Consider the following 115,343-nt stretch of genomic DNA (forward strand, 5'->3'; position numbering starts at 1 on the left):
TTCGGATGCAAAAGTAAGATGATCTAAACAAATATACATTGTGAAAAATGACTAATCTTTTGTTAAATTTAACAAATAATTAATGAAAGTGCTTATTTTTTGTTTTTAATGAAATTTAAACATAATATTATATGATTAAATATAATTTATTTTTTTACTTATATGAATATTAATATTTTTATTAGTTTAATATTATGTAGGTGTATTGATAATTTTTATGTTAAATTATTCTTATTTGCTCCATATCAAAAATTTGTTTTGTTTTAAATTTTTATTGCGTGATTATTAAATAAACAAGACTTCTGTCGGTTCCTGATATTGAGCATTTATCGATAATCTCTTTTTGGAACTGGGTAAGGTGTTGTAAAGGAATTTTGTGGTCAACTCCGGAAGATGTTTTAGAGTAAATAAGTTTTGAGCCAGATGAGCAGGTATTTGTGTTTGTGTCTTGCTGTATCTGAGAATGTGTTTGTGACTGGCTTTCGTTCAGTAGTTTAATCTGGTATCCGTATAAATTTGATGCTCTTAATTCGTTATTATGTTTTTGGCTTGATTGATCTTTGTCTTGACCGGATTGTCTTGAATCTTTTGCAGTTGTAATCGATAGAACCTGAGAAGGAAAAATTCTGATATTGATGCGGTTCTGATCTGCTGCTTGTGCAGGTAAGAGTGTTGATAGTCCTAAAAGGAAAAATAACACAATATACTTGGCGTACATAACAAATGTATGATTTGGTTGAAATAAATATAGGGATTTATGTGTGTATTTCCCTCATTTCAGACGGTTTTTTTCCGGTGTGTTTTTTCACGAAGTTGCTGAAATTACCTTCATCGTTGAAACCCAGGTCAAAAGCTATTTCAGACATGGTGTAATTGGAAAATTTAATTGCTTTTTCACATTCAATTTTTATTTTTTCAATAATGAGTTGCTTGGCAGATTTGCCGTACACGTATTCTGTCATCTCTGTTAGTCTGCGTACAGAAATTTTTAGCTCATCCGCATAATGAGACACTTTTTTAGCGGTTTTAAAATCTCTCTGCAGCAGAATTCTAAATCTGTTCACGTAAGAAACATATTCCATTCGTTCATCTTTTTCGATGTAATGGTTTTCTATATGGAGATAAGCATCGAGTATGAGGCCTTCAATTGCGTTGTGTGCAGCTGAAATATAAAGGCTTTCATCTTTGCTCTGGAATTTCATCAGGCGTTCTACGAGAATGATCTGATGGTATTTGTTGTTACCGAAATACGGTGCTATGAAAATCTCAGAATCACAGTTGAAAAACACCTGCGAATTCAAAAAGAGGCTGTCTTTGGAAGATTTGTCATAAAAGCTTGCTGAAAATGCAATCACATAGATGTCTTTGCCCAGTGCATCAATGATTTCGATGTCTTTTTGAGGGCCTATGAAAACTGCATTTCCTCCACTGATTTTGTATGTCCTGTTTGAGACAGTCATATCCAGATCTTGTGCGGTTAGCAGGATGCAGAAATATTCTCTTGTGTTAAACTGTCGCTCATAGTTATTGCGTTTGATAATGTCACTTATTAAATTGATGCTGAAGCCTATTTTACGAAGTTGATTTGTTATCTGATACATTGAGATGTGAATACTTGCATTTGTTACACTCAAAAATAGAATAAAATTTTGACAAATAAGTAAATAATTTGTGATTATGTTTTATATTTAATAATTTGTTATTGTAAAATGCCATTTTTATTAATTATGATGCGGGTTTGAGCAAATAAAGATGTCGCTTTACTTTTGATAATATTATTTTGAAATAAATTTAAATTCTGCTCTAAGTATAAGTTTATTTGATCCTTTTTTACTTACATATGCTTTGTATGTGGTAATTGATCTGTTCTTATCAATTTAAAAAAATATGATAAGTAGAAATTCAGACTGGTAAAAAAGAATGACTTGTATTTCCTTTCAAATTTTTTTATTTGTAATAGTAAATTATTATTGTTGAAAAAAATGTTATTACCAAAATAAGCAAAATCATATCTTACATAACAATTACTTAATACAGATTTAAAAGAATAACTGATGGAAATATGTAATTTTACTCAATGAAAAAGAAAAAAAAGAAGGTAACCAAAGCTCAGTTGGATGAACTTAAAAGTTTAAGAAATCATTTGACTCCACAGTTATCAATCGATCATAAAATTAATACGCTTATCCAGATCAGCCAGGTGTTGAGAACAATCAATTTGACGAGTACCTTCTCAAGCAATATTTCTACTGAGTTTACAGGATTAGAAGTTCTTGGTGAAAGATATAATAATTTCCTTAAAATAACTTCTGTGATCGATGATGCTATTGTATATTATGATGAACAGTTAAAGGCATTTCCACAATCTTCTTAAATTAAGTATAAGCTGTGTTACTCCGGATTATTAACCAATGAATTTCATTGGTTTTTATTTTTCTGATAAGTTTCTAAAAATCAGTCATCGATCATGCTCTGCAGTCACCCGAAAGAGCAGGATACTACAAATTCCAAAAATGTATACTTTTATAAAAATTGAAATGATAAAATAATTTTCATTCAGGTAATGGAAGTTATTGTGGTTTTTGTGTTTGTTGTTTAGCATTCATAAAATCAAATCATCCAGAAATATAAATAGATTATGAAATTTCAAAATACGTCAAAATTCCTACTGCCTTTATTTATAGTTTTTCTCTTTTCATCAGTTGTTAAAAGTCAGGACAAATTCCCTGATGGTACGACAATCCCAAAATGGTTCAAAGAAAATAAACCGACCGACATCAGCAAACTAGGTAAAAAATATATCCTTACTGAAAATGGAGTGAAGAACGACAGCACGATTCTTCAAACGAAACAAATTCAGGCCATTATAGATTTGGCGGCAAAAAACGGAGGCGGTGTTATTATCGTACCGAAAGGAACGTTCCTCATCAGTTCGGTTTTCTTCAGGCAGGGAACACATTTGCATCTGGAAAGCGGAGCAAAATTAAAAGGCAGTGACGATATCAACGACTTTCCGGTAGTAACTACAAGAATGGAAGGTCAGACTATAAAATATTTTCCTGCTTTAATAAATGCAGACAGATTGGACGGCTTTACGATCTCAGGAAAAGGAACTTTGGACGGAAACGGACTCAGATATTGGAAATCATTCTGGAAAAGACGCGAGTGGAATCCTAAATGCACGAATATGGACGAAATGAGACCCAGAATTATCTATGTTTCCAATTCAAAAAACATTCAGGTGGAAGGAATTACGATTAAAAATTCTCCATTCTGGAGTACGCATTACTACAAAAGTGATTTTGTGAAATTATTAAATCTAACCATTCTTGCTCCGAAAGAACCTGTAAAAGCACCAAGTACAGATGCTGTCGATATTGATGCGTGTACAAACTTCTTAATCAAAAATTGTTATATGTCAGTCAATGACGATGCGATTGCTTTAAAAGGCGGAAAAGGTCCGAAAGCTGATAAAGACACGAACAACGGCGAAAACAGAAACATTCTCATCGAAGACAACAGTTTCGGATTTTGCCATAGTGTGTTGACTTGTGGCAGCGAATCGATTCACAATTACAATGTAATTTTGCGTAATTCTAAAGTGAAAGATGCATCAAGATTGTTACACCTTAAAATGCGTCCCGACACGCCACAACACTACGAATTTCTTACGGTTGAAAACATCACCGGAAATGTAAAAACATTCCTGTATGTAAAAGGATGGAACCAGTTTTTTGACTTGAAAGGTGAAGAAAGACCGAAAAAAGGTTTGGCAAATAACATTACATTAAAAAATATCGACATCAGCTGCGAAACCGCTTTCTCCATCGAAAAATCAGAATTATTTGATTTAAAGGATTTCACATTTGAAAATTTTAAGATAAAAGCTTTAAAGCCTGAAATGCAAAATTTAAACAACATTCAGAATTTAAAGCAAAAAAATATTAATGTCACTCAGGTCGCTTCTTTAGATAAGTCGTACGACAAAAAAGACGATTCTGATATTGCCGCAAAATGAGTTGTTTTACCAAAATATTCGTTCTTTTATGCTTTTGCTCACAGTTTCTGCATTCTCAGTCTAAGGAAATACAATTCCTGAGCGGAACAGATTCTGAACATACGCAAGAATGGGATTTTTGGATAAGTAGAGGTCGGAAATCCGGAAGTTGGGATAAAATTCAGGTGCCTTCTCAATGGGAGCAGCAGGGATTTGGGTCGTATAACTACGGACGAGATTACGTCACTTACGGTAAAAATTTTAAGTTTAATGATGAAGTAGGTTTGTACAAACACAAATTTTCAGTTCCCAATTCGTGGAAAGGAAAATCGGTCAACATCGTTTTTGAAGGTTCGATGACCGACACCGAAGTGAAAATCAACGGAGAACTTGCCGGAGCAATTCATCAGGGTGCTTTTTATGAGTTTAAATATGATATTTCAGACAAATTAAATTTCGGAAAAGAAAATATTCTCGAAGTCAAAGTTTCCAAAATGTCTGCTGATAAATCCGTCAACAACGCAGAGCGTCTAGCTGATTATTGGATTTTAGGTGGAATTTTCAGACCGGTTTATCTCGAAGCCGTTCCAAAAGAAAATATTTCTTGGACTGCAATAGATGCAAAAGCTGATGGAACTTTTCGCTCCAATATTCATTTAAAAGGAATCAATTCCGTCAATAGTTTAAAGGTTGAAATTTTTGATGCTAAAAATGTTCTGGTTGGTGAATCGCAGATTACTATTCAAAAAGGAGATACTTTAAAACAAATTCAATTCTCCATTAAAAATCCAAAACTCTGGACGGCCGAAACACCTAACTTATACAAGGCGAAATTCAGTTTAAATAAAAACCGAAAAAACATCTTCCAAACGGAAGAAAAATTCGGTTTCAGAACCATAGAAATTAGAAAAGGCGACGGAATCTACATTAACGGAACCAAAATCAAAATGAAAGGCATCAACCGTCACGTTTGGTGGCCGGAAACTGGGAGAGCAGTCAACAAAAATATCGATTTGATGGATGTTCAGCTCATCAAGGAAATGAATATGAATGCCGTTCGCTGTTCACATTATCCGCCCAATAAATCCTTTCTTCAGATTTGCGATTCTTTAGGTTTGTATGTTTTGGATGAACTCGCTGGTTGGCAAAAAAAATACAGCACACAAGTTGGCAAAAAGCTCGTGAAAGAAATGGTTACAAGAGATTCGAATCATCCCTCCATCATTTTTTGGAGCAACGGAAACGAAGGCGGACATAATTTTGATCTGGATGCAGAATATGCAAAATATGATTTGTCAAACCGTCCTGTCATTCACGCTCATCATAAGCCTGGAAACGCTTTCAACGGAATCGACTGCAATCATTACGAAGATTATTACAGCACAAAAAAAATCCTTGAAGGAGAAAATATTTATATGCCTACCGAGTTTTTACACGCACAGGATGATGGCGGTGGCGGAACTTCTCTGGCCGATTATTGGGAACTTCACTGGAATTTCAAAAAAGGAGCGGGCGGTTTTCTTTGGGCGTTTGCGGATGAAGGTTTGGTGCGAACCGATTTTAATAATCAAATTGATGTGAATGCGATTAACGCTCCGGATGGAGTGGTGGGTCCGCATCGTGAGAAAGAGGGAAGTTTTTATGCGATTCGTGAAATTTACAGTCCGGTAAAAATTGATTTGAAAATGTTGCCGACTGATTTTAATGAGACAATTTCTGTAGAAAATCGCTATCATTTTACCAATTTAAATGAATGCCAATTTGAATGGAAACTGGTCAAATTCAAAACGCCATTTTCATCAGAATCAGGATTTGATGTAATTCAAAAAGGAAAAGCAGAATCTCCGAATATCAAGCCGACGGAAAAGGGAAATATTAATCTAAATCTTCCTTCAAACTGGAAAGAAAGTGAAGGTTTATTATTAACTGCGAACGATTCTTTCGGCAAAGAAATTTACACCTGGACTTGGAAAATTAAATCTAATGATGAGATTTCAAAACAGTTTTCGAAATCTTTAATCAAAGAATTTCCGGTTTCTGTTGTGGAAAATGATTCATTATTTATTCTAAAATCAGACGAGAAAGAATTTTCATTCGGGAAAAAAGATGGATTGTTAAAGTCAATCATTGTCGACAAAAAAGGCAAGAAAATGACCTTTAAAAACGGACCAATCTTCGTGAACGGAAAAACGGAATTATCATCCATAAAATCTTTTGCAGAAGGACAAAATCAAGTCATTCAGATTTCATACAAAGACGGAAAAAAAGCTATTTGGAAATTAAATCCTAACGGAATTTTAGAATTAAACTATGAATACTCGCTTTCCGGAGATTATCCGTTTGCAGGCGTAAGTTTTGATTATCCTGAAAATTATATCATCAGCGCAAAATGGCTCGGCAAAGGTCCGTATCACGTTTGGAAAAACCGAACGCAGGGACAAACTTATAACGTTTGGCAAAACCTGAGAAACTCAACCCGGACTGGTTTTTCACCGTGGATTTATCTAGAATTTAAAGGATATTATGACGATGTTTCTTGGCTGCAACTGAATACCGCAGAAGGTAAAATTACGATTGGAACGAGAGAAGAAAAAATGTTCGTCAGACTTTTCGATTTCTATGGAATTTACGGTTCGGAAGGTTACCCGAAATTGCCAAGTGGAAATATCTCATTTTTAGATGCGATTCCGCCGTTGGGAACTGTTTTAGCGTTTAATATTAATAATAATACTTCGACTTTAGGACCAGAAAGTGAACCAAATCATCTCAACGGAACGTTTAAGAGAACACTATATTTCTATTTTGGTCTTCCGGATTTAGGCGATGAAAATAAGCAGTTTACAATGCCGAAAGAAAATATTTTAACAGATTAAAATGCAGAATTTGATAAAATTTTTGACGCTTTTCTTTGGTTCGTTTTTGTTTGCTCAACAGACGAGTTTCAAGTTTGATTTTGGTGCAGACAGAACCGAAAACGGATTTATTCCCATCACTTCAACTTCAAAATTTGATAAAAAAATCGGCTACGGATTTATGGATATTTCCGGTTTGAAATCTGTTGACAACGGCGGAAATGCTTTGACGGGAGACTATATCACCAGCGACAAACCTTTCTATTTTTCAGTGGCAATTCCAGAAGGTAACTATAATATTACATTAAATCTTGGTGATTCAAAAGGAACATCCGAAACAACCGTTCGTGTAGAAAACCGCCGTCTGATACTGAATGATATCAAAACAAAAAAAGGTGAAATCATTGAAAAACAAATCACAGTTCACGTTAAAGACAGCATCATCCGAAATCAGGAAGGAACTCAAATCGGAATTGTAAAATTAAAACCGAGAGAAAAAAAATACCTGCATTGGGACAATCTGTTGACGATTGAATTCAATGACAAAGCTCCGAAAGTTTGTTCGGTGATTATTCAACTCAACAAAACGGCTAAAACCATTTATCTGACGGGAGACTCTACAGTTGTTGATGCGCAGTACGAGCCTTGGGCGTCGTGGGGACAAATGTTGCCGTATTTTTTCGTTCCGAATGAAGTCGTAATTGCCAACTACGCAGAAAGCGGAGAAACCTTAAAAGCCTTTGAAGACCGACACCGAATTGATAAAATCTGGAATAAAATAAAGCAAGGAGATTATCTGTTCATCCAGTTTGGGCACAATGACCAAAAGTCTGGAAACAGCATTAAATCCGGTTATAGAAAACGTTTGAAAGAATGGATTTCAAAAGCCAAAGAATTGGGTGCAATTCCGGTTTTGGTTACTTCAATGAACCGCAGAGTTTTTGATGAAAACAATAAAATAGTCAATACTTTGGATGATTTTCCCGATGCGATGCGGGAAATTGCGAAGGAAGAAAATGTGTATTTAATTGATTTGAATACGTTGAGCAAAACCTTGTTCGAAGCGATGGGATCCGAAATGGCAAAGAAAGCATTCGTGCATTATCCCGCAAATTCTTATCCCAATCAGCCGACTGCTTTGGCGGATGATACGCACTTTAACACTTATGGAGCTTACGAATTGGCAAAATGTGTCATAAAATCCATTGTTGATCAAAGGTTGTCTTTAAGTAAATTTGTTTCAAAAAATTACAAAGGTTTTGATCCAAATAAACCCGATGCTGTTGAAAAATTCTATTGGCCGGAAAGCATTTTTATGGAATCTTTAAAGCCTGACGGAAATTAATAAAACAAGAAAATGAAAATTCAAGATATTGTCAAATTAAGTTTAATCTGTTTTGCTTTCGGAAATCTCTCCGCACAAAACCCTTGGCCAAAAACCACCGAAACTGCAAAACCCTGGACACGGTGGTGGTGGATGGGAAATGCAGTTGACGAAAAAGGTTTAGATAAACAACTGACAACTTTAAATAAAGCAGGTTTCGGGGGCGTAGAAATCGTTCCTATTTACGGTGCAAAAGGTTTTGAAAAACAATACCTCACTTACCTTTCTCCGGAATGGATGAAAATGTTGCAGTTCACAACCAACAAAGCGAAAAGCCTAAATATGGGTGTCGATATGTCGGTGGGAACAGGCTGGCCAATCGGTGGACCGCAAGTGAACGAACAGGATGCTGCAACAAAAATGATTGTTCAGACCTACACAATTTTATCAGGCGAAAGATTTGCAGATAAAATTATTCTGAAAGACGAAAAACAGAAGAATTTAAAAACAATAAAACTCGATATTGTCACAGCTTATAATGAAAAAAAGGAAGCAGTAGTTTTAACTGAGAAAGTAAATGCTGATGGCTCTTTAAACTGGAAACCAACCACAGAAAAATGGACAATTTACGCAGTTTTCATGGGAAAAACTTTGCAAAAAGTAAAACGTGCTGCTCCGGGTGGCGAAGGCTATACTTTAGACCACTTTTCGCCAGACGCAACCAAAGATTATCTGAAAACTTTCGATAAAGCTTTTGGAAATTCCAATTACGGAATCCGTTCTTTTTTTAATGACAGTTATGAGGTTTACAACGCAGACTGGACACCTGATTTTTTAAGTGAATTTAAGAAAAGGAGAGGATATGACTTAAGCCCATATATCAAATATTTGGTTAGTGATGAGCAAAGCGAAATTGCAGGAAGAGTAAAATCGGATTACAGAGAAACTTTGAATGAATTGATTTTAAATAATTTCACCAAAGATTTCACCAACTGGGCGCATTCCAAAAACTCAAAAAATACCAATCAGGCACACGGTTCGCCGGGGAATTTACTTGATTTGTACGCAGCAGTGGACATTCCAGAATCTGAAACTTTCGGAAGTTCGATTTTTGAAATTCCGGGTTTGAAGAGAGATACTGCGGATATTCAAAAATCAGATATACCGGATTTTAATATGTTGAAATTTGCCTCTTCGGCAGCAAATGTGACCGGAAAAAAATTAACTTCAAACGAAACTTTTACCTGGCTTACCGAACATTTCAAAACTTCCTGGTCACAGGCAAAACCAGAAGTTGAACAGGTTTTTTTATCAGGCATCAATCACGTTTTTTATCACGGAACGACCTACACGCCGGCTGAAGTTCCTTTTCCGGGTTGGCTGTTTTATGCGTCGGTGAATTTCGTTCCTGAAAACAGTTTATGGCCTCATTTGAAAGGATTAAATTCTTATATCGAAAGGACGCAATCTGTTTTGCAAAGTGGAAAATCGGATAACGAATTGCTGATGTACTGGCCGATTTACGACCAATGGGCAAGTCCGAAAGGGAAGGATGTGACGTTCAAAGTTCATAATGTTGAAAAATGGTTGCAGCCAACTCCAATGTATGAAAATATGAATAAGCTCAATAAAATGGGCTATTCTCTCGATTTGATTTCGGACAAAATGATTGGCGAATCAAAGTCGGGAAATCATAAAATTCAGGTTTCGAAAGATGGTTCTGAGTATCAGGTTTTAATTATTCCTGAACTCACTTATTTGCCCGAATCGACTTTAAAAAATATATTGAATTTAGCTCAAAATGGTGCTTCAATCATTTTTCAGAACGAACCGAAAGATATTCCAGGAAACTTTGAAGTTGAGAAAAGAAGAACGCAGCTGAAATCTTTATGGAATCAAATTCCGTTTCAAAACCAAGCCGGAAATGTGAAAATGGCGAGTTTCGGAAAAGGTAAAATCGTTTTAAGTTCTGATGTTGCGAAAGCTTTAGAATACTTAAAAATTGAAAGAGAAAAACTGACTGACACAGGATTGAAATTTTTGAGAAGACAGTTTGACGGCGGGAAATATTATTACATTGTTAATCACACTTCGAAGGAAATTAATCAAAATATTCCATTGAATTTTGCTGGGAAACAAGTCGTTTTAATGAATCCTGAAAATGGAGATTACGGTCTTGCCGAGACTCAGAATAATACAGTGAGGGTTCAATTAAAATCAGGAGAATCATTAATAATAAAAAATACCGAAGATATTTATACCTCGATTCCCAATTGGTATTACGCTGAGAAAACTGATGCGCCGATTGGTTTAAATCAACCTTGGCAACTGAATTTCAAAGAAGGCGGTCCCGAACTTCCAAAAGCGAAAAGTTTGAAGAAACTGGAACCTTGGACGAACTTCACAGAAGATGCTTCAACGCAGAGTTTTTCAGGAACAGGAGTCTACACAACTACTTTACATTTAAAAAAGAAAAACGCAGACGATTATCTTTTAAAATTTGATAAACTTTACGAAAGTGCAAAAGTGATTGTCAATGGTCAGGACGCAGGAATTGTCTGGAGCATTCCGTTTGAAATCAACATCGGAAAATATTTAAGGAAAGGAAAAAATACGATCCAAATCGAAGTCTGCAACTTGATGGCGAACAGAATTCGTTATATGGATCAAAATAAAATCCAATGGCGAAATTACCACGAAATTAATTTTGTGAATATTAACTATAAAACTTTTGACGCATCCAACTGGAAAGTGCAACCTTCAGGTTTGGACGGGGAAATTCAGTTAATTCCAATTCATTATTCAAAATAAAAATATGACAAAAAATATTGTAAAAATATTCGCATTAGGAACATTGATCACGTTCAGTATTTCTAATGCTCAACAGAAGCCAAAAGTCGTTTTAGACAACTTTTTCAACAACGAAAAAAAGGAAAATAAGGAAACCAAAGTTCTCGAATCGTGGCACTACACGTGGAACGACACCAGCAACGGCGGGTTTTCTCTTTTAGGAGAAATCTTCAAAAAGCAAGGTGCAGAAATCAGTACTTTGACGACTGCTCCGACCAAAAAAGATTTGAAAAACGCCAATATTTATATCATCGTCGATGCAGATACTGACAAGGAAGCCTACGGCGGAAAGGCAAATCTGATTGACCCAACAAGTATCAAAAACCTGACAGATTGGGTGAAAAAAGGTGGCGTTTTAGTGTTAATGAGCAATGATAATGGCAATTCTGAGTTCGAGCATTTCAATAAATTAGCTGGCGAATTTGGAATTCATTTCAATGATGACAGTTATAATCGAGTTCAGAAAAGAGAATTTGAGCAGGGAAAAGTGATGGTTCCATCCGGAAATGAGATTTTCTCAGAGCAAAAATTATATATGAAAGAAGTGAGTTCAATCGATGTGAATTCCCCTGCCAAAGCCATTTTGACGGCAGAAGGAAAAAACATCGGAGCAATTGCAAAATTCGGTGAAGGGACGGTTTTCGCATTGGGCGACCCGTGGTGCTACAACGAGTACATCGACGGCAAAAAATTACCCGCAGATTTTACCAATTATCAGGGAACCGAAGAATGGGTAAAGTGGCTGTTGAAGCAGACTTCTAAGAAATAATTAGAGAAGTGCAATCGATTGAAATTGTCTGAGAAGATTTATTTGGGCAGCTTTATCCGCCTTCCACTCCCGCTTTTTTGCTCGTCGTTCCTCCTCACAAAAAGAGCTTCGTTCAAGTCGGGCTGCGAGAGATTCGATGTAAAAATCCTTGTCAAGGTTTTAAACCTTGACAAGGATAAAAATCAATAGGAACGGGCTTTGGCCCGTTTATAAATCAAAATAGAAAATAGGCTTTAGCCAAAACTTATAAAATCAGAATTATGAATGTAAAATTCAAATTTATTTTAGCTGCAATTATTTTTTCAGAATTCCTGTCGGCCCAAAGACAGATGGAGTATCTGAAAAGAGGAATCGTTGCCCTACCTTCAGATTCAGGCGTTTTTGTAAGTTGGCGTTTGCTGGGAACTGAAGCTCAGAACACTCATTTTGATTTGTACCGAACTGAAAATAATTCAACCATAAAGCTAAATGAAAAACCACTTTCGAACGGGACAAATTTTTTAGATAAAACAGCTGACAAGGCAAAAAATTATACCTATTTCGTCAAATCAAATACGCAGGATAAATCGGTTGACATTGATTCTGCAAAATATGTTGCGAATCAAAAACCGTATTTTTCAATTCCGTTAAAAACGCCTCAAGGTTACACGCCAAATGACGTTTCTGTAGCTGATTTAGACGGAGACGGCGAATATGAAATCATCCTTCATCAAACCGGAAGGTCGAAAGACAACAGCCAAAAAGGAATGACAGACCCACCAATTATTCAGGCTTATAAAGTGAATGGAAAGCTTTTGTGGGAAATTAATTTAGGTAAAAACATCAGAGAAGGAGCGCATTACACACAGTTTTTAGTCTATGATTTAGACCAGGACGGAAAGGCGGAAATCGTAATGAAAACCGCAGACGGAAGCAAAGACGGAAAAGGGAAATTCATTGGTGATTCGACAAAAAATTATGTCAACGAAAACGGAATGATTCTTTCCGGACCGGAATTTCTGACAGTTTTTAACGGAGAAACAGGTGAGGAAATTAATACAGTAAATTATCAGGTTCCAAGATTTGCAGGTAGTTTAAATCCTACAGACGAACAAATGACTGAAACCTGGGGCGACGCAAAGGGGAACCGTATAGATAGATTTTTGGGAGCCGTCGCTTATTTGGACGGCAAAACGCCGAGTGTGGTTATGTCGAGAGGTTATTACACCAGAACGGCGATTGCAGCGTGGGATTATAAAGATAAAAAACTCAGTTTGCGATGGCTTTTTGATACCGAAAGTTCAGAAGAAAATAAAAAATATAGAGGTCAGGGAAATCATAATCTGAGTATTGCAGACGTCGACAATGACGGAAAAGATGAAATCATTTTCGGTGCAATGACAGTAGATGACAACGGAAAAGTTTTGAACAGCACAGGTTATGGTCACGGCGATGCTTTGCACGTAGGCGATCTCGATCCTTCAAATCCCGGCTTGGAAATTTTTGATATTCAGGAAAGGTTCGATGATGCCGGAGCGCATTTCAGAGACGGGAGAACCGGAAAAGTTTTATGGAAGTTACCTTCATTAATCTACAGCAAGCAAGGCAAATTCCAGGGTCCTGGAAGAGGGTTGTCTTTGAATATTGACCCTCGTTATGAAGGTTCAGAATCTTGGGCAGCCGGAGCAGGGCTTAAAGGCATTTACAATACAAAAGGAAAAAAAATCAGTGATAGAAATCCTCCTGCCAATATGGGGATCTATTGGGACGGCGATTTTTTAAGCGAAATCTTAGATGGTACAATCATTTCAAAATGGGACTGGAAAAACGAAAAATCTAACTTAATATTTGATGCTAAAAATTTCCAGTGTGAATCAAATAACGGGACGAAGAAAAATCCTTCTTTGGTTGCGGACTTATTCGGAGACTGGCGTGAAGAAGTAATATATAGAACTGCCGATAATCAGGAATTAAGAATTTTTTCTACGACAATTCCGACCCAGCACAGATTGTACACTTTGATGCGAAATCCACAATATCGTTTGAGTATCGTCTGGCAAAATGTAGGTTATAATCAGCCTCCCCATACCGATTATTATTTGGATGAATCAGTGAAAGAAATCCCAAAACCAAATATTTATACCATAACTCCCAAAAATTAAATCTTTTATGAAAATCAAGATTATTGTTCCACTCGTTCTATTGGTTGTATTTTTAGGAGTTTCATTTCAAAAACTGCAAGATAAACCTGTTCTTTATATTATTGGTGATTCCACCGTACAAAATGGTTCAGGAAAGGGTTCTGATTCACTTTGGGGATGGGGAAGTTTTATGAATTTATATTTGAATACAGACAAAATTGAAATTCAGAATCACGCAAAAGGCGGCAGAAGCAGCAGAACATTTTTGACAGAAGGTCGCTGGGATTCTATTATGAAAACGATTAAAAAAGGGGATTATGTTTTAATGCAGTTTGGTCATAATGACGGCGGTGAATTGGCAGATACATTGCGGGCGAGGGGAACAATCAAAGGTATCGGAGAAGAGTCGAAAGCTATTTACAATCCGATTCGTAAAGTGAACGAAACTGTTTATACTTATGGTTACTATATGAGAAAATATTCGAATGAGGCGAAATCTAAAGGCGCAATTCCGATCATTGTTTCACCAGTTCCAAGAAATAAATTTAATGCAGAAGGGAAAATTGAAAAAGATCAGTATGCTGTTTGGTCAGAAGAAGTGGCAAAACAAACCGGAGCTTATTTCATCGATTTAAATGATATGGTTATCAAAAAATATCAGGAAATAGGGTCTGAAAAAGTAAAAGCTTTTTTCCCGAAAGATCATACCCATACCAACGAGGCGGGAGCAATTCTTAATGCAGAATTGGTAATGAAAGGAATTAAGAAATTGAAAGGCTGCGAACTTAAAAATTATATAAAATAAACAATATGCGAAAACTATTAACAGCAGGCTTTTTTGCACTGATTGTCGGAGGAATGACTTCCTGTTCGGTTCAGAAACAAAGTGCTGCAGGCAAAGTAGAACTTCCCAACAAGAAAGAGGTTCTGGAAGTTTCAAGACGGGCAAACCAATATTTTATGAGCAAATGGCCAGATCCGGGCAAAGAGATTGTCGGTAAAAAAGTATGGCCAAGCAATTTGTGGACACGTGCGGTTTATTATGAAGGATTAATGGCATTGTATTCAATCGATCCTAAAAAGGAATATTATGATTACGCTATCGACTGGTCACAAAAGCACAATTGGGATATGATGCGCGGAACTTATACCCGGAACGCCGATCATCAGGCTTGTGGACAAACATATCTGGATCTTTATGAAATTGACGGAAAAAAACATCCGGAAAGAATCAAGGCAGTGAAAGCTTCTATGGACAGTATGATTGCCACCAATAAACTAGATGACTGGTGGTGGATCGATGCGCTTCAAATGTCAATGCCAATTTTCACAAAGCTAGGCAGAATCACCGGTGAGCAGAAATATTTTGACAGGAATTACGAAATGTATGCCTATACAAAATACAAGCACGGAGGAAACGGATTATACAATCAGTCAGACAAAATCTGGTGGAGAGACAAGAGCTTTGTCCCGCCTTACAAAGAACCGAATGGCGAAGATTGCTACTGGAGCAGAGGAAACGGCTGGGTAGTTGCCGCTTTGGCAAAAACGCTTCAGGATACACCAAAATCTGATCCTCATTATCAGGAATATTTGCAGGATTATAAAGATTTACTGGCAGCTTTACTTCCCATTCAGAGAGAAGATGGTTTCTGGAATGTGAGTCTGCATGATCCGACGAATTTTGGTGGAAAAGAAATGACAGGAACAGCGCTTTTCGTTTACGGAATGGCTTACGGAATCAATAATGGTTTGATTGACAGAGAAACATATTTACCCGTTGTCGTGAAAGCCTGGAATGCAATCGTAAAAGATTCTGTACAGCCAAATGGATTTTTGGGTTGGGTACAGGGAACCGGAAAAGAACCAAAAGATGGTCAGCCTCTTTCAGTAAGTAAACAGCCGGATTTTGAAGATTATGGTTTGGGTTGTTTATTACTTGCAGGGAGTGAGGTATATAAATTGAAATAAAATTGTAATCATTAGTATAATGTTAAAGGCTTGATATTTAGTATCAAGCCTTTATTTTTTTTCAATATTTAAATTCTTGTAATAATTTTTGCATTCAAATAATTAAGATAATCGTCAACTTTCAGTAAAAAAATAAGTTTATGTCAATTGCAATAACTGTTTGAAAAATTCTTAATTTACGATGTTTTTTTAAGCATGACACTACAAGATGCGCAATCGATTTCATAGTGTTAATTTTCAAATTCAAGCGTAAGATAAAATTATGAATGCATTATTAGGAGTTTTTTTTCATTTCTTGGGAGGATTTTCTTCAGGAAGTTTTTATTTACCATATAAAAAAGTAAAAGGCTGGTCGTGGGAAACTTATTGGCTTATTGGCGGTGTTTTTTCGTGGATCATCGTTCCGCCTCTTGCTGCATTTCTTACCATTCCCGATTTTTGGGAAATAATCAGGAATGAGACTTCTTCTATATTGGGACTGACGTTTCTGTTTGGTGCTTTATGGGGAATTGGTGGTTTTACTTATGGTTTGGGAGTTCGATATTTGGGAGTGGCTCTTGGAAGCAGTATTATTCTGGGGCTTTGTATGATTTTCGGATCATTGGTTCCCTCTATTTTTTATGAATTTTCTCCTCAATCGGGGAAAGATAATATAGGTCTGATGATGTCAAGCTCGTGGGGACAATTTGTTTTACTCGGACTTTTTGTTTGCGTTATCGGTATCATCATCAGCGGAAAAGCAGGAATGATGAAGGAAAAAGAATTGCAGACAGAATCAATAGATCCCCACGGAACACAGGTGAAAACAGAATACAAATTCGGACTGGGATTGATCGTTTCCATCATATCAGGAGTTTTGAGTGCCTGTTTCAATTTTGGTTTAGAAGCAGGAAAGCCGATGGCAATGGTAGCCAATGAAGCATGGAAAGCAGCAAACCCTGGACAGGGAGAATTTCTATTCCAAAATAATGTAACGTATGTTGTAGTTCTTTGGGGCGGAATGGCGGTCAATCTCATCGGCTGTCTTTATTTGGCTTTTAAAAATAAATCCTATACAGATTATACCAAGCAAAATGTACCTGTTGTAAAAAACATCATTTTCTGTGCATTGGCAGGAACGATGTGGTTTTTACAGTTTTTCTTTTACGGCATGGGAGAAAGCAAGATGGGGAACGGACCAAGCTCCTGGATTTTACATATGGCATTTATTATCTTTATTGCCAATCTTTGGGGCATCATCATCAAAGAATGGAAAGGTGTTTCCAAAAAAACCATTACAACGATTGCCGTAGGAATGGTAGTGATGTTTATCTCAATTTTAATCGTAGGTTACGGGAATTCTTTAAGATAAGAATTTTAGTTTTGGCTTTTATTAAATCTCATTCATACTTTATATAGTTTAAATTTTGTAAGGCACTGATAAAGATCAGTGTCTTTTTTTTGTCATTTTGAATAGGTTTTTGTAATTAATATTTTCAATTTGCGCCAGACTCTAATAGGTGATTTATTTATGAATTTCAAATATTATTCGATTTTTTATAATTGAATTGCTAATGCTTTTAAAATTTATATCAAATATTTATAAATATTTAAGTTAAATTATGAATTTTACAATGCAGGATATGGCAGGATGCCAAAACTTTTGTAACAATGTACTTTGGTGACAGAAATAAGTAATGTAAATAAAAATTAATATATGTCTTTAATAATTAAACACAAGAATATTAAGCCGCTCATCGCACCGCTATTTTTGCTTGCGTCTGGCTTTGTGTTCGGGCAACAAGCAGTAAGTGATACTGCAAAAGTAGACACTAAAGATATTGAAGAGGTTGTCGTTATCGGTTATGGTAAAGTAAAAAAATCTGACCTTACGGGATCTGTATCATCAGTATCTGCAAAAGACCTTGCGGCTACTCCGGCAATGAATGCTTTACAGGCTTTGCAGGGTAGAGCAGCAGGTCTTAATATTGTTACGGCGGGTGGTGCGCCTGGAGCAAATGCAAATGTTACCGTGCGTGGTGGTGCATCGATTACTCAGGGAACAGAACCATTATATATTGTTGACGGTTTCCAGCTGGATAATGCTTTGAATATTATTAATCCTAACGACATTGAAAGTATTGATGTCTTAAAAGGAGCTTCTGCAATCGCTATCTATGGTGCACGTGGTTCCAACGGTATTATTGTTATCAAAACAAAAACCGGGAAAAAGGGTAGAACAACCATCCAATACAATTCTTTTATGTCATTTGATATGCTTTCAAAGAAGCTGGATATGGTTTCAAACGCTGAGCAGTATGTAAAATATCAGTACGAGATGGCTCAGCTTCAGGGGAAAACTACCACATGGAGCAATGTTTTTGATAATGGCTTAGGTATAGATTCACCGGGATTTTATACCGGTGCTTTTAATAGAATCAGCAACCGCTACGGATCAGAATCTGCATTAGACTGGCAGGAAAAAATGCTTGGTGGAACAGGTATTACACAAAATCACAATGTAAATGTTTCTGCAGGTACAGACAAAACACAGGCATTCATCAGTTACAATTACAACAGACAGGAAGGTTTATTACAAAATTTCAGTGAAACCAGAAATTCATTACGTGCCAATATCAACTCAGAATTGTATAAAGGAATTCGTTTAGATTTCAGTTCGATGTTTACTACCAATTCTACAAACGGTGGCGGAGCATATTCAGGAATGAAAAAAATACTTCTTCAGCCTATCACAGGAGGAACATTGTTTACACAGGATGAGTTATTTAATACTCAAACTTTCCCAGATTACTCTTCTTTAGACTCAAGTTTTGATACAGAGAATCCGTACATAGAAACTGCGGCATCCACTTCAAACAGAAGAACCAGAACATTTTTGGCTAACGTAGGTCTTGAATTTGATTTATTGAAAGACTTTACCTTCAGAACTGCGGGATCTTATAACTGGACGAACACTAAATCTACTTCATTTTCAGATAAAAATTCCCGTGCATTTCTTACTGACCCTGTAAATACAGGAATTAATGGAAGCATTGGCAATTCTGAAGCTTATAGATATCAAATCACAAATACTTTAACCTATAATAAGACTTTAGGTGAAAAACATAAACTGACCGGATTAATAGGAAATGAAATTATCTATCAGGAAACTGAAAGTAACAGCATGAGACTGATAAGATTTCCTTCTATTTTAAATTACGGTTTAGATGATATATCAAATGCTACAGTTGCAGATAAAGAAGCAGACAGATCTTCACTCAGCTTACTTTCATATTTTGCGCGTGTAAATTATAATTATGATAATCGCTATTTACTGACAGCTACAGTTCGTCGTGACGGATCTTCAAAATTTGGTCCGGAAAACAGGTGGGGAATATTTCCATCGGTTGCGGCTGCATGGAGGGTTTCAGAAGAAGGTTTCTGGAAAAACTCTAAGATTGAAAATTATATCAATGATCTGAAGTTTAGATTTGAATATGGTATAGTTGGTAATAATAGTATCCCAAATAATGTGTTCAGAACCAATGTGGTGGGAACCGATTATCCTTCGAACAATACTGTAGGTAATTTAGCCTTAGTAACAAGCAGTGTTTTGGGTAATCGTATGGTGCAATGGGAGGAAATGAAATCTACCAACTTAGGAGTAGATTTGGCTTTGTTTAATAATAGAATTAAATTAACTTCTGAATGGTATAATAACAATGTAACCGGAATGTTGCTGCAAACTGTACTTCCTGCTTCTACGGGATACTCAAGTACATATAAAAACATAGGTTCCATGAAAAACACCGGTATGGAATTTACATTAAATTCAGTAAATTTAAAATCTGAAAATTTCAGATGGTCTACCGATGCTAACATAGGATTTAATAAATCTAAAGTATTGTCTCTTGACGAAGGTAGAACCTTCAGAAACTTCAGTGTAGGTAGCAACAGAGCGGGTATGGTAACCTATTATGCTACAGTGGGAGAAGAATTAGGTGACATGTACGGATATGTTTATCAGGGAATTTATACTACTGATGACTTCATCCAGGCATCAAACGGCACACTGACTTTAAAACCGGGAGTTGTGAAGCCAGCATCGGGAACTCCAAAACCGGGTGACATCAAATTTGCTGCGGATAATGAAGCAGGAGATCAGTTTACAAGAAAACTGGTAAAAATAGGAAACGGTACGCCAGATTTTATTGGTGGATTGAGCAATAATTTTTCTTATAAAGGTTTTGATCTTGCGGTATTTATGAAATTCAGCGTAGGTGGTGATGTTTACAATGCGACCAAGCATAGTATGAGTCCGTATGCCTTATTCCAAAATGTACCTTCAGAATTCGGAGATAACTATTATCATGTGGTTGATCCTAATACAGGGCAGGCTGCAACAAGTTTAGTAAGATTAAAAGAACTTAATCCTAATGAAAGTGACAGGCTTTGGAGCTTAGGGACTACAAACTCAAGTTACATCACTTATCCTTCATCATATTATGTAGAAGACGGGTCATATTTGAGAATTGCTATGATAACTCTGGGGTATTCTTTTCCTAAAGAATTTCTGAGCACTGTTAGATTGAGTAATGCACGTATTTATGCAACTGTTAATAACGTAGCGACCATTACAGGTTATTCAGGGTTTGATCCGGAAGTTTCAGCTGCAAGTGGTGTTACAGTGACTCCTGGATATGATAACTCTTCATTCCCAAGATCCAGAAGTTATGTTTTGGGTATCAATCTTACTTTTTAATATTTAATTGTTTCAATCATGAAAAATATAGTTAATAAACACAATTTCATAAAAAGATTAATCATTATTCCGTCTATTTTGATTGGCGGACTCAGCATCAACTCGTGTAGTGACGAGTTTTTGAATCAACCTGCATATAATTCATCTGATACAGAATCGGTATTTACAAACATAGAAACTGCAGACGCCTTCGTTCAGGGTCTTTACAGAGGTCTTGTTCCTACCGAAATGTTTTATCAACTGGGTGCAGGAGATACAGTAACGCACTCTGCTGAAGACGGATCAACCAATAATTCAAAATACAATATCTGTAATTATCAATATGATTCAAAAACTCCTAATACTGTTACAGGAATTTATGCTGCGATGTATGCCGTCATAGAAAGATCTAATATTGCAATTGATAGGCTACCGGATATGCCAGCCAGCGCAAAGCGTGATGCATTATTAGCAGAAGCAAAAGCCATTCGCGCATTTTGTTATTACAACTTAATAAGAGTTTATGGAGATGTACCTGCAATCTGGATACCTTTAGAAGAGGCAGATCCTAATGATCCTAGTACACTTTATCCTAAGCGTACTTCTCGTGATGTGATCTACGATAAAGTTATTGCTGATATACAGGAGTCCATCGGTAATATGCCGGCTTCAAATGGAACACCGGAAAGATTAAACAAACAGTCTACTAATGCACTTTTAGCAAGAATCGCTCTGTATGCGGCAGGATATTCTCTTCGTTGGGATCTTAATACAGGCGCTGCCGGTACAATGTCTCGTCGTCCGGATAATGCAAGAGTACAACAGTTGTATCAAATTGCAGATGCAGCAGCAGCTTCTGTGATTAACGGCGGTACCAATAGTTTGGTACAGGCATCGGGTGGAAAAAGTGGTTTCGAAGCATTATGGTTCAATTTTGACAGAAGAAATTTTGCAGCCGTAAATCAGGAAATGCTTTGGCATATAGCGGAATACGGACCGAATACCAATTCAGCGTTTGGAGTGTATGCGCATCCGGGATCAAGAGGAGGTACTTATGGTTCTCGTAAAGCTTTACAGTTTATACTACCAAGTTATTACCTTTCTTTTAATGCCGCAGATAAACGTAGAGATGTTGCTACTACTTCTTACAGTATTTATTTCTTAAGAACTGGTAATGCAAGTGATACATGGGTAGATGTAGGAACAACATATTCTTGTATTATGCCGGGTAAATTCAGAATAAGTTGGTGTGTGGAGCCACAGGCTGCAGATGCACGTAATTTGAATATTCCTATTATCAGATATGCTGATGTATTATTGATGTATGCAGAAACACAAAATTATTTAAATGGAGGACCTACTGCTTCGGGTATTGCTGCATTACAGCAGGTGAGAAACCGTGCGGGAATTGGTTCCATGACAATTCCAAGCGGTCAGCAGGCTTTCGAATCTGCTATTGTTCAGGAGCGTAAATGGGAATTTTCAGATGAGTTTATGCTTCGTACTGATTTAATTCGGATGAATAAATTAGCTACAGAAATTGAAGCTACTAAACAGGCAATGAAAAACCTTTCAAACCGCACAGGCCAGTTTGCAGGTACACCGATTTACCGTCTTTACAAATTCCACAAAAATGCACAGGTTTATGGAGATCCGTTTTTAGCAGTGACCTATATTGACCTTACAAATCCTGCGCAGATTGCACAAGTACAGGCAGTCCCTACAAGCTCAGCAGGTTATGCAGCGTATCAGGTAACCTTGAAAGCTATAGCTGCGGCAAACGGACAAACTTCAACCACTGATGATAAATGGTATCCTGTGAATATGTTCCAGGCTTATACAAGTACATTTAATGGGAATGCAAGAAAAGCGGTAGGATTTGTTGAAGGTTTTAATACGCTCCAGGTCGGAAATATCATTTACACAAAACCAACCGGATCATTTGAAAACGGAGGAGTATATCCAAACTGGATCGAAGGCGGCGGTGACGGTCTTTTCTACGGATTTGTACCCAACAAGACAGAATTGCTTCCGTTTGCAGCAGCTTCTGCGGGGCATCCGATGGTTGATAATCCGAATTTGACTCAGCTTCCCGGATATTAATCAATAATCTATTTAAATTTTTTAAACATTAAGAAGTTCAGAGATTCAGGGTTTTCCTAATGATCTTTAAATTTCTTAATGTTTATTTTAATAAAATACCAATCACAAATATTAATCAAAAATAATTTAATCAGATTGCCTTAAAATTAAAATTGGTTACAAAAACCAAACGTTAATTTATCTTTAAATAAAGCATTTAGCAGTATAGTGCGGGATAGTGCAAAGAATAAAACAGTCTAAATTTGAGTTAAAATTCAGAAAACAAAAGAAAACAAATGGAAAACGTAACAACATTCAAATACGTAGATTATTTATGGGACGAAACTAAAGCAGCATCTTTCGGAGATGATCAGGTGGCTTTGTTTTTATACCGTTCAAACATATTAGGGGCAGATCTTAGAATTACCAATTATGGAGGAGGAAATACAAGTTGCAAAACCATAGAAAAAGACCCGTTGACCAACGAAGAAGTTGAGGTGATGTGGGTAAAAGGTTCAGGCGGTGACATCGGAACATTGACAAGAAAAGGAATTGCAGGTTTATATACAGAAAGATTAAGAAATCTTAAAAATGTGTATGGAGGTTTGTCAGACGAAGACAGAATGGTAGGTTTGTTCGATCACTGTATTTTCGATCTTGAAAGCAAAGCTCCTTCTATTGATACGCCTTTGCACGGTTTACTTCCATTTAAACATATCGATCACCTTCATCCGGATGCTTTAATTGCTGTAGCTGCGGCAAAAGACAGCGAAGCAATTACCAAAGAAATCTGGGGAGATACGATGGGTTGGGTTCCATGGCAGCGTCCTGGTTTTGACTTAGGACTTCAGCTTGAAAAATGTTTAGTTGATAATCCAGGAATCAGAGGGATCGTTTTAGGCAGCCACGGATTATTCACTTGGGGCGAAACTTCGTACGAATGTTATATGAACAGTTTGGAAGTTATCGAAATGGCTTCTGAATATATTGCCAAAAAAATAGAGGAAAACGGACAGGTTTTTGGTGGACAAAAACTAGAATCTCTGCCTGCTGAAGAGCGTAAAAACAAAGCAGCTCAGTTAATGCCGTTATTAAGAGGTTTAGCTTCCTCTGAAAACAGAATGGTTGGTCATTTTACTGACAGTGATGTCGTTTTAGAATATATCAACAGTAATGATCTTGAGCGTTTGGCTCCGCTTGGAACTTCTTGCCCGGATCATTTCTTAAGAACTAAAATTCAGCCTTTGGTGTTGACTTTAGATAAAAATGAAGACTTGAGCGATTCTAAAGCAATTTTAGAGAAATTAAATCCTCTTTTCGAACAATACAGACAAGAATATAAAGAATATTACGAAACCTGCAAACACCCAAACAGTCCTGCAATGCGTGACCCTAATCCGGTAATCATCATTTATCCTGGAGTAGGAATGTTCAGTTTCTCAAAAGATAAGCAGACAACTCGTGTTGCCAACGAATTTTATGTAAATGCAATCAATGTAATGCGTGGAGCAGAAGCTATTTCTGAATACACTTCATTACCAAGACAGGAAGCATTTGACATAGAATATTGGTTACTTGAAGAAGCAAAATTGCAAAGAATGCCGAAAGAAAAACCACTCTCAAGAAAAATTGCGATCGTAACAGGAGCAGGAGGTGGAATCGGACAGGCAATTGCTGACAAAATGGTTCAGGAGGGTGCAGTTGTAGTTTTCACAGACCTTAATCAGGAGGCTGCAGAAGCAGTAACGGCAAAGTACAGCAAAGATCAGGCTGTGGCGGTTCCGTGTGATGTGACGAGCGAAGAAGCAATTGCAAATGCTTTCAAAGAAACTGTTTTAGCTTTCGGAGGAGTAGACATTATTGTACATTCTGCAGGTCTGGCTATTTCAAAATCATTGGAAGACACCACAACGAAAGACTGGGATCTTCTTGAAAATGTTTTGGTTAAAGGGCAGTTCTTAATGGCAAAAACAGGTGTTGACATCATGAAAAAGCAGGGTCTTGGTGGAGATATCGTGAACATTGCAAGTAAAAACGGTTTGGTTGCAGGACCAAATAATGTAGCGTATGGTACTGCAAAAGCAGCACAGCAGCACATGACAAGATTATTAGCGGCAGAATTAGCAGCAGATAAAATCAGAGTAAATGTAGTAAATCCGGATGGTGTAATTGTTGGAAGCAAAATCTGGGAAGGAGCATGGGCAGAAGGTCGTGCAAAAGCCAACGGAATTTCTGTGGAAGAGCTGCCTGCATTTTATGCAAAAAGAAATTTATTAAACGAAATTATTCTTCCGGAAGACATCGCCAACGGAGTTTTTGCCTGCGTAGGAATTTTGGATAAAAGTACAGGAAACATCATTAATGTAGACGGAGGAATGGCAAATGCGTTTCCAAGATAATTATTATTTATAAATATTTTTTTATTTGGGCAGCTTAATCCGCCCATAGTTTATCCTGAGCTTGTCGAAGGTTTCCCGCTTTTTTGCTCGTCGTATCTCCTCACAAAAAGAGCTCCACTCAGGTCGGGCTGCGAGAATTCGAAAGCAATTTAAGGGATGAATAAATATTTAAAACTAATTTTAGGCAATCAATCAACCTTGTCAAAGTTTAAAACCTTGACAAGGTTAACAAAAATCAAAATATGATTATAGGAAAAGATATCATTGAACAAATTAATAAAAACGAAGTTGAAAACTTTAATTCAGACTTTGATTTTCTACAAAATAAATTAACAAAATCGGGATCAAACGTTTCTGAAATCGTCAACAAAATTGCCGATTTTCAGGTGGCGATTCCAAGTTGGGCTCTGGGAGCGGGTGGTACAAGATTCGGAAGATTTTCTTATGGTGGTGAGCCTGCCAATCTGGAGCAAAAACTAGATGATATCGGTTTATTGCATACATTGACTCACTCTGCGGGAGCGGTCTCTCTGCACATTCCATGGGATATCCCGACCGATGTACAGGCAATCAAAGAAAAAGCTGCGTCACACGATCTTCTTTTTGATGCAATGAATTCCAACACGTTTCAGGATCAGCCGGGAGCGAAAGCTTCCTACAAATTTGGTTCTCTGAATGCTGTAAATGAAGATTCGCGTGCTTACGCAGTAGAACACAACAAAGAAGTGATAAGAATCGGACAAGAATTAGGTTCAAAAAGCTTAACCGTATGGTTGGCAGACGGAGCAAGCTTTCCGGGACAGTTAAATTTTCAGACCGCTTTATCAAACACCGAGAAAAGCCTAAAAGAAATCTACGCAGGAATGCCGGAAGACTGGAAACTGTTCATCGAGTACAAACCTTATGAACCGAATTTCTACTCAACAACCATTCAGGATTGGGGAACTTCATTCATGTTGGCAAATGCTTGTGGCGAAAGAGCTTTCACGTTAGTTGACCTTGGACATCATTTACCGAACACCAACATCGAGCAGATCGTTGCAACCCTAATGTATAAAGGGAAATTAGGTGGTTTCCACTTCAACGACAGTAAGTACGGAGATGATGATTTAACGGTTGGTTCGATTAAACCGTATGCTTTATTCTTGATTTTCAATGAATTGGTATACGGAATGGAAAACAACGCAAACAATCCTTATCCGGCATGGATGATCGATGCAAGTCATAATATTAAAGATCCTCTTGAGGATTTATTACAGTCCTTAGAAGCTATTTTAATTGCTTATGCTCAGGCACTTTTAGTTGATCAGAAAGCGTTGAAAACAGCACAGTTAAACAATGATGTTGTTGCAGCTCAGGATATTTTGCAGAATGCGTACAGAACAGATGTTCGTCCGTTACTAAGAGCTGCAAGACTGCAGACGGGTGCTGCAATTGATCCTATTGCTGCTTACAGAAACCTGAAGGTAAGAGAAAAATTAATTACCGAAAGAGGTCTGGAAACAAAAGCAACAGGATTGTAAACACTTATTAAATTGATAATTTAACTTTTGAGTGCAATCGAAAGTTTTTATTATATGTATCCTTATTTTTTATCATTAAGGTTGAAAGTGTTTGGATTATTATGGTTTCAAGCATCCTCGCTTAGAAAATTTGTGGATTTTTTCTAATAATCTTAATATCTGAACACTCCTTAATGGTGTGGAAATTTTTTAAATTATGTCACTAATGAAAATATTAGCGTCATTTGTATTAAAAAGAGTAAGCCAATCCAAGTCATTAGTGAAAAGCATTAGTGAAATTTGTGTTTAAAATAAAACTTCAACAAAAACAAATGAGTGCTATTAATAAAAATATTAGCACAATTTGTGTTTAAAATAAAATAATCATCCAAGAATGTCTAAAAAAAAGAAGGTAACCATTGTATTTGATATTGGAAAGACCAATAAAAAATTCTTTTTATTTGATAAAAATTATAAAGAAGTTGTTCGGGAATATACAGAATTACCGCTCACTACCGATGAAGATGGTTATCCGACGGAAGATCTCGCAGCACTTCAAAACTGGATTAAAGATAATTTTAATGCCATTCTCGATGATGAAAATTTTGAAGTAAAAGCCATCAATTTCTCGACTTATGGAGCCAGTTTCGTACATCTGGATCAGAAAGGAAATGTTCTGACTCCTTTGTACAACTATACCAAACCGATGGATCAGGATATTCTTGATTTATTTTATGAAAAACATGGCAGCAGACTGAAAATTGCCCGTGAAACCGCATCTCCTCAAACCGGTATGCTCAACTCCGGACTGCAATTATTCTGGTTAAAATACAAACATCCGGAAGTTTTCAAAAAAATTCGTTACAGCCTTCATTTACCTCAGTATTTATCGTACTTATTTACCGGAATTTGTGTTTCAGAATTTACCTCAATCGGCTGTCATACCAATTTGTGGGATTATGACAAAGCAGATTATCACGACTGGGTTTACGATGAAGGAATTGACGCTATATTGGGACCAATCGTTCCGACTTCAGCGAGCATCAACACTTCTTACAGAAATAAAAAAATAAAAATCGGTGTTGGAATTCACGATAGTTCTTCAGCATTGCTACCTTATATTTTAAGTAAAAAAGAACCGTTTTTATTGCTTTCAACCGGAACATGGAGTATTTCTTTAAATCCGTTTAACGATGAAAGTCTGACGGATGAAGACATCGAAAACAACTGTCTGAATTACATGAGAATTGACGGAAAACGTGTAAAAGCATCCCGATTTTTCATGGGGAATGAGTACAAAATTCAGGTTGAAAAACTGTGTGCTTACTACGGAAAAGAATATGGTTTCCACAGAGAAGTGGAGTTTGATCAGGATTTGTATCTGCGTTTAATGAAGAATAAAAATATCTATTTCCGTTTTGAAGGCATTATTTTAAAACGAAAAATGATTACTGCGACAGATTTAAATTCATTTGGAACCTTTGAAGAAGCGTATCACCAGTTAATGATCGAATTAATGGATTTGCAGATTCACACGATTACCAATGCCATCGGAAATTCGGAAATTAAAAATATTTATATCGACGGAGGTTTTACAGACAATGATGTCTTTATGAAACTGATGTCTCATCATTTCCAGCATTACAATGTGATGTCTACCCATTCTCCGTTGGGATCGGCTTTAGGAGCTTCAATGGTGATTTCCAATAAAAAAATAGACGAAACTTTCTTACAGCAGCATTATCAGATGAAAGTGTTGCAACCGCTCATTCTTAATTTATAAATTTTGTTGGAAGCTGGAATTCAGATGCCAGAAAACTAAATAAATATTATTGATAATCATTTAGTTTTCAACATCAAACAACAAACATCTATCACCCAACAACAAACATCCAACAACCAATTATGTCATTTCCATTTGATACCAATTACGCTTCTTTAGAATTACTGATCGAAAAAGCAAAAAAGAAAATGCCCCGTTTTGCTTTCGAATATCTTGATGGCGGCTGTAACGAAAATATCAACCGCGACAGAAATACAAGTGAATTGCGGGATGTTCTCCTTCGTCCGCGCTACCTGAACAATAATTACGCAGAAGCCAATATGGAAACGGAATTATTCGGTGTAAAATATTCCGCACCCTTCGGAATTTCTCCCGTTGGCTTACAGGGATTGATGTGGCCGAATGCTCCGGAAATTTTAGCAAAAGCAGCTTTTAAACATAATATTCCTTTTATTTTAAGTACAGTAACGACTAGCAGTATAGAAAGAATTGCTGAATTAACGGAAGGAAAAGCGTGGTATCAGTTATATCATCCGAGAGAAGAATGGTTGCGTGACGATATTCTCGACCGTTGCAAAGCTTCTGGATACGATGTTTTGTGCGTATTATCGGATGTTCCGACTTTCGGATACAGAGCAAAAGAAATTAGAAACGGTTTGGCAATGCCTCCTCAACTGAATTTCAGAAATGTTTCCCAGGCTTTGGCAAGACCTGAATGGTGTCTTGAAATTTTGAAACATGGCGTTCCAAGTTTCAAAACAATGGAAAAATACATGGAAAAAAACATGAATGTAAAACAATTGGGACAGTTCATGAACTCCACTTTCTCAGGTAGATTAAATTCAGACAGAATAAAAGCCATCCGTGACAAGTGGAAAGGAAAACTGGTTATTAAAGGCGTTGCTTCTGATGAAGATGCAGCCGAAGCGGTACGTTTAGGCTTTGACGGAATGATTATTTCCAATCACGGTGGAAGACAGCTTGATGCGGGAGAATCGACTATTGCTGTAGTCAAAGAAATCAGCGAAAAATATAAAGGTCAGATTAAAATCATGATGGACAGTGGCGTACGAACCGGTCCGGATGTTGCCCGTGCTTTGAGCTGTGGCGCAGAGTTTACTTTTATGGGAAGAACTTTTATGTATGCAGTCGGAGCTTTAGGCGATAAAGGAGGTGATCACATTATTGAAATGTTGAAAATGCAATTCAGACAGGTGATGGAGCAGGTTTGTTGTGAAAAACCGGAAGATTTGCAGAACTTTAGGGTAAAGTAAACTTTGATATTCAATAGAAACAAACTTTAGCCCGTTTTTTTGTGACAAATTCGGATGGCTTTAGCCAAAACAGATGTTTAGAACTTAAATAGTTAAAAGAAATATATCTCAGCTAATTTTAATCATAACAAAAGCATTCAATAGTTTAGCTTTCGTTAAAAAATATTTTTAGTTCTTCAAATTCAACTTCTAAATCATTTAAGTTTTCAGGTTTTGTCGATTTATAAACTGACTTCCATTTTTTTTAGTCACAAAACTTGACAATGTCTGAAAAGTCTATTTTTTGTAGTAAATTAGAAATTCGTATGGTTTTCTTATTGTCAAAGGATTGAAAACGATGATGTTGAGTAAGTCAAGAACCATTTTGATTGTAGGTTTTTTAATTTGTTGTGACGTTCAAAAATCCATCAATTCCTCTTTTTCCATATAAATTGACTGAATTATTTTTGGAAGTAATATCAATTTGTTTTATATCTAGTTTAATTAAAGTTTCAATTAATTTTCCATTATCATAACTTACAATTTTCCAATTCACCATTAATAATGGGTTTTCTCTAAGTTCATTGCTATTTGTTTTTGCTTCTATAAATTCCGAAACTTTATATTTTTTCTTGGATTTATTTTCAAAGTTATAATACTTAGGTTTTTCAACATTCAGATTATAACTTGTAACCAGATCCCAAAACTTTTCTGACCAATTTCCGGAATCCCATATTTTTATTTTCGAGTTTAAGATACTTTCAACTTCTATTTTGTTGTTTTCTTTATCAATCAAAAGTTCTGATAGAATAAATATATCATAGGGAAACACCGAATTATTTAATTTTTCAATTAATATCTCATTGTAAGGTTTTAAATCCACTTTAGATAGTTTAATGTGATATATAAAATTGCCTAATTCAGAACCATTTTTGGACTTAAGATTGGATGATATATAATGATAACGTTTTTGTTTACTCATCTTTTTTAATGAGAAGGCATCATTAGTTCTACAACTTAAAATAGTAATAAAAGAGAAGAAAAAAATATATTTTAATTTCATTGTGTTATGTGGTAAATTCAGCCAATTTTCAAATATATAAAATTTTAAAAAGTAATAAATAGAAATTGATTGATATGAATTAAAAATTCACATAGATATCTATGCGAATTATATTGATTAAAAAGTTGATTATTTAATTTTTCTTCTCAGACTTCACCGCCTGTCTCGCCAACAATTTCCAGTCATTTTTTACCTTAGTCCAAACCAATAAAATATCCAGAGTCACATCACCCGGAGCTTTTCCCAAATCAGCAGTTGTTGCATAAAAGTGATGACGGACAATTGCGGTATTTCCAACGATATTCACGTTTTGATTGGTAATATCAATCGTTAAAAAATCAGATTTCTTGCTGACCAATTTTTCTACAAATTCTTTAGCATCATCAATATGACCTCCCGAATGCCCATACGTTAATTCCGGTAAAATTAAAGATTCTAACGATGATTTGTCACCATTAATCATGGCTAATCTTAGCTTTTCGGCAACATCAGTTACAGCATCTTTATCGTTTTTTTTCTGCGCAAAAACAGTGATTGCCACTAAGAAACTTAGGGTAAAAATTATTTTTTTAATCATTATAATTAGATTTTTTTTAAAAATTCAAAGTAATTCCAATAATTATTAGAATCTTATTTTTTAACGATTTGTTTGTCTATTCCGTAGGAATCTAAACTGCTTTATTTTTAGTATGTTGAGATTCCTGCGGAATGACAAAATGACTGCTAATTTTAGCGTTATGATTAAAAACTGATATTCATATAATTTTCATCCAACATCAATCATCCAACATCAATCATCATCTATAATGATTCTCTCTGAATAAACTTAAACACATTATTCACCGATTCCTTTTTGTTTTTTAAAATCATATAGGCGGCAGATTCCCCCATTGCTTTAAAATCTGTGGTGATCACTGTAATTCCGAGCAATTCTTTCAAAGGTGTTTCGTTATAAGAAATAATTCCGATGTCTTCGCCTAATTTCAGATTTTTTTGACGGATCTGCTTCACCAAATTGACCAGATCTCGTTCCCGGATTGTAATGAAAATATCTTTATCCTGCAGTTCCATATCAGGATAAATTTCGTCGAGGATCTCATAATCAAGTTTAAAATCTTTGCAAAACTTTTCAAAACCACGTACAATACGGAAAGGGTAGGGATGAATTGATTTATCAGGGTAAACCAGAATAATCTTTTCATATTTCTTTATTTTCTCCAGACCTTCTTCTAAGGCATTATAAATATCATGCTCAAAATCCTGAAAAATTGAACCGTATTCTCCTGAAATATTGGGTTTGGTATTGTCTAGCAACAAGAGTTTGTTTTTGGGAATCTGCTCAATCATGTCTAAAACTTCCTGTGTAGAACTCGTATGTTTAGACTGCTCGTCGCGAAAATGCGGCATGATGACATAATAATCAAATCCTCCCAGATTCTTTTTTAAGGAGTTTATGAAAAGTGTTTCATCACAATGGTAAATATACATCTCAACATTACCTTTGGTACCGATTGCATTGACGAAATAATTATAAATCATCATTTTATAGGTACTCGGCTTGTTAATCAGAAAGAAAATATTGATAATGTCATTCTTATTAATACGCGAAATATAATATCCTTTTCCCTTTACCGATTCGATGATCTGCCTTTTACGAAGCTCTTTGTAGGCTTTTTCCACAGTATCTCTCGATAAGAAACAGGATTCGCTGAGCTCGTTGATGGAAGGAATTTTTTCTCCGATTTTTATTTGCCCTCCGTCAATCCCGTTCAGAATAGAATCTACAATCTGTTTGTATTTTGGAACTCTGGAGTTTTCGTTGATATTGATTTCGAGTGTATCTGACATGATCTTTAAGTAGGAGATATTGTTTCAGTTAAAAAAAATCTGTTAAAGAGATTGTATAATGATTGAAGACAAGTTACAAAAATTTAGATTAAATAATTCATATACTTATTAATCAAGATTTGTAGTGTAATGTTCTTGTTTTCAGTTGTTTAAATTTTTTATTTATATAATGTCAGAAATTGAGAAAATGCAGAATTTTGTTGTGAAACTTAAAATTCAATATTTCATTTCTAAAAACATTATTCTTACTGTCCCATTTTAAACTTATCAAATGGATGTTAAATTTATACCGATGAATTTATGAATTTACCTGCATAAGTTTGTCATTTCATCCGCATGAGTTGAACAATTCATTCGTATGTATTTTTTAAGCTATGATAATTTTCACAAAACAAAAAACTCCGTACGAGTGAAATGTTTGTAGAAAACATTTTAACTATATAGGAAGAGCTACGTAGTAGCGACATATCCATGCAACACAAAAGCCCTCCCACTCACAAACTCTTCAACCCAAAATTCTCCAACAAAAAAGCCTGCCATTTCTGACAGACTCTAACTGATATGAATGTAATTTTAAGGCATTTTTTTAAATCCTTCTGCTTTTATTTTCCATGTTCCGTCTTTTGGAAAGCCCGGAAATTGTCCTGTCGAATTATCCCAACCTTCAAGCATCATCGCAACCGTCGTCAAAACACCACCATTTCCTGGAAGATAAATCCTAAGACGTTTGTCCTGGAAATTATGACCGTTTTTCAGATAAGTATTGGTCTGGATATTCATAAACAGTGCATCTAAAGCTTTATTCGGAAGTCCCAATCTCGCAGCATTCATCGCGGTCATAGGAAAATCCCAACCCCAGGTGTGTTCCCAGTTCCATCTTTCCCAAACAATATCCAAAGTATTTTTCATTATTTTTTTGTCCAGTTTTTGAGACTCAGGTACCATTCCTAATGCTCCTAAAACTGCAGGGTGGTCCGTCATCCATTTTGGAAATGTGAAAGAATCTTTCGCCGATTCTGTCGATAAATAAACACCATCCTGAACCGGAAGCGGAGCCAGTTTAGAAATCACATCATCCCATTTTTTATCTCTCGGCTGTCCAAGTCTTTCTTTCCATTGCTGAGCGATTTTCAGCGACCAATCCCAATACGCAACTTCGTAAGTCGGGTTGTAGGTATCTTTCGCAGGGAAAACTTCCTGAGCCGGAATTACGCCTTTCCCTAAATTATAACGATTTTTCTCTTTATCATACGTCGCAAAATCTGCCATAAAATCAGCGGTTGCGAAAATCAAATCTTTATATTTTTCAAGAACTTTTTTATCCTTGCTATTACGGTACAAAAGTTCGGTCATATAAATAATGTGCGGTTGTTCCCAAATCAAAAATGCGGCAACAGAAGACGGACTTTCATTGCCTTCGTTATCCGACATTTTAATCCACCGAACGCCTTTGTAACCTTGTCTTTCTGCTAATTTTTTAGCTTTATCAAAAGTTCTGAAATAATAGTCAAGTTGTTTTTCCAGAATCTCAGGTCTTCCCCACAAAGCATAATGAACACCGTGCCACCAATGCATTTCCGTGTGCGGTTTTCCGTACCAGCTGTTGAATGTCAAACCCGTTTCTTGAGGTGGATTGCTTCCACCACACTGAACTTTGGTTAAATATTCTGAGAGAACAACTCTTCGTTCCAGTTCATTGGCTCTCGGGTCTGTACTTCCTTCAAAATCAACAGCAGCACCGCTTTCCCAAAAGTTTTTCCAGCCTGAAGTGCTTTCTTTTTCAGCATCAGCGAATAAAGTTCTGTTAGATTTTGGTCTTTTACCTGAAAATTCAACACTTAATTCTACCGTTTTGTTTTTCGAAGAAGGCTCGTACACGAAGTAGTGTTTTCCGGCCTCACGAAGTTTTCCTTCCGTAAAATTAAATTGAGTATAATAATCTGTACTTTGTAGTGTATGCTGAATCAAACCCTGCGTTGATTGTGAAGAAACAATCTTCGTGGTGTGGTCATTTTCTCTTCCGTAAAATGCGGCGTCATCCAAAAACTGTCCGGTCGGAGAAGGGTAGCGTGCAAAAACTTTCAATTTGTTTTGTGAAATCAAATCAGATTCTATTTTCACCCCGATTTTATCGGAATTCTGAAAAGAAGCCGTCCAAACTTTTACCGGAATTCCTTCCAAAGAAAATTCGCTGGTGATAATTCCCGTCCACAAATCAATTTTCTGATTAATGTTGGTCAAATCTGAAATTTTCGCTTTCTGACCATCTTTTTTCGTCATTTCAAGACCTATATTTCCTAACTGCAAACGGTGTTGATTGATGCGGAAATATTCGACAGCTTCTTTGTTTCTCTGTGGTTCTTTAAGTTGAACACTGTACAAAGCTTTTCGGCCGTCATTATTGAAATCATAAGCTTTTAAAGTTTCTTCAAACTTATAATCTTTCGTATTCGGAAAGCTGTTCCAGCCCCATTCAGACTGTGTTCCTAGAGAAACACCATTTTTATAATATTCAGGAAACGACTGCATTCCGGTAATGTCGACAGTGTACGCAAACTTCCCGTTTCCAACTGTCAAAGTAGAAAGAGTGTCAGCTTTTGTGTTGACCACATTATGTCGCTGAACAACCTTCTTTCGGTCGATTTTCTGGGCATTCATTGAAGAAAATCCCATTAGGAAAATCCCAAGATATATTGTAATTTTTTTCATTTTATCTTAATTTATACTTTAAAAAACTTGCGTTAATATTTCTATATTATCTGCCACGAATGCACGAATAAAAGTTTATCCTTCATAAAAAACATTCGTGCATTCGTGGCAATTATGTTCTACTTCAAAACCGTCGCACTCATCATTCCAATCACCACATCATTGCTCACTGCCGTTAATTTTATTGATTTTAATTCTTTATTTGCATCAATAGGCAAATCCAGAATCGTCGCAGAACCCCCATCCACCTGACGGTCTGTAAATCCTTTGATGCTTGAATATTTGCTCAAAGTTCCGCCTTTGTACAATTCTCCCGTTTTCAGTTTTAAACGATACGGAATTTTGTCATCCGGAATTTCAAAAGCAAAATTATCATCAAACAAATCCTGCTCAATCGGCCACCAGTTCGTTGGGTTTTTCAGCTCCAATTCTGTTATCGAACCGTCTGTATACTGAACGGCAATCTTTCCATTCACAATTTGTGACTGCATCGGATTCGTAGAGCCGGCCATCAGAAAATAGATTTTTTTTCCTTTACCTGAAACAGGAATTTCAAGAGTATCTGAATAGTTATCCCACTGACTGACAAACGCAATATTTTTATCAGTTTTATCAATTAAAAATGGAATTCCAAGGAAATCAACTTTGCCATTTTTTCTTTTGTTCATCAATCCGCTGTCATCTATTTGAGCAGTGATTAACGGATAGCACCAGTTTCCGATTCCCTGCCATGGAAGCTGTAAAGTCGGAACATCCAGTCTTGGCGAAAGGTATTTCTGACTGAAAATTTCGGTTACTTTTTCATTGTATTTTGAAGCCAATGAAATATTGTTAAACTGTCCCTGATTTTCAATTTCCCAATCTGTGATTTCAATATTTTGTTTGATACCATTGTAATCAAGTTCAATTGAATTCGTTCCCTTACTTAAAACATTCGCCGGAATTTCAATGGTCGTATTTTGATTTTTTTGAATTGAAAAAGTTTTGTTTAAACCATTAACAATCAGTTTTCCATTAATTGGATTGGAAGATTTGGATTGAATCTGAAGTTTTTTATTCACCCATTTTGTCTCCAAAGGAAAACGGATATCAACATTTACGGGTTGCCACCAAGTTGTACCATTTTGCTCAACTTGTACGAAAAAAGTTCCTTTTTTTTCTTCCTGAATTAAATTAAATTGATTTTCGTTTCTGGTTTTTATTAATTCCTGTGGGTCAAGAATATCTTTAATTTTCTTTTTTGAATCAAAATTCAATTGAAGACTTTCAGAAATATAATTAGTGAAATCAGTTTTTTCGTTTTTAATTTCTTCTCCAGAATAATTGATTTCAATTTTAAAATCATTTCCTTTCGGAGTTTCAAACTGAACAAAAGGTTGCAGAATAGAGTTGGGTTTAATCTTCCAATCCACCTTTTTACCATTCACTTTCACCGATTTAATGTTGGAATAATTCACAGGAATCTGCATTTCCAACGCTACCGGATTTTGGTATTTTGATTTAAATAAATATTCAGTTTTCTTCGAAGTTCTGGTAAACTGATATTCCCAATCAGGAAGTTTCAGTTCGGCCGAATTCCAATCTTTCGGAAAGCCAGGTTTGATGCTGATTTTATTTTCCAATAAATTCGGATAAACTCCGAAAAGTCCTTCTGTCAAAGTTCGTGAAGCCACGCCAATCGGGTCGGCAAAATCTCGGTACAATTCTCCACGGAACGCATCGTAATGAGAAAGCTGTTCAAAATTCCCCGGACTGATGCCGTAATACATCGACTCCACCAGATTTCCCTTCCAAAGTTGATAAGCATCCTCACTTCTTCCGGCTTGCCAATACGCCAAAGCGGTCTGTAAATTTTCCGCCAAAGCAACATTATTAATCGACCAATCGTATGGTTGCCAGTTGGTTGTGGAAAGTGTGTAATAGTCTTTATTTTGAACACCTTTTACCGTCACCGGAATTTTAGGCGTATGATGATTGATGTACTGTAAGTTTTGATAATCTTCAAATTCATTCAAGATGAAGGCATCCGAAACGTGATAAATTGACCAGATTCCGGGTTTATCGTGAACGATTTGATTGCCCAAAGCATCTTTGTATTCAGCAAAATAACCTTTGTCTTTTATCCAAAGCTGGTTTTTCATTGCTTTTAAAATTGTATCAGCTTCCTGTTCATAAGGTTGAGGATTTTCGCCAATGATTTTTGCCAGTTTCGCCATTTCACGGTTGGCTCTGTAATTATATGCCGAAGTGTGTGTCACTTTTCCACCCGAATATTGAAGCGCATCGCTCGCCCAAATCGCCGCATACGCATCATACAAATCACCACGTTTAAAATTTCGTTTTTCCCAATCCATATGGCGAACCATCGTAGGCCAAATTTTTTTCAGGAAATCCTTGTCGCCAGTGTAATTAAAATGCGAAAACATCTGGTCAAAAAACACCAGATTCATATCGTAATGATGCGGTTTTGTGTTGTCATTTGGATTTCTGGAAATATAGCCGCTTGAAAAAACGGAAGTTCCCATTTTCTCTTCGTGACGTGCAAGATGTCGCATTGTATCCATTTCAACGGGCGCAAAATCAGGTTTCAAAACCTGCGAATTGGCGTAACTTTCAAAATGTTCTTTTGCTCTGTCGTGCCAACTCAAAGCATCGGCTGTGTAAGCACCACGCCACGCATTCAGTCGCATTCTCCACGCTACTGCGCCGTGAAGGAAGGTTGGACTTTCCCAAATTCCGTCTGCGGCAACCGCTAAATTGGCTCCGAAATTATTCAAATCTGCATCCGGAGTTTTAAGCTGAATTCTGTTCGTTAATGTTAAACGGGATTTTTCCGCTTCATTGAAAATGTTTTTCAAATCTTCATCTGAAAAATTCTTATCCGATTTTCCTTTGGCAATCTGAATATAAACCGGTTGTTTTTGTGAAGAATACGAGGCGTAAACAATCGGAGATTTGTCTGTTTTATTTTGAGTAAACTCGGAAAGTTTTTCTAAAGTTGTAGCATCAGTTTGCTGTAATGAAGTGACATTCGAAAAATTTCCGCTAACGATTTGAGTTTCTTTTTTCTTATTTAAATAATTAAGTTGGAATTGATTTTTATTTAATTGAAACTGATTGTTCAGACAATATTCAGGCAACAGATAAAATCCGGATTCCGGGTCTGCGCCAATGTCACCATTTCTGCTAAAAGTCGTTCCGCTCGCACCGCCGTAAACTGCGTAGATTTTTGTCGAAGAATCTACATTGACGGCTTCCATTTTTAAAACCAAACCTTCTTCTTTAGCCTGTGCCAAAACGGTCAGTTTTAAAGTTCCGGTTCCAAGAATAGGGTCTTTGATTTCATACAGCATCGAACCCGGTCGGTAACGCGTTTCAATTTTATCAGCCTGAATTAATTTTTTAATCGAATTTCCTTTCTGAATCACAAACTGAAGATTGCCGCCCATTCCCGGAAGATACAATGCAAATTCCGGCAAATCTCCGGCTTCAACTCTCGAAGCACGGTTATCTCCATACAAAGCCCGGTTGAATCTGTATTTTCCATTGACCAGTAAAAAATCGCCTTTATCTTCCTTGTAATGCAGTTCACGCTCGTTATTCTGCCAATGTTTTGACTGGGAAAACGAATGTGAAAATGCCGACAAAATAATAAATCCGGCGAAAATGGTTTTTCTGCGCATCTTAATTTTTAAAATATTTGTATGGATTGTCTTTTTTCAGTCATAATAAAATGTAGATGCGATTTTATAAATAAAATTGATAATCAACAATATTTAAAGACACTTCGACAAGCTCAGTGTAACATCTCTAATACTAACTGTTTTTATAACGTGTCAGTCTGAGCTTGTCGAAGACTTTTTATAACAAGCAGATTAATCTGAATTTATAATGTATTTAATTAATATTACGGTTTTAACTCGGTTAAGGGCTGTCCGTTAACAGTTACATTTTTTAAAGTTACATTTTTCAAATAGTCCACTTTGTAAGGAATCTGAACGCCGGTCATCTTTGCATTAATCATCGTGAAATCTGTCACAGGAGAAGATTCGTAAGCATCAGAGAATACAGCATATTTTCCGCCTTTGTCCACCGTTAAATTTTCGACCCAGATATTTCTGATGGTCGGAATGTGATTTCCCGGCTTTTCATAGTGCATATTGAAACGCACGGCAGCTTCTTTGTAAGCACCCACTTTTGTATTATAGAAAAACACATTTTCGATGATTCCGCCTCGGCTTGAGCTGGTTTTAATTCTTAAAGCACGGTCAAGATTCTTGCTGTCCATCACGTTTCCGATAGCATAAATGTTTTTCGCACCGCCTGCAATTTCACTTCCAATCACAACACCACCGTGACCGTCTTTCATTTCGCAGTTTTCGATGATGTGGTTTTCGGCAGGTTTTCCGATGTCTCTTCCGTCCTCGTCTCTTCCGGATTTAATAGCAATACAGTCGTCTCCTGTGTCAAAATATGAATCTTTAATCCAGACATTTTTACAGGCTTCCGGGTCGAAACCATCGTTGTTTGGTCCGTGGCTGATAACTTTTACTCTTTCAATCAAAACGTTTTCACACAAAACAGGATTCAAATTCCACATCGGAGAATTCTTTACCAAAACATCTGCCATATAAAAGTTTTTTGACTTATAAGGCTGAACGAAATTGGGTCTCAAATAATAACCATTACCGAAAATTCTTTCTCTTGCTGGTTTTCTCGCAGCCATATATTCGTGAAGTTTTGCACGGGCAGGGTTTTGTCTTCCGGGACGAGATTCGTTGTAACCATATTTTGTAGCACCACACCAGAACCACCAGTTGTCTAAATCGGCATTTCCGTCTAAAGTTCCTTTTCCGGTAATGGCAATATTTTCTTCTTCGTAAGCGTAAATTAAAGATGAATAATTCATACATTCCATTCCTTCCCAACGTGTGAAAACAATAGGGTAGTCGTTACTGTCCTGGCTGAATAAAATGGTTGAACCGTCACTTAAATGTAGATTAACGTTAGATTTTAAATAAATTGCTCCAGTCAGGAAAACTCCGTTTGGAACAACAACTCTTCCGCCACCTTCTGCGTTACATTTTTCGATTGCTTTTTTGAAAGCTTCTGTATTTTTTGTTTTTCCGTCGCCAATTGCTCCGAAATCAGTCACCAGATAATCCACTTTTCTGAATTCCGGTTTTTTGATTTGTTTTTTTAAAGCTTTGATTTCTTTTAAGGGCTGTTTTGCGGAAGTCCACGGTTTATACTGAGCCGAAAAAGAAATCGATATAAGAAATGCAAAAAGATATAAAATGTATTTTTTCATAATGTCAGAAAATTATTGATTTAAAGACGATTTTTTAATAATCTTCTTTGTTAATCGCAATCTAAAAGAATTATGACGAATAATTATCCTGCACTGTCGGTACAGCAGATTTATATTTTTCTTATTTCCAAACAAAGTATTTTTGTTTGATCTCAGCGATCAGTTATTGCAAAATATATGACATACAACCAACCCAAAATACCGTGAATGATTGCCCATAATAAAGATTTGTTCCTGTCCCAGGAAGTAACGACTGCAATCACAGAACCGAGACTGATTCCTGTCTGTGTAACAGTGTTTGTAACTTTGTTGGCTGTTTCAGGATCTGAAGTGTTTTGTGCGGCGATGATAGAAAACGCAAGTACTACAAAAGTGAAGGTGAAGATTTTTTTTGTCATAAATTTTAAGTTATTGTTTCTGATAGTTTTATTTTAGCCTGTTTTTTTCAAATTCTGTCTGAGAAATCGAGTACATTTCCATTTCCTTATCATTGTAAATTATAGTTTTATTTAAAGTCATTCCGTTTTTTAATGCAACTCTTTTTGAGTTTTCATTTTCAGGAAAAATCATTGATATCAGGCGGTCATGAAATCTGTTATCAAAAGCAAATTCTTTACATTTTCTGGCGCTTTCACAGGCAAATCCTTTTTTTCTGAAGTCTGGAAGAATAGAATATGCAATTTCCAATTCAAACTGATTTTCAACTTCTCTTACTAGAAGTCCACACTGACCAATCATCTGCTCTGTCTCTTTGCAAATCAATACATTTTGTCCGCCAAGGTTATTTTTATAACGATCAAATGTCCATTCAAACCATTTTTCACAACATTCTTCCGGAGATGAAAATTCAGACATTCCAAGAAGTCTTAATGTTTCCTGATCTTTAAATAGATGAACCCATGTTTCAAAATCTGAAGATTCAAGTTTTCGAAACCTCAGTCTTTCGGTTTCCTGATCTGTTAAAAGGAATTTCATTAAATTTTTATTTAAATCTCAATTTAAGTTTAAATCACTCTCAAATTGAATTATCACTTTGGTTTTATAACACTGAAACCCAAAATTCCGGATTTTGTGTTAAATAATTCACATTTTGCAATAATTTTTTTCCCCAATGTTAGGCTGGAACCGTCTGAAAACATATATTTGCAGCCTAAATTTTTATAGACATGAAAGAACTTATTGAAAAAATCAACGCAGAATTCGAAGCGTTTGCAACTGAAGCAAACCAACAATCAGAGAAAGGAAACAAAGCAGCGGGTACAAGAGCTCGTAAGTCAGCTTTAGAATTGAGCAAATTGTTCAAAGAATTCAGAAAAGTTTCTGTAGAAGAATCTAAAAAATAAGACAGACTCAGCCGGCTTACTAAAGCCGGTTTTTTTACGCCTTATTTCGAGAGGACTTTTTCTTTAATACAAGTAATTCTTTCATAAATGGAAGATTTTTTTTGCTAAAATATTTGAAGATTTCAATTCTTATTCCCAAATTTTACGGCTTTTAGTTAAATATTGATAATTTACTATTAAATAACTCATTTCGTATTGAATTGTATCAGGTTTGAAATATATATTTGTCTCATTAATAAACATGATAACAAATTTATATGAAACGGATTTTTATTTTATTTCTCATTATTTCAACAACTCTTTCTGCACAAAAAATACAGATTGTCGATGCTGAAAATAATCAACCCATTGCCAATGCAAGAATTGTTTTATCTGATCAATTGTTGTATACCAATGAAGATGGTTTTGCGCCATTAGAAAGTTCTGCACAAAATTTCGAAGTTTCGGCTTCTGGCTTTCAGAAAGAAAATATTAGCAATTTTCAAAGTGTGGTGAGACTTAAACCTTATATGAGAGATATCGAAGAAGTGAAAATCATCAATGTTGATATTAAAAATCTTTTCGAAGATCTTCTTAAAAATTATCACAAGAGATATTACGACGATCCTTCCCTGTATGACATTACGTTTAAGTCTAAAGGATTTAATAATGATAAACTTTATTTTATGGTCATTGCTGAAGCCAAATTATGGAGCGAAAGCAATACGTACAATTACAAATATGGCTACAAAAAAGAGTATGATGAGATGCTGCAGATGCAGCTCAATAATGTAAAATATTACAAAAAAAATGAGTCTAAAAGTATCTTTAACACAAAAACTAAAGAAATTAATCATGAAGAAATAGGTAATTTCTTTTTTAACTTCGAGCTTAACAGAATCTTGGTCAATATGAGAATGAAGGGCTCTAAAAGCGTTGGAAGACTGTTATCTGAAGATGGTGACTTACAGCTGATTGGTGTCAAAATAAAATCTGAAAATGGTATTGAGATAGAAGGAGAAATCACGTACGATAAAAAAGACAAGGTGGTAACTTTATATGATCTTAACTATATCCAGGGTGGTTTTCCTCCTTACAGAAGAACAAATACCGATGGTAAAGAATTTGATTTTCAGGCAGGTAACGCAAATGTGACTTTCGATTTTTACAAGAAAGACGGGAAATATATTCAGGCATTGAAAAAAACTTCAGGAGAAAAATTTTTTGTAATGTATGATGGGAAAAAAGATGAGAAAAAATTCAGCACAGAAATTATCTACAACACGTTTGCAAAATCCAACAAGAAAGGATTAACTTCTAAAGTCGATCTCACCAAAAGCATTTGGGAAAATGTTCCGGTAAAGGAGGATAAGGAAAGTGCCGTTTTGTTGTCAAAGGAGGAACAGGAATTTATCAACCAGAAATAACAGACTATGAAAAAAATCCTTTTATCAGCATTTACTTTAGCTTCATTTGCATCAAATGCACAGACTCACCGTTTTATTTATGATGTAGAATACAAGAAAGATTCTACACAGAATATCACCACCAAAGAAAATTACCATTTGGATATTGAACCAAAGGAGGTTAAATATTATCCGCGAGATTTTTTTGTTGGAGACTCTTTGGTTGCCCATAATCTTGCGATTCCAAATGGAGCAAATTTTAATACTTCAAATATTCTTACGCACAAACCAGGAACTGATGATTATGAATATTATGATGTTTTAGAAAATATTATTTTAAAACTTCCATCAAAAAATAAGCAGAACTGGAAACTGACGGATGATAAAAAGAAAATAAAAGACCTTCATCTTCAGAAAGCCACCACCACTTGGGGCGGAAGAAACTGGGTTGCATGGTTTACTTCTGATATTCCTTTTCAGGAAGGTCCTTACAAGTTTCATGGTCTTCCGGGATTGATTGTCGAGCTTTATGATGACCAAAATAATTATAAATTTGAATTGGTGAAAACTCAGAAGCTGACAAAACCTTATGTCAACCAGTACATCAGTTACATGATCGAACAAAGTGTTCCGGTAAATGAAGAAAAATATACAGCCACAAAACTTAAATACTACGATTCTCCGATCAACACATTGAGAAACAATAGCGGCTCAACAAAAACCAATGAAGAATTCTACCTCAATGACGGAACAAAAGTCGGACAAAACAATTCCCGTGAAGTGAATGAGCGTTTAAGAGAATCTGTCAGAAAGTACAATAATCCGATTGAGCTGAATAAGGCGATAAAATATTCTTTGTAAAGTTTATTTAAGAATCCGTGAAAATCTGTTTGATTTGTGGTTGAATATTTCCGCACGAATGTTATAAATTTTTTTGTTTTAAAATATCTTGATCAAGCAGTTTTTTAATTTCCCAAAACTGATATTCTTTAACTACATGAGTTTTACATAATTTATTATTTAAGTGCATACTGAAATTCATATGCATTCCTTCAACTCTCAAAGAATCGTGGATTGATGGAGTATAATCTGTAAATACAGGAAAAAAATTAGCCAGACATAAAAGATTTCTCATAAAAGATTTAAAGAAATTGGGATCATTGCCAAAATCATCAATGACTCTAATTTTAAATATCTTCTTTCCTAACGTTGTTCCGAATAAGTTTTCAGATATTGTTCCCGAAATAATCACACACGGAATCGAGAAAAATAGTGAAAAAATAGCAGGTTCTTTAAAAATAAACAGAAATATTAAAAAGAAAGGAATCAGATCAATGATTTTTGCAAACAACCGGTCTCTCTCGTTGTTTATATAAATGGTTTTGTAAGGCAAATCATATTCAAATTCATTATAAATTCTTTTTCCCTCTTCATCAAATTGACGGGTCGGGCGATGAATGATCTTTTTTACTTTTAATTCTGATATTTTCAAGTGGCATTTTATTAAGCTTAAATATACAAAGAAAAATAAATGTAGTATTTGATTTGTGAAAATCTGTGCAATCTGCGGAATATATTTTCCCCATTGATTACACAGATTTTCACAATTTTTTGTGTATTCTGAATTTCTTATAAATTTAATTAAATTATCATACTCAACTGAATTCTTTTTCTCGCTTCATCCACTTCGGCCACTTTTACCTGAACGTGTTGATGAAGTTTCACCACTTCATTCACATCAGAAACAAAACCTTCTTTCAATTGCGAAATATGAACCAGTCCGCTTTCTTTGATGCCTAAATCGACGAAACACCCGAAAGCAGTAATATTATTAACTATCCCAGGGAGAATCATTCCTATTTTCAGGTTTTTAATGCTTTTTACGTTTGGATCAAACTCAAAAACTTTAGCAGCTTTTCTTGGATCTAAACCTGGTTTTTCGAGTTCTTTTAAAATATCTTTTATTCCTAAAATACCAATGGTTTCATTAATGTATTTTTCGGGATTGATTAATGCAATTTTCTCTTTATTGGCAATCAATTCATCGGTTTTTATTCCTAAATCTTTTGCCATTTTTTCAACAATTCCATACGCTTCGGGATGAACGGCAGAATTGTCTAATGGATTTTTAGCATTTATAATTCGGATAAATGCTGCAGCCTGTTGATAGGCTTTTTCTCCTAATCTTGGAACTTTTTTCAATTGCTTTCTGTCTTCAAAAGCACCGTTTTCAGCACGGTAATTCACAATATTTTCAGCCATTTTCTCGCCAATTCCGGAAACGTAGCTTAGCAGAGATTTACTTGCTGTATTTAAATTGATTCCGACAGAATTCACGCATTTCATTACCGTAGAATCCAGCTCGCTTTTCAATTGAGTCTGGTCTACATCATGTTGATATTGCCCGACACCAATGGATTTAGCATCAATTTTTACCAGTTCAGCCAACGGATCTGCCAATCTTCTCCCAATAGAAACGGCACCACGAACCGTCACATCATAACTTGGAAATTCATCCCTTGCAATTTTACTTGCCGAATACACCGAAGCTCCGGCTTCCGAAACTACAAAAACCTGCAAAGGCTTATCAAAAGCGATTTTTTTAATGAAAAATTCGGTTTCACGACTTGCCGTTCCGTTTCCGATGGAAATAGCCTGAATGTTATAAGCATTCACCATCGAACGGATCTTTTTCATCGCCATTCCGCTCTCGTTTTGAGGAGCATGAGGATATAGAGTTTCGTTGTGCAATAAGTCACCTTTTTCGTCTATGCAAACGACTTTGCAGCCACTTTTATAACCGGGATCGATTGCCAAAATTCTTTTTTCTCCCAAAGGCGGAGCGAGTAGTAGCTGGCTCAGGTTTTCAGAAAAGATTTCAATCGCCTTTTTATCTGCTTTTTCTTTGGCTTCCTGTAATGTTTCGTTTGAAATGGCGGGTTCAAGAAGTCTTTTATAAGAATCTTTGATGGCTAAAGCAATCTGCTCCGAACTTTCATTTCTTGATTTGATGATTGCATTTTCAATAAAATCAATAGCTTCCTCTTTATCAATTTCTATATTGGTTTTCACAAAACCTTCTGCTTCTGCTCTCAGCATTGCTAAAAGTCGGTGAGAAGGTGTTCTACCCAAACTTTCCTCCCATTCGAAATACTGTGAAAACTTTTGTGCTCCTTCCTCATCTTTTTTAGCTTTTACCACTTTTGAAGTGATGACGGCTTTGCGTTGAAAAAGTCGACGCAGATTTTTGCGGACGTACATATTTTCATTGATCCATTCTGCCATGATGTCTCTTGCACCTTGAAGTGCTTCCTCTTCCGATGAAACCTGATCGTTGAGGTATTTTGAAGCCAAATGTTGTAAGTCACCCGCTTTTTGGCTCATGATGATTTTGGCTAAAGGTTCTAAACCTTTCTCTTTGGCAGCATCAGCTTTTGTTTTTCTGCGTTTTTTGAAAGGCAGATACAGATCTTCCAGTTCCTGAATATCAAAACTTTCTTCGATCCTTTGTTTTAATTCAGATGTTAAAGCATTCTGTTCTTCAATTGATTTTAAAATACTCTCTTTACGTTTTACGATTTCTTCAAACTGTTTATTGAGTTTTGAAATCTGTTCGATCTGTATTTCGTCCAGATTTCCCGTCGCATCTTTTCGGTAACGCGAGATAAACGGAATCGTACAGTCTTCTGAAAGTAATTTTAAAGTAGCATTAATGCTTTTATCGGATATGTTGAGTGTGCTTTTTATAAAGTCAGTCGTATTCATGCGGCATTTTTGGAAGTGCTAAAATAAGATTTTAAAAAGAAAAAAGGCGAGTTGCCCCGCCTTGAATGTTTTGTTCATTAATATTTATTTATTTTAAAAGAATTCACCAAACATTTAGACATAAAAAATGCCCCGCAGATAGGCGAGGCGCTAAATGTTTTCACAACGGAATAATCCTTATTGTGAATTGCTTTTCAAAATTATTGATACAAATATAGATTAAAAATTTATTAGTTGATTTACGGGAAACCATAATTTGAATGATTTTTTTATTTCTATTTTTATAGATATTAAAAAACTAATTACGATGACAAAAAATATATTAGGACTTGACTTGGGAACTAACTCGATAGGATGGGCGTTAGTAGAAGTTGATGAAAACAATATTCCTATCCGCATTATTGCAATGGGTTCTCGAATAATTCCTTTATCAACCAGTGATAAAGAAGAATTTCAAAGAGGGTTATCAATCACAAAGAATCAAAACAGAACGGTTAGCCGAACTCAAAGAAAAGGATATGACAGAAAGCAATTAAAGAAAAGTGATTTAAAGAAAATTCTAAATAAATATAATATCTTCCCATCAGAAGAATTACTAAAGCTTCCAATGCTTGATTTGTGGAAGTTAAGAAGTGATTCAGCTAATCCTAATGAAAATGTTTCTGCTGAACAATTAGGGCGTATTTTATATATGCTTAATCAGAAAAGAGGTTATAAATCTGCAAGAAGCGAAGCCAATGCTGATAAAAAAGATACCGATTATGTTCAGGCCGTCAAAGGCCGTTATGCTCAGTTGAAAGACAGAAATCAAACTATTGGACAGTATTTTTATGAAGAATTATACAATGCAAACACAAACAATTCTTATTTCAGAATCAAAGAAGAAGTTTATCCGCGAGAAGCTTATACAGAAGAGTTTGACACCATTATCAATGCTCAAAAAAATAAACACGATTTTCTTACGGATGAAGTTATTCATCAATTAAGAAATGAGATTATTTATTTTCAAAGAAAACTAAAATCTCAAAAAGGGTTAGTCAGCATTTGTGAATTTGAAGGTTTTGAGAAAACTGTTTTCGATAAGGAAAAAAATAAAGATAAAGTGGTTTTTGTAGGACCGAAAGTTGCTCCGAAAACTTCTCCTTTGTTTCAGCTGTGTCGGATTTGGGAAGTTGTCAACACGATTAGTTTAAAAATAAAAAATCCAGAAGGAAGCAAATATAAATGGGGTGAGAAAACTCCCAATTTAAAGGAGAAAGAAATTTTAGCAGATTATTTATTTAAAAATGATAGTTTAAGTTTTACTAAGCTTCTTGAAATTTTAGACTTAAATAAAAATGATGTTTATGTGAATAAGCAAATCCTAAAAGGCATTAAAGGAAATGAAACTTATTCAATTCTTCATACGGTTTTAGGTGATAATGAACTTTTGAATTTTGATGTTTCCATTATTCCATCAAATCATACTTCAATGTTGGTCGATAAAAAGACTGGAGAAATTCTGGAAAAAAGAGCTGGTTTAGAGTTGGATGCTTCATTGGAGAAAGAGCCTTTGTATCAATTGTGGCACACCATTTATTCTCTAAAAGATTTGGATGAATGTAAAAATGCTTTAATCAAAAGGTTTGGTTTTGATGATGAAACTGCTGAAAAGTTATCTCACATTGATTTCAATAAACAGGCTTTCGGGAATAAATCAAACAAATCAATGAGGAAAATTCTACCTTTTTTGATGGAGGGTTATGATTATGCTCAATCCTGTAGTTTGGCTGGTTACAATCATTCTAACTCATTGACAAAGGATGAAAGAGAACAACAAATTACTTTAGATAGATTGGAACTTCTTTCTAAAAATAGTTTGAGACAACCTATTGTCGAGAAAATTTTGAACCAGATGATTAATGTGGTCAACGCAATCCTTGAACAATATGGAAAGCCTTCTGAAATTAGAGTTGAACTTGCACGAGAACTTAAGCAAAGTAAAGACGAACGAAATGATGCCGATTTACAAAATTCTAAAAATAAAAAACTCAATGAGGAAATTGGAAAACGATTGGCTGAATTGGGATTACCTGTAACAAAGCGGTATATTCAAAAATATAAATTCATTTTTCCATCGCTTAGCAAAAATCTGAAAGATGCTCACGTCAATAACCAATGTATTTATTGTGGTGAAACATTTAATCTCACTGAAGCTTTGAGCGGCGATGCGTATGATGTTGACCATATTGTTCCAAAAGCTTTGTTATTCGATGATTCTCAGACCAACAAAGTTTTGGTTCACAGGAAATGTAATTCTACAAAAACCAATCAAACTGCCTATGATTACATAGCTACAAAAGGCGATGAGCAAGTTAGAGTGTTTTCTGAAAGAGTAGATGACTGGTTTAAACGAGGAATTATATCTTATAGCAAAATGCAGAGGTTGAAAGTTTCGCATAAAGAATATTTGGAAAGAAAAAAGCTTGGAAAGGAAACAGAGACTGATAAAAAACTTTGGGAAAACTTTATCGACAGACAATTGAGAGATACTCAATATATTTCCCGAAAATCAAGAGAAATTCTACAGAAAGTATGCAATAATGTGACTACAACAGAGGGCGGAGTTACAGCAAAACTTCGTAATTTATGGGGCTGGGATGATGTTTTGATGAATCTCCAAATGTCTAAATACAAAGAATTAGGACAAACTGTAATCAAAGAATGGACAAGTGAACACGGAAAAAGAAAACATCAAAAAGAAGAAATCGAGAATTGGACAAAAAGGGATGACCACCGCCATCACGCCATTGATGCATTGGTAATTGCTTGCACAAAACAAGGATTTATTCAGCGTATCAATACTTTGAATTCGAGTGATACTAAAGATTTGATGATAAAAGAAGTTGAAGAAGCAAAAATCGAATTTAGTGAAAAGACAACGCTGCTAGAAAAATATTTAAAAACTGAAAAGCCGTTTACGACGGAACAAGTAATGAAAGAAGCTAATGAAGTTTTAGTTTCTTTTAAAGCTGGTAAAAAAGTGGCAACAATAACTAAATTTAAAGCTACAGGGAAAAATAAAGAAACAGGAGTTATTGTTCCGAGAGGAGCCTTACACGAACAGTCCGTTTATGGTAAAATAAAAGTGATTGAAAAAGATAAACCTTTAAAATACTTATTTGAAAATTCAGAGAAAATTATAAATCCTAAGATTAAAGTCTTGGTAGAAGAAAGACTTGCAGAAAATGAAAATAATTCTAAATTGTCTTTATCAACTTTAAAGAAAAACCCAATTTTTCTTAATGAAGAAAAAACAGAAATTCTGGAAAAATCATCTTGCTATAATGATGCAACCGTTTTGAAATATAAACTACAAAGTTTAAAAGCAAGTCAGGCTGATGATATTGTTGACGAAAGAGTGAAATTTTTAGTAAAAGAAAGATTGACTCAATTTAGAAATAAAGAAAAAGAAGCTTTCAAGGATACACTTTGGTTTAATGAAGAAAAGCAAATCCCAATTATTACAGTTCGGTTATTTGCCCGTCCGGATGCAAATAATTTACAGGCAATTAAAAAAGACGAAAATGGAAAGGATATCGGGTTTGTACTAACAGGAAACAATCATCATATCGCCATTTATGAAGATAAAGATAATAAGCTTGTTCAGCACAGTTGTACATTTTGGCATGCAGTAGAAAGAAAAAAATATAATGTTCCTGCTGTTATTAAAAATTCGTCAGATGTTTGGAATCAATTATTAGACAAAGAACTTCCAGAATCATTTTTGAATAAATTGCCTGCTGATAAGCTTAATTTAAAGTTCAGTATGCAGCAAAATGAAATGTTTATTTTGGGTTTATCACAAGAAGAATTTGAAAAAGCAATAAAAGATAATGATAAATCTTTATTGAGTAAACATCTGTACTTGGTTTGGAGTATTTCTGAAAATAATTATTGGTTTAGACATCATTTGGAGACTAAGAATTCTGATTTAAAGAAAACTGATGGAGTTAAGGAAAGTAAAAGACTTTATAATATTAGGAGTTTGGGCTCTTTATTTTCTTTAAACCCAATAAAAGTCAGGTTAAATCATTTAGGAGAAATTACTAAAATAGGAGAGTATTAGTTATGATCACCCGCTCCATCTACATCGGCAATCCTGCTTACCTCAAGCTCAAAGACGAGCAAATGTATATTATGGAACCTTCTTCCAATGAGATGAAAGGTAAAGTTCCGGTGGAGGATTTGGGATTGCTGATGTTGGACCATTTTCAAATTACTATTTCCCATCAGCTCATTCAGAAAATGATGGGAAATAATGTGGTCGTGGTCAGTTGCGATTCTCACCATTTACCCCACGGAATAATGTTGCCACTTTACGGGCACACTGAGCATTCCGACCGAATCAAAGATCAATTAGAAGCCAGTGAGCCTCTCAAAAAACAACTATGGAAACAAACCATCGAATGTAAAATCGAAAACCAGAAAGAAGTTTTAAGAAGATTAGGAAACTATTATGAACCGATGATTGGTTATCAAAACAATGTTAAAAGCGGAGATATTACCAATATGGAAGGTATCGCAGCACAACATTACTGGAAATACCTCATCAGTCTCGATTTCCTGAGACAGCGTTTTGGAGATTCGCCTAATCAGTTTTTTAATTTTGGTTATTCGGTTCTCAGAAGTATTGTTGCAAGAGCAATTGTTGAGACAGGATTGCTTCCAGTGCTCGGAATTTTCCATAAAAATAAATATAATCCGTACTGTCTTGCAGATGATTTGATGGAACCTTATCGCCCATTTGTTGATTTATTGGTGATGCAATGGATTGAGATAAACCGGGAAACAGAAGAATTGACTAAAGAATTTAAAGCTTATATCTTACAGATTGCGACTAAAGATGTAAAAATAGATGATAAAACCAGACCACTGTTGGTTGCTGTAAAAACAACTGCGACCTCACTCTATAAATGTTATACGGGAGAAAAACGTCTGATCTCTTATCCTGAACTGATATGAATGCCGAAAGGTTTAATGCATACCGAATTATGTGGGTTTTAGTATTATATGATTTGCCGACAGAAACTAAAGCCAATATGAAAGATGCCAACCGCTTTCGTAAATCTTTGTTGGATGATGGTTTTACCTTATTTCAGTTTTCGATGTATGTACGACATTGTCCGAGTCGAGAAAATGCTGAGGTTCATATTAAAAGAGTGAAATTTATGCTGCCTAAAGCAGGAAAAGTAGCCATAATGTGTATCACCGACAAACAATTTGGTGACATCGAAATATTCTTTGCCAGAAATAAAGAAGAACCACCACCGACCTTCCAGCAGCTCGAATTATTCTAAATTTTAAATCCTAAAAACGAAAACAATCTACTGAAAATCAGTAGATTGTTTTTTGAGGCTGTGATCAATCACGAAGATAATAATTTTTGAAAGCAATTCACAACATCGGCAGCGGTTTATTAACTGAACCTTTAGCTGTGATCAATCACGAAGATAATAATTTTTGAAAGCAATTCACAACTGTTCCTGTACTGTTTAGCTGCAGCATTGAGCTGTGATCAATCACGAAGATAATAATTTTTGAAAGCAATTCACAACCTTATTTAACCGGTGAAGTTGTAAATCTTGGCTGTGATCAATCACGAAGATAATAATTTTTGAAAGCAATTCACAACTTAATAGATTGGATTGTGTCACCATTTTCAGCTGTGATCAATCACGAAGATAATAATTTTTGAAAGCAATTCACAACTACCCTTATCATTAAAGATCGCGCAGCCGTGCTGTGATCAATCACGAAGATAATAATTTTTGAAAGCAATTCACAACCACGCACGCGACGAAGCCGCTAGAGAAGAAGCTGTGATCAATCACGAAGATAATAATTTTTGAAAGCAATTCACAACAAATTCATGTCCACTGAAATATTTGGGTTTGCTGTGATCAATCACGAAGATAATAATTTTTGAAAGCAATTCACAACAAACTTAAACAGCGAAGATACGGAATATAAGCTGTGATCAATCACGAAGATAATAATTTTTGAAAGCAATTCACAACTTCATCGCTTAGATTGTCAGTAACAGTAATGCTGTGATCAATCACGAAGATAATAATTTTTGAAAGCAATTCACAACGCTAATTTTTGCGCTGCCTTTTCTTCCTCGGCTGTGATCAATCACGAAGATAATAATTTTTGAAAGCAATTCACAACGCGCACGTCCTTACGAACGGCAAAGCCGTAGCTGTGATCAATCACGAAGATAATAATTTTTGAAAGCAATTCACAACGAAGAGTTTAATAAGCATGATTGCCGTTATGCTGTGATCAATCACGAAGATAATAATTTTTGAAAGCAATTCACAACCAAACAGGAAATGAAGTGAATAAACTATTTGCTGTGATCAATCACGAAGATAATAATTTTTGAAAGCAATTCACAACAAGCACGAACCTATTCGAAGGCTGAAGCGTGCTGTGATCAATCACGAAGATAATAATTTTTGAAAGCAATTCACAACTATAAGTCTGTATTAGCCAAAAGTTCTCTAGCTGTGATCAATCACGAAGATAATAATTTTTGAAAGCAATTCACAACATAATAAAATCATATTTTTCATTTCGAGTAGCTGTGATCAATCACGAAGATAATAATTTTTGAAAGCAATTCACAACGTTATGTAATTACTGATGAATCTGTTTCTAGCTGTGATCAATCACGAAGATAATAATTTTTGAAAGCAATTCACAACGGAACGAAGATGTTAGCGCACAAAGGTTTAGCTGTGATCAATCACGAAGATAATAATTTTTGAAAGCAATTCACAACGTGCCAACTACTTTTCCATCAAATAGAACAGCTGTGATCAATCACGAAGATAATAATTTTTGAAAGCAATTCACAACAAAGATGCTTTCATATCCAAAATTTACAGTGCTGTGATCAATCACGAAGATAATAATTTTTGAAAGCAATTCACAACCGATACTACCTCTTTACCTTTTCGGACTGCGCTGTGATCAATCACGAAGATAATAATTTTTGAAAGCAATTCACAACTGTACCGATGGAGTTCCGCTAAAAGCATTCGCTGTGATCAATCACGAAGATAATAATTTTTGAAAGCAATTCACAACGACATTGCGCCAATCATGGCAATAATTGCTGCTGTGATCAATCACGAAGATAATAATTTTTGAAAGCAATTCACAACTGGGCCCTGATAGCTTTTACAGAATAACCTGCTGTGATCAATCACGAAGATAATAATTTTTGAAAGCAATTCACAACGCTGTAATTCAAGGCGTTATAGATGAGTTTGCTGTGATCAATCACGAAGATAATAATTTTTGAAAGCAATTCACAACAGTGTGCAGATATGCAACTTGTTAAAGAAAGCTGTGATCAATCACGAAGATAATAATTTTTGAAAGCAATTCACAACTACATTCATCAAATTAATCCTTTTATTAATGCTGTGATCAATCACGAAGATAATAATTTTTGAAAGCAATTCACAACGATTTAATTTCGATCTGCTTTTCGTCGTTTGCTGTGATCAATCACGAAGATAATAATTTTTGAAAGCAATTCACAACTACACTAAATACATGCTTCAATCTTGGTTTGCTGTGATCAATCACGAAGATAATAATTTTTGAAAGCAATTCACAACACTGTAAAGAGTAGGGCGGTTAAAAATAGAGCTGTGATCAATCACGAAGATAATAATTTTTGAAAGCAATTCACAACGATTGAAGCAAGTTGGATTAATAGACTTTAGCTGTGATCAATCACGAAGATAATAATTTTTGAAAGCAATTCACAACGCTGTAATTCAAGGCGTTATAGATGAGTTTGCTGTGATCAATCACGAAGATAATAATTTTTGAAAGCAATTCACAACAGTGTGCAGATATGCAACTTGTTAAAGAAAGCTGTGATCAATCACGAAGATAATAATTTTTGAAAGCAATTCACAACTACATTCATCAAATTAATCCTTTTATTAATGCTGTGATCAATCACGAAGATAATAATTTTTGAAAGCAATTCACAACGATTTAATTTCGATCTGCTTTTCGTCGTTTGCTGTGATCAATCACGAAGATAATAATTTTTGAAAGCAATTCACAACTACACTAAATACATGCTTCAATCTTGGTTTGCTGTGATCAATCACGAAGATAATAATTTTTGAAAGCAATTCACAACACTGTAAAGAGTAGGGCGGTTAAAAATAGAGCTGTGATCAATCACGAAGATAATAATTTTTGAAAGCAATTCACAACGATTGAAGCAAGTTGGATTAATAGACTTTAGCTGTGATCAATCACGAAGATAATAATTTTTGAAAGCAATTCACAACGAGAGAAGGACTGGGGAAAAGAAAGGGTTTGCTGTGATCAATCACGAAGATAATAATTTTTGAAAGCAATTCACAACTAGTAAGGCTATACTTAGATTTCAGGATGCGCTGTGATCAATCACGAAGATAATAATTTTTGAAAGCAATTCACAACTAAAAGTACCAAGGTAATGGAGATGTTATTGCTGTGATCAATCACGAAGATAATAATTTTTGAAAGCAATTCACAACCAAGAAGACGCTCAGAAAGGAATGAAGCTTGCTGTGATCAATCACGAAGATAATAATTTTTGAAAGCAATTCACAACTAACGAAAACAAAATCTTTATTAAAGGGCGGCTGTGATCAATCACGAAGATAATAATTTTTGAAAGCAATTCACAACACTTGAATTAGAATTAAATAAAAGACTTCTGCTGTGATCAATCACGAAGATAATAATTTTTGAAAGCAATTCACAACTCTATTCACAGAATCATGGAAGAAATGCACGCTGTGATCAATCACGAAGATAATAATTTTTGAAAGCAATTCACAACTAATAAAGTTTTAAAGGCTGTGGATTTTTTGCTGTGATCAATCACGAAGATAATAATTTTTGAAAGCAATTCACAACGGTTCAACTGATATTGTTGGAGTAGCTGGGGCTGTGATCAATCACGAAGATAATAATTTTTGAAAGCAATTCACAACTACTGCATAGAAGATTGAGCATTCAAAAGAGCTGTGATCAATCACGAAGATAATAATTTTTGAAAGCAATTCACAACAACGATGCCTGGATGGAAGAGAATGTGAAAGCTGTGATCAATCACGAAGATAATAATTTTTGAAAGCAATTCACAACGGAAAATCAACTTTTAATTATTTAAAAACAGCTGTGATCAATCACGAAGATAATAATTTTTGAAAGCAATTCACAACATTTCCACCTGTTACATTCGCAGTAGACATGCTGTGATCAATCACGAAGATAATAATTTTTGAAAGCAATTCACAACTGGGAGCGCAATTGTTAACGCAGGAAGGTAGCTGTGATCAATCACGAAGATAATAATTTTTGAAAGCAATTCACAACTGATTTGATTTTTTAGTAAGTTTATTTTTTGCTGTGATCAATCACGAAGATAATAATTTTTGAAAGCAATTCACAACTATTCTTACAAATTAAAATATTATATTCTTGCTGTGATCAATCACGAAGATAATAATTTTTGAAAGCAATTCACAACAGAATTGACAATAACAAACTTATACAAACAGCTGTGATCAATCACGAAGATAATAATTTTTGAAAGCAATTCACAACGGAGAGGTTGTTTATTTGCTTTCAATTTCAGCTGTGATCAATCACGAAGATAATAATTTTTGAAAGCAATTCACAACTTTGCGAAGAAAGACGGTTTGTTCATGTCAGCTGTGATCAATCACGAAGATAATAATTTTTGAAAGCAATTCACAACGAAGCCCCTTCACGGCGAATCGCTGCGATAGCTGTGATCAATCACGAAGATAATAATTTTTGAAAGCAATTCACAACATAATTTCGTTTAATTCGGTCGGCATCGTTGCTGTGATCAATCACGAAGATAATAATTTTTGAAAGCAATTCACAACAGGAAAAATTAAGGAACTATCTTATCATAATATACAGGCAGATATTTTTCATTATCAGATCCCATAATAATAAATCGGAACTTTTTTGCAGTGTCGTTATTGTAGAAATCAATTGGGATTGGTGTAGTCTCATCTGCTTCCAGAGAAGAATTCCAATAGAGAACAGTGCGGTAATCATAACCTATTTTAGAAAGTTCAGAATTTCCGTAATCGGAATCAGGGTATTTTTCAGATGTATTATAGCCTTCCATTACAAAAAAGTTAAGGTCAGTCATGGTCAGCAAATTATTGGCACGAGCCGGAGCCTGAGTGTCGCCTCTTTTAGTATAGATAAGTACGGCTCCATTTCCGCCGCCGCTCATCCCGACAGTTCCGTCTTTAATTACTTTTATCATCGCAATGTTATCGGCTGATATTCCATTAAGAGAACCTGCATCCATTAACATTTCATCTAAATAAATATTGGCTTTTCCCTGACGAATGTAAGGAGTAGGAACTCCGTTTTCATAATTGATGGTCAACCCTGCAACACGACCCTGAAGCCACTGCAGAATATTTGGTGAACTTGCTGCAGACTGATTTTCATTGACAAAATCAAAAACAACTTCATTCATGCTGTTGTAAAGTGGGCTGCTGAGTTTTTTGTTGAGTTCCTGAGTGAGGTTTTTCTTTTTGGCTTTTAATTTTACTTCTTCAATTGTAGTAATCTTTTCGTTATATTCTTTTTTAGATCTTCTTGCTTCAATCGTTTTGGTCAGTTCAGCTGATTGTGAAATTTCTGAAGATGAATTTCTGTCAACAAGTTTGTATTTTTCTACTGCAGGTAATTCTTTCTTTAATGGGATAAAAGTATTGGCAGGATTAATGAAAATATTGGTTCTGCTTTTAAGAGCGGCATTGGCTCCGTTGATCTGATAGGTTATTTTAATTGGCTTTTCAAAAATCATATTATCAAAAAGAAATTCTCCATTGCTGTCTGTTTCTACCTCAAAAACTTGATTCCCAGATAAATCTCCATCCACAAACATAACAAGGTTTTGCTGTATGGCAGGTTTTGCATTGACGGTGACTCTTCCTTTGTAGGAGATGTATTTTGAAGATTGATTGATGATAGTAGGATATTTTCCTGAAATTATTTCTTTCCAGTCAAACATTTTCCATTGTTCGGAAATAAGAAGAGCATCAAGAGCATCTGTATTTCGTTTTTCACTAAAATATTGGGCAGGACGGTCTATTTTAGAGGTAATAACACTGCTTAACCATAATGAACTCAAAAGATTTTCATCCTGCAGTGTTTTTTTGTCTTCAGGATCAAACACTGCGACAGAATAATTTGGTACACCCTTAATAGCTTTTATGTCAAATGAATTAAACCCTCTTTTTTCAGTACTCAAAGTTTTAGCTTTTACTTCCGGTACAGATACGAGAAGGTTTTGAGGCATTACAAAACACATTCTGCTTACCAGAACATTTTCTTTATCATCAAAAACCGTAATCTGCAAAATGCTGTTGATCAGCTTATTGGTTGGGATAGACTGAAAAGCATCTTTTAGCTGATTAATTTTTGCTTTGTAAACAAGCTGATCTCCAATATTGGCAACGACAGTATAATAGGGAAAACTCTGTGCGGTATTCTGAATTTTATATCGTATGTTGTCTTTTTCGCTGATTACCTGAAGGCTGACTCCGGTTTCAGCAGCTTTTGGAAGGGGTACTGTATTTTGATGTCCGTTATTATCGCTAATGACAGCTTCATAGATTTTATCTTTTTCCGGGGTTAAAGTGAAAACTCCTACATTTCCGTCCAGTCCTTTGAAGGTAGAGATTTTCTTTTCAGGATTGTTTTTTTCAATGACATACCCTTCCCATTGTGAAGGAGGTGTTCCGATAGAATGAAGACGTACTGCAATTTTACTTGCAACTCCCTGTATAAAAGTATTTCCTTCGGGATGTACAGTTGCAGTCCACGAAGATGTCTTGTCTGGCACCAGTTTTTTGGGTGAATCAGGATTGTAAATGGGGATTTGCTTTAAATACTGAAAATCCTCATTCAGATTACTCATCATGGGAGTATAAGCCCGAAAAAAATAAACATCTTCACTCAGGTTCTCAGGAAGTTGAATGCTTCCCTGTACAGCACCATCAAAAATGGGAAAACGCCTCTTTAAAATCTGCTTTTTATTACGGTCATACATTTCAATAAAGAAATTTGTCGAGAGGTCAGATGTTGTAAAATTTCTGAAAACCATAGCGTTAAACCATACTGTTTCACCAGAAAGATAGAGATCTTTATCAGTGAGAAGGTAGATGTTTTCCTGAGAAAATTTTTCGTTTAAAGTTTGAAGTGCTTTGTCAGCGGATTGCTGTGAATAAGAATGGCTTGAAAAAGCCAGAAGAAAACAGAATAAAAGTATTCTTTTCATTGCCTAACTGCATTAATTATGTGCAAATTAGTAAAAAAAAAGAATACTTTTAAAATAATAAGAAATTTTATGATTTGAAAATATTTCTATTCTCAAGACTGTAAATAAATAGATTCTATTTTAAAATTTCATTGTAGTAGAGTGGAGTATCATCTTCTTCATCAAATCCGATGATAATTACTTTAAATTCTTTTGCACTATCATTGTTATAAAACTGTATGGTTGTAGGTTCTTTATCATCTTTTAGAAGATAGGGATTCCAGTAGAGTGTGCTTCGGGAATCTTTTGTAAGGCTTTGGGTCTCTATGCTTTCATAGATCTGATTATTAAAAGGTTCTTCTTTATCATAACCTTTTAAATTCATTTCTTTTAATGTTTTAGATTTAGTATCCGGAACAGACCCTGTGATTCCTCCACGGCGTGTATAGATTAGAATTGCTCCGTTTCCACCACCTGCACTTCCTGCAAAGAAACCTCTTACCACTTTGATCATTGCCACTTCAGGAACAGAAATCATAGAGATTTGAGAGCCGTCAATTCTCATTTCAATAGATTCTGCTCAAGTTATGAAAGAATTATCCGAAATAGCCAAAGAAATGAGGCTGGAAGGTGCAAAGTCAGAAGAATTGGGATTAAGCCCAGAAGAATACGCCTTCTATAGTGTTTTAAAAGATAATGATTCTACTATATTATTTTTAGACGATGAAAAAATGAAAGAATTAATTCATACTATTGTAGATGTTATCAGAAAAAATGCAACAGTTGATTGGAGCAAGCGTGATGATGTGAGAGCACAATTAGGGCTTACGGTAAAGAAAATTTTGAAGCGCTACGGTTATCTGCCAGATGTTGCTAAGATGGAAGCAGATGAGTTATTGCTCAAAGCGAGAGTTTGGCTGATATTTTTAGCAGAAATTAGAATAAAAAGCAATTAATGGTACAAACTTATAGTGGTTAAATTATTTAAATAATTATAACGTAACATTCAATTGAAAAACTCATTTGTATTAATCCTCACACAATATTCACTTCCAAGATACAAAGGATCACCATGCTTCTCAGACCAAAAACCATCCAGAATATCCTTGGTAAGACAACGGTAAACAGCAGTTCCTTTATACATTTTTTGGTCATCACCTTCGTAGCTGAAATTGATGACCAGAATCTGATCTTTATAAAAACCTGTTCCGTGCTGAATGTGATCACCGATAATCCATTGGGCTTTGATGCGGTTGTTTTCGTCTACATGTAAAGTCAGAAAACCATGATAGGTGCTGCTGTTTTCTTCCTGATTGTTTCCCTGTATCGAATAGTTTCCTGCAAGATCGTGTATGGTCATCGATATATTTTTTTGAGAACAAATGTAGAAACTTTTATTTTGCTGAAATCAGGATGAGGTGTTTTTTATACTATTTATTTTTGTTTTAGATTTGCCGTCATGTTGTATTTCTTTATGATCATCAATCTGATCACTTTCGCAACTTTTGCACTGGATAAGTGGAAAGCCACAAAATACAAAAAACGAATCTCAGAGTTTTCTTTATTGTCTCTGACTTTCGTTGGAGGTACAGCGGGAGCCATTTTGGGTATGTTTATTTTCAGACATAAAGTTTCCAAGAGAAGCTTTTTGTGGAAGTTTGGATTAATCATTTCTGTCCAGATCTTTTTAGTGCTATTTATTAAATTCATAGTATTGAATGTCAAAATGTGTTGAGACTTTAACATTTTTTAAAGGTATCTTGTCCTGTCACGGCATCATTTTTTCTTAGGTATTGGCATAACACCAAAAAATAAGTAATATGTCAAAGAAAATTGCAATTTTAGCAACACACGGATTTGAAGAAAGTGAATTGAAATCTCCAAAAGAGCATCTGGAACAACAGGGATGGACGGCTCATATTATCAGTCCGGAATCAGGGACGATAAAAGCATGGGCAGAAAAAGACTGGGGACAGGAATATGAGGTTGATAAAACTTTAGATGAGGTATCGGCTTCAGAGTATGACGCATTGGTTTTACCGGGCGGAGTAATCAATCCGGATCAGCTGAGAACCAATGAACAGGCTTTGAGTTTTGTAAGAGATTTTTTCAGTCAGCATAAACCTGTTGCAGCGATCTGTCACGGTCCTCAGATTCTGATCAACGCTGAAGTTGTAGAAGGAAGAAACCTCACTTCAGTAGATTCCATCAGCAAAGACCTTAAAAATGCAGGGGCTGTTTGGGAAGATAGTGAAGTAGTGGTAGATAATGGTTTGGTTACGAGCAGGACGCCAAAAGATCTTCCTGCTTTCAATGCTAAAATGGTAGAGGAAATCAATGAGGGAAAGCATGAAGATCAAAACGTATAATCAAATTGGATATGTACATATGCAAAAGGCTTGGATCTGTTGATTCAAGCCTTTTTTTGCATTTAAATTTTTATTGCTTCAGGATTTAAGTCTGGAAAATAAATCCTTCAAATAATTATCAGAATGTTCTTAATTTATCTTTTAGGCTCAGCTTAAAGTTTTTCAAAATTAATCATCCAAAACCCGTAACTTTACAAAACCTTCTCATTATGAATTTGTTAATTAATAAAACTTTTTGTGGTTAATTCATTAAAAATCACTAATTTCGCACCCGTAAAAATCATTCATGCAAAACATTAGAAATATTGCGATTATCGCACACGTTGACCACGGTAAGACTACCTTGGTTGATAAGATTATTCATGCTACAAACATTTTCAGAGAAAATCAGGAAAGTGGAGAATTAATAATGGATAATAACGATCTTGAAAGAGAAAGAGGGATTACCATTTTATCAAAAAATATTTCTGTAACTTATAAAGACGTTAAAATCAACGTTATCGACACTCCAGGTCACGCCGATTTTGGTGGTGAGGTAGAGAGAGTTCTTAAAATGGCAGACGGTGTGATCTTGTTGGTAGATGCGTTCGAAGGACCGATGCCACAGACAAGATTCGTACTTCAGAAAGCTTTGGAATTAGGTCTTAGACCTTTAGTGGTAATCAATAAAGTTGATAAACCAAACTGTCGTCCTGAAGAAGTTCACGATCAGGTATTTGATTTGTTCTTCAACTTGGAAGCTACCGAAGAGCAGTTGGATTTCCCAACCTTCTACGGTTCATCTAAACAAGGATGGTTCAACACTTCACTGGAACAAACGGATAACATTTTCCCATTATTAGACGGGATTTTACAATATGTTCCTGAGCCAAAAGTGGAGGAAGGTAACTTGCAGATGCAGATTGTTTCTCTTGATTTCTCTTCTTTCTTAGGAAGAATTGCAATCGGGAAAGTAATCAGAGGTGAGATTAAAGAATCTATGTGGATCGGTCTTGCTCAGGCAGACGGAAAAGTAGTGAAAGGAAAAGTAAAAGAACTATACGTTTTCGAAGGTCTTGGTAAGAAAAAAGTTACGGAAGTAAAAGCCGGAGATATCTGTGCTGTTGTAGGTTTTGATGCTTTCCAGATTGGAGATTCTTTCGTAGATCTTGAAAATCCTGAACCTTTGCCAAGAACGGCTATTGATGAGCCTACGCTGAACATGACGTTCTCGATCAACAATTCACCTTTCTTCGGTAAAGATGGTAAATATGTAACTTCAAACCACCTGAAAGAAAGATTAACGAAAGAATTAGAGAAAAACTTAGCATTAAGAGTTGAGCAGACTGATGATGCAAACACTTTCCTGGTATTCGGTAGAGGTATTCTTCACTTATCCGTTTTAATTGAAACGATGAGAAGAGAAGGGTATGAAATGACAATTGGTCAGCCACAGGTTATCTTAAGAGAAATCGACGGAGAAAAATGTGAGCCTTATGAATCTTTAGTAGTAGATGTTCCTGAAGAATATGCTTCAAGAGTTATCGATCTGGCTACTCAGAGAAAAGGTGATCTTCATATTATGGAAACGAAAGGTGAAATGCAGCACATGGAATTCGAAATTCCTTCAAGAGGTTTGATCGGATTGCGTTCTCAGATGTTGACAGCTACGGCTGGTGAAGCTATCATGGCTCACCGTTTCACAGAATATAAGCCTTTTAAAGGTGCGATTCCTGGAAGAAGTAATGGTGTGTTGATCAGCAAAACTCAGGGTCCTGCTACAGAATATTCTATTGCTAAACTTCAGGATAGAGGTAAGTTTTATGTTGATCCGGGTGAAGAGATCTATGCAGGTATGGTGATCGGTGAGCAAAACAAGCCGGGTGACCTAGTTGTAAACATTGTTGAAGCAAAACAGCTGAATAACATGAGAGCTTCAGGTAAAGATAAAGATACCGGAGTTGCACCAAAAATCTTATTCTCTCTTGAAGAATGTATGGAATATATCCAGTCTGATGAAGCGATCGAGGTGACTCCAAACTTCATCCGTATGAGAAAGAAAGTGCTTTCTGAAGAAGAAAGAAAAAGAATTGAAAGAGGAGCGAAAGCTTAGTCTTACATTCTTAAATATATTGAAGCCCCGAATTTTCGGGGCTTTTTTTGTTTTAATTATATTAAATTTTGTTATCTTGAAATTTTAAAATCATAATTAAATAGTCTATCAAAAAATGAAGATTGATAAAATAAAAATGATAATGTTGTTGGGCTTTTTCGCCTCATTCAGCAGTTCGTGTTCTGTACAGAAAAATACTTCAACGGTAAAAAATGCACCTAAAGAAAACAGATATAAAGCTAAACCTAAAGATTCTGCTGTTGCCGTTAAGCCACAGATAATCACACCCATCGAAGAAGACTTTAAAGTTAATCTTCCTGCAATCAATCGTGAATTTCGGGGTGCATGGGTTGCGAGTGTAGCCAATATCAACTGGCCTTCTAGAAATACCCTTTCTGTAGAGCAGCAAAAAGCAGAAGCCATTGCCATGTTAGATATGCTTCAGGAGAATAATTTCAACGCGGTAATTTTTCAGGCACGTCCTTCTGCAGACGCTTTGTATACAAGCGAATTGGAACCTTGGTCATATTTCCTTACAGGTAAAACAGGTCAGCCACCTTACCCGAATTATGATCCGCTACAGTTCTGGATCGAAGAATCACACAAGCGTGGAATGGAGCTTCATGTGTGGTTAAATCCTTACAGAGCACACCATTCCAACGGAGGTGCAGTTTCAAACCAGTCGATGGTGAATAAGCTTTCAGATATTACGGTAAGATTAAAAAATGGGATGTATTGGTTTGATCCTGCCAATCCGAAAACTCAGGGACACGTTTCCAATGTGGTGAAAGATCTGGTGAAAAGATATGATTTGGATGCCATACATTTTGATGATTATTTTTATCCTTACGCAACTTACAACAGTGGAAGAGATTTCCCGGATAATGCAAGCTGGAGCGCCTATCAAAGTTCAGGCGGAACTCTTACAAGAGCAGACTGGCGGAGAGACAGTGTTAATAAATTTGTGGAAAGAATTTATAAAGAAATTCATGCGGAAAAAAATTACGTACGTTTCGGAATCAGTCCGTTTGGGATTTGGAAGCCGGGTTATCCCGAAGGAATTGTTGGCTCATCTCAGTATGACGAATTGTTTGCTGATGCCAAATTGTGGCTGAATAAAGGATGGGTAGACTATTTTTCGCCTCAATTATATTGGCCGATAGAATCAAAAGGACAGGCTTTTGGCTCTCTGTTAAACTGGTGGAAGTCAGAAAACACAATGAGCCGACATCTTTGGCCAGGATTGAATACCGTAGAAATCAAAGTCTCTGACAGACCAACAGAAATTAAAAATCAGATTGAATTGTCAAGACAAATTCTGACAAACAACGCAGGTGAAATTCATTGGAGTATTGCGGGTTTAACGAAGAACTCAAATATGCTTCCCACTCTGAAAAACGGGCCATATAAAGAAAAAGCACTAACTCCAAAAAGTCCGTGGATTAAATCTGTTCCATTAGAAAAACCGACTTTGTTTACCAGCGATAACGGAAGTTTTATCCAGACAAGCTGGAGTTCCAAAAACATAGGAAATGTTTTTAAATGGGTACTTTTCACGCAATATAACGGAGTTTGGGAAACAGAAATTCTGACTTTGGATAACCTTTCAAAGGAAATTCCAAAAAGCAAAGACGGAAAAACTCTTAATGCTATTGCAATAAAAGCAATTGACCGTTTGGGAAATGAAAGTGATTACATGGCGAAGAAAGTGAAGTAGGTGCGAGAGTCGTAGAGGTTTAGAGTAAATTCTCACTGTCATTATGAATGAAAACAATGTGTAGTGAGAAATCTCTGATAATCTTATCAACTAAAATAAAGCTTATCGTTTGAAATATATAATTTAAAGCCAGCTCATAATATCGAGCTGGCTCTTTTGTTTTTAGACTCACTATAAATTAATGGTTTAAAATAATGATTTATAGATGATTGTGAATTATACATTTTCTATTATCTTAAAATTTTAAGCTATCGGAATCATTTTTGTATCATCAACTATAATCACTAAAAAATATACAATTATGAATACCAACAGACTTTCACATGAGTTGGAAAAAGCATTGAGCGATCAGATGAATAAAGAAATTCATGCATCTCACACATTTTTATCATACGGAATCTGGGCAGATGACAAAGGGTATGGCGGTATTGCCAATTTCCTTTACAGACATGCTCAGGAAGAAAGAAATCATTCGATTAAGTTTATGGAATACGTTTTAAACAGAGGCGGAAAACCAAAAGTTGATGCGATTCCTGCCCCACCAAGTGATCCCAACTCGCTGACTGAATGTTTTGATAATGTTTTCAGACATGAAGTGGATAATACAACATCAATTTACAGAATTGTCGACTTGTCTTTAGAGCAAAAAGACTGGGCAACATGGAATTTCATGCAATGGTTTGTAAAAGAGCAGATAGAAGAAGAAACACTGGCGCAAAACCTGATCGATAAATTGAAAATTGCAGGCGGAGACCGAGCTTCAGGCGAATCTCTGTTCTCTCTGGATAAAGCTTTGGAATCGGCTCCCGATGATGCAAAAATGGCTCAGGAGGCTACAGGAGACAATCCATAAAAACACATTGAGAAAATTATTATTTCTGAAAATCTGTCAATTAATTGGCAGATTTTTTTATTATGAAAATCACCTTAAAATTACTATCTTTGCACGCTTAAAGTTCAAGGTTTTCATATTCAGAATAAAAAGCTGGATTTGTTTCACACTCTGATCTTTAAGGATAAAACTTTGAATTTTACAATATGAAACCGTAAGGTTGCATAGTATTAATAAAATAAAATTTCGTTATGAAATGTGGAATCGTAGGCTTACCGAATGTAGGTAAATCAACTCTTTTTAACTGCTTAAGCAATGCTAAAGCGCAATCAGCCAATTATCCTTTCTGTACGATTGAGCCTAATTTAGGAACAGTTTCAGTACCGGATCAGAGATTATTTGAGCTTGAAAAACTGGTAAACCCTGAAAGAGTTTTACCGGCTGTTGTAGAGATCGTTGATATTGCCGGTTTGGTAAAAGGAGCGAGCAAAGGTGAAGGTTTGGGAAATCAGTTTCTTGCCAACATCAGAGAATGCGAGGCGATTATTCATGTTTTAAGATGTTTCGAAAACGGAAATATCATTCACGTTGAAGGTTCTGTAGATCCGATGAGAGATAAGGAGATTATCGATATCGAGCTTCAGTTGAAAGACTTGGAAACTGTGGGAAAAGCAGTTGAAAAAGCTAAAAAATTCATCAAGTCTGGAAAGAAAGAAGATATTCTGACTTATGAAACGCTTCAAAAACTTGAAAAATTTATCGAAGATGGTAAAAATGCAAGAGAATTCCCGATGGATGATTTTGCTGCATCAATTATAGAGGGCGTTCAATTGTTGACCAACAAACCCGTTCTTTACGTTTGTAACGTAGACGAAAATTCTATTAAAAACGGAAACGAGTGGATTGCCAGAATTGAAGAAATGGCTCAGAAAGAAAACGCAGAAGTTGTTGTTCTGGCAGCTCAGATTGAAGCTGACATCAACGAACTCGAAACTTTTGAAGAGAGAGAGATTTTTCTTGAAGAATTGGGACTGACTGAACCGGGAGTAAACCGTCTGATCAGAAAAGCATACGATTTATTGAAACTTCAGACCTATTTTACAGCCGGAGTCAAAGAAGTTAGAGCATGGACAATCGGACAAGGTTGGACTGCTCCTCAAGCTGCAGGTGTGATTCACACGGATTTTGAAAAAGGTTTTATCCGTGCTGAAGTAATTAAATACAATGATTATGTTAATTATGGTACGGAAGCCAAAGTAAAGGAAGCAGGAAAGCTTTCTGTTGAAGGAAAAGAATACATCGTACAAGACGGTGATATTATGCACTTCAGATTTAATGTTTAAAAGTATTAAAAGTTAGTTATAGTATTTTAAAGAGCGCTCTCATGAATTTGGGAGCGCTTTTGCTATATTTATAAAATTTTTTTAATGAAATATTTTGGTTTTCTTCTGGTTATGTTTTGTTTTTCTTGTTCAAAAAATCTTGAGGAAAGATGTTTTATTCAGGAAAATGAAAAATATTTTAATGGTTCTGAAATTGAAGAGCCATTTAGTATAGATAAGATTATTAAAAATAAACCTGACTATCTTCAAATCATTAATCTTAAAAAATTCAGGAGTTTTAAAAAAGACAGTACAGATTACAGTAAAAATTTTCAAACTTATGAGGCTGATGAAAAATATTTAAATGATCAGAAAATACTGTTTGCAGATTTTAATGAGAAATTTTTCGGACAATTTCGTTATTCGTCTCAACAGATTTCCGATCAGGTAAGTTATGCATTAGGAGAAAACGGATTGGGATATTGGCTTTTAGAAATAAAAAATAACAATCCTCGCGCCTATTTTTTAGGGCTAAGTTATAGTCATTACCATTTTAATAAAGTTCAGGATAGCCAAATTGTGAAAGATGGTTTTCTCCAAATTGAAGGGAGTTTTGTAAAAACTGCAAGCAACTTTGCATTGAGGGGAAGAGAGTTTACATCTATTGGTGACGGAAAATTATTTAAAATAAAACTGGACGATTTAACTAAAGATTCTGATCAAGATGGCTTCAACGATATTTTTGAAAATAGTTTCGGTTTAAATCCAAATAGTAAAGATACAGATGAAGACGGAATTGATGATTTTAATGATCATAATCCTCTCTTTAAATCTGAGAAAAATAGATTTACTAAATTATATGCAGATCTTATTTCTCAACATTTAGGTGTAGTAAAGGAAAATTTGCATAAAATGCCTTACTTCTTTTTGCCATACGAAACGGACTGCGATTACTTTAAAAATATAAATCCTGATGCGAAAGTTTTAATAATGCCTACAGAAAAAAGTAAACAACCATATTATGTTCAGGTAACTGATATTTTTAACGGCGGTTATTCTAAAATTAAAAAAGATGATAAAAATCCTAATCTATTTTATATTCATGAATCAGGTGGTGGAGACGTGATAGATTATAGTGCCGAATTTAAAAATGGAGTCTGGATTTTAAAAAATATTGGTGGAGTAGTTTCATAATATATTTCTATATTTGAATTATACAAATTCCGCATCATGGAAAAAATAGCTCACGCATCTTTAGAAGATTTTTATGGCGAAATGGCGCAAGTGCTTGGCAAAGATCTGGAAAGTATTTTTCCTAAAGGTCTTCACAAAGATATTGGTCATTTTAATGTTTTTGATATTGCACAAACCCTTGCGAATGTCAAAAAGACTTCTGAAATGCCTTACAATAGAAGAAAATATTATAAAATAAGTCTGATTCGGGGTAAAAACAGAGCGGAATATGCGGATAAAGTAATTTCCATTAAAAAGAACGCATTGCTTTTTGCAACGCCAAAAGTTCCTTATCATTATGTTCCCGAAGATAATGATCAATCCGGAAGCTTTTGTGTTTTTACTGCCGATTTTTTTAGTAAAAATCAGTCTCAGAATATTCTTGAAGATCTGCCTTTATTTCAGCCTGGTGCAATTCCTGTTTTTGAAATTGAAGATGAAATGGCTGAGGAAATTGAGAGCCTGTTTTCAAAAATTAAAAAAGAAATCGATTCTGATTACGCTTTTAAATATGATCTGATCAGAAATTACGTTTTTGAATTGATTCATTACGGACAAAAATTACAGCCCGCAGCTAAAATTTCGACTTCTCACAATGCTTCGCTTCGGGTGGTTTCTTTATTTATTGAGCTGCTTGAAAGACAGTTTCCAATAGAGTCTCCCGAACAGAGGATTCAGTTGAAAGTTGCCAAAGATTATGCAGACAGACTGGCGATTCATGTGAATTATTTAAATAAAAATTTAAAAGAAAACACAGGCAAAACCACTACCGAATTCATTGCAGACAGAATCATTCAGGAAGCAAAAATCTTATTAAAGCAAACCAAATGGAATGTTTCTGAAATTTCTTATGCTTTGGGATTTGAAGAGATCGCTCACTTTTCAAATTTCTTTAAAAGAAAAACTGCAGTTGCTCCTCTTGAATTTCGCTCATAATTTGAATTTTGCAAATTTCAGATTGATTGAAGCAAACAAACAATCTGTAAAATGACGGAACTTTGTCTCAATAAAAAAATCAAAAATGGATAACAGAACAAAAATCGCATTGATTACTGGCGGAAGCCGCGGATTAGGAAAAAATTCAGCATTGAAAATTGCTCAGAAAGGTCTTGATGTTATCATCACGTATCACAGCAATAAAGAAGAAGCTGAAAATGTAGTGAATGAAATAAAAGCTTTGGGAAGAAAAGCAATTGCTTTTCAGTTAGATACAAGAAATATAAAAAGCTTTGACGCATTTATTAAAAGTGTAACAGACCATTTAAAAGAAAATACAGGAAGCGGAAACATCGATTACCTGATCAACAATGCCGGAACTGCATTATATTCGCCCATAATGGAAACTACAGAAGACCAGGTAGATGAAATGTTTAATATCCATTTCAAAGGAGTATTCTTTTTGACTCAAAAGTTTTTGCCATTCATCAATGACGGTGGTGGAATCATAAATGTTTCTTCAGGTTTGGCGAGATTTGCTTTGCCGGGATCATCCGTTTACGGTTCTATGAAAGCAGGAATTGAAATGCTGACAAAATATATGGCTAAAGAATTGGGCGCAAGGAAAATCAAAGTCAATGTCGTTGCTCCCGGAGCTATAGAAACTGATTTTGGTGGTGGAAGAACGAGAGACGATAAAAATATCAATGCCATGATCGCCGGGAATACGGCTTTAGGAAGAGCAGGTTTGCCGGACGATATTGGTGGAGTGGTGGCATTCCTTTGTACAGAAGACGCTCGTTGGATTACAGCACAAAGAATTGAAGCTTCAGGTGGAATGTTCTTTTAAATAAAATATTTTTTCTCTCGCAGATTGAGTAGATTATGCAGATCAAATAAAAATCTGCTCGATTTGCTTAATCTGCGAGAGATTTATTTTTTACAACTTGTCCAAATTCTCGATCGCTTTTTCCAAAGTTTCCTGTTTCTTGGCAAAACAAAGTCTGATCACATTTTCATTCAGCTTATTTTTATAAAAAGAAGAAAAAGGAACGCTCGCAACCTTATGAGTAACGGTAAGTTCTGTCGCAAAGTCAAAATCTGGTTTATCTGAAATTTTATCATACTTCAAAGCCTGGAAATACGTTCCTTCACAACCCAGCAACTCAAAAGAAGTATTGGCTAAACCCTGCCTTAAAAAATCTCTTTTTTCCAGGAAAAACTGATTGAGACCAAGATAATGGTCATCATTTTTCATGTATTCTGCCAAAGCCATTTGAATCGGTGTGTTGACAGAAAATACATTGAATTGATGTATTTTTCTGAATTCATCTGTTAAAGCTTTCGGAGCTGCACAATATCCGATTTTCCAGCCTGTAACGTGGAAAAGTTTTCCGAATGAGGCAACCAAAAGACTTCTTTCTTTCAGTTCGGGATATTTGCAGATGCTTAAATGCTCGTTTCCGTCAAAAACGATATTTTCATATACTTCGTCACTTAAAATAAGGATTGAAGTATCTTTTACAATTTTTATTAGTTCCTGAATATCATTTTCCTTCAAAATCTTTCCTGATGGATTGTTTGGGTTATTCAGAATGATCATCCTGGTTTTTTCAGAAACCAAATTTTTCACTGCATTCCAGTCAATTTCATAATTAGGAGCTTTCATTTCAAAACGCTTGACAATTCCTCCAAAAAGCTCAACGGTCGGTTCGTAACAATCATAAGCTGGTTCAAAAATAATTACTTCATCTTCTTTTTTAACGAAAGTAGCAATGGTTGTAAAAATTGCCTGAGTTCCGCCTGCAGTAATTGTAATTTCAGAATCCGGATGATAAATTGCTTGGTGACTTTTTTCGATCTTCCGTGCTATTTCTTCTTTCAGACCGATCATTCCGCCCATTGGAGAATATTGGTTAAACCCTTTTTGTATAAACTGATTAACGAGATCCAATAATTCTGAGTCGGGCATAAAATCAGGAAACCCTTGAGATAAATTGATGGCTTCGTTTTCGTTTGCCAATTGTGTCATCTGACTGAAAATCGTAGTGCCGACATTTGAAAGTTTAGAAAAAGGTAGGTGTATCATGAAAGAAAAATTTTTGCTTAGTTCGAATGTACAGCATTTTTTGAAATTTAATGATATGGTAATGTCAAAAATTGTTTTATAATAGAATTAAAAGCGTTTTTTGTATCAAAAATAGTAAAAAAACGAACCAGAATATTGGGATAATTTTGTTCTATTTCGTACTTTTGTATGTTTGCTGAAATTACTTATGTCACAAGAAATAAACCCTGTATATTCCGAAGATAACATCAGAACCCTCGATTGGCAGGAGCACATCCGTTTACGTCCCGGAATGTATATCGGGAAGTTGGGCGATGGTTCCTCTGCGGATGATGGTATTTATATTTTACTCAAAGAAATTCTTGATAACTCGATCGATGAATTCAGGATGAAATCCGGTAAGAGAATTGAAATAAAAGTCGATGACGGAAAAGTGACGATCCGTGATTTTGGTCGTGGAATTCCATTAGGAAAAGTCGTTGATGCGGTTTCAAAAATGAATACAGGAGGAAAATATGACAGTAAAGCCTTTAAAAAATCTGTCGGTTTGAATGGTGTTGGTACAAAAGCTGTAAACGCCCTGTCAGATTATTTCCGGGTACGTTCTTTCCGTGAAGGGAAAATGAAAATGGCTGAGTTTTCAAGAGGGATCATTACCGAAGATCATGCTGAAAAAGACACTTCAGACAGAAACGGAACTGAAATTTCGTTTGTTCCCGATGCCGATATTTTCCTTCATTTTAAATTCAGGAAAGAGTATATCGAAAGAATGCTCCGAAATTATTCTTACCTGAATCCGGGACTGAAAATTCTTTTTAACGGTGAAACTTTTTATTCTGAAAACGGACTTAAAGATTTGCTGGAAGAGGAACTGGAAAATGATGTGTTGTATCCGATCGTTCATTTGAGAGATAATGACATCGAATTGGCGGTAACGCATACTGATAAATCGCAGACAGAAACTTATTTCTCTTTCGTCAACGGACAAAATACAACGCAGGGTGGAACGCATCTGAATGCTTTTCGTGAAGCCTATGTGAAAACCATCCGTGAGTTTTTCAATAAAAACTTTGATGCTTCGGATATTCGTAAATCTATCGTTGCGGCAATTTCCATCAATGTTGAAGAGCCTGTATTTGAATCTCAGACAAAAACTAAATTGGGATCCAACGATATTGGTCCGAATGGTCCTACCGTAAGGATTTTTATTATTGATTTCTTAAAAAGCAAATTAGATAATTTCCTGCACAAAAATCCTGAGATTGCTGATGCGATTCAGAGAAAAATTTTGATTTCAGAAAGAGAAAGAAAAGAACTTTCAGGTATTCAGAAATTAGCAAGAGAAAGAGCGAAAAAAGTTTCGCTTCACAATAAAAAACTTCGTGACTGCAGACAGCACTACAACGATCAGAAAGCTGAAAGAAAAGCTGAAACTCAGATATTTATCACCGAGGGAGATTCTGCTTCCGGATCTATCACAAAATCGAGAGATGTAGAAACCCAGGCTGTTTTTTCATTAAAAGGTAAACCATTGAACTGTTATGGCTTAACAAAAAAAGTGGTGTATGAAAATGAAGAATTCAACCTTCTTCAGGCAGCTTTGAATATCGAAGAAAGTCTTGAAGATCTAAGATACAATCAGGTCATTATTGCAACTGATGCCGATGTTGACGGAATGCACATCCGACTTCTGATGATTACGTTTTTCCTTCAGTTTTTCCCTGATGTGATCAAAAACGGACATTTATATATTCTTCAGACTCCCTTATTCAGGGTTAGAAATAAAAAGGAAACCAGATATTGCTATTCTGAGCTTGAACGCGTGAAAGCATTAAACGAATTAGGCAAAAACCCTGAAATTACCCGATTTAAAGGGTTGGGAGAGATTTCGCCGGACGAATTTAAAAATTTCATCGGAAAAGACATTCGTCTGGAGCCTGTTGTTCTGGGAAAAGATCAGACTATTGAGCAGCTTTTAGAATTCTACATGGGCAAAAATACACCAGACAGGCAGGTCTTTATTCTTGAAAATCTGGTTATAGAAGATTCAAATATCAGCGACAAAGAAATTGTCATTCAGGCGGAAGATTTTTAATAAGAACAACAAAAAACACAAACACAAATCAAATGAGATTAAGTAACCGTACCAAAACTCCCATTTACAACTTTATCAACACATTATTATTAATGATTTTATTGGGAGGAATTATTGCTTTTATTATGGAACAGTATAAATTTCGGATTTTAGGAGGGTTAAGCTACCTTTTGATTATCGTTCCGCTTCTGTTTTTAACTATTTATTATTTAAGCGGAAGACAGATTTTTGAGTATGACAGTGACGGGGAAGCTCTTCATTTCAGAAACAGGAATGTTGTTCCTTTTTTGACCAGACCTTTGAACGACGAATTTCCAAAATATAAATTGATGAAATTTGAGACTCTGAGTATTCTGTTCTTTGTCAGAAGATTATATATTACCATTTCCAGTAAAAACAGCGGTTCCACAATTTTGAAATACGAGATCTCATATTTAACTCAGAAAGAAATCAACGATTTAAAAATTTCACTTAATAAAGTGATAAAAGCAAACAAAGAAAGAATACATTAAGAAAGTAATGATAGAAGAAAACTCTCACGAAGGCGAAAGCTTAAAAAAAGTTTCAGGACTGTACAAAGACTGGTTTCTGGATTATGCATCTTATGTGATTTTAGATAGAGCCATCCCATCTGTTTATGATGGTTTCAAGCCTGTTCAGCGTAGAATTATGCATTCAATGCGTGAGCTTGAAGATGGAAGATACAATAAAGTCGCCAATATTGTCGGAAATACGATGAAATATCATCCTCACGGTGATGCATCGATTACCGATGCAATGGTGGGAATCGGGCAGAGAGAGCTGTTGATTGATACTCAGGGAAACTGGGGGAATATTTATACAGGAGATTCTGCTGCTGCGGCGAGATACATTGAGGCGAGACTTACTCCTTTTGCTTTGGAAGTGGTTTTCAACCCTAAAACCACCGTTTGGTCAAAATCTTATGACGGCAGAAATAACGAACCGGTAGATTTGCCCGTAAAATTCCCGTTGCTTCTGGCTCAGGGAGTTGAGGGAATCGGAGTTGGGCTTTCTACAAAGATTCTTCCTCATAATTTTAATGAGTTAATCAATGCTTCGGTAGCTTATCTGAAAGGTAAAAAGTTTGAACTTTTCCCTGATTTTCTGACGGCAGGTTATCTTGATGTTTCAGAATACAATGACGGTCACAGAGGCGGAAAAGTAAGAGCCAGAGCTAAGATTTCTCAGGTAGATAAACATACTCTGATGATTTCAGAGCTGCCTTTTTCCAGAAATACAGGTGATTTGATTGATTCCATCATCAAAGCCAACGAAAAAGGAAAAATTAAAATTAAAAAAATTGAAGATAACACGTCAGACAAAGTTGAGATCCTGATCTATCTTCACAACGAAGTCTCGCCGGATAAAACGATTGATGCTTTGTATGCATTCACCGATTGTCAGGTAACGATTTCTCCCAATGCCTGTGTCATTGTAGGTGACAAACCAATGTTTTTGAATGTTTCCGAAATTTTAAAAATGAATACCGATCACACGGTTTCGTTACTGAAAAGAGAATTGGAAATCGAGTTGAACGAACTACAGGAAAGCTGGCATTTTTCTTCACTGGAAAGAATTTTTATTGAGAACAGAATTTACCACGATATTGAAGAAGTAAAAAGTTGGGAAGATGTTTTAACAACGATTGCTGAAGGCTTAAAACCACATACAGCCCATCTTTTGAGAGAGGTGACAGAAGAAGATATTCTGAGATTAACCGAGATCAGAATTAAAAGAATTTCAAGATTTGATTTAGATAAATTTAAAGAGAATATATTATCACTTGAAGGCAAAATCGAGCAGGTAAGACACCATTTGGCAAACTTGATCGCTTATGCGATTGATTATTATTTAAATATTCAGAAAAAATACGGAAAGGGCAGAGAACGCAAAACGGAACTGAGAATTTTTGATACCATCGATGCCACAAAAGTAGCTGTGGCAAATGAGAAGTTTTACGCCAATTTTGAAGAAGGCTTCATAGGAACTTCTCTGAAAAAAGATCAGTTTTTATTTGACTGCTCAGACATCGACGACATTATTACATTCCGAAAAGACGGAAGTATGAAAGTCGTGAAAGTGGAAGCCAAAACATTCATCGGAAAAGATATTCTGCACGTTGCCATCTGGAAGAAAAATGATAAGCGTACAGTTTACAACATGATCTACCGCGAAGGAATGCAGGGACCTTATTATATGAAACGTTTTTCTGTAACCGGTGTGACAAGAAACACCGATTATCGTTTAGCTTCTGATGCAAAAGGTTCTGAAACTCTTTATTTTTCGGCAAATCCGAATGGTGAAGCTGAAACTGTAACAGTCCTTTTAAAACCCAACCCAAGAATCAGAAAAAACAAAATGGATATTGATTTCTCCGAAATAGGAATCAAAGGGCGTGATTCAAAAGGTAATCTGGTGACCAAATATTCGGTGAAGAAAGTAGATCTCAAAGAAGAAGGTGTGTCAACTTTAGCACCGCGAAAAATCTGGTTTGATGATACGGTAAGACGTTTGAATGCTGATGCAAGAGGAACTTTATTGGGGAGCTTTAAAGGAGATGATAAAATTTTAACCGTCAATTCTCAGGGTGAAGCAAAGCTGATCAGTTTCGACCTTGGAAACCGTTTTGACGATGAGTATATCATTCTCGAAAAGTGGAGACCACAGCAACCGATCACCTGCATTTATTATGACGGCGAAAAAGATATTTATTTTATCAAAAGATTTTTGCTTGAAAATACGACCAATCCGCAGAACTTTATGCCATCCGAACATCCAAAATCTTTTATAGAAAGAATTTTGGTTTCAAATGGTACGACCGCAGAAATTATTTTTGCAAAAGATAAAGGAAAAGAACGTGATCCTGAAACCGTAAACATCGATGAATTTATTGGTGTGAAAGGAATAAAAGCCATCGGAAACCAGTTTACCAAATTTAAAGTAAAAGCCATCAATATTACCATTCCTGAACCGGAAGAAGAAGAACCGGAAGTTTATGAGGAACCAGATACTACTTCATCTGCAGATGAGGAAGGCGGTACAATCGGAGATTTGTTTGAGGGTGGAAGTAATGAAAATTAAAAAAGAAAAATATGAGTATTTTAATATTGATTATAGCAGTAACTGCCATTATTAGCTTTATAGCTTTTAATAATCAGGTTATTTTTGAAAAATATAAATTTAATGTAGCGGAAATTATTAGTAGAAAAGAATATTTCAGATTACTTTCTGCCGGTTTTCTACATGCCGATATGATGCATTTGCTCTTTAATATGATGACTTTGTATTTCTTCGGACCTGTTATATTAGAAGGATTCGGCGCTGTAGGATTTATTATTATTTATATCGGATCAATTCTTTTGGGAAATATTTTTTCACTATTTATTTATCAAAAACAGCCTTGGTATTCTGCAATAGGGGCAAGCGGAGGAGTTTCGGGAGTTTTGTTTGCAGCGATTGCAATGGCTCCGAAAATGAGTCTTTTTCTGTTTTTTATTCCGATTCCAATCCCTGGATTTGTATTTGGACTTTTATATTTCGGATATTCTGTTTACATGATGCTAAATCCGAAGCAATGGGATAATTTGGGACATGCAGCACATTTAGGAGGAGCATTTTTCGGGTTGGTATATGCAATTGCCACTCAACCGGAAGCAGCTTTAGAAAATTCTTTATTTATAGGAATTATGGCATTACCGCTTCTCTATTTATCTTACGAAATATTCATAAAGAAAAGAATCGGTTAGTTTAACCGATTCTTTTTATTTTTAAAGCTTTGCATTTATCATTTTATTCCAAAAACAAATCGGTCGTTATCAGATAAATCCTTGATCAATTCAGCTTTTGAGAATCTGTCTTTATATAATTCTAAAGTTTCCTGACCTAGTTTCTGATTGATTTCCAAAAATAACAATCCGTTCTTATTCAAATGCTTATGTGAATCATCTGCGATCTTTCGATAAAAGATCAAAGCGTCTGAAACTGGAGAAAAAAGAGCCATTGTAGGTTCAAATCCCTTTACAGAATCTTCAATTTCTACTTCTTCTTCAATTCCGATATAGGGCGGATTTGAAATAATTACCTCATAATTTTCATTTAAATCAAAATTCAAATAATCGGCATGAATTAATTTGATGTCAAGCTGATGAAAAGCTGCATTTTTTTTGGCAACTTCCAGAGCTTTTTCAGAAAAATCAATGGATGTAACTTGTGCATCCGGAAAATATTTCTTTAAAACTAAAGGAATAACACCGCTTCCTGTTCCGATGTCTAAAATCTTTAAACCTTGAGATCTCAACCCTGAACTTTGAATTTTGTGAATTGCCAATTCCAACAATTCTTCCGTTTCCGGACGCGGAATTAAAACATTTTCATTCACAAAAAAAGACATTCCGTAAAATTCTGTTTCTCCTAAAATATGTTGGTATGGTTTTCCTGTCTTCAATTCTGAAATAATATTTTGAAGCTGACTTTTATTCTCATCCGACAATATGTTTTCAGAAAATATTCTTTGTTGAATTTGATTAAATCCTAAAATATTTTCAATAAAAATTGAATAAAGGAAATCTGTTTCAGAATCTGTATACAGTTCTGAAAGTTCGGCTTTAAATTTATTTTTAGAATCTGCGATTGTCATTATCTTGTAAAAACCAATTTAGAATCTGTAGATTTTTCTTCATCTATTCTGTAACCTTCATAGTTGAAAGCTTTCACATCATTCAAAGTTTTAGCTTGAGTTTCTGCGCAGAATCTCACGACCAGACCTCTCGCATGTTTTGTGTAAACAACGATGGTTTTGAGCTTTCCTTCTCTCAATTCGTAAAATTCGAAATCAATGACTTTATGATTTAATTTTTTACGGTCAATGACTTTAAAGTACTCATTGCTGGCAAGGTTCAAAAGTATTTCGTTTTTTTTCATTTCAGAATTGAGTTGTTCTGTCACTTTTTCAGTCCAGAAAGAGTAAAGGTTTTTATACTCATCAAATTCAAATGGCCTTCCCATTTCCAATCGGTAAAGCATGACTTTGTCGGAAGGTTTCAGCAAACCGTACAATCCTGAAAGCATTCGATAGTTTTTCTGAAGATAATCAACTGCTTTTTTGTCAAGAGTTTTTACGTCTAAACCTCTGTAAACTTCTCCTGTAAAGGCAAACATTGCAGGTGAAGATTCTTTTGCGGTAGGTTTTGCTTTCCATTTTTGATTTCTTTCCCAGTTTTCATCTGCCAGTTTTGGCGAAATTTCCATAAGCTCAGAAAGATATTTTGGCGATTTATGCTTTAGAAAAGAATGTATAAATTTCGCTTCTTCAATGAATTTTGGAGTTGTACTTCTCAACAGATCTGTCGAGTTTTCTGTATTCATCAATTTGGCGGGTGAGGTTATGATTTTCATAGTTAAAAGGCAGATAAGTGTTTAAGATCAATCAGATTCATGATCATTAAAGAAATAAAGTCAAACATAAAATGACAAATGATCAGAATCTTGATGTTTGAATATAGTTTGTAAAACATTGCAAATACAATTCCGATAAAAAAAGGAACAACAACTTGGCCAATTGTTCCGTAGGTACTGTGGAGAATTGCAAATAAGGATGCAGATACAATAATTCCTAGTGCAGGACTGTTGTAAATCTTCTCAATTCTTGGCTGAATATAAGCCCGCATCAATAATTCTTCAATAACTCCCGCTGTAAAACTTGTAAAAATGATCAGAAAGTAATTGTTTTTGAAAATTGAACTGAGCTGCATCAGTTTGTCACTTACCTTTTCATGGGTAAGAAGCATAATAATTCCATTCAGAAAAGCTCCGCCAATAGCACAGATAAGATATAGGCAAATGACTGCACCAAAATAGAAACCCACAGAATATTTTTTGTCTTCCCAAACAAAGAAAGACCTGTTTTCAATGAAAAAGTTATAGAATAATATTAATATTAAAACTAGCCAGAGCGAAAGCCTGTTATAAAGAAATAAATCTGGAGTTATACTTTTAAAATGAAAGAATTGATTGAGCAATGGAATCGAATAAAGCATCGACAAGGCAAGGAATACAAAAGTGAGTACAATGCCTACAGAATATTTTCCGTTAAGACTCATCCCTTATGCTTTTAAATTTCGCCTTTTCCCTGTCTTATTACTTCCGGCTCACCAGAAGTAAGATCAACAATTGTAGATGCCATATTATCACCATAACCTGAGTCTATCACAATGTCTACAAGATGATCATATTTTTCAGCAATCAGTTCAGGATCGGTAGAGTATTCGATGATTTCATCATCATCCTTTATAGATGTTGATGCAATCGGATGCCCCAGTTTCTCGACAATAAGTTGCGTAATCGAGTGATCAGGAACACGGATTCCTATTGTTTTGTGATTTTTATATGCTAAAGGTAAATTTTTATTGGCTTCCAGAATAAAAGTAAACGGACCCGGAAGATGACTCTTCAAAAACCTGAAAACAGAAGTGTCAATAGGTCTCGTAAAATCTGAAAGATGGCTGAGATCATTACAGATAATAGAGAATTTTGCTTTATCTAATTTCTGTTTTTTGATCTGAGCGAGTTTTTCCATTGCTTTAATATCAAAAATATTACAGCCTAATGCATAAACGGTATCAGACGGATAAATAATCAGTCCGCCATTGTTCAGAGTTTTAATCACCTCATTGATAAGATTTTCCTGAGGATTGTCCGGATAAATTCTTAATATTTTTGCCATAATCAAAGATACAAATATTTAAATTATTTTCGTGAAGTGCTTTATTTACAAGAAAAACTTGCACTTTTGAAATAAATTCGTATATTTGCAATCCAATATCGCGGGATGGAGCAGTAGGTAGCTCGTCGGGCTCATAACCCGAAGGTCATCGGTTCGAGTCCGGTTCCCGCTACTAATTAAGTGCTTTCGGTAAGCACTCTAAAGATACACCGCGGGATGGAGCAGTAGGTAGCTCGTCGGGCTCATAACCCGAAGGTCATCGGTTCGAGTCCGGTTCCCGCTACTAAATTAAGTGCTTCGGTAGCACTCTAAAGATACATCGCGGGGTAGAGCAGTAGGTAGCTCGTCGGGCTCATAACCCGGAGGTCGCACGTTCGAGTCGTGTCCCCGCTACCAACAGGAGAATCAGAAATGGTTCTCCTTTTTTTGTGCCATAAACTTTGAGATATTATTGGAAGAAATAAAATTTTGGAAATTGACAGATATTATTCAAAACATATTTGTTTGTTGAAAAAAACAATAAAAATACAGATAATAAGAAAAATTTTCAATAAACTTGATACTTGGGATTTCCTTATGTTTTGAATTGGCAACATCTTAGGAAATTTAAGTTTATTAAAAAAATATAATTACACAAAGAAAAAAGTTATGGAAAATTTACAACAAACAAAGGTCAGGAAGATTGAGGCTTTTTTGAAAAAATGGTTTGAGCACTTTGATGATCTGGATGAAAACAGCTTCTTCCTGCACTATCTATCGGAAGATGTGGCAATGAAATTCCCAGGATGCGATTTGTTTACCGGGCACGAAGGATTCAGTAACTGGTTTACAGAATCTAAAAATAATCTTCTGGGCAAAACCATTCATCATATTTCTGATATTCATATAAAAGAAACTGTCAAAGATCAGTTTGATATCACCTTTAAAGTAAGATATGTCGCAGAAATGAAAGAACAGAAAATTGATATGAACGTAAAAGAAAATTGGAAATTAACTTGGGATGAAGCAAAAGATCAGCCTGTAATATCTGAATATATAGTAAGTTAATTTTTAGCAAAAAAAATCCCGCTTTTTAAAAGCGGGATTTTTTTTATTTAGTTAACCAGAGTGTCAAAATTCTGAAGTTTAAATTCATCAGATTTTAATTGGTCAAAGTAGGTTGATTTGTTGTTGCCCTTCATCTTTTTCACCGCACCTACAGCTCCGGAGAAATCTTTGTCAATTTTTGTGGCAATTTCTGTTGGTTTAAAATCCAGCTTTACACTGTCATCAGCAACGCCTAAGTATCCGTTTTTTTTAGTTACATAATTGATGTAATTTTCGTAAATTCCTAATGTGTTTCTGAAATACTGAGTGTGGTAATTGAGGCATTTTTTAGTGAGTTTAGATTTTCCTAAGATACAGCTTGCCATATTTCCTTTATACAGATCAAATTCCTGAGAAACTTTATCGTATTCATTTTTCAAAGCTGCTTTTCCGTTATTTAGAACAGTGGCATCACCTTGCTTTTCGCTGATCTTTTTTAAATGTTCCACAACAACGGGAACTGTTGCTTCGATCTTTGATTTTGCTTCGGTAACTGAGCCGAAAACCGATGACGTCTGAGCCGATGTCATGCTAAAAATAAACAATAATAAAACGGTAAGTAGATTATATCTTTTCATGAGAAATTTTTAAAGCACTAAAATAAATATATTTTCTCAGTTTAAGCAAGTAGATTTTAATTTTATTTAATAAAAATTAACAAGTTTTAAGAATTTACCGCTAAATAATGTCGATTTATGCTAAATAATAGGTCATAAAATAAGGTTTATTAAAAATTTAACATATTTTAATAAAAATTATCGCATTGATTATCAGTTAAATATGTTGTTATTTTATTTATCACTAAAAAAATAGTTTTTTGAATCAATTTAATTTCTACATTTGTATAACTAATTTAATAGTGATATGAAAAACATATCCGGAATTGAAAAAAGAATATTATGAAAATTCAGAATTTAACGAAAGCAGAAGAACAGGTAATGCAGTATTTATGGAAGATTGAAAAAGGTTTTCTGAAAGACGTTCTTGATCTTTTCCCCGAGCCGAAGCCTCATACCAATACTGTTTCAACAATTCTGAAGGTTTTGAAGGATAAGGAATTCGTCGACTACAGTGTATATGGAAGGCAACACGAATATTTTCCTCTTGTCTCTAAAGAGCAATATTCTGGTAAGACGATGAAAAGTCTGGTTAAAAATTATTTTAAAGGTTCCTATAAAAGTGCTGTTTCTTTTCTGGTTGAAAAAAATGAAATGACCGTAGAAGATCTTGAAATGCTTTTAAACGAACTTAAAAACAAAGACTAATATGGAAGCACTGATTTTATATTTCGGAAAAGTAATCATCTGTTCGGGTGTAATGTTTTTGTATTATCAGTTGTCTTTAAAAGACAGAACGTTTCATCATTATAACAGATTTTACCTTTTGTCGGCAATGCTGATCTCAATTTTGCTGCCTTTGATCAAAGTAGAATACTTTACCATTGAAGTGAGTAACGATCTGTATTTGCTCATTAATAAATTACAAAATTTAAACACAAATAAAACACCAGACAATGATAACATTTATTTTAGAATTATTTTTTCAGCTTTGGGACTGGTGTCTTTCTATTTTTTAGGAAGACTAGCCTACGGAATTTTAAAAATATCAAAGTTTAAAAATCAGTTTCATAAAGAAACTTTCGAAGGGGTCAATTTCTATCAGACCAACCTTTCAGAAGCACCATTTTCATACTTTAAAAATCTGTTTTGGAAGAATTCGATTGTGATCAATTCAGACATTGGTAAGCAAATTTTGAAGCATGAGATGGTTCATATTGAGCAGAAACACTCATACGATAAGATTTTTATTGAGATCATGACCGCTGTTTTCTGGTTCAATCCGTTCTTTCATATCATTAAAAAAGAAATAAGCTTAATTCACGAATATCTGGCTGATAAAAAAGCCGTCAAAAAATCGGACACAAAAGCATTTGCGCAGATGCTTTTAGCAAGCCACTTTTCCGGAACACAGTTGCCTGCGACCAGTCCGTTTCTAAGTTCAAACCTTAAAAAAAGACTCAAAATGTTACAAAAACCCCAAACAAAATTCGGGTATGCGCGAAGAATATTTGCACTGCCGGTTTTATTTACCGTTGCCTTTGCTTATATGGTAAATGCGAAGAATAAGGAAATCACAGAAACCAATATCGAAATTGAAAAAACAGTTTCTGAAATTAAAAAAGATACCATTTCGCCAAAAAACAATATTGACCAAATTGTAGAAAGACAGGAAGCCAAAATTTCAAAAGCCAACGAAAAGCTAAAAATTCAGGCTGAAAAGTTGAAAACGCTAAGCGAAAAATCAAAAGAAAAAGCTTTGGAACTTAAAAAAATAGCCAAAGAAAAAGGTGAAAACAGCTATGATTTTGAATTGAAAGCAAAAGAACTGAAGCAGCTTTCCGGTGAAATGGATAAGATTGTTGATAAAGACCTTGCCTATCAATTGGATTTTGATAAAATAGAGAATTTGAGAGCTAAATTACTTTCAGAAAATCCGGAGCTAAAATTTAAGAATTTAGAATTTAAAAGAGTTTTCCCTGATGGTGATAACTACAGAATCCAAATGGATGGAAATGAGCATGATATAGAAAAATTATTTGATTCTAAAGAATTCAGAGAAAATTCAGGAATGAGTGAAGTAAAGATTAAAGCTTTGAAAGAAAAAATGAATAATCCTGAATTTAGAGATAAATTAAATAAAGTCAATAAGCTGTATCTAAACGGAAGCGGAGTGTATTCAGGAAGTAATTTTCCAAAGTTTGAGGTAGAATCTCATTTTAAAAGCCCTTCAAATCTTTCTAAAAAAGATCAAAGAAAACTTGAAAAATTAGCCAAAGAAAAAGCTGAATTGTCAAGAAAACAAGCTGAAATTTCCAAAAAACAAGCAGAAATTGTAAGAGAAAAGACTCAGAATAATCCTTGGATAATCTCTGTAGATGCTCATGCAAAGCCAAATGTAAAATATACAGTAAAATCAAGTTACATTGATGGGACTAAGCTGAATGACAAAGCTATAGCGATTGCGAAAACATATCAAAAAGATGGTTTCAAAAATCTTGTAAAATCTGACTTAGATGATAACATAAAAATTTATATCAACGGTAAATCTGTTTCAAAAGAAGAAATGAATAATCTTAATCCAAACGATATTTCATCAATTAATGTCAATAAATCAAATTCTAACGGAAAGCAGACCGGAGAAATTCATATAAAAATAAAAGATTAGATCAAGTGGAAGAATTGGTGAAAGGAAATATTCTGAAGCCAAAACAAGAAAATTCTCACAAAATAAAAATAAAAAATGAAATTAATTGCAGCTTTGAGTTTACTTATCATCGGGATATCGGCTAATGCACAAAACAAAAGATTCTCGTATGAGTATAAATTCATTCCGGATTCTACGAATATTTCAGATGTGAAAACCGAAATTATGAATTTGGATGTGACCGCAGAAGGATCAAAATTCTACAGCTATACAGTTTACAACTCAGATTCCATTATGAAAGTTGATCTTGAAAAACAGCTGTCTGCAACGGGTGCAATTAATATAAAATCTGATATGCGAAAAGGCTTGGTACAGTACAGTATCTCAAAAAAATATCCTAAGTATGAAGTCTTTTTGCATAACAGAATTCTTTCAGACTTTTACAAAGTTTCCGATGAAAGACCGATAGAATGGAAAATAAGTTCCGAGAAACAGAAAATTGGTGAATGGGTGACACAAAAAGCAGAAACCGATTTTGCAGGAAGACATTGGATCGCTTGGTTTACGACTGATATTCCGATTCAGGACGGACCTTACAAATTTCACGGACTTCCCGGTTTAATTGTCAGATTGGAAGACCAGACAAAATCTCATCTTTTTAGTTTACAGGGTGTGAAAAATATCAACTCTATCCCCGGAGATGTTTTCGGAGCGAAAGAAATTGCCGTCAATTCAAAACAATACAGTAAGTTGCTTAGAGATTACGAAAATGATCCTACGAAAGGTCTCAAACAAATGCAAATGGGAGGTGTAACGATGATTATGAAAGACGGTCAGAATAATCATATGAAAGATCAGGAAGGGCGTCTGAAAGCCGCTATGAAAAAAAATAACAATAAAATAGAACTCAATACAGCCAAATAAAATGAAAAAAATATATTTTGGATTACTATTAGGAATTTTCTGTTCCGTTTCAGCACAAAACCGTTTTTTTTATGAGTATAAATTCATTTCAGATTCTACCGATAAAGCAGATGTGAAAAAGGAAATGATGCTTTTGGATATTGATAAAAACGGATCAAGCTATTACAGCCAGGATAAATTTATAGCAGATTCTACATCAAAAGCTGATCTGGAGAAACAACTAAAACTCAGCCCAAACAACATCAATATCAGCAGAAGAGAGAAGCCGGGACAGGTTTCTTATAAAGTGACAAAGCAATATCCGGACTTCAAAACGTATCTCTTTACAAGAATTTCCAGTGACAGTTATAAGATTGAAGAAGACCAGAAACCAGAATGGAAAATTCTTCCGGATAAGCAGAAAATAGGGGAGTATAATGCTCAAAAAGCTACAACAAAGTTTGGAGGTAGAGAATGGACGGCTTGGTTTTCGACAGATTTACCGTTTCAGGATGGGCCGTATAAGTTTTACGGACTTCCCGGTTTAATTGTAAAAATTGAAGATAAAACAGGTTCTCATTCGATGACGTTGGTTGGAAATAAAACGATTGCAATTGCTGCTGAAAAAGAGACGGAACTTCCGCAAGGAGTTCAGGTCTATGGAATGGGCGGAAAAGATATTGAAATTAATAAAAGCCAATTCAAAAAAGCCTGGAAATCTTACGTAAATGATCCTACGAAAAATATGCGAGAAATGATGATGAAGAACACCGAAACAAACAAGGTAGTTTTCAAAACAACATCAGCAAACGGAAAAGAAATTTCAGATCCGAATCAGGTTTTCAGAGAGATGGAAAAGAAAGCGAAAGAAGGTTTTAAAAAGAATAACAATCCTATTGAGCCTGATTTATACAAATAAAATCATCAAAATTAATTTCCCTGTCACTAAATGATGTGATGATATTTTCAGAAGATTTTAAAATAAAAAGCGGAGAAACTTTCTCCGCTTTTGTTTATTTATTTTTTACCAGTCAGCCACTGGTTTTGAAGTTTCTGTTCGGCTGGTGTCGGATTTGCTTTAAACTGCAATGTTTCCATTGTCATTTTGTCTAAAACAGCCTTTCCTTTAAGATCGATCTTATCAGATTTATCACTGTTTTTTCTTAGAATAGTCACGGTAACATTTTGTCCGTCCTTGATTGTTTTAGAATAATTAATAAACTCCTGTACGTTCTGAATATTAATTGTTTTACCATCTAAAGCTACAATCTCATCAGTGATTTTAAATCCGATGCTTTTTGCAAAAGGAGATAAAGCAGAGCTTTCGTCAAACACAAAAGTGTTGTTTTTATCATTATAACCTGTTTGGTTCGGATCTTTTACAAACCAGAAGATGGGCGGCGTTTCCTGCTTGTTGATTTCTACACCAACTTGTGCCAAATATTCTGCGTATGGCGTTGGTTGACTTCCTGCAATGTATTTACTGTAAAAATCTTTTACCTGAGGATATCCTGTAATCGTTACCAACTCATCGATCAGTTTGTCATCTTTAAAAGGTTTGTTTTCACCAAATCTCTGCGACAGTTTTCTGATCATGTCACGATAACCCATTTCGCCATTTGACAATTTTCTTAATTCAATATCAAGGCACATCGTTAAAAGAGTTCCTTTTTCGTAGACATTTCTGTACTGATCTTTGTATTCATCCAGCAAAACATTTTTACTCATTACCGTAAACGGCATTGTATCGTTGTAGCTTTTTGAGTTTTTAATTTTATCGCTTATTCTCTGAAGAAACTGATCTTTGGTGATCAAACCTTCCTGAATCTGAAATAAATTGGCAAAATATTCGGTTCCGCCTTCATACATCCAAAGATGCTGAGACATTTTCGGATCTGCATAATCAAAATAATGAATTTCTTCCGAATGCGTTTTCAACGGATTTACTGTATGGAAAAACTCGTGAGAAACCACGTCTACAATTGCTTCATCGATTGCTTCTTTCGGCATCATTTCGTGCAAAACCACACTTGTAGATTCATGATGTTCCAACGCTCCGAAACCTTTAATCTGCGGACCTTCTGTTCCTGCAAGGTAAAGCATGATGGCATATTTCTTATTGGTATTCATGTCACCCAAAAATTTCTTTTGGGCTACGACCATTTTTTCCAAATTTTCTTTAAAATCTGCTGCTTTGTATTTTCCTGTCGGTGAATAAACACCCAAAACCAAGTCCATTCCTCCTGCGTTGAATGTAATGTAATCCGGTTTAGAATACATGAGTGGAGAATCTGTAAGTTTAGCATAATTTGCCAAAGTGAAAGTGTCAGTAGCTTCAGATTTATCCTGATCTACCAATGCTGTTGTTCCATAGAAATCGGCTGGTTTTTGAATGACCAGTTGATAAGGAACGTCCTGCATATTATCAATATATCCTACAAATCCGTGAGTATTGACCATAAAGATTTTTCCCTGCTCAATGTCGGTTCCGGATGGTGAAAATACTGCTTTATGCTTTGTAGCGTCACCTTCTTCATCAAAACTGTCATTGACGAAATACGTGACTTTAGTTAAAGCCTGTGCATTTTTTAAAGAATATGTATTGTCGCCGACTTTTGTAAAAGCCAATTCTTTTCCTTTATTATCTAAAAATTTGATTCCTTCAATGAATCTTCCGTAATCATCCACAGAATAAGTTCCCGGAACGGTTTTAGGAAAGTGAAATTTCACGTCTCCAGATTTCATTTTCGGAAATTCCATTGTTACGGCAACTTTGTCGTCTTTTACATTTACCAAATCAATATTTGCTTTAATCGACTGCGCATTAACGAAAGCTGCTGCAAGAATTCCTAAGCTTAGTGCTGTTTTTTTCATTAGGTTTATTTTATAGATAAGTAGTTGAAAGAAAATTGATTTTGTTACAGGGCATTTTGGTTTTAAGTATTAAAATTTTCATAAAATGAAATAAAGATGATTTTTTCTGTCATTTTCGAATCAATATTCATTTATTGCATCTTATTATATCTCACATAATAATTCTTATTAAACTCGACAGGAGATCCGCTTTTCAGTGTAGTTTTCTGCCACGATTCAGTAGGAGAAATCATCTGATTACCAAATCTCATTGGTAGATTTAGGTTTTTTACCACATTTGTAAAACGGTATTTCAGTTCAGTTCCATTTTGTGAATATTCTAAAACCGGAACTTTTGTTGTTCTTAAATATTGATTAAAAACACTCGAAAAATCAATCCCTGATTTCTCTGAAATGTACTTTTCAATCTGTTCGGAGGTTACCGTTTGATGATAGAAGTCTTTATTTAAACCTCTCAAAATCTGTCTGAATTTTTCATCATTATTAATAACCTGTCGGATCGTGTGAAGCATACTTGCACCTTTCGGATACATATCGCCGCTTCCTTCATTTCTCACACCATATTTTCCGATAATCGGAATATCGTTTGCAATATTATTCTGAATCCCCTGAGCGTAAATATCCGCAGATTTTTTATCCATATAATCTTCAGTGAAAAGTACTTCAGAATACATCGTAAAACTCTCATGAATCCACATATCTGCCTTATCTTTTGCGGTAATATTGTTGGCAAACCATTCGTGACCGCTTTCGTGAATGATGATGTAATCCCAGTTTAAACCGATTCCTGTTCCGGAAAGATCATTCCCTAAATATCCATTCACATATTGATTTCCATAAGCAATGTTGCTTTGGTGTTCCATTCCCAGATAAGGTGAGTCTACCAATTTGTAAGAATCTTCGTAAAAAGGGTACGGTCCGAACCAATATTCAAAAGCTTTCAGCATTGGTTTTACCTGCTGAAACTGTTTTTTTGCTTTATCTAAATTATAATCGATGACCCAATAATCAAGATCCAGTTTTCCTTTTTCGCCGTTATAAGAATCTTTAAAATTGACATATTTTCCAATATTCGGAATGATGGAATAAGCATTGATCGGATTTTTAACTTCCCAGGTGAAAATGTTTTTTCCGTTTTCCGTTTTTTTATCAGTCAGTTTTCCGTTTCCGATCCCTACTAAATCTGATGGAGTTATAATTTTCATAACGATTCCGTTTTCAGGCTCATCGCTCCAGATATCTTTTACCGGAAGCCAGATAGAAGCGCCGCATCCTTCATCAGCAACACTCATCCACGGATTTCCCTTTTCGTCCTGAGTGAAAACCCAACCTCCGTCCCAAGGTGCATTTTGTGCAATTGTGGGATTTCCCGAATACATTACATCAATCGTGTATTTTTCTCCTTTTTTAAAGTTTTTTTGAGACGAAATGAAAATAAAATCTCCTTCTCTTTTAAATGGTTTTGGAGTAGGAAAACTACATTGTACCACATCAACTTTCATCGGTTGCTGAAGATCAATCTGAAAAACAGGATTTGTCACATCTTTTATAATCTCAAAACTGATTTTATTATTTCCTACAATACTTTTTTTCTGAAAATCAGGTTCTACCGATAATTCATATTTTCTGACATCCCAAAAATTACGGAATTCGGTATTTGATCCTTTTAGAGTATCTTGTTTAGTGAAAGTTTTATTTTGCTCAAAAAACTGCCCGAAAGCCAATCCGGAAGCTAAGAAAATAGAATGTGAAAGCTTTTTCATTCGATGCGAAATTTGATGCTTTCAAAAATATAAAATTTAATTTCAATAATTTGCATATGAACTGAAATATATGATCCAAAACACAAAACTTATGTACATCCAAAGCGCTGAAAAGATGATATGTACTGTGGTTTCAAACAATTTGCCTTTCCACAATTTTGATGAATAGCCGAAAAACTGAATGATCAATCGGGTAGTCCAGAAAATTGCCAGTCCGAATATTATTTTTTTACCGAGATTGGTTTCGATTAATTCATTTGATGAAGTAAGGAGAAGTAAACCCATTAAAAAAACCGTTAAAGCAATGAAAATGGTGTGAACTTTCATGATCTGACGGTTGATCAGACTCAATGATCTGAATTCTTTTTCCCATTCAAAATATTTAGGAAAAATTATATGGATCAATGCTAAAACAATGAAAATAATCCCGATGACAATTAAATGAGTATGCATTGTAAAGAATTTTTAAGGTTTACAGATAAAAATAGACATAAACGGAGTAAACTTGACTTCTTCAAAAGTTTTAAAACCGGAAGCTTTAAAAGCATTTTCCCAGACTTTTTTAGAGAAAAAATGGGTAAATCCTACAGAGAAGGCTAAGAAATTCGGAAAATCACGTAAATGTTCTACCATAATAATCTTTCCGTTAGCTTTACATACACGGTGACATTCCTTTAAAAACTGAATTTTTTCATCATTTGACCTGATCTCATGTACAGCAGAAAGCAAAAAAATAAGATCAGCAGAATCATCATTCATTGCTATTGAATCTGATTTCATTTGTTGTGTACCGGGATAAGATAAACTCACTTTTCTTGCTCTGATAATTGCAGGTTCGGTATGTCTTTCTGCATCATAAAAATCAAAAACTTTCAGATCTGCATTTTGGAAATTATTTTTAATAATAAAACTTGTCTCGTCAAAACCTGCATTAATATTGATAATTTGTATAACTTTTGAATCATCAACAGCACATCTTTTCAGCCAATTAAAATCATAATATCCTGAAAAATCATAAACATATGCAGAGACAATTAACGGCATAATTAATCCATAAATGAAAGCAGCGATGATGATCCAATACAAAATATCTGACCACCCTAAGATTTGATGACTGATGATAATCAAAGCTAAAATTCCGATTCCAATGATATAGAAATGCCGGTTGAAGCTTAAAATATTCAAAACACCCTGAAATTTTCTTCTTTTTATTTCCATGATTCGAGTTTTCCTTTTTTCCAGTAATATGGAACGTTTTTAATGATAAAAGCGTTGGCTAAGATTGGATTTTTCAGTTTTAATTGATCTAAAAAATCAAAATGATAATCGATAACTTTTACAGGTGTCGGAGTCCAGTTTTGTCTTATCCCTTCAATGATCAGAACTTCTTTTGTGTTTTTATTATAAGTGAAAGTAAAAGGTAAAGGTCCCGCAAATCTTCTGGCTTCTTTCCAGTCTGCAAATGGAGAGTTGTCAGGAAGAGAAACATTTTCTTCGTTTTGACTTAGTTTTATATTAAATTTTGACTGAATTGAATGAATTTCTCTTAAATTTTCTTTTTCCGATTGTTGAATATCGGTTGTCGTATAATTGTAATGGGTAAAAATATTTCCCATGAATTCCATTTTCTTTTTATCGGTTTCAGATTTTAGGATGTATAGACCACGCAACTTTTTCCCTGCATTATTGGTGTATCGTACAAATATGCGATAGCCAATCAGGAAAAAATCGTTTCCCAAAAATTTCGGAAAACCTTTCGGGCGTAAATCTTTTGTCTGCACCATTGCTGCAGCTACAAAAGCCCATTTATCCTTAAAAATATCCAACTCCAGACATTCAGGAATGAGATGCTGTAATTCTTCTTTCGGAACTGCAAATGTGAAAACAAGCGAACTTTCAAAAAAAGCTTCTACAGCAAACGGATGGTTTTTTAAAAATTTCAGCATCATATTGTAGTTTTAGTTTTTAAATAAAATTCATTGAAGTAAATAAGAAGAATAAAAAGGAAGGCAAAAAGTAAATTATACTGACCCCAAAGCAATAAATCGGGAACTAAAATGAATTCAAGAATGTTCATTGATATAATGATGATCATCTGTGTTGCTGCATTCAGTCCTGATTTAAATCCGGATAAAATCCAGACAGCCATAATTATTTCTGAAATTCCAATAATAATTGTTAAAGTCCTTGAACGATTACCATCTAAAATTCTTCCTACAATTTCCTGATGTCTGGGAACTAAATTGAGAACTTTACAAAACAGACCATTGATGAGCCAGACTGTTGCAATGAAATAGTTTAATATTTTATTCATCTTGATTAATGTTTTATTTCTAACAAATATAAATAAATCTTTTTGAACTTTCAGTAATTATTGAAAATTAAATTAAAAAAATAGTTTGTCAGATTTTATTTTGACAAACTATTTGATATAATCGTTTTATTAATTCAACTCTTATCTTACGGCAGGAAGTTTTGCTTCCCTTTTCTGGACTTTTTTATAAGTATAGGCACACATTAAAATACTGAATTCGTAAAGGAATAACAGCGGTAAAGCTGCCATCATCATACTCAAAACATCGGCAGGAGTGATAATTGCGGCAACAACCATAATCAAAACAATTGCGTGTCTTCTGTATTTTCTCATGAAAGCAGGATTCAGAATTCCGATGCTTGTCAGGAAATAGATTAAAACCGGGAAAAGAAAAACAACACCCATTCCTAAAACTACCTGCAGGAAAAGGGTTGTATAATCGCTCAAATCATAAAGCGGAATGATAATGTCTGAGATTTTAAAGATGACTCCAAAATTTACTGCGAATGGTAATATTAAATAGTATCCGCACAAAACTCCTGTCATAAAAAGAATCCATACAGAATTGATGATGAATATTGAGTTTTTTCTTTCGTTTGGATGTAAAGCCGGACTGATAAATCGCCATAATTCCCAGACGATGTAAGGGAAACCAATGACAAGACCGCCAAAAATAGAAACCGCCATCATCACATTAAACTGTTGATACAATCGCTGTACACGCACCGGAAATTCTTTGGGAAGCTCAATGCTGTCTTCACCCAAAATCATTCTCGAAAAATGATTAACGATTTTAAAAGTAGGAAAATCATTTCTGGTAGGTCCGAAAAAAACGTGATCCATGATCCAGTTGATGTTGAATCCTACGACTACGGCAGCAATAACAATAGCGATAATTGAACGGATAAGATGACCTCTCAGTTCACCAATATGCCCAAAAAAGGACATTTCTTTACCTTCACTCACAGAATTTTTTTTAATGTTTTCAAATTTATGAAAAAAAGTGTGGAGTTGAATGATAGAAGTCAGAAGTTATGGTTTCAATATTTAAAATTAACGTTTTAAAGTTTTTTTTATCAATTTAAATCTATTCTCAACTTCAATCTGAGTCTTAATTAATTCCTTCGTCCAAAAGTTTATGAATGTCAATAATCCCAAAATACTGTCCGTTTTCTGTCACGACAAGCTGTCCGATATTGTTATCTTTTAAGACTTTCATCGCTGCTTTTGCCAAAGAATCTTTTTCAATGGTTTTAGGATTGGCAGACATGATATTTTGTGCCAAAACTTTAGAAATATCATCACCATTCAATAGCATTCTTCTCAAATCTCCATCTGTAATGACCCCAACAATTTTTTCTTCGTTCGTAACAACCGTAATTCCGTGGCTTGAAGCACTGATCGAGATAATTACGTCTCTGATTGAAGATTCCTCTGTAACCTGTGGCTTTTGTGACGAAACAAACTGCTCAACTCTTGCCGTTAAGTTTTTACCCAAACTTCCGCCGGGATGAAATTTTGCAAAATCATTTTCTTTGAAATCATTAAGCTCCATTAAACAGATTGCCAAAGCATCTCCTAAAGCCATTTGCAGCGTGGTAGAACTTGTAGGAGCCAGTTTATTCGGGCAGGCTTCCAGATCAACATGAGTATCAAGAATGACATCAGAATATTCTGCCAGTTTGCTTTTTCGGTTTCCGGTCATTCCTATCAATGCTGAAGAATAATCTTTAAGGTAAGAAACAAGATTGGTAATTTCCGGAGAATTTCCGGAGTTTGAAATACATAAAACAACATCCTGTTTCTGAATAACTCCCAAATCACCATGGATGGCTTCGGAAGCATGTAAAAACTGTGACGGGGTTCCTGTAGAATTCAAAGTGGCTACAATTTTGTTCCCGACATGAGCAGATTTTCCGATTCCTACGACAATTAATTTTCCTTTTGCAGAATGAATGATTTCTACTGCTTTTACAAAGTCATTATCTATTCTGTTTTTTAATTTTTCTAATTCTTCGATTTCTATGGCTAAAGTGCTCTTGGCGATTGAAATAATGTTTGATATATCCATTTTTCCGGTATGATTTCTTTCTAAACTATTCCAAAGTAAAACTGCAATATTTAAGAATCTTTAACGCAGGTTTTATTTTTTATAAATCTGTTTACTTTTATTTTCAGTAAAAAAGTTATAACTTTGGGTTAGATGCAAATTTAGCAATACAAATTTAGATGAGCGCAAAAAAAGCCAATTTATCAGGCGAGTTAAAGAAATACTTCGGATTTTCTACTTTCAAAGGTCAGCAGGAACTTATTATTGAAGAACTGTTACAGGGCAAAGATATTTTTGTTTTGATGCCTACAGGAGGGGGTAAATCTTTGTGTTATCAACTTCCCGCCCTTATTTCAGAGGGAACTGCTATTGTAGTTTCTCCATTGATTGCTTTAATGAAAAATCAGGTAGACGCCGTAAATGGTTTGTCTTCTGAAAATGGAGTAGCACACGTTCTTAATTCTTCTCTCAACAAAACTCAGACCAAACAGGTGTTTGATGATATAAAAAGCGGAAAAACGAAGCTTCTCTATGTAGCTCCTGAATCTCTGATCAAAGAAGATTATCTTGAATTTTTCAGAGATGTAAAAATCTCTTTTGTTGCCATTGATGAGGCACACTGTATCTCAGAATGGGGACACGATTTCAGACCAGAATACAGGAATCTAAAATCAATAATCGACAAAATTGCCGATGTGCCTGTGATTGCTCTTACGGCAACTGCAACACCGAAAGTTCAGGATGATATTCAGAAAACTTTGGGAATGACGGATGCTTTGGTTTTTAAAGAAAGCTTTAACAGAGCTAATCTTTATTATGAAGTTCGCCCGAAAGTAAATGTTGATAAAGAAATTGTAAAATTTATTAATAAACATAAAGGAAAATCAGGAATTGTTTACTGCTTAAGTCGAAGAAAAGTAGAGGAATTTGCCCAGCTTTTGCAGGTAAACGGAATCAATGCACTTCCGTATCATGCAGGTTTAGACCAAAAAGTAAGAGTGACGAATCAGGATAAATTTCTGATGGAAGAGGCCGATGTTATCGTTGCGACTATTGCCTTTGGGATGGGAATTGATAAACCGGATGTTCGTTTTGTGATTCATTACGACTTTCCAAAATCTTTAGAAAGCTATTATCAGGAAACAGGTCGTGCAGGAAGAGACGGAGGAGAAGGTCACTGTTTGGCATTCTACGATCCGAAAGATATTGAGAAATTAGAAAAATTCTTGGCTCAGAAGCCTGTTTCCGAAAGAGAAATCGGGTTACAGCTTTTAAATGAAGTGGTAGGTTACGCCGAAACTTCCATGAGCAGAAGACAATATATACTGTATTATTTTGGCGAGACTTTCGACCCGGTAAAAGGTGAAGGAGCCAATATGTGTGACAACGCATCAAACCCGCCGAAATTAAAAGATGCAACTAAGGATCTTGAAAAAGTTCTGGAACTGATAAAGGAAACCAATGAAAAGTTCAAATCTAAAGATCTGATTTCTGTGATCGTGGGTAAAGAAAACGCAGTCACAAAATCTTATAAACTTGAGCAGACTTCATTTTTCGGTTTCGGAAAAAATGAAAAAGACAATTACTGGAAAACTATTTTGAGACAGGCAACCGTTCAGAATTTTTTACAGAAAGATATTGAAACCTATGGTGTTCTGAAAATTTCGCCAAAAGGTCATCAGGTGATTGAAGGAAAATTCAAAGAATCTTTTTTAATAGCTGAAGACCGCGAATTTGATCTTTCGCAAACCAAAGCAGACAGTGACCAAGTACAAATGCAGGCAGCTGGAGGTTTGGATCAGAATTTATTTAGTCAGTTGAAAGAACTTAGAAAAAAAGTTGCCAAAAAGCATGGAATTCCGCCCTATACGGTTTTCATGGATCCGAGTTTGGAAGACATGACCGTTCAATATCCGATTACTCTTGAAGAAATTGCAAAAATCTACGGAGTTGGCGAAGGAAAAGCAAAAAAATACGGTAAAGAATTCGCTGATTTTATTTCTAAATATGTTGAAGACAACAATATAGAGCGTACTCAGGATATGGTGCTGAAAAATGTGGCAAATAAATCGAGCCATAAAGTTTTCATTATTCAAAGCACTGATAAAAAAATTGACCTTGAAGATATTGCAAGAGCCAAGAATCTCTCAATGAACGATTTATTGAAAGAAATGGAACGTATTGTCTATCAGGGAACAAAACTAAATATCGATTATTATATCGAAGAGAATTTTGATGAAGATATTGTAGATGAATTCATGGAATTTATGACAGAATCTGAAAGCGACAGCATGAAAGTTTTGCTGGATGAGTTTGGAGATGAGCTTTCTGACGAAGAAGTTAGGATGCTGAGAATTAAGTTTATCAGTGATGTTGCGAATTAATTTTAAATAGGTTTAAAATGGAAAATCCAATATTTGAAGCTAAAAAAGTACTCATTCAATGGATAAAAGATATGAATGAGTTGGAGGAGATCTCAAAATTGATGGAAATCAAGGATAGAATGACTTCAAATACAATAGTTGCTGAAACCCAGGAAGAATACTTAATAAAAGATGATTTTGATGAAAGATTTGCTAAAGGAATTTCTCATACAGAAATGAAAAGAAGAACAATTGAACACATTAGAAATTTACCTTGGAAGTAATAATTTTTTTATAAACAAGATTTTGAAAATAAAATTAATGATCTCGTAGATATTTTGTTTCATAAAAAATATTTTGTTTTTGAAGATTATGCTGTAGAGTATGCTGAAAAGATTTATAGTTTTATAGAGAATAATATTGATAAACCAATCAATAGAAAAACACCTCAATCTTTCCAAAGTTTTGGCGAAAAATTTCTGAGATATAAAGCAAATAATCATACTTTTTGGTATATTTTCTTCGATCAAAGAGGGAATCAATTCTTAATTAACCATGTATTAAACAATCATTCTCAGGATTTTCCTGATTTTATTTAGTTTGATTTTTATTAATAGTAAATTAAGAAAAAACTTAATTAAAAGATTTTTTCAAATGAAATCTTTACAATGAAAAAGAAAATTTCTATCATATTTATTCTGCCGGATCTCGAAACCGGAGGTGCAGAAAGAATTGTTACCACCATCGCAAACCATCTTTCCAGAGATAAGTTTGAGCCAAAGATTTTGCTTTTACGCAAGCAGGGTGGATATTTAGATTTTCTTAAAAATGATGTCGAGATTATTGACATCAATACCGAAAGAATCAGACATTCGCTAAAACCTATATTAAAAGAAATTTACCGAAGAAAACCTGATATTGTTTTCTCCGGATTTGGTGAAGTAAATGCGTATTTGTCTTTATTTATCAAGCTTTTTCCTAAAGTTAAGTTCATTGCCAGAGAAACCAATGTTGTTTCGGAACACGTTACTAAAAAAGAGATCAGATTTTTCTATAATTTCTACAATAATTATCAGCAGATCATCGCACAGAGTGATGACATGATGACTGATCTTGTCAACAACTTTAAAGTCAATCCGTCAAAAATCATTAAAATTAATAATCCTGTAGATTTTGATTTTATTAATGAAAAACTATTATTTTCATATAAACCCGAAAGTTTTAAATACAATTATAAAAACGTTGTCGCCATCGGAAATTTATCTGCCCGAAAAGGCTTTGATAATCTCTTGAAAGTCTTTTCGAGGTTAAAGAATGAAAAAATTATCCTCCATATTTTAGGTGACGGAAAAGACCGTGAGATCCTTCATCAGATGAAAGATTTTTTAGGTTTAAAAAATGTTGTTTTCCACGGAAGACAGGAAAACCCATATGAGTTTTTGAAATTTGCAGATTTGTTTATTCTTTCTTCAAGATATGAAGGTTTTCCGAATGTTTTGTTGGAAGCCGGAGCCTGCGGAACGTATTCTTTAGCCAATAATTGTCCTGGAGGAATCAATGAAATTATCCAAAATGAAATCAACGGTGAGATTGGGAATATAGACAATCATGAAGATTTTGCCCAAAAAATAAGATCTATTTTACAACAGAATTACGATAAGGAATGGATTATCAATTCTATAAAATCAAGATTTTCTAAGGAGATGATTTTAGATAATTACGAGAAGGTTTTGTTGGATTTGATGAAGAAATAAATACTTATTAAACCTTGTAAATTTTTATATTTTCCTAAATTTGGCTCTCAATAATTTTAAATAAAAATTTCATGAATAAGATCCAAAAGTTGGGCTGTGTCTGCGAAAAACCTGAATTACACCACACGGATTACAGAACTTCAGATGTAGGAATAGATGAAACCAATGGAAGATATGCTGAGGTAAGTATTTTACAATGCAAACTCTGTCAGAGAATTTGGCTTAAATATGTGGAATTTGAAAGTTTTACAAAATCAGGGAGGTGGTACAAAGGAATTATCGCAAAAAAGGAGGTCGCCGGAATGAAACCTGAAAATGCAGTTGAATATCTGGAAAATCTTGATTGGTATATTTACGGTGGTTCTTATTTTGAAAGTACGGGAACTTTTGGGCAGGGGAAACTAAATGTGGATTTATAATATCTTTAAATTTTTGCTTTAAACTTGACAAATCTCACTTTGCAGCGTGGCAATTAATCAGTAAATTTGTAATGATCTAAGAATAGCTAATAATAAATTATAAAAATAAAATGAGTCAATTCGATGTTACCGTAATAGGTTCTGGTCCTGGAGGTTATGTGGCTGCAATACGCGCTGCACAATTAGGTTTCAAAACAGCAATTATTGAAAAATATTCAACTTTAGGCGGAACTTGTCTTAACGTTGGATGCATTCCTTCAAAAGCACTTCTTGACAGTTCTGAGCATTTCGAAAACGCAAAACACAATTTTGAAAACCACGGAATTATCATTAATGAGCCAAAAGCGGATATCGCAAGAATGATTGCGAGAAAAAATGAAGTGGTAGAGCAGACCACAAAAGGAATCAACTTTTTGATGGATAAAAATAAGATCACTGTTTTTGAGGGTCTTGGGAGTTTTGAATCTGCAACTCAGATTAAAGTTACAAAAAACGATGGTTCTGTTGAAACCATCGATTCTAAATATACAATTATCGCAACAGGTTCTAAACCATCATCTTTGCCTTTTATCACTTTAGATAAAGAAAGAGTGATTACTTCTACAGAAGCTTTAAATTTAAAAGAAATTCCTAAGCATTTGGTGGTAATCGGTGGTGGAGTAATCGGTCTTGAACTAGGTTCAGTTTATTTGAGACTTGGAGCTCAGGTTACTGTGGTTGAATTTATGGACAAAATCATCCCTACTATGGATGGAGCTTTAAGCAAAGAATTGACAAAAGTTCTTAAAAAGCAAGGGATGAAATTCATGCTTTCTACAGCCGTTTCAGCGGTTGAAAGAAATGGAGATACTGTAAAAGTTACTGCAAAAGATAAGAAAGGAGAAGAAGTAACTGTAGAAGGAGATTACTGTTTGGTTTCTGTAGGCAGAAGACCTTACACAGACGGTCTTGGATTGGAGAAAGCAGGTGTAGAATTAGATGAAAGAGGAAGAGTAAAAACAAATGACCATTTGCAGACCAATGTGGCAAATATTTATGCGATCGGTGATGTAATCAAAGGGGCAATGTTGGCTCACAAAGCTGAAGAAGAAGGAACTTTTGTTGCTGAAACTTTGGCTGGTCAAAAGCCTCACATTAATTATAACTTAATTCCTGGAGTAGTGTATACTTGGCCTGAAGTTGCCGGAGTTGGTAAAACTGAAGAGCAATTGAAAGAAGAAGGTGTAGCTTATAAAATCGGAACGTTCCCGATGAGAGCATTAGGAAGAAGCCGTGCAAGTGGTGATGTTGATGGCTTGGTGAAAATCATTGCAGACGAAAAAACGGATGAAGTTCTTGGTTTCCATATGATCGGAGCCAGAGCTGCAGATTTGGTTGCTGAAGGTGTAATTGCTATGGAATTCCGTGCAAGTGCAGAAGATATTGCGAGAAGTTCTCATGCTCACCCAACGTACGCAGAAGCCGTGAAAGAAGCTGCTTTGGATGCTACAGGAAAAAGATCAATTCATATGTAAAAATAAAATTTAAGTGTTTTAGAACACTTAAAATAAATATTTGATAATAATGCAGAAATTCTTGGGAGTTTCTGCATTATTTTTATAAAATAAAATGGTATTTTTGATTAAATCAAATATATATGTTATGAAAAATATACGTTTACTTTTTTTAGCGGTGTTTATTCTGACTGTCTCTTTTGTGAAATCACAAGATTTTTTCATTCCTGTTAACGAAAGGAGTATAAAAGCTGATCCCAAAAACAGAACAGTACAACCGGAAAAGTTTTTAACTTATCAATTAAATGTAGGAAACATAAAAAATTATTTTAATTCTGTTCCCGAATTAAATGATAATGATCCTAAAAATAATGCAAGCATTATTATTTTACCAATGCCAGACGGAACGAAGGCCAGATTTAAAATTTGGAAATCTTCTGTTATGGATCGTCAACTGGCAGTGCAATTTCCAAATATCATAACATTTACAGGACAAGGAATTGATGATATATACGCTACTGTAAAACTAGATTTTACAGAATTAGGATTTCATGCTCAGATAAAATCTGTAGTCACAGGAGATTTATATATTGATCCCTATTCAAAAAATGATGTTAATCATTACATTGTATACAAAAAAAATGACTTGGTAAATACTCATGTGAGAAGCTGCGGTGTAAAAGATGATGTGGAATATGAAAAAAAAAACGCACAAAAAACTGTAACTCCGAGCGTAGGTAATCAGATCAGGATTTTCAGATTGGCAGTTGCCTGTACTGGCGAATATGCAATTGCAGCAACAGGTCTGCCTTTTCCTACTGTTTCACAAACCCTTTCGGCAATCGTTACGAGTGTAAACAGAGTAAATGGTGTTTATGAACAGGAAGTAGCTGTAAGACTGATACTTGTAGCTAATGAAGCCAGTATTGTTTTTACAGATCCCGCTACAGATCCTTTCAGCGGAAATGATGACGCTGGTATATTGATTGATGAAAGCCAGATCAATATAAATTCTATCATTGGGTCTGCAAATTATGATATTGGACATACATTCAGTACCGGAGGTGGCGGATTGGCAGGATTGGGGGTCATTTGTATCAGCAATCAAAAAGCAAGTGGTATCACAGGTTCTTCAAATCCGGTAGGAGATCCTTACGATATAGATTATGTAGCACACGAAGTGGGTCATCAGTTTGGGGGACCACATACGTTCAATGCGATCACAGGCAGTTGTAATGGTAACCGATCAGCTTCCAATGCAGTAGAGCCGGGAAGCGGTGTGACAATCATGGCTTATGCGGGAATTTGTGGAAATACAAATGATCTTGCGCCTAATAGTATTGCTACGTTTCACACTCGTTCTTTTCAAACGATAACTGCAACAGTTTTGGGAAAAACCTGTCAGGTTACATCGCCCGTTTCTAATACAGCTCCGGTTGTCAATGCCGGAAGTGATTATACAATACCTGTAAATACACCTTTTAAATTAACCGGATCTGCTACAGATGCACAAAACACAGGACTTACTTATTCTTGGGAACAAAATGATGTGGGACCCTCAGGAAGCTGGAATGTTCCTACAGGAAATGCACCATTATTCAGATCATATCTTCCTGCAACGGTTCCGTTCAGATATTTTCCGAAGATTGCCGATGTTCTGAGCAATACTGTTACCAGAGGTGAATTTTGGCCAAATTATGCAAGATCTTTGGAATTCAGATTAACAGTAAGAGATAATAATGCAGGTTGTGCCGGTGTTGCAAATGACGATGTGGCGATTACTGTTGATGGCAGTTCTGGTCCGTTCAGGGTAACTGCACCTGCTACAGCAGTAGTATGGGCAGGAAACAGTACACAAACAGTAACCTGGAATGTAGCCAATACTACTGCTGCTCCTGTGAGCTGTGCTAATGTGAGCATCTTGCTTTCTACAGATGGCGGCTTTACTTACCCGATTACAATTTTAGCATCTACACCCAATGACGGTTCAGAAACAATTACTGTTCCGAATGTTGGTTCTTCCCAAGCAAGAATTATGGTAGCAAGCGTAGGAAATGTTTTCTATCATATCAATCCTTCTAATTTTACGATTAATCAGGTATTGGCAGTTAACGAAGCTAATCAGGATAATGATGCTTTTGTGATATATCCAAACCCGAGTAAAGGAATATTGAATGTTAAATTTACCAGACAAAATGATGTTCATGATATTTCAGTGTACGATTTGAGTGGGAAACTGGTTTTCAGAAAACTAAAAAACAGTACGAATAGTGATAAAATTTCTACATATTATCTGGATCATTTAGTAAAAGGAGAATATTTAATCAATATTAAATCTAAAACAATCGATAAGACATTAAAATGGATTAAAGAATAAATCTTAATATTGATTTTAGATTTCTAGAAATATTATTTTTTAAGATTATAACAGGAGAGGCTTTTTGTCTCTCCTTTTTAGTTCCTCAGTATAAAAGTCATCAGGAAAAATAATAAATAAAGAAAATTTCAGAACTGCTAAAACTCCGGTCCATCAACGCTTAAACTCTCAAACTAATTTCCGTACCTTTGCCAATTAAATTATCATCAATGAAAATCGGAAAAACTCAGACGTTAAAAATTTCAGAAAAAAATAATTCAGGATGGATGCTTGAATCAGAGACAGGCGAAACCGCTTTCATGTCTAAAGTTTTCATTCGTGACGAAAAAGAAATTGGCGATGAGATTGAAGTTTTCGTTTATCAGGATGATCACAAACTGAAAGCAACTACCGAAACTCCTTTGGCGGAAGTGGGCGAATTTGCTGTGATGAGCTGTGTACAGAGCCTTCCGAGTGGTGCTTTTATGGATTGGGGAATCATCAAAGACCTTTTTATTCCTTACAAACAGCAAAAGACAAAAATTATTGAAGGTAAGAGGTATGTTGTCAAACTTTACGTTGATGACGAACTGGAATTAATCACTGGAACCACAAAATTCAAAAGAAATCCGCAATACGAAGATCTGCCTTTTCAGAAAGGTGACAAAGTGGATCTCATCATGATGAATGAAAGCGAATTGGGATGGAATGTTGTCATCAATAAAAAATATATCGGGCTGGTCTACACATCAGATGTATACAAAAAACTATATCCGCTTTCTGAAGAGGAAGGCTATATCAAAACAATTCGTGAGGATGGAAAGATTGATGTTTCACTGCAACCTGAAGGCTTTGAAAATATAGATGAATTTAGACAGAAAATCTTAAATAAATTAGAAGAAAACTTTGGTTTGCTTCATCTTTCTGATAAGTCTTCTCCTGAAGACATCAAAGCAGAACTGCAGATGAGTAAAAAGAATTTTAAGAAAGCAATTGGTGGTTTGTACAAAGATAAAATTGTGGATCTTTCGAATGACAAGATCAAACTATTATAAAAGGTAACTACATATCAAAATAAAAGAAGAGCAGAAATTTTCTGCTCTTCTTTGTTTAGTTTCTATTTTTAATTAAAAGCCAGCCGTTATAAACTCTTCCGTCTGAAACTTTTATGGTATACCAGTAATTTCCGGTAGCGAGAGGATTTGAATTGTATTTGCCGTCCCATTCAAATGGTTTTTTGGTGATTGTTTGTTTAAAAACAATTAAACCTTTTCGATCGTAGACTAAAATCTCTGTACCTGAATAATTTTCCAATCCGGCAATTCGCCATTTATCATTTGTCCCGTCTCCATTCGGCGTAATCATATTCGGAATATTGAATATTGAGAAGTTTTTCTCTCCGATGATACAGCCAGATTTTGTTCTCACGTAGACTTTATACTCACCTAGAGTCAGGTTTGAAAACACATTAGAATTTTGCCAGTTTTGATTATCTAATGAGTACTCATAATTTCCGGGCGATGACATGATCACCGTTGCAGAATTATTTGAAATATTCACCGAAACAATTTCACCCAAAACTGAATAGGTTAACTGAATACTATCTGTATTTTCACATCCAAAACTATTGGTTACTTTTACCCAATAAATTCCGGGAGTTGAAACACTAATGGTCTGAGTGGTTGCGCCTGTGTTCCATAAATAAGCTGCAAATCCACTTCCCGCATCTAATATTACCGTTTTACCTTTACAGAAATCGAAATCTTCAGGAAGGGTGACAATTGGTTTTGGATTTAAGTTCAGTTCAAGAATTACATTTTTAAAGCATCCATCAACTGTTGAGACTTTAACGTTGATAATATTGGTGCCAATAATCAAGATATGATTTGAAGGATTTACAATCGGATTTCCTAATTGGTCTGTGTAAATGAAAATATAATTAGCAGGGTTTGCAATTAAATTTCCCTGATAAGAAGTGAGGTCTACAGTCATCGTATTTCCGGTAGAAGTGTTACATACAGATGCTCTGTAATTATTTGCAGGAACATTATTCTGCGATAAAGTAACTGAAATGCCCAGCTTTTCAGACTCACAATTATTTAGCGTTTGTGTGACAAAATATGTTTGTCCATGAACCAGTGGAGTATTAGGTGGCAAGATATTTCCTGTTGAGTCATAATAGATCAAAGTTGTTCCGGTGACAGCTAAATTTGATAATTTAGGATTTGACGATGCGCAAAAGTCTTGCGTTAAAGTTGCTGTTGGTTTTGGAGTATTGTTTATGATTACCTGAATCGAGATTTTAGTACTTTCACAACCATTAATAGTTTGAGATGCAAAATAAGTTTGTCCGTTGACAAGCGGAGTGTTTACAGGGAGAATATTATTTGCTGTATCGTACCATTTTATATTTTGACCTGTAATTTGAATGTCTGATATTTTCGGTTGGTTTGTTGCACAGAAAGTCTGAGAAGTATTTGCTGTTACAGGTATAGCAGTTGCTGAAATAATTACATTCTGATTTTGAGTAGCTGTATTTCCATTCCAATCAGTGTAAGTCCAATGGATAATATGTGTTCCAGGAGTTGAGTATGAGAGCGGATCTGTAGTTGTAGCTGTGACAGTTCCTGCGCAGTTGTCTGTTGCAGTCGGAAAGGCGGAGATTGTAGTATTGCAATCTCCTGTAATATTTGGCAGAGATGCAATTGTTGGAAGTGGAGGAACATTGTCTCCTACAACAACGTTTACGGTAAAACTTCCGTCACAAGCACCGCTTCCGGTAATTTGGCACGTATATGTTCCTGCATTAGCTGCTGTAGCATTTGGAATTGTTGGGTTTTGCAGATTCGAGGTAAATCCGTTTGGTCCTGTCCATGCATATGTTGTTCCGCCAGTTGCAGATAATTGAATATTTGAATTATTACAAACTGGGGAATTTGAATTTACCATTCCAGTTGAAGTACAATCCTGAAATTTTGCGATAAAGACGTCGTTGGAAGGATGTCCACCTGTTTGCTGAAAAGTTCCCGGTGTTGCTATTCCTGTTGTATTATTGCTAGACATTCCTGTGAAATAGATGTAATCATTATTGTCTTTCGTTACTTGACCTAATTGTGTTCCTCCGTTTCCTCCATAAAAAGTTCCCCATTCTTTTACGTTATTTGAATTATACTTAACGAGAAAAGTATGAGAATAAGGACCTATTTGTGATAAATACGCGTTTGGAGTAGCAATATCTGGTTGCCAACCGTTTGATAATCCTGTGAAGAATATATTTCCATGTTTATCTACATATGACAGTAACTGAAAAGTTGGAAGAGGAGAGTAGTAATTTTTAGTCACAACATTGGTTGCTAAATCTACTCTAAATACACCAGGATTATTTATTCCTTGTGCTAAAGAAAAATAATGACCAGGAATTACTAATGTATTATTTATAATTCTTGCATCGTAGGTAACATCTTGATTTTCTAATCCCGCGTAACTTGATCTTAGTAGATTTCCGGTCTTAGAAAATTTTAGATATAAAATATCAGTAACCCCTGAGTTTGTAGACTGAAAAGGATTTATCATCACTATACTTTGTGATGTAGTTAATCCCAGTATTTCAAGATCATTTGTTGAAGAAAAAATGTTGTGAAGAGACGTTGAATTATTACCCCCTAAATAAGTAGACCAAACGATATTTCCTAAGGAATCTAATGCAGTTAGAAATCCGTCACTACTTCCACTTTGGCTTAGTTTGGTAGGTTGAAAAGCATTTAAGACAGGAAAGTCGAAACTGTTAGTCTGTCCGGCTAGATAAATATAATTGTTATTATATGAAACAGAATAACATATATCCGAACTATTTCCACCAAGATTTTTTTGTAATACTAAAGTTCCATTAGAACTAAATTTAACCATCACAACATCATTTGCACTTGTTGTTTTAAATTTTACACCAGCGGCGTATACATTTAAATTCTCATCAAAATCTATAGAGCTAAAGTTATCATCTCTTATGTCTCCGTAATATGTTCCCCAAAGTTTTTGCCCATTTGATGTGATTTTCATCACATAAGCATCAAAATATGAGTTGGTAATATTGGTTTGGCTGGCTCCGCTTGTCGCAATATTTGTGGTGCTCGCTGTTGCTCCATATAGATAAACATTATTTTGAATATCAGTTTTTGCTTCGCCATAATCTTCTCCGAATCCACCTGCATAACTTCCCCAAATTCTTGTTGGCACAGGATCAATTATTATTTTTTTATTAGATGAATTTAAAGGAGAAGTAAATCCAAAAGTTTGATTTCCAAAATCTTTAAAGGTTACCGTAATATCTTTTTTATTCCTATCCTGAATCCAGCTGTTGGGAATCTTTTCATATAAATCTCCAAAACGCAAATTCATCATAAGTTTTCCTTCCTTAAGTAAGGTCGGAGCTCCGTAGAATTTCATCTTAATATCTGATATTTTTCCTCCGGGATTAATGATAAAATTATATTCAACAGGTTTTAAAGTATCGTTTGGCTTGAAAAATATCAGATCTATGGCGTTGTAGATATTTTTATAAATAATCTTTTGATAGCGATGAACATTTGTTATTCCGTCCGGATTATGTTCGAGATTAAAATAATTTTCGTAGTCACTTGATTTTCCTTGAGTTATTATTGTTGCATTCTTATTTGAATTTAAAAATTCTATATCTATTCTATGAATCAATTTTTCATAATTAAATTCTCTATTAAGATAAGCAAGTTTCTCGGGTAACTCATTATCTGCTTTTTTTCGGAAATTCGGATTGTTTTTTTTAACAGTTTCATAAACATCATAGGAAAATCCGTTAGAACGCAACTGAACATTCAAACCAGCGGAATGAAATAGGTATTTCACATCTTTGTTTTCGTTTCCATTCTGATCAACAATCTGACCTTTATTTTCATAGAAATGATATTCGTTGTTCTTTTGAAATTTTTTTTGCCCAAACAAAATAGTACAAAAGAAAAGAGAGAAGAAAAATAAAATTTTTTGCATCAGTTATTAATTTTCCGCAAATATATTAAAATCATTGTTTTTTCAGAGTTAATAAACCATGAATAGGTGAGAGTCATATTAAATATGATTCATATCATAATAATTCTCTTAATTATTTTGTTTAACAATTTTGTTAAAACAAATGATTGATATATATTTGCACAAAATTGTTTAACAAAAATGTCAAAACAAGAAAAAAAAGATCAAACCCAGGAATTAATCAAGGAGACTGCCAAGAATTTATTCTTTGTGCAGGGAAAATTTAATGCAACTACTCAGGAGATTGCAGACGAAGCGGGGGTCAACCGAACGCTGATCAACTATTATTTCCGGTCAAGAGACAATTTGATTCAGATTATTTTTGATGAAGCTCATCGGGTAGAGAAAGAGAAATCTGAGATTATTATGAATTCTGATCTTCCTTTTAAAGATAAAATTGCAAAATTTATTGATGGAAGTTTGTCTACAAGCCTTCAATACCCATATCTCGAGACTTATATTGTTTCGCAAATCAACAAAGGAAGCTGTCATAAAAAAGATGTTGAAGAAGATGAATTGAAAAAACTGTACGCAGACATCGAAAGAGAAATGCAGTTGGGAAATATTGTGAAAATGGCACCGGTACAGTTTCTTATCAATATGGTTTCGCTATTGGTGTTTCCGAGTGCGGTTCGTCCTTTATTCTTAGAAAATTTGATGATCACCAACAAAGAATTTGATCAGATCATTTCAGAAAGAAAAGATATCATACTCAATATGCTTTTTAAAAATTAATTAAAAACTGTTAAAGTAATTATAAAACTCAATCGTCCTTTAGGGATAAAGTATCTCAGAAAACAACTACAAAAAATAAACGAAGTATAAATTATGAATAGAAAACGTATAACTGCAAAAAAGCTAAAAATTGGGATAGCTGCAGCATTTATGATTTTCGGCTCTTCATCTGCCTACGCACAGCAACAGGTGTCGCTGCAGGAAGCCATCAAGCAGGCTTTGCAAAATAAAGCGGAGGCCAAAAAAGCCGCTTTGCAGATCAAAAAAGCTGAGTATAAAATTGCCGAAGCTAGAGCAGGAGCATTGCCACAGGTAAGTGCTACTGCAGGTTTGACTTACAACCCGATCATTCAGGAATCATTATTAGAATTTGGAGGGCAGAGAATCCGTGCTCAATTGGGACAGCCATGGAGCTCTAGTGCGGTAGTTACTGTCAATCAGGCAATTTTTGACCAAAGAGTTTTTACGGGGCTTAAAGCTGCAAAATCTACGAGAGAATTTTATGTTTTAAATGCTCAGCTTTCTAATGAGCAGATTATCGAAAATGTAGCGACTGCTTATTATCAGGTTTTTGTACAGGAAGAAAATCTTAAGACTTTAAATGTAAGTTACACAAACACTGAAAAAGTGAGAAATGTAATCAAAAGTTTGGTAGAAAACGGTCTCGCAAAAGGTATTGACTTAGACAGAACCAATGTTCAGCTCACAAATATCAGTTCCAACAGACAACAGCTGGTGAATGCCGTTGAGCTTTCAAAAAATTCTCTTAAATTTTATATGGGAGTTCCTATTGAAACCGATATCGAACTTGAGGAAAAAACAATTGAGCCTAAACCTGAATTGGTAGCCGGAACTGTAGATTTAGATACAAGAACAGAAGTGAAGGTTTTACAGAAAAACAGAGAGCTTTTGCAATTTAATAAGAAAGCGACAGAAGCTTATTTATATCCGACAGTTGGTTTGCAGGCAAATTACGGTTGGGCTGGACAAGGTTCTAAATTTCCTTTGACGAATGGTATCAATAATGGAGTTCTCTGGAGTGATTATTCAGCGATTGGCTTAAATATCAATATCCCGATTTTTACCGGTGGTGCTACAAAATCAAAGATTCAACAGGCTGAAATTGATATTTTAGATATTGATCAGGATATTCAGAATACACAGCTTTCTTTAAGCCTGGATTATAAAAATGCAATCACCAATATTGAGAATTCTTTAATCAATATCGAAAGCATGAAAAATAATGTTACGTTGGCTGAAAAAGTTCAGAAAGATACTCAGGCAAACTATCAGTATGGCTTGGCAACGTTGACAGAGGTTCTTGATTCTGAAAATGCTTTGACTGATGCAAAACAAAATTACACCACAGCATTATTAGACTACAAACAGGCAGAAATTAAACTAATCAAAGCTAAAGGCGAACTTAATACATTACAAAACCCATAATAAACTAAATGAGTTTCTTCGATATTTAAAAAAAGAAATTCTAATTACATTAAAAAATAATCATTATTACAAATGAAAAAAACTTTAATATATATCATCGTAGCCGCAGTGCTTATTGGTTTGGCAGCCTGGAAAATTGCTGATAACAAAAAAAAGCAGGAAACTGAAGTAAAAGAGGTTGCAAAGCAGGTTGACAAGATCAACGTCAATGTAATTACTGTTACCAGAGAAAACATCAACACAGATTATTCGGCAAACGGAACTTTTATCCCAAAACAGGAGATGAATCAGTCTGCTGATATTTCGGGAAGAGTAGTGAGCGTTTTTGTGAAAGAAGGTTCAAGAGTAGGAGCCGGACAAGTGTTGGCAACAATCAAAAGAGATGCAATTGAAGTAGACGTCACTCAGGCTCAGAATAATTTGCAGAATGCCATTGCAGATAATCAGCGTTACGAAAATGCTTACAAAACAGGAGGTGTTACAAAACAACAGCTTGACAACTCAAGATTGCAGCTGAAAAATATGCAGGCTGCAGTAAGAGCACAAGGAGTGAAAATCAATGACACAAGCATCAGAGCCGGAATCAGCGGTACGATCAACAAAAAAATGGTAGAGCCGGGAATGGTGGTTGCACCGGGAACAGCCTTATTCGAAATTGTAAATATCAACAGCCTGAAACTGTCAGTTTTGGTAGACGAAAGCCAGATCGGAAGAATTGCTTTGGGCCAGGAAGTGGCAATCAATGTGAACGTTTTACCTGAAGAATCTTTCACAGGAAGAATTACATTTATTGCTCCGAAAAGTGATGCTTCTCTTAATTTCCCTGTAGAGATTGAAGTACAGAACAGAGGAAACCTGAAAGCAGGGATGTACGCAACAGCTTTATTTAAAACAAACAATGGGGCAGAAACTCAGAATATGCTGACTGTTCCTGCGGAAGCTTTTGCAAATGGTGTAAGCTCAGGACAAATCTTCATCGTTCAGAACGGAACTGCTAAAATGATTACTGTAAAAACAGGAAAAGTATATGGTGATAAAGTACAGATCATCAGCGGACTGAATGGTGGCGAACAGGTAATTACCAGCGGACAGATCAATCTTGATAACGGTTCAAAAATCAATATCGTAAAGTAACAGAAGATGAAGTTAGCAGAAATATCCATTAAAAGACCATCCCTGGTTATCGTATTGTTTACGATTCTGACTTTAGGAGGTTTATTAAGCTACTCCATGATGGGGTATGAGTTGATTCCGAAGTTTGAAACCAATATGGTAACCATTTCCACGGTATATCCCGGAGCTTCACCTGCAGAGGTGGAAACTTCTGTGACCCGGAAGATTGAAGATGCTGTAGGTTCTTTGGAAAACGTGAAAAAAGTAGAATCATCTTCTTACGAGAGTTTATCGGTAATCATGGTTCAGCTGAACACAGGAGCCGATGTAAACTATGCTTTGAATGATGCACAAAGAAAGGTAAATGCTATTTTGGCAGATCTTCCGGAAGACGCAGATCCTCCTTCTTTACAGAAGTTCTCACTGGATGATTTACCGATCATGACGTTGAGTATTACCAGTAATAAACTGAATAATAAAGAGCTTTATGATCTTTTAGATAAAAAAATAGAACCTATTTTCTCCCGTGTAAACGGTGTCGCTCAGGTTGACCTTGTTGGTGGGCAGGAGAGAGAAATTCAGGTAAGTTTAGATGAAAAGAAACTGCAGGGTTACGGGCTTTCTATCGGAGATGTGCAGCAGGCAATTCTTTCATCAAATTTAGATTTCCCTACGGGAGCTCTTAAAACAAGAACTTCAAGATCTACTATCAGACTTTCAGGAAAGTATAGAAATGTAGAGGAGATGAATAATCTTGTGGTTTCCAATAAAGACGGAGCGCAAGTGCGCCTTTCTGATATTGCGACAGTTTTTGATACACAGAAAGATGTAGAGAAAGTGGCAAGATTCAATCAGAATCCTACGATTTTGATGCAGATAAAGAAACAGTCAGATGCCAACGCGGTATCGGTTTCAGAATCAGTTCAGAAGACCATTGCTCAGGTTCAGAATAATTATAAAACTCAGGCTGTCAACGTTAGTATTGTAGATGATTCTACTAACTTTACTTTAGAGGCTGCAGATCACGTAATTTTCGATTTATTCCTTGCAATTATCTTGGTGGCAGTGGTAATGTTGTTATTCCTTCACAATATCAGAAACGCATTCATTGTAATGGTTTCGATTCCGGTGTCTTTGATCGCAACTGTGATTGGGATGTATTTAATGGGATATACCTTAAACCTAATGAGTTTATTAGGGCTATCGTTGGTAGTTGGTATTCTTGTGGATGATGCAATTGTGGTTTTGGAGAACGTTTACCGTCACATGGAAATGGGGAAAAGCAGAATACGTGCAGCATACGACGGAGCTTCGGAAATCGGATTTACGGTAACAGCGATTACGATGGTAATCGTGGTGGTATTCTTACCAATTGCAATGAGTTCCGGTTTGGTTGCTGATATCTTGGCGCAGTTCTGTGTCACGGTTGTTATCGCGACAATGTTCTCATTATTGGCTTCGTTTACCATTATTCCCTGGTTGTCTTCAAGATTTGGTAAACTGGTTCATTTGACTGGCAAAAATCCTTTTGAGAAATTTATCCTTTGGTTTGAAAAACAATTGGAAAAATTCACACACTGGATTTCCGGAATTCTTGAATGGGCTTTAAAATCAACTTTAAGAAGAGTGATGACAGTAGTGGTAACATTCATTATTTTGATCTCTTCATTTATGTTGGTGGCATTCGGATTCATCGGGGGCGAATTCTTCCCTAAAATGGACAGAGGACAGTTCCTTGTTCAGATGGAATTACCAAAAGATGCGTCTGTAGAAAAAACCAATCAGGTTACTTTAGCTGTTGAAAAATATCTTAGAAATGATAAAGATGTTGTAGATATGATCACCACAGTTGGCCAGCAGTCGTCAGGTTTTGGTGGAGCGCAGGCAACATTGTATCAATCAGAAATTCAGGTAATCTTGGTAGATAAATCTGAGCGTAATGAAAGTACAGATATTAAATCAGCAAAAATTAAAAGAGCTTTAGAAGAAAAATTCACAGGAGTTGAATTTAAAACAGCACCAATCGGATTAATGGGAGCAGATAATGCACCGATTGAGATGGTAGTAACGGCTCAGGATAACGCAACGGCAAATAAGGAAGCCAACAGAATTCTTGCTTTGCTGAAGAAAGTTCCGGGATCTGTAGATGCTGAATTATCAACTGACTCAGGAAACCCGGAAGTTCAGGTAAATATCGACAGAGATAAAATGGCTTCTTTAGGTTTAAATCTTTCAAGCGTAGGACAAACGATGCAGACTGCATTCAGTGGAAATACAGACGGAAAATTCAGAGCAGGAGAGTATGAGTACGATATCAACATCCGTTTTGGTGACGCCAACAGACAGTCGATTGATGATGTAAGAAATCTGATGTTTACGAATCCGCAGGGAGAGCAGATCAGACTGAGCCAGTTTGCAGATGTGAAAATGGGATCAGGACCGAGTTTGCTGGAACGTAGAGATAAAGCACCTTCTGTTAAGGTAAAATCTAAAGTAGTAGGTCGCCCTGTAGGAGATGTTGCCAACGAATGGGCTGCTCAGTTTATGGAGAACGAAAAAACAAAACCTGCAGGAGTAAGCTACATCTGGAGTGGTGATATGGAAAACCAGACCGAAGGTTTCGGTACTTTAGGAATCGCTTTATTGGCGGCTATCGTATTGGTTTATCTGGTAATGGTTTCGTTGTATGATTCATTCGTTTATCCTTTTGTAGTATTGTTCTCAATTCCTTTGGCATTGATCGGGGTAATGGTTATTTTGGCGATCACCGGAAATTCACTGAACATCTTTACGATGTTAGGGATGATCATGTTGATTGGTTTGGTAGCGAAAAACGCGATTATGATTGTCGATTTTGCCAATATGAGAAAAGAAGCCGGATCAAATACGCATGATGCCTTGATTCAGGCAAACCATGCACGTCTTCGTCCGATCCTGATGACAACGATTGCGATGATCTTCGGTATGATTCCGATTGCGATTGCAAAAGGAGCCGGAGCCGAGATGAATAATGGTCTAGCCTGGGTAATCATCGGGGGTCTGACTTCTTCATTATTTCTTACTTTGATTATTGTTCCTGTAGTGTATTCACTATTTGATTCAATTCTTAGAAGAATGGGTAAAGGTGAAAAAGTAGATTATGAAGCTGAAATCAAAGCTGAATATGAACACAGAGAACTAAGTGAAGACGGATTTACTCCGAAACACGTAGACTAATATAACAACCTTAATTAACCTCAAAGCGCATCAATTGATTGATGCGCTTTTTATTTTTAATTTAATATGTCTTTTGTCTTAAAACAAAAATAACGGATAGGAAAACAAATGAACGGATAATTCCGCAGCCTCAAAATTCCGTTTATCAACCTCAACCGGTAGATCCGAAACCCAACAGATCTATAAATAACCTCATCAGTTCCGTAGACAACGTGAAAGATTGGGTTTAAAATAAGTAACAAGGGGTCACATATAAAAAATACCTAAATATTAAATTTTTGAAACAAAAAAAGTTAGATTTTCTGAAATTTTCAGCAAAATCTAACTCTAAAAACTATATAAAAATCTTTAATCTG

General features: G+C 35.1%; 82 protein-coding genes, 3 tRNA genes and 1 CRISPR repeat array. Of the genes, 55 read left to right on the forward strand and 30 right to left on the reverse strand.

The features are described from left to right. Positions 1-271: 271 nt before the first annotated feature. Together AC4FQ5_RS04815 and AC4FQ5_RS04820 are read right to left on the reverse strand one after the other, a co-directional pair. A complete protein-coding gene (locus tag AC4FQ5_RS04815; protein WP_491141365.1) occupies positions 272-718 on the reverse strand; it encodes a hypothetical protein in 447 nt (148 codons plus the stop codon). A gap of 37 nt (positions 719-755) precedes the next feature. Next, positions 756-1,634, reverse strand: coding sequence for a helix-turn-helix domain-containing protein (locus AC4FQ5_RS04820; protein ID WP_491141366.1), 879 nt, complete (start codon positions 1,632-1,634; stop codon positions 756-758). A gap of 443 nt (positions 1,635-2,077) precedes the next feature. Between AC4FQ5_RS04820 and AC4FQ5_RS04825 the strand changes: the two genes are divergently transcribed. From AC4FQ5_RS04825 to AC4FQ5_RS04900, 16 genes are all read left to right on the forward strand, one after another. Beyond that, complete coding sequence (locus AC4FQ5_RS04825; protein WP_491141367.1) at positions 2,078-2,374, forward strand: hypothetical protein; 297 nt, start codon at positions 2,078-2,080, stop codon at positions 2,372-2,374. 264 nt (positions 2,375-2,638) lie between these two features. Further along, positions 2,639-4,018, forward strand: a complete 1,380-nt coding sequence (locus AC4FQ5_RS04830) for a rhamnogalacturonidase (protein ID WP_491141368.1) — start codon at positions 2,639-2,641, stop codon at positions 4,016-4,018. Then, positions 4,015-6,870 carry a glycoside hydrolase family 2 protein gene (locus tag AC4FQ5_RS04835; protein ID WP_491141369.1) on the forward strand — a complete coding sequence of 952 codons (2,856 nt, stop codon included), beginning with the start codon at positions 4,015-4,017 and terminating at the stop codon, positions 6,868-6,870. The genes AC4FQ5_RS04830 and AC4FQ5_RS04835 overlap by 4 nt, the downstream gene beginning before the upstream one ends. A gap of 1 nt (position 6,871) precedes the next feature. Then, positions 6,872-8,194 (forward strand): rhamnogalacturonan acetylesterase, encoded by a 1,323-nt coding sequence (locus tag AC4FQ5_RS04840; protein ID WP_491141370.1) that lies wholly within the window; start codon positions 6,872-6,874, stop codon positions 8,192-8,194. A gap of 12 nt (positions 8,195-8,206) precedes the next feature. Further along, a complete protein-coding gene (locus AC4FQ5_RS04845) occupies positions 8,207-10,984 on the forward strand; it encodes a glycosyl hydrolase (protein ID WP_491141371.1) in 2,778 nt (925 codons plus the stop codon). Between the two features lie 4 nt (positions 10,985-10,988). Next, complete coding sequence (locus tag AC4FQ5_RS04850; protein ID WP_491141372.1) at positions 10,989-11,792, forward strand: DUF4350 domain-containing protein; 804 nt, start codon at positions 10,989-10,991, stop codon at positions 11,790-11,792. Positions 11,793-12,052: 260 nt separating this feature from the next. Next, positions 12,053-13,933 (forward strand): rhamnogalacturonan lyase, encoded by a 1,881-nt coding sequence (locus AC4FQ5_RS04855; protein ID WP_491141373.1) that lies wholly within the window; start codon positions 12,053-12,055, stop codon positions 13,931-13,933. Between the two features lie 7 nt (positions 13,934-13,940). Beyond that, positions 13,941-14,717 carry a rhamnogalacturonan acetylesterase gene (locus tag AC4FQ5_RS04860; RefSeq protein WP_491141374.1) on the forward strand — a complete coding sequence of 259 codons (777 nt, stop codon included), beginning with the start codon at positions 13,941-13,943 and terminating at the stop codon, positions 14,715-14,717. 5 nt (positions 14,718-14,722) lie between these two features. Continuing rightward, entirely contained in the window at positions 14,723-15,883 is a 1,161-nt protein-coding gene (locus tag AC4FQ5_RS04865) for a glycoside hydrolase family 88/105 protein (RefSeq protein WP_491141375.1), read from the forward strand. Between the two features lie 262 nt (positions 15,884-16,145). After that, positions 16,146-17,234, forward strand: coding sequence for an L-rhamnose/proton symporter RhaT (gene rhaT / locus AC4FQ5_RS04870; protein WP_491141376.1), 1,089 nt, complete (start codon positions 16,146-16,148; stop codon positions 17,232-17,234). 345 nt (positions 17,235-17,579) lie between these two features. Then, positions 17,580-20,624 carry a SusC/RagA family TonB-linked outer membrane protein gene (locus tag AC4FQ5_RS04875; RefSeq protein WP_491141377.1) on the forward strand — a complete coding sequence of 1,015 codons (3,045 nt, stop codon included), beginning with the start codon at positions 17,580-17,582 and terminating at the stop codon, positions 20,622-20,624. Positions 20,625-20,642: 18 nt separating this feature from the next. Next, the gene (locus AC4FQ5_RS04880) at positions 20,643-22,706 is read left to right on the forward strand and encodes a RagB/SusD family nutrient uptake outer membrane protein (protein WP_491141378.1); all 2,064 of its coding nucleotides are present in this window, start codon (positions 20,643-20,645) and stop codon (positions 22,704-22,706) included. Positions 22,707-22,981: 275 nt separating this feature from the next. Beyond that, on the forward strand, positions 22,982-25,084 hold the full coding sequence (locus tag AC4FQ5_RS04885; protein ID WP_491141379.1) for a bifunctional aldolase/short-chain dehydrogenase: 2,103 nt from the start codon (positions 22,982-22,984) through the stop codon (positions 25,082-25,084). Between the two features lie 242 nt (positions 25,085-25,326). Then, positions 25,327-26,607: a sugar isomerase gene (locus tag AC4FQ5_RS04890; protein WP_491141380.1), complete on the forward strand. Its 1,281-nt coding sequence runs from the start codon at positions 25,327-25,329 to the stop codon at positions 26,605-26,607. 373 nt (positions 26,608-26,980) lie between these two features. Further along, positions 26,981-28,369, forward strand: a complete 1,389-nt coding sequence (locus AC4FQ5_RS04895; RefSeq protein WP_491141381.1) for an FGGY-family carbohydrate kinase — start codon at positions 26,981-26,983, stop codon at positions 28,367-28,369. Positions 28,370-28,491: 122 nt separating this feature from the next. Next, on the forward strand, positions 28,492-29,643 hold the full coding sequence (locus AC4FQ5_RS04900; RefSeq protein WP_491141382.1) for an alpha-hydroxy acid oxidase: 1,152 nt from the start codon (positions 28,492-28,494) through the stop codon (positions 29,641-29,643). Between the two features lie 379 nt (positions 29,644-30,022). Here the strand turns inward: AC4FQ5_RS04900 and AC4FQ5_RS04905 are convergent, their stop codons facing one another. The 8 genes from AC4FQ5_RS04905 to AC4FQ5_RS04940 form a co-directional block, all read right to left on the reverse strand. Further along, on the reverse strand, positions 30,023-30,604 hold the full coding sequence (locus AC4FQ5_RS04905; RefSeq protein WP_491141383.1) for a hypothetical protein: 582 nt from the start codon (positions 30,602-30,604) through the stop codon (positions 30,023-30,025). A gap of 214 nt (positions 30,605-30,818) precedes the next feature. Then, positions 30,819-31,262 (reverse strand): nuclear transport factor 2 family protein, encoded by a 444-nt coding sequence (locus AC4FQ5_RS04910; RefSeq protein WP_491141384.1) that lies wholly within the window; start codon positions 31,260-31,262, stop codon positions 30,819-30,821. 224 nt (positions 31,263-31,486) lie between these two features. Next, a complete protein-coding gene (locus AC4FQ5_RS04915; protein WP_491141385.1) occupies positions 31,487-32,533 on the reverse strand; it encodes a GntR family transcriptional regulator in 1,047 nt (348 codons plus the stop codon). Positions 32,534-33,106: 573 nt separating this feature from the next. Next, a complete protein-coding gene (locus AC4FQ5_RS04920; RefSeq protein ID WP_491141386.1) occupies positions 33,107-35,242 on the reverse strand; it encodes a hypothetical protein in 2,136 nt (711 codons plus the stop codon). 119 nt (positions 35,243-35,361) lie between these two features. Then, positions 35,362-38,925: a DUF4450 domain-containing protein gene (locus AC4FQ5_RS04925; RefSeq protein ID WP_491141387.1), complete on the reverse strand. Its 3,564-nt coding sequence runs from the start codon at positions 38,923-38,925 to the stop codon at positions 35,362-35,364. A gap of 224 nt (positions 38,926-39,149) precedes the next feature. Continuing rightward, positions 39,150-40,553 carry a glycoside hydrolase family 28 protein gene (locus AC4FQ5_RS04930; RefSeq protein ID WP_491141388.1) on the reverse strand — a complete coding sequence of 468 codons (1,404 nt, stop codon included), beginning with the start codon at positions 40,551-40,553 and terminating at the stop codon, positions 39,150-39,152. A gap of 152 nt (positions 40,554-40,705) precedes the next feature. Beyond that, a complete protein-coding gene (locus AC4FQ5_RS04935; RefSeq protein WP_491141389.1) occupies positions 40,706-40,951 on the reverse strand; it encodes a hypothetical protein in 246 nt (81 codons plus the stop codon). A gap of 28 nt (positions 40,952-40,979) precedes the next feature. Continuing rightward, the gene (locus tag AC4FQ5_RS04940; RefSeq protein ID WP_491141390.1) at positions 40,980-41,528 is read right to left on the reverse strand and encodes a GNAT family N-acetyltransferase; all 549 of its coding nucleotides are present in this window, start codon (positions 41,526-41,528) and stop codon (positions 40,980-40,982) included. Between the two features lie 191 nt (positions 41,529-41,719). On the opposite strand from AC4FQ5_RS04940, the gene AC4FQ5_RS04945 reads away from it, so the two are divergent. From AC4FQ5_RS04945 to AC4FQ5_RS04955, 3 genes are all read left to right on the forward strand, one after another. Beyond that, positions 41,720-41,896: a histone H1 gene (locus AC4FQ5_RS04945; RefSeq protein WP_047446385.1), complete on the forward strand. Its 177-nt coding sequence runs from the start codon at positions 41,720-41,722 to the stop codon at positions 41,894-41,896. 257 nt (positions 41,897-42,153) lie between these two features. Beyond that, positions 42,154-43,302 carry a hypothetical protein gene (locus AC4FQ5_RS04950; protein ID WP_491141391.1) on the forward strand — a complete coding sequence of 383 codons (1,149 nt, stop codon included), beginning with the start codon at positions 42,154-42,156 and terminating at the stop codon, positions 43,300-43,302. Between the two features lie 6 nt (positions 43,303-43,308). Then, positions 43,309-44,142 (forward strand): GLPGLI family protein, encoded by an 834-nt coding sequence (locus tag AC4FQ5_RS04955; RefSeq protein WP_491141392.1) that lies wholly within the window; start codon positions 43,309-43,311, stop codon positions 44,140-44,142. A 61-nt stretch (positions 44,143-44,203) separates the two neighbouring features. Here AC4FQ5_RS04955 and AC4FQ5_RS04960 read toward each other — a convergent pair whose 3' ends face one another. Further along, positions 44,204-44,773, reverse strand: a complete 570-nt coding sequence (locus AC4FQ5_RS04960; protein ID WP_491141393.1) for an RDD family protein — start codon at positions 44,771-44,773, stop codon at positions 44,204-44,206. Positions 44,774-44,922: 149 nt separating this feature from the next. After that, positions 44,923-47,046, reverse strand: a complete 2,124-nt coding sequence (locus tag AC4FQ5_RS04965; RefSeq protein WP_491141394.1) for a Tex family protein — start codon at positions 47,044-47,046, stop codon at positions 44,923-44,925. Between the two features lie 307 nt (positions 47,047-47,353). Here AC4FQ5_RS04965 and cas9 point away from each other — a divergent pair, with 307 nt between their 5' ends. Genes cas9 through cas2 form a run of 3 tightly spaced genes read left to right on the forward strand, consistent with a single transcriptional unit; the run spans position 47,354 to position 52,385 of the window. Next, on the forward strand, positions 47,354-51,154 hold the full coding sequence (cas9, locus tag AC4FQ5_RS04970; protein ID WP_491141395.1) for a type II CRISPR RNA-guided endonuclease Cas9: 3,801 nt from the start codon (positions 47,354-47,356) through the stop codon (positions 51,152-51,154). A gap of 2 nt (positions 51,155-51,156) precedes the next feature. After that, positions 51,157-52,050, forward strand: coding sequence for a type II CRISPR-associated endonuclease Cas1 (gene cas1, locus AC4FQ5_RS04975; RefSeq protein WP_491141396.1), 894 nt, complete (start codon positions 51,157-51,159; stop codon positions 52,048-52,050). Then, positions 52,047-52,385 carry a CRISPR-associated endonuclease Cas2 gene (gene cas2, locus AC4FQ5_RS04980; protein ID WP_034678328.1) on the forward strand — a complete coding sequence of 113 codons (339 nt, stop codon included), beginning with the start codon at positions 52,047-52,049 and terminating at the stop codon, positions 52,383-52,385. Before cas1 ends, cas2 begins: the two co-directional genes overlap by 4 nt. Positions 52,386-52,442: 57 nt before the next feature. Further along, positions 52,443-57,032: a CRISPR direct-repeat array (repeat unit 47 nt; unit sequence GCTGTGATCAATCACGAAGATAATAATTTTTGAAAGCAATTCACAAC). A gap of 8 nt (positions 57,033-57,040) precedes the next feature. Here cas2 and AC4FQ5_RS04985 read toward each other — a convergent pair. Further along, the gene (locus AC4FQ5_RS04985; protein WP_491141397.1) at positions 57,041-59,455 is read right to left on the reverse strand and encodes a hypothetical protein; all 2,415 of its coding nucleotides are present in this window, start codon (positions 59,453-59,455) and stop codon (positions 57,041-57,043) included. 115 nt (positions 59,456-59,570) lie between these two features. After that, complete coding sequence (locus AC4FQ5_RS04990; RefSeq protein WP_491141398.1) at positions 59,571-59,999, reverse strand: hypothetical protein; 429 nt, start codon at positions 59,997-59,999, stop codon at positions 59,571-59,573. Between the two features lie 4 nt (positions 60,000-60,003). Between AC4FQ5_RS04990 and AC4FQ5_RS04995 the strand changes: the two genes are divergently transcribed. After that, positions 60,004-60,390 (forward strand): type I restriction enzyme endonuclease domain-containing protein, encoded by a 387-nt coding sequence (locus AC4FQ5_RS04995; protein ID WP_491141839.1) that lies wholly within the window; start codon positions 60,004-60,006, stop codon positions 60,388-60,390. A gap of 50 nt (positions 60,391-60,440) precedes the next feature. Here the strand turns inward: AC4FQ5_RS04995 and AC4FQ5_RS05000 are convergent, their stop codons facing one another. Continuing rightward, positions 60,441-60,794, reverse strand: a complete 354-nt coding sequence (locus AC4FQ5_RS05000; RefSeq protein WP_491141399.1) for a hypothetical protein — start codon at positions 60,792-60,794, stop codon at positions 60,441-60,443. 114 nt (positions 60,795-60,908) lie between these two features. On the opposite strand from AC4FQ5_RS05000, the gene AC4FQ5_RS05005 reads away from it, so the two are divergent. The 9 genes from AC4FQ5_RS05005 (at position 60,909) to AC4FQ5_RS05045 (ending at position 70,785) form a co-directional block, all read left to right on the forward strand. Further along, positions 60,909-61,169 (forward strand): DUF1294 domain-containing protein, encoded by a 261-nt coding sequence (locus AC4FQ5_RS05005; RefSeq protein ID WP_491141841.1) that lies wholly within the window; start codon positions 60,909-60,911, stop codon positions 61,167-61,169. Positions 61,170-61,254: 85 nt separating this feature from the next. After that, on the forward strand, positions 61,255-61,803 hold the full coding sequence (locus AC4FQ5_RS05010; RefSeq protein ID WP_491141400.1) for a type 1 glutamine amidotransferase domain-containing protein: 549 nt from the start codon (positions 61,255-61,257) through the stop codon (positions 61,801-61,803). Between the two features lie 286 nt (positions 61,804-62,089). Beyond that, positions 62,090-63,895: a translational GTPase TypA gene (gene typA, locus AC4FQ5_RS05015; RefSeq protein ID WP_300351084.1), complete on the forward strand. Its 1,806-nt coding sequence runs from the start codon at positions 62,090-62,092 to the stop codon at positions 63,893-63,895. Between the two features lie 115 nt (positions 63,896-64,010). Beyond that, complete coding sequence (locus AC4FQ5_RS05020) at positions 64,011-65,612, forward strand: glycoside hydrolase family 10-like protein (RefSeq protein WP_491141401.1); 1,602 nt, start codon at positions 64,011-64,013, stop codon at positions 65,610-65,612. Positions 65,613-65,913: 301 nt separating this feature from the next. Then, positions 65,914-66,465, forward strand: a complete 552-nt coding sequence (locus AC4FQ5_RS05025) for a ferritin (RefSeq protein ID WP_491141402.1) — start codon at positions 65,914-65,916, stop codon at positions 66,463-66,465. Between the two features lie 230 nt (positions 66,466-66,695). Continuing rightward, positions 66,696-67,787, forward strand: a complete 1,092-nt coding sequence (gene ychF, locus AC4FQ5_RS05030) for a redox-regulated ATPase YchF (protein ID WP_491141403.1) — start codon at positions 66,696-66,698, stop codon at positions 67,785-67,787. 84 nt (positions 67,788-67,871) lie between these two features. Beyond that, positions 67,872-68,960 carry a hypothetical protein gene (locus AC4FQ5_RS05035; RefSeq protein ID WP_491141404.1) on the forward strand — a complete coding sequence of 363 codons (1,089 nt, stop codon included), beginning with the start codon at positions 67,872-67,874 and terminating at the stop codon, positions 68,958-68,960. A gap of 36 nt (positions 68,961-68,996) precedes the next feature. Next, complete coding sequence (locus AC4FQ5_RS05040) at positions 68,997-69,935, forward strand: helix-turn-helix domain-containing protein (RefSeq protein ID WP_491141405.1); 939 nt, start codon at positions 68,997-68,999, stop codon at positions 69,933-69,935. Positions 69,936-70,020: 85 nt separating this feature from the next. Further along, positions 70,021-70,785: an SDR family NAD(P)-dependent oxidoreductase gene (locus AC4FQ5_RS05045; protein WP_491141406.1), complete on the forward strand. Its 765-nt coding sequence runs from the start codon at positions 70,021-70,023 to the stop codon at positions 70,783-70,785. A gap of 90 nt (positions 70,786-70,875) precedes the next feature. On the opposite strand, the gene AC4FQ5_RS05050 is transcribed toward AC4FQ5_RS05045, so the two are convergent. Beyond that, positions 70,876-72,024, reverse strand: coding sequence for a methionine aminotransferase (locus AC4FQ5_RS05050; RefSeq protein WP_491141407.1), 1,149 nt, complete (start codon positions 72,022-72,024; stop codon positions 70,876-70,878). A gap of 187 nt (positions 72,025-72,211) precedes the next feature. Here AC4FQ5_RS05050 and AC4FQ5_RS05055 point away from each other — a divergent pair, with 187 nt between their 5' ends. Genes AC4FQ5_RS05055 through AC4FQ5_RS05070 form a run of 4 tightly spaced genes read left to right on the forward strand, consistent with a single transcriptional unit; the run spans position 72,212 to position 77,865 of the window. Next, positions 72,212-74,098 carry a DNA topoisomerase IV subunit B gene (locus AC4FQ5_RS05055; protein ID WP_491141408.1) on the forward strand — a complete coding sequence of 629 codons (1,887 nt, stop codon included), beginning with the start codon at positions 72,212-72,214 and terminating at the stop codon, positions 74,096-74,098. 32 nt (positions 74,099-74,130) lie between these two features. Beyond that, entirely contained in the window at positions 74,131-74,610 is a 480-nt protein-coding gene (locus AC4FQ5_RS05060; protein WP_491141409.1) for a hypothetical protein, read from the forward strand. Positions 74,611-74,617: 7 nt separating this feature from the next. Further along, the gene (locus AC4FQ5_RS05065) at positions 74,618-77,200 is read left to right on the forward strand and encodes a DNA gyrase/topoisomerase IV subunit A (protein WP_491141410.1); all 2,583 of its coding nucleotides are present in this window, start codon (positions 74,618-74,620) and stop codon (positions 77,198-77,200) included. 11 nt (positions 77,201-77,211) lie between these two features. Continuing rightward, complete coding sequence (locus AC4FQ5_RS05070) at positions 77,212-77,865, forward strand: rhomboid family intramembrane serine protease (protein ID WP_491141411.1); 654 nt, start codon at positions 77,212-77,214, stop codon at positions 77,863-77,865. Between the two features lie 38 nt (positions 77,866-77,903). Here AC4FQ5_RS05070 and prmC read toward each other — a convergent pair whose 3' ends face one another. The 4 genes from prmC to AC4FQ5_RS05090 are packed head-to-tail and all read right to left on the reverse strand — an operon-like array spanning position 77,904 to position 80,840. Further along, the gene (gene prmC / locus AC4FQ5_RS05075; protein ID WP_491141412.1) at positions 77,904-78,755 is read right to left on the reverse strand and encodes a peptide chain release factor N(5)-glutamine methyltransferase; all 852 of its coding nucleotides are present in this window, start codon (positions 78,753-78,755) and stop codon (positions 77,904-77,906) included. Then, on the reverse strand, positions 78,755-79,513 hold the full coding sequence (gene yaaA / locus AC4FQ5_RS05080; protein WP_491141413.1) for a peroxide stress protein YaaA: 759 nt from the start codon (positions 79,511-79,513) through the stop codon (positions 78,755-78,757). Before yaaA ends, prmC begins: the two co-directional genes overlap by 1 nt. A 2-nt stretch (positions 79,514-79,515) precedes the next feature. After that, positions 79,516-80,217: a CPBP family intramembrane glutamic endopeptidase gene (locus tag AC4FQ5_RS05085; RefSeq protein WP_491141414.1), complete on the reverse strand. Its 702-nt coding sequence runs from the start codon at positions 80,215-80,217 to the stop codon at positions 79,516-79,518. Positions 80,218-80,228: 11 nt separating this feature from the next. Further along, entirely contained in the window at positions 80,229-80,840 is a 612-nt protein-coding gene (locus AC4FQ5_RS05090) for an L-threonylcarbamoyladenylate synthase (protein WP_491141415.1), read from the reverse strand. A 99-nt stretch (positions 80,841-80,939) separates the two neighbouring features. On the opposite strand from AC4FQ5_RS05090, the gene AC4FQ5_RS05095 reads away from it, so the two are divergent. From AC4FQ5_RS05095 to AC4FQ5_RS05110, 4 genes are all read left to right on the forward strand, one after another. Next, positions 80,940-81,012: transfer RNA gene (locus AC4FQ5_RS05095), tRNA-Met, on the forward strand. A gap of 38 nt (positions 81,013-81,050) precedes the next feature. After that, positions 81,051-81,123 (forward strand) — tRNA-Met (locus AC4FQ5_RS05100). A 37-nt stretch (positions 81,124-81,160) separates the two neighbouring features. Next, positions 81,161-81,236 (forward strand) — tRNA-Met (locus AC4FQ5_RS05105). A 252-nt stretch (positions 81,237-81,488) separates the two neighbouring features. Then, the gene (locus AC4FQ5_RS05110; protein WP_491141416.1) at positions 81,489-81,887 is read left to right on the forward strand and encodes a hypothetical protein; all 399 of its coding nucleotides are present in this window, start codon (positions 81,489-81,491) and stop codon (positions 81,885-81,887) included. A gap of 47 nt (positions 81,888-81,934) precedes the next feature. On the opposite strand, the gene AC4FQ5_RS05115 is transcribed toward AC4FQ5_RS05110, so the two are convergent. Beyond that, positions 81,935-82,504 carry a hypothetical protein gene (locus AC4FQ5_RS05115; RefSeq protein ID WP_491141417.1) on the reverse strand — a complete coding sequence of 190 codons (570 nt, stop codon included), beginning with the start codon at positions 82,502-82,504 and terminating at the stop codon, positions 81,935-81,937. A 321-nt stretch (positions 82,505-82,825) separates the two neighbouring features. Between AC4FQ5_RS05115 and AC4FQ5_RS05120 the strand changes: the two genes are divergently transcribed. From AC4FQ5_RS05120 to AC4FQ5_RS05135, 4 genes are all read left to right on the forward strand, one after another. After that, entirely contained in the window at positions 82,826-83,191 is a 366-nt protein-coding gene (locus AC4FQ5_RS05120) for a BlaI/MecI/CopY family transcriptional regulator (protein ID WP_491141418.1), read from the forward strand. A gap of 1 nt (position 83,192) precedes the next feature. Beyond that, positions 83,193-85,151, forward strand: coding sequence for a M56 family metallopeptidase (locus AC4FQ5_RS05125; RefSeq protein WP_491141419.1), 1,959 nt, complete (start codon positions 83,193-83,195; stop codon positions 85,149-85,151). Positions 85,152-85,226: 75 nt separating this feature from the next. Beyond that, positions 85,227-86,054 carry a GLPGLI family protein gene (locus AC4FQ5_RS05130; protein WP_491141420.1) on the forward strand — a complete coding sequence of 276 codons (828 nt, stop codon included), beginning with the start codon at positions 85,227-85,229 and terminating at the stop codon, positions 86,052-86,054. A 1-nt stretch (position 86,055) separates the two neighbouring features. Further along, on the forward strand, positions 86,056-86,952 hold the full coding sequence (locus AC4FQ5_RS05135; protein WP_491141421.1) for a GLPGLI family protein: 897 nt from the start codon (positions 86,056-86,058) through the stop codon (positions 86,950-86,952). A 98-nt stretch (positions 86,953-87,050) separates the two neighbouring features. Here the strand turns inward: AC4FQ5_RS05135 and AC4FQ5_RS05140 are convergent, their stop codons facing one another. The 8 genes from AC4FQ5_RS05140 to AC4FQ5_RS05175 all read right to left on the reverse strand — a co-directional run bounded on the left by AC4FQ5_RS05140 (position 87,051) and on the right by AC4FQ5_RS05175 (position 95,055). Further along, positions 87,051-88,907, reverse strand: a complete 1,857-nt coding sequence (locus tag AC4FQ5_RS05140) for a M61 family metallopeptidase (protein ID WP_491141422.1) — start codon at positions 88,905-88,907, stop codon at positions 87,051-87,053. 131 nt (positions 88,908-89,038) lie between these two features. After that, positions 89,039-90,670: a M1 family metallopeptidase gene (locus tag AC4FQ5_RS05145; RefSeq protein ID WP_491141423.1), complete on the reverse strand. Its 1,632-nt coding sequence runs from the start codon at positions 90,668-90,670 to the stop codon at positions 89,039-89,041. 42 nt (positions 90,671-90,712) lie between these two features. Continuing rightward, positions 90,713-91,123 (reverse strand): hypothetical protein, encoded by a 411-nt coding sequence (locus AC4FQ5_RS05150; RefSeq protein ID WP_491141424.1) that lies wholly within the window; start codon positions 91,121-91,123, stop codon positions 90,713-90,715. A 12-nt stretch (positions 91,124-91,135) separates the two neighbouring features. Then, complete coding sequence (locus tag AC4FQ5_RS05155) at positions 91,136-91,888, reverse strand: class I SAM-dependent methyltransferase (RefSeq protein WP_491141425.1); 753 nt, start codon at positions 91,886-91,888, stop codon at positions 91,136-91,138. Further along, a complete protein-coding gene (locus tag AC4FQ5_RS05160) occupies positions 91,879-92,616 on the reverse strand; it encodes a DUF2071 domain-containing protein (protein ID WP_491141426.1) in 738 nt (245 codons plus the stop codon). Before AC4FQ5_RS05160 ends, AC4FQ5_RS05155 begins: the two co-directional genes overlap by 10 nt. Further along, positions 92,616-92,984 carry a DoxX-like family protein gene (locus tag AC4FQ5_RS05165; RefSeq protein ID WP_491141427.1) on the reverse strand — a complete coding sequence of 123 codons (369 nt, stop codon included), beginning with the start codon at positions 92,982-92,984 and terminating at the stop codon, positions 92,616-92,618. Before AC4FQ5_RS05165 ends, AC4FQ5_RS05160 begins: the two co-directional genes overlap by 1 nt. 141 nt (positions 92,985-93,125) lie before the next feature. Continuing rightward, positions 93,126-93,950, reverse strand: coding sequence for a twin-arginine translocase subunit TatC (gene tatC, locus AC4FQ5_RS05170; RefSeq protein ID WP_491141428.1), 825 nt, complete (start codon positions 93,948-93,950; stop codon positions 93,126-93,128). Between the two features lie 145 nt (positions 93,951-94,095). Further along, entirely contained in the window at positions 94,096-95,055 is a 960-nt protein-coding gene (locus AC4FQ5_RS05175; protein ID WP_491141429.1) for a KpsF/GutQ family sugar-phosphate isomerase, read from the reverse strand. Between the two features lie 158 nt (positions 95,056-95,213). On the opposite strand from AC4FQ5_RS05175, the gene recQ reads away from it, so the two are divergent. The 7 genes from recQ to AC4FQ5_RS05210 all read left to right on the forward strand — a co-directional run bounded on the left by recQ (position 95,214) and on the right by AC4FQ5_RS05210 (position 104,474). Then, positions 95,214-97,418, forward strand: a complete 2,205-nt coding sequence (gene recQ, locus AC4FQ5_RS05180) for a DNA helicase RecQ (RefSeq protein WP_491141430.1) — start codon at positions 95,214-95,216, stop codon at positions 97,416-97,418. A gap of 17 nt (positions 97,419-97,435) precedes the next feature. Beyond that, positions 97,436-97,681, forward strand: coding sequence for a hypothetical protein (locus AC4FQ5_RS05185; protein ID WP_491141431.1), 246 nt, complete (start codon positions 97,436-97,438; stop codon positions 97,679-97,681). Positions 97,682-98,065: 384 nt separating this feature from the next. After that, positions 98,066-99,151, forward strand: coding sequence for a glycosyltransferase (locus tag AC4FQ5_RS05190; protein ID WP_491141432.1), 1,086 nt, complete (start codon positions 98,066-98,068; stop codon positions 99,149-99,151). 71 nt (positions 99,152-99,222) lie between these two features. Continuing rightward, the gene (locus AC4FQ5_RS05195) at positions 99,223-99,570 is read left to right on the forward strand and encodes a hypothetical protein (protein ID WP_491141433.1); all 348 of its coding nucleotides are present in this window, start codon (positions 99,223-99,225) and stop codon (positions 99,568-99,570) included. Positions 99,571-99,680: 110 nt separating this feature from the next. Next, complete coding sequence (gene lpdA, locus AC4FQ5_RS05200; RefSeq protein ID WP_491141434.1) at positions 99,681-101,084, forward strand: dihydrolipoyl dehydrogenase; 1,404 nt, start codon at positions 99,681-99,683, stop codon at positions 101,082-101,084. A 127-nt stretch (positions 101,085-101,211) separates the two neighbouring features. Next, positions 101,212-103,440, forward strand: a complete 2,229-nt coding sequence (locus AC4FQ5_RS05205) for a reprolysin-like metallopeptidase (RefSeq protein WP_491141435.1) — start codon at positions 101,212-101,214, stop codon at positions 103,438-103,440. Between the two features lie 209 nt (positions 103,441-103,649). Next, entirely contained in the window at positions 103,650-104,474 is an 825-nt protein-coding gene (locus AC4FQ5_RS05210; RefSeq protein WP_491141436.1) for a CvfB family protein, read from the forward strand. Positions 104,475-104,529: 55 nt separating this feature from the next. Here the strand turns inward: AC4FQ5_RS05210 and AC4FQ5_RS05215 are convergent, their stop codons facing one another. Beyond that, positions 104,530-108,438: a DUF7948 domain-containing protein gene (locus AC4FQ5_RS05215; RefSeq protein ID WP_491141437.1), complete on the reverse strand. Its 3,909-nt coding sequence runs from the start codon at positions 108,436-108,438 to the stop codon at positions 104,530-104,532. A gap of 180 nt (positions 108,439-108,618) precedes the next feature. Between AC4FQ5_RS05215 and AC4FQ5_RS05220 the strand changes: the two genes are divergently transcribed. The 4 genes from AC4FQ5_RS05220 (at position 108,619) to AC4FQ5_RS05235 (ending at position 114,987) form a co-directional block, all read left to right on the forward strand. Further along, positions 108,619-109,212: a TetR/AcrR family transcriptional regulator gene (locus AC4FQ5_RS05220; RefSeq protein WP_491141438.1), complete on the forward strand. Its 594-nt coding sequence runs from the start codon at positions 108,619-108,621 to the stop codon at positions 109,210-109,212. A gap of 93 nt (positions 109,213-109,305) precedes the next feature. Beyond that, on the forward strand, positions 109,306-110,658 hold the full coding sequence (locus AC4FQ5_RS05225) for a TolC family protein (RefSeq protein ID WP_491141439.1): 1,353 nt from the start codon (positions 109,306-109,308) through the stop codon (positions 110,656-110,658). A gap of 72 nt (positions 110,659-110,730) precedes the next feature. Then, on the forward strand, positions 110,731-111,792 hold the full coding sequence (locus AC4FQ5_RS05230) for an efflux RND transporter periplasmic adaptor subunit (protein ID WP_491141440.1): 1,062 nt from the start codon (positions 110,731-110,733) through the stop codon (positions 111,790-111,792). 6 nt (positions 111,793-111,798) lie between these two features. Then, the gene (locus tag AC4FQ5_RS05235) at positions 111,799-114,987 is read left to right on the forward strand and encodes an efflux RND transporter permease subunit (protein WP_491141441.1); all 3,189 of its coding nucleotides are present in this window, start codon (positions 111,799-111,801) and stop codon (positions 114,985-114,987) included. The last annotated feature ends 356 nt before the right edge of the window (positions 114,988-115,343 follow it).

It is taken from the genome of Chryseobacterium sp. DT-167 (genome assembly GCF_058310155.1).

What these genes read in the sequence shown, in the direction of transcription:
- AC4FQ5_RS05210 (WP_491141436.1), top strand. Translation starts at nt 103,650, where the DNA reads ATGAAAATCGGAAAAACTCAGACGTTAAAAATTTCAGAAAAAAATAAT.
- AC4FQ5_RS05040 (WP_491141405.1), top strand. Translation starts at nt 68,997, where the DNA reads ATGGAAAAAATAGCTCACGCATCTTTAGAAGATTTTTATGGCGAAATG.
- AC4FQ5_RS04940 (WP_491141390.1), bottom strand. Translation starts at nt 41,528, where the DNA reads ATGAAATTCCTTTTAACAGATCAGGAAACCGAAAGACTGAGGTTTCGA.
- AC4FQ5_RS05225 (WP_491141439.1), top strand. Translation starts at nt 109,306, where the DNA reads ATGAATAGAAAACGTATAACTGCAAAAAAGCTAAAAATTGGGATAGCT.
- AC4FQ5_RS05115 (WP_491141417.1), bottom strand. Translation starts at nt 82,504, where the DNA reads ATGAAAAGATATAATCTACTTACCGTTTTATTATTGTTTATTTTTAGC.
- AC4FQ5_RS05160 (WP_491141426.1), bottom strand. Translation starts at nt 92,616, where the DNA reads ATGCTGAAATTTTTAAAAAACCATCCGTTTGCTGTAGAAGCTTTTTTT.
- AC4FQ5_RS04965 (WP_491141394.1), bottom strand. Translation starts at nt 47,046, where the DNA reads ATGAATACGACTGACTTTATAAAAAGCACACTCAACATATCCGATAAA.
- AC4FQ5_RS05230 (WP_491141440.1), top strand. Translation starts at nt 110,731, where the DNA reads ATGAAAAAAACTTTAATATATATCATCGTAGCCGCAGTGCTTATTGGT.
- AC4FQ5_RS05070 (WP_491141411.1), top strand. Translation starts at nt 77,212, where the DNA reads ATGAGTATTTTAATATTGATTATAGCAGTAACTGCCATTATTAGCTTT.
- AC4FQ5_RS05135 (WP_491141421.1), top strand. Translation starts at nt 86,056, where the DNA reads ATGAAAAAAATATATTTTGGATTACTATTAGGAATTTTCTGTTCCGTT.
- AC4FQ5_RS04850 (WP_491141372.1), top strand. Translation starts at nt 10,989, where the DNA reads ATGACAAAAAATATTGTAAAAATATTCGCATTAGGAACATTGATCACG.
- AC4FQ5_RS05185 (WP_491141431.1), top strand. Translation starts at nt 97,436, where the DNA reads ATGGAAAATCCAATATTTGAAGCTAAAAAAGTACTCATTCAATGGATA.
- AC4FQ5_RS04920 (WP_491141386.1), bottom strand. Translation starts at nt 35,242, where the DNA reads ATGAAAAAAATTACAATATATCTTGGGATTTTCCTAATGGGATTTTCT.
- AC4FQ5_RS05235 (WP_491141441.1), top strand. Translation starts at nt 111,799, where the DNA reads ATGAAGTTAGCAGAAATATCCATTAAAAGACCATCCCTGGTTATCGTA.
- rhaT (WP_491141376.1), top strand. Translation starts at nt 16,146, where the DNA reads ATGAATGCATTATTAGGAGTTTTTTTTCATTTCTTGGGAGGATTTTCT.
- AC4FQ5_RS04880 (WP_491141378.1), top strand. Translation starts at nt 20,643, where the DNA reads ATGAAAAATATAGTTAATAAACACAATTTCATAAAAAGATTAATCATT.
- AC4FQ5_RS04865 (WP_491141375.1), top strand. Translation starts at nt 14,723, where the DNA reads ATGCGAAAACTATTAACAGCAGGCTTTTTTGCACTGATTGTCGGAGGA.
- AC4FQ5_RS05155 (WP_491141425.1), bottom strand. Translation starts at nt 91,888, where the DNA reads ATGGAAATAAAAAGAAGAAAATTTCAGGGTGTTTTGAATATTTTAAGC.
- AC4FQ5_RS05060 (WP_491141409.1), top strand. Translation starts at nt 74,131, where the DNA reads ATGAGATTAAGTAACCGTACCAAAACTCCCATTTACAACTTTATCAAC.
- recQ (WP_491141430.1), top strand. Translation starts at nt 95,214, where the DNA reads ATGAGCGCAAAAAAAGCCAATTTATCAGGCGAGTTAAAGAAATACTTC.
- AC4FQ5_RS04845 (WP_491141371.1), top strand. Translation starts at nt 8,207, where the DNA reads ATGAAAATTCAAGATATTGTCAAATTAAGTTTAATCTGTTTTGCTTTC.
- AC4FQ5_RS05190 (WP_491141432.1), top strand. Translation starts at nt 98,066, where the DNA reads ATGAAAAAGAAAATTTCTATCATATTTATTCTGCCGGATCTCGAAACC.
- AC4FQ5_RS05050 (WP_491141407.1), bottom strand. Translation starts at nt 72,024, where the DNA reads ATGATACACCTACCTTTTTCTAAACTTTCAAATGTCGGCACTACGATT.
- AC4FQ5_RS05140 (WP_491141422.1), bottom strand. Translation starts at nt 88,907, where the DNA reads ATGAAAAAAACAGCACTAAGCTTAGGAATTCTTGCAGCAGCTTTCGTT.
- AC4FQ5_RS04910 (WP_491141384.1), bottom strand. Translation starts at nt 31,262, where the DNA reads ATGATTAAAAAAATAATTTTTACCCTAAGTTTCTTAGTGGCAATCACT.
- ychF (WP_491141403.1), top strand. Translation starts at nt 66,696, where the DNA reads ATGAAATGTGGAATCGTAGGCTTACCGAATGTAGGTAAATCAACTCTT.
- prmC (WP_491141412.1), bottom strand. Translation starts at nt 78,755, where the DNA reads ATGACAATCGCAGATTCTAAAAATAAATTTAAAGCCGAACTTTCAGAA.
- typA (WP_300351084.1), top strand. Translation starts at nt 62,090, where the DNA reads ATGCAAAACATTAGAAATATTGCGATTATCGCACACGTTGACCACGGT.
- AC4FQ5_RS05110 (WP_491141416.1), top strand. Translation starts at nt 81,489, where the DNA reads ATGGAAAATTTACAACAAACAAAGGTCAGGAAGATTGAGGCTTTTTTG.
- AC4FQ5_RS05000 (WP_491141399.1), bottom strand. Translation starts at nt 60,794, where the DNA reads ATGACCATACACGATCTTGCAGGAAACTATTCGATACAGGGAAACAAT.
- AC4FQ5_RS04895 (WP_491141381.1), top strand. Translation starts at nt 26,981, where the DNA reads ATGTCTAAAAAAAAGAAGGTAACCATTGTATTTGATATTGGAAAGACC.
- AC4FQ5_RS04885 (WP_491141379.1), top strand. Translation starts at nt 22,982, where the DNA reads ATGGAAAACGTAACAACATTCAAATACGTAGATTATTTATGGGACGAA.
- AC4FQ5_RS05165 (WP_491141427.1), bottom strand. Translation starts at nt 92,984, where the DNA reads ATGAATAAAATATTAAACTATTTCATTGCAACAGTCTGGCTCATCAAT.
- AC4FQ5_RS04990 (WP_491141398.1), bottom strand. Translation starts at nt 59,999, where the DNA reads ATGAGAATTGACGGCTCTCAAATCTCTATGATTTCTGTTCCTGAAGTG.
- AC4FQ5_RS04835 (WP_491141369.1), top strand. Translation starts at nt 4,015, where the DNA reads ATGAGTTGTTTTACCAAAATATTCGTTCTTTTATGCTTTTGCTCACAG.
- AC4FQ5_RS05125 (WP_491141419.1), top strand. Translation starts at nt 83,193, where the DNA reads ATGGAAGCACTGATTTTATATTTCGGAAAAGTAATCATCTGTTCGGGT.
- AC4FQ5_RS05205 (WP_491141435.1), top strand. Translation starts at nt 101,212, where the DNA reads ATGAAAAATATACGTTTACTTTTTTTAGCGGTGTTTATTCTGACTGTC.
- AC4FQ5_RS04815 (WP_491141365.1), bottom strand. Translation starts at nt 718, where the DNA reads ATGTACGCCAAGTATATTGTGTTATTTTTCCTTTTAGGACTATCAACA.
- AC4FQ5_RS05145 (WP_491141423.1), bottom strand. Translation starts at nt 90,670, where the DNA reads ATGAAAAAGCTTTCACATTCTATTTTCTTAGCTTCCGGATTGGCTTTC.
- AC4FQ5_RS05215 (WP_491141437.1), bottom strand. Translation starts at nt 108,438, where the DNA reads ATGCAAAAAATTTTATTTTTCTTCTCTCTTTTCTTTTGTACTATTTTG.
- AC4FQ5_RS04935 (WP_491141389.1), bottom strand. Translation starts at nt 40,951, where the DNA reads ATGACAAAAAAAATCTTCACCTTCACTTTTGTAGTACTTGCGTTTTCT.
- AC4FQ5_RS05220 (WP_491141438.1), top strand. Translation starts at nt 108,619, where the DNA reads ATGTCAAAACAAGAAAAAAAAGATCAAACCCAGGAATTAATCAAGGAG.
- AC4FQ5_RS05085 (WP_491141414.1), bottom strand. Translation starts at nt 80,217, where the DNA reads ATGAGTCTTAACGGAAAATATTCTGTAGGCATTGTACTCACTTTTGTA.
- AC4FQ5_RS05130 (WP_491141420.1), top strand. Translation starts at nt 85,227, where the DNA reads ATGAAATTAATTGCAGCTTTGAGTTTACTTATCATCGGGATATCGGCT.
- AC4FQ5_RS04985 (WP_491141397.1), bottom strand. Translation starts at nt 59,455, where the DNA reads ATGAAAAGAATACTTTTATTCTGTTTTCTTCTGGCTTTTTCAAGCCAT.
- AC4FQ5_RS04925 (WP_491141387.1), bottom strand. Translation starts at nt 38,925, where the DNA reads ATGCGCAGAAAAACCATTTTCGCCGGATTTATTATTTTGTCGGCATTT.
- AC4FQ5_RS05175 (WP_491141429.1), bottom strand. Translation starts at nt 95,055, where the DNA reads ATGGATATATCAAACATTATTTCAATCGCCAAGAGCACTTTAGCCATA.
- AC4FQ5_RS04955 (WP_491141392.1), top strand. Translation starts at nt 43,309, where the DNA reads ATGAAAAAAATCCTTTTATCAGCATTTACTTTAGCTTCATTTGCATCA.
- AC4FQ5_RS04875 (WP_491141377.1), top strand. Translation starts at nt 17,580, where the DNA reads ATGTCTTTAATAATTAAACACAAGAATATTAAGCCGCTCATCGCACCG.
- cas2 (WP_034678328.1), top strand. Translation starts at nt 52,047, where the DNA reads ATGAATGCCGAAAGGTTTAATGCATACCGAATTATGTGGGTTTTAGTA.
- cas1 (WP_491141396.1), top strand. Translation starts at nt 51,157, where the DNA reads ATGATCACCCGCTCCATCTACATCGGCAATCCTGCTTACCTCAAGCTC.
- AC4FQ5_RS04825 (WP_491141367.1), top strand. Translation starts at nt 2,078, where the DNA reads ATGAAAAAGAAAAAAAAGAAGGTAACCAAAGCTCAGTTGGATGAACTT.
- AC4FQ5_RS04830 (WP_491141368.1), top strand. Translation starts at nt 2,639, where the DNA reads ATGAAATTTCAAAATACGTCAAAATTCCTACTGCCTTTATTTATAGTT.
- AC4FQ5_RS05120 (WP_491141418.1), top strand. Translation starts at nt 82,826, where the DNA reads ATGAAAATTCAGAATTTAACGAAAGCAGAAGAACAGGTAATGCAGTAT.
- AC4FQ5_RS05020 (WP_491141401.1), top strand. Translation starts at nt 64,011, where the DNA reads ATGAAGATTGATAAAATAAAAATGATAATGTTGTTGGGCTTTTTCGCC.
- AC4FQ5_RS05065 (WP_491141410.1), top strand. Translation starts at nt 74,618, where the DNA reads ATGATAGAAGAAAACTCTCACGAAGGCGAAAGCTTAAAAAAAGTTTCA.
- lpdA (WP_491141434.1), top strand. Translation starts at nt 99,681, where the DNA reads ATGAGTCAATTCGATGTTACCGTAATAGGTTCTGGTCCTGGAGGTTAT.
- AC4FQ5_RS05055 (WP_491141408.1), top strand. Translation starts at nt 72,212, where the DNA reads ATGTCACAAGAAATAAACCCTGTATATTCCGAAGATAACATCAGAACC.
- AC4FQ5_RS04930 (WP_491141388.1), bottom strand. Translation starts at nt 40,553, where the DNA reads ATGAAAAAATACATTTTATATCTTTTTGCATTTCTTATATCGATTTCT.
- AC4FQ5_RS04860 (WP_491141374.1), top strand. Translation starts at nt 13,941, where the DNA reads ATGAAAATCAAGATTATTGTTCCACTCGTTCTATTGGTTGTATTTTTA.
- yaaA (WP_491141413.1), bottom strand. Translation starts at nt 79,513, where the DNA reads ATGAAAATCATAACCTCACCCGCCAAATTGATGAATACAGAAAACTCG.
- AC4FQ5_RS05150 (WP_491141424.1), bottom strand. Translation starts at nt 91,123, where the DNA reads ATGCATACTCATTTAATTGTCATCGGGATTATTTTCATTGTTTTAGCA.
- AC4FQ5_RS05010 (WP_491141400.1), top strand. Translation starts at nt 61,255, where the DNA reads ATGTCAAAGAAAATTGCAATTTTAGCAACACACGGATTTGAAGAAAGT.
- AC4FQ5_RS05035 (WP_491141404.1), top strand. Translation starts at nt 67,872, where the DNA reads ATGAAATATTTTGGTTTTCTTCTGGTTATGTTTTGTTTTTCTTGTTCA.
- AC4FQ5_RS05090 (WP_491141415.1), bottom strand. Translation starts at nt 80,840, where the DNA reads ATGGCAAAAATATTAAGAATTTATCCGGACAATCCTCAGGAAAATCTT.
- AC4FQ5_RS04945 (WP_047446385.1), top strand. Translation starts at nt 41,720, where the DNA reads ATGAAAGAACTTATTGAAAAAATCAACGCAGAATTCGAAGCGTTTGCA.
- AC4FQ5_RS04890 (WP_491141380.1), top strand. Translation starts at nt 25,327, where the DNA reads ATGATTATAGGAAAAGATATCATTGAACAAATTAATAAAAACGAAGTT.
- AC4FQ5_RS05005 (WP_491141841.1), top strand. Translation starts at nt 60,909, where the DNA reads ATGATCATCAATCTGATCACTTTCGCAACTTTTGCACTGGATAAGTGG.
- AC4FQ5_RS05045 (WP_491141406.1), top strand. Translation starts at nt 70,021, where the DNA reads ATGGATAACAGAACAAAAATCGCATTGATTACTGGCGGAAGCCGCGGA.
- AC4FQ5_RS04840 (WP_491141370.1), top strand. Translation starts at nt 6,872, where the DNA reads ATGCAGAATTTGATAAAATTTTTGACGCTTTTCTTTGGTTCGTTTTTG.
- AC4FQ5_RS04905 (WP_491141383.1), bottom strand. Translation starts at nt 30,604, where the DNA reads ATGAGTAAACAAAAACGTTATCATTATATATCATCCAATCTTAAGTCC.
- AC4FQ5_RS05025 (WP_491141402.1), top strand. Translation starts at nt 65,914, where the DNA reads ATGAATACCAACAGACTTTCACATGAGTTGGAAAAAGCATTGAGCGAT.
- AC4FQ5_RS04915 (WP_491141385.1), bottom strand. Translation starts at nt 32,533, where the DNA reads ATGTCAGATACACTCGAAATCAATATCAACGAAAACTCCAGAGTTCCA.
- AC4FQ5_RS04950 (WP_491141391.1), top strand. Translation starts at nt 42,154, where the DNA reads ATGAAACGGATTTTTATTTTATTTCTCATTATTTCAACAACTCTTTCT.
- AC4FQ5_RS04900 (WP_491141382.1), top strand. Translation starts at nt 28,492, where the DNA reads ATGTCATTTCCATTTGATACCAATTACGCTTCTTTAGAATTACTGATC.
- AC4FQ5_RS04855 (WP_491141373.1), top strand. Translation starts at nt 12,053, where the DNA reads ATGAATGTAAAATTCAAATTTATTTTAGCTGCAATTATTTTTTCAGAA.
- AC4FQ5_RS05195 (WP_491141433.1), top strand. Translation starts at nt 99,223, where the DNA reads ATGAATAAGATCCAAAAGTTGGGCTGTGTCTGCGAAAAACCTGAATTA.
- cas9 (WP_491141395.1), top strand. Translation starts at nt 47,354, where the DNA reads ATGACAAAAAATATATTAGGACTTGACTTGGGAACTAACTCGATAGGA.